Origin of the sequence: Rhizobium acidisoli, from assembly GCF_002531755.2 — a bacterium.
Taxonomy (GTDB): domain Bacteria; phylum Pseudomonadota; class Alphaproteobacteria; order Rhizobiales; family Rhizobiaceae; genus Rhizobium; species Rhizobium acidisoli.
In genome coordinates, this window is the sequence record NZ_CP035000.1 from 573,547 (window position 1) to 688,889 (window position 115,343).

Here is a 115,343-nt window from a genome sequence, read left to right on the forward strand (position 1 = left end):
GCCGGCCCGTGTTCCGAGTTCGAGCCTTATGACACCGCTCGACGTCGCGGCTGAAAGCGCTGCGGAACGGCTGGTGTCCCTGATCACGAGCGACGTCTTCTGCCGAACCGGTTGGTTGGCGGGAATTTTGTAGGGCCAGGGCAGGGCAAGCGGCCTGACATAGGTCTTATAGGAGGCATCGGACCAGTTCCTCTGATCCTCCATTTCGAAGGTGTCGCCTTCCATCCGGCATTCCGCCGTCACATCAGGCATGACCTGATGGGTGATGGCGCGCATATCCTTGAACGGCTGCCAGGGCTCGATGACATCGGGAAATCGTGTCTGGACGATCCGGCCGTCGACATGTTCAACCGTTGCCGATGAGCCGGCCACGCCGACGATCGAATGCAGGATGCAGAAGCCGCAGCGATTGGTTTCGAAGCCGGTGTCGCTCGTGGCTTCGGCCTCGAAATCGAGCCGGTCCGGATATCCCGTGATGCGGACGTCGATGATTAGGCTTGCTCCCTCCGGTCCCTCGCAACGCGCCCGATAAGCGATGTTGAAACGGTCGTCACCCTGCTCGATCCTGAGATCGGCGATCTCGGGGCTGCAGGTGCCCCAGTCCCGGTCGCGAACGAGGTAGGAAATCGCCCGCAGCACCTCGATCCCTCGGTAGCGGATCGTACGCAGGTTGCCATCGGCGAGATCGGCGGTCAGCTGTCGGGCCGTCAGACGAACCGGCGGCGTTTCCACAGCATGGGTGCCGTAAAGCTGGAAGGCATCAGCCGTCATCGCAGCATGGCCCCGACATCGATCGTCTGCCCCCTGGAAGCACTATCATAGGCGGCTTCAACGAGGGCGAAGGTCTTGAGATTGTCGGCCCCTGACGTCGAGTGCTCGGCGCCGCGCTTGAGCTGGTCGACCCAATGCTGCTGGATCGCATAGACGCTCTCCTGGATATTGTGCCAGGGCCGAGAGGCCCAGGACAGCAGCTTCGGCGAGACATCCGTTCTGGTGGTGCCCTTGGCGTTGGTAATTTCGAGGCCATAACCCTGGCTCAGGCGGATCGTGCCTTCGGCGCCGTCGAGCTCGATCAGCGTCTCCGGGAACGGCTCTTTGGAAAGCTTGGTGGCGTAGCTGACGTCAACGACTGAGGTGGCGCCGCTCTCGTGATCGAGCAGAATGGTCGCGACATCCTCGCCTTTGATCTTTGGATTGACCCGCCTGGTGCGGGCCGTGAGCGAGCTGACGTCGCCGAGGATATAGCGGGCGATATCGAGCGTATGGATGCCGAGATCTTCGATGATGAAGCGCTCGCCTTCGGCGAGATAGGGTTGGCCGGAGAAGACGTCGTAGCCAGAGCGGAAGGAGAAGCGGCCCCAGAAGGGCGTGCCGATCGCGCCGGCATCGAGCGCCGTGCGGACCGCCTGGATCGGCGTCTGCCAGCGGAAATTCTCGTGCACCATCAGGGCGACACCGGCATTGCGACAGGCCGCGACCATCGCCGTCGCATCCGACAGCGTCTTGGCGAAGGGCTTCTGGCAGATGGCCGGCACCTTATTCCGAGCCGCCATTTCCACGAGCGCACGGTGGCTCTGCACGGTGGTGGCGATATCGACGAAATCGAAGCCGCCATCGGCAAACAAGGCCTCGGCATCGCTGTAGCGGCGCGCGATGCCGAACTGGTCGCCGACGATGTCAAGCCTCTCCGGGTCGCGGTCGCAGATCGCGACGATCTCAGCACCTTCGACGTCGTTCCAGGCATGCATCTGGTTGATCGCAAAGAAGCCGCAGCCGATCAACGCGCCTTTCAATTCGGTCATGTCAACCTGCCTTTGCCATCTGCATGAGGGTGACACGCTGCTGCAGGCGGCGCTGCGCCTGGTCGACGACCACGGCGATGATGATGACGAGGCCCTTGATGACCATCTGCCAGAAGGAGGAGACGCCCATCATGACAAGCCCGTCGGAGAGGATGCCGATGACGAAGGCGCCGATGATCGTGCCGCCGATCGTGCCGCGGCCGCCCGACATCGAGGTGCCGCCGAGAACGGCTGCGGCGATCGCATTGAGCTCGAAGCTTTCGCCGGTGGCCGGATGGGCGGCCATCAGTTCCGAGGAGATGACGACCCCGACGATCGCCGCGCAAAGCCCGGAGAACATGTAGACGAAGATTTTCACGACATCGACGCGGATACCGGACATGCGCGCTGCCCGCTCATTGCCGCCGACGGCGAAGATGTGACGGCCGATCGGCGTCGAGCGGGCGACATAGGCGGCCGCGAGCGCCAGCACGATCAGGATCCAGATCGAGACCGGCAGGCCGAGAATGCGGCCAGCGCCGAAGAAATCGAAGCCGGTCGTAGCATATTCCGGCCGGCCGACGAGGTTCGGAAAGGTCTGGCCATCCGACGACAGCAGCGCCAGGCCCCGGGCGACATAGAGCGTGCCGAGGGTGGCGATGAACGGCGCGACGTTGAGCTTGGTGATCAACAGGCCGTTGATCAGACCGATGATAAGGCCGATCGACAGCGTGATCAGCACGATCTCGAAGAGGTTGAAATAGATGGTGTAGCCGATCGGCAGTTCGATGCCGTAGAGGATCAGGCCGCCGGCAACCATGCCGCACAGGCCGACGATCGAACCGACCGAGAGGTCGATGCCGCCGGTGATGATGACGAAGGTCATGCCCATGGCCAGGAAAGCGTTCAGCGCCACATGTTTCGACATCAGGATCATGTTCGCGGTCGAGGTGAAGTTCGGCGCGAAGATCGCAAAGAAGATGATGACGGCGAAAAGCGCGATGAAAGTCCTGAGCTTCATCAGCGTCAGAAGCGCGGAGCCGTTGGCGCCTTTCGGCGCAAGAGTGGTTGAGGTAGCCGCCATCATGACGCGAGTTTCCCTTGATGTCCGTGTCCCTTGGCCGAAGCCGCGATAATGGCTTCCTCAGTCGCCTCATCCCTGTCGAAGACGGCGACCAGCTGGCCGTTGCTCAGGACCGCGATGCGATCGGATAACGCCATGACCTCTTCGAGGTCGGAGGTCGAAAACAGGATGGCGAGCCCGTTTGCCGCCAGCCGCCGCATGGTGCGGAAGACGTCGGCCTTGGCGCCGACATCGATGCCGCGGCTCGGCTCGTCCATCAGCAGCACCTTCGGATTGGTCATCAGCGCCTTACCGATGACGACCTTCTGCTGGTTGCCGCCGGACATCGAGGTGACCTCAAAATCCGGGTTGGGCGCCTTGATCGAGAGATCGCGGATCGCCTCCTGAATGGCGCTTTTCTCCGCGCCGCTGTCGATATGGAAAAGCCGGGTGAAACGCGAAAGGCTTGCGAGCGTCAGGTTGGAGGCGATGGAAAGCACCTGCACCAGCCCCTCGCGCTGCCGGTCTTCCGGGATGAGCGCAAGACCGCGGCGGATGCGTCGCGTGGTGTCGCGGGCGCGCACTTCCTTGCCGTCGATGAAGATCTTGCCGCTCGAATGCATATGACGCCCGATCACGCATTCGAAGAATTCGCTGCGGCCGGCACCCATCAGGCCGTAAATGCCGAGGATTTCGCCTGCCTTGACCGACAGGGAGACATCGTTGACCGCAAGCCCGCCGGTCGGCCTGGGAAGGCTGATATTTTCGGCGCGGAACACCTCGCCGCCGATGGAATGGGTAACGGATTTCGCAAAATCCTTGGCATCCGAGCCGATCATCGAGCGCACGATCCAGCGCGTATCGATGTCGCGGACCATGGCATGGCCGGTGATCTGGCCGTCGCGCAGCACCGTGATGTAGTCGCCGATCCGCATCAGCTCTTCCAGCCGGTGCGAGATATAGACGATCGCCACACCCTGCGCCTTCAGCTCGGCAATCACCTTGAACAGGATCTCGACTTCGGCCGCCGAAAGGGCGGAGGTCGGCTCGTCCATGATCAGGATGCGAGCATTCAGCGACATCGCCTTGGCGATCTCGACCAACTGCTGCTGGCCGATCGGCAGATCTTCGACCATCGTATCCGCTTCGATGCCGGCATCGAGACGCCGCAGAAATTCATTGGCTTTCTCGACCTGCGCCTTGTGATCGATGCCGAGCAGGCCGCGGGTGATCTCGCGCCGGGCAAAAATGTTTTCGGCGACCGACATGTTGGCGAAGAGATTGAGTTCCTGGAAGATCATGCCGATGCCATTCGCCTGCGCGTCGGCCGGGCTGTCGAAGGTAACAGGCTTGCCGTCGAGGATGATGCGGCCGAGCGTTGGGCGCTCGACGCCGGCGATGATCTTCATCAGCGTCGATTTGCCGGCGCCGTTTTCGCCGACCAGAACGTTCACCGCGCCGCGGCGCAGCTCCAGATTGGCGCGCTTGACGGCGACGATGCCCGAATAGACCTTCGACACATCGTCGAGGCGCAGGATGATGTCGTCCTCTTGTGCCTCCGCCGCCGTCATGAGCCCACCTTCAGTTCAGAAGGGGTCACGAGCGGCAGCTCGCCGCTTTTTGGCAGCGGAAAGGCGCCGATCACCGTCACCGTCTTGCCGGTGAGGCCGTCGCGCGGAACGGCGGAGAGAAAAGCGGTATTGGCCTTCTCGTTGAACGCCTTGCCGAACTGCGCCCATTCGATCTGGTTCTTGAATTCGTTGAAATTGACGAACTCCAGCGTGTCGCGCAGTGCGGTGCCGCGCAGCGCGGGTCCGATCTGCACCTTCGCATCGGCCTTGCCGTCGCCATCGGCGTCGACATCGAGCGTTGCCGCGCGCGAGGCCGTGTCGGCCGCAACGACCTTGCCGGTGATCTTCACCGCATAGGTCCAGGGCGAACTGCTCTGCTTGCGTGGATTGCCGTATTTCTCGCCGGCAGCATCCGGATTGGAGGTGGCAAGTTGCATGACGTCCTTCAGCTCGCCCGCGCGCTTTTCGAAATAGGGCACGACCTCCGGCTGCCAGATCGCATCGACCTTGGCATTCGGGTCGAAAGCGGTCTTGGCCGCTGCCGCCGCCTTCTCCTCCGCGGTCGGCGTCTTGATGATCTTGCAACCGGGCAAGGCCGCCGCCACGACGGCGGCAAGCAGGGCGCCCTTCATTCTCAACATGCGGGTAAACCTCGACGTCTTGCAAAATGCATTGCGGAGGGCGCAACGCTGCACCCTCCGCAATTGGTGCTGATCAATTCGTCAGGGCGAAGGTCTCGAGCTTGCCCGAATTGTCGGCGTTGATGAGAACGCAATCCATCAACTGCTTCTCTTCCTTCGGCGTCGTCTTGTTTTTGATATAGGCGTCGGCCTGTTCCACCGCCAACTGGGCCTGCGCATAGGCCGGCTGCAGCACGGTCGCTTTGATACCGCCCGACTTGATCGAGTCGCGCACGTCATTGGAGCCGTCAAAGCCGACGACGATCACGTCCTTGCGGCCGGCGGCCTGAAGGGCTGCGATCGCACCCATGGCCATGGTGTCGTTGCCTGAGATGACGCCCTTGATATCGGGATTGGCCTGGAGGATGGTTTCCATCTTCGAATAGGCTTCCGTCTGGCTCCAGTTGGCCGACTGCTTGGCGACCGACTTCAACTCCGGATAATCGTCGATGACATCGTGATAACCCTGCGAGCGGATGCCGGCATTGGTGTCGGACTCCTTGCCCACCAGCTCGACGTAATTGCCCTTTTCGCCCATCAGCTTGACAAATTCCTGCGCCCCGAGCTGCGCGCCCTGATAGTTGTTCGAAACGATCTGGGCGACGGCAACGCCGGTCGCATTGATTTCGCGGTCGATCAGGAAGGAGGGGATGCCGGCATCCTTCGCCTTCTTGACGGCGGCGACGGAAGCGTCAGCGCCGGCATTGTCGAGGATGATCGCCTTGGCGCCGCGCCCGATCGCCGTATCGATCATTTCCGACTGTTTGTTGGCGTCGTCGTCATGGGTCATGACGAGGGTCTCGTAGCCGAGTTCCTTCGCCTTGGCTTCAGCGCCGACGGCTTCGGCCTTGAAGAAGGGGTTGTCATGCGCCGGCGTGATGATGGCGATGAGATCGGCCGCAAAGGCCGGCATGGCCGTTCCGAGCGCCAGCGCGCTGGCAAAGGCTGCAAGTGTTAGTCTGCGCGTCAGTTTCATTTTTTCCTCCCGTTGTGAATGAAGCCCCGTCTCCGGAGCGGTTACTCCGTCTCCCCGGAGCGGTTAAGGGGGAGGACTTGCCTCCCCGGGCCGGCTCAGGTGATGCGCCGGATGCTTTCGGCGATCTCCTGCGGTTCGAAGACTTTCTTCCAGTCGTCGCGCATCAGCGCCGGAATGCCGAACTCGATCGCCTTGTTGCAGGCATCCGAGAACACGCCGTCGACCTCCTTGAAGATGACGGCGCCGAGCACATTCATATGGCCGAGCAGAAAGTCGCGAGCGGCCTCTGCCGGCACGCCGCGCGCCACGCATTCGTCCATGGCCTGGCGCATGACGACGAGCAGCGATGCGCAGACGGTTTCGGAAAGGCCGGGTTCGAGCATGGCGAGCTGATCGACGGTCACCCGGTGCGAGCGCATGACCGGCGCCCAGATGAGCTTGGCGATTTCCTCGCCGAGCGCATAGGCGCTGTCTGGCCCCTGCATCAGCGCCGAAACAATATGCTGCTTGGCGAACAGGCCGCCGAAATGGTCCTTCTTGGCCTGCATATCCGTCTCGTCGTTGAAGATCGGCGGATGGCAGGGATGGGTGACGAAATAGGTGAGATCATCGCGCTTCGGCAGATGGCCGGCGAAGGGGGCAGCGGCATCGAGCGCCACCACCATCGTGCCTGATGCGAGCTTGTCGACGATGCCGGCCGCGACCTTGCCGATCGCCGTATCCGGCACGGCAAGGATGACCACGTCAGCGCCGTCGAGGGCGGCATCGACCGGCACGCAATCGAGGCCGAGATCGTTCTTCAAGCGCGCCTTGCCAGCGTCGCTCACCTCGACATGCCGCACGTCAAAGCGCGAGCCCTTGAGATTTTTGGCAAGCCGGTATCCCATTTTGCCGCCGGCGCCGAAGAGAGCAATCTTGGTCATGTTTTCCTCACCTTTTCAGTTCTGGATAGGATCATATACTGGTATGATGAGTCAATCACCATATCATTACTGTAGTCGTTTAAGACCCATGTTTTTCCGCGTCGAGCCGGTCGATCGCCTCGACGTTGCCGGCCGACGGGCCATCCGGATCGAATTCGGATGCGAGCCAGACATCGACGATCGACTTCGCCAGTTCCGGCCCGATGACGCGCGCGCCCATTGTGATGATCTGAGCATTGTTCGATTTCGCGGCGCGTTCCGCCGAATAGGTGTCGTGGGTGAGTGCTGCGCGAATACCAGGCACCTTGTTGGCGGAAATGCACACACCGATGCCGGTGCCGCAGAACAGGATGCCGCGCTGATGTTCGCCGTCGACGATCGTCTGCGCCAGGCGCTGGGAGAGATCGGCATAGAAGCCGGACTGGCTGAGATCGTGAACTTCGAGATCCGCCTTGCCGGCGAGATGGGCGGCAATGACATCGAGGAGCGGTTTGCCGGCGCTGTCGGCGCCAATTGCAATCTTCATAGCAGTTTCCTTTCATCGCCCTCAGGCATGGAAATCACCTTTCGATCGCCGCGCTCACGCGGCGAAGAATGTCGAGGTAACTGTCGACGCCCCAGGCGGAGCGGCCGATGAACAGGCCGTCGATATGCGCCTCGGTGACCAGTTCCTCACAATTTTCCGGATTGACGCTGCCGCCGTAGAGAACCGGCACCGCACGACCAAGAATGGACTTCGCCACCTCGGCGATCTTTTCGTGTCGCTCCGACGCGTAGTCGGCGGTCGCCGGTATGCCCTTGGCGCCGATCGCCCAGACAGGCTCATAGGCAAGCAGGATCGGAGCCTCGTCGGCCTCGGTGTCGACGCCGCGCAGCGCCGCCTCGACTTGCCGCCGCAAAACGGCGTCGGCCCTGCCCTCCTGGCGCTCCAGCAAGGTCTCGCCGATGCAGATCAGCGGCGTCAGGCCATGGCGGATCGCGGCGGAAACCTTGAGGCCGACGGTTTCGTCGGTCTCGCCGAAATGCTCGCGCCGCTCGGAATGGCCGAGTTCGACGATGTCGAGCTGGCAGTCCTTCAGCATCAGAGGAGAAATCTCGCCGGTCCAGGCGCCGGCATCCTCCCAGTGCATGTTCTGGGCGCCGACCTTCACCGAGGTCTCGGCCAGCAGGTGCTTGACCTCGCGCACCGCGGTAAAGGCGGGAATGACGAAGCGCTGCACGCGGGTATCGCGTTCCGCCTCCGTCGCTGCGAGGCGGTGCGCGAAAGCCAGCGCCTCCTCCAGCCTCTTGTTCATCTTGAAACTGGTGCCGACCCAGACAACCATCAGTTCTTCCTTCCGTCACGGATCTGCGCGAAATAGCCGTCCGTTCCGACCTGGCCGCCTTTCAGCGCGATCTGCAGGCCGTTGGTCGGCGGGTAATCGCCATGGGCAAGGCATAGCGGCGAACCCGGCGTCTGGGGCAGCGGCAGAAGCATCGTCAGCGCGTCGATCTTCAATTGCCGGAGCGCATGGCTCGACGTGTCGCCGCCGGCAACGACCGCGCGCGACAGCCCTTCCGCCTCGATCAGCCGCCGCAGGATCGTGCCGAGGCTACTGCCGAGCCGGTGACGGGCACCCGGCAGCCGGTCGATATCGGCGCCGCGGTCCGCCGATGGGCCGAGCGCCGTATAGAGGATGACGCTCTTGCCTTCTTTCAGCTTCCGGATGCCGGCCTGCACCGCCGCCTCCACTGCGCCTTCGCCATTCTCCGAAACTAGCGCCAGCGGATCGAGCGCGATGGCCTCGAAACCGTTCTCGACGGCGGTGCGGATCTGCCGCTCGGTCGTCGGCGAGACGCTGCCGGAGACGACGGCGAGACGGTCGACCGGGCCGATATCGGGAAATTCGGCGCCGCTTTCGCCAATCACGCCGGCCCGCCGCCATGCATCGAGCAGGGCGTATTCGACCCCGGACGAACCGGCGACGAAGCTGCCGGACTGGCCGGCGACCCGCAGCAGCTGCCGGCCAGCGGCCGCCTGCGTCGCTTCGGAATCGACGTCGAGGAGCAGGATGCCTTCCGGGCTCGACGCCAGCGCGTCGATGCGCTGATCGGCATCCTCGGCCGTGATCGCAACGAGATCGGCAAGCAGCACAGGAAGGGCGGTCTGCTTCGACAGATGAACGCCAAGATCCGCCTCGTCCATCGGGGTGACCGGATGGCGGCTCATGACAGGATGGTGGTCGATGCGGAAGACGCGGCCCTGATAGGCTGCGAAGAGATTGCCGAAAGCCGTGTAGCGCTTCAGCTGCGGCGCGCCTACGATGACGGGGACGATCGCCTGCCCGAAGATCTTGCCGCCGATTTCGATAGCCTTGCCGATATTGCCGATGCCAGGGCTGGAATCGAAGGTCGAGCAAACCTTGTAATGGCAGATGGCCGCACCGAGCGAGCGCAGCCAGTCGAAGGCAGGCACGAGATGGAGTTTCATCCATGCCGGCGTCTCGCTGCGGCTCGTTCCGGCAATACCGATCGCGCGGCAGTGTTTGAAGCGAGCGAGCAATTCCAGCTTGGGAAGGCCGAGGAAGAGGGCGGTCTCGACGCCGCGCGAAGCGAGCGCCTCCATGACGTCGGTCGAGCCGGTAAAATCATCCCCGTAATAGCTAACGAGAAGGTCGTTCATGACGATCATGCGCCCTTGCCATCGCTGAATTTTGCGATCGAGGCGGCCAATTCAGGATGATCCTTGGCGTAGACCTCCAGCGGAATGTCGGCGACCGCAGCCTGCCATGCCTGCTGCACGGCGCGAACGCCGGCCGCCGGACCGCCGGGATGACTGACGATGCCGCCGCCGCAGAGATAGAGGAGGTCGACGGTGCGGGCGGTGCGCTGATAGGTCTCCGGCGCCTGTCCGCCCCACTGGCCGGAACCTGCGACCGGAAGCGGCCGGTCGGCGGCGTCGAACAGCGGCGCGCTGACGGCCTTGAAGGACGAGACGAAGCTGTCATCCGGCTCCCAATATTTCACCCTGATGCCGTTGATCTGGAACTGGTCGACGCCCAAGAGCCGCCAGAACTGCTGGTAGACCTTGAAGTCCATGCCGGCGCCCGGATCGCGCGTCAGCACGTCCCAGCCGTTTCGATGCGCGTGCAGCACCAAGCTGGAGCGCTTGCGCAGGAAGCTCATGCCGCCGAAGCCGATCGAGTTGATATTGACGACGGCGCAGTTGCCGCCGGCCGCAGCGACGATGTCGTGGTTGCGCATCATCTCGTCCGGGTCGGCATGCGAGATGCCGAAGGCATACATGACCTTCTTGCCGGTCTTCTGCTGGTGATCCAGAATGCGTGGCATGATCGCCGCGACGCGGTCCTTGAGCGGCGAATAGGCCGGGCTCATCAGCTTCTCGTCGTCCTTGATGAAGTCGACGCCCGATGCGATCAACTCGCCGACGAGCTCGGCCGTCTCAGGCGGTCTGAGCCCGAGCGCCGGCTTAACGATCGTGCCGATGATCGGCCGCCCCTCGACGCCGGTGAGGCGGCGGCTGCCCGGAATGCCGAATTGCGGCCCGGGATGGGCGCTTTTGAAGGCCTCCGGCAGCTTCATGTCGACGATGCGGATGCCGGTCATGCCCTTGATCGAATAGACGCCGCCGATCGCGATGGTCATCAGGGCGGAGAGATCGGTGCCGATCGCCTCCAGCGGAAAGCCGATCTCGACATCGGCGCGGTGCAGCAGCGTGCCCGGAGCCGCCTCCGGCCAGGTCGGATGACGCCCATCCTCGAGCGGGCGGATCGCCAGCACCCGGGCGGCGACGCGCGATTTCAGCTCCTCGGTCTCGCCCGGAACCGGCACGAAGGTCCCGGTCGACTGGTCGCTGGCGATCTTCTCCGCCATCGCCTCGACGCTGCCGGGCGTTTCGATGCGGTAGGTCAGGGTAATCATCATAAACCGACGGCTGCTCCTCTTGGCCCACGCATATTGTCATGGCGTCAACTTGTGATCTGGTATAATGAGTATTCCAACTGTTGAAAAGCAGAATCTTCGGGCGCGCAAATTTTCGGCCGCACGCTTTGTCCTTGGTCCGGAAAACTGTTAGGAGGAGACATTTTGAGCCAGCGAGATCTCATGACCCAGCCCCTCGAACAGATCGTCCGCCGGAAACTCTCCGACGAAGTGTTTGATCGACTTGAGCGATTGATCACCTCCGGCGAGCTTCAGCCCGGCGACGAAATGCCCTCCGAGCGGGTGCTGATGGAGCGCTTCGGCGTCGGCCGGCCGGCGATCCGCGAGGCCATGCAGTCGCTCGCCAACAAGGGTCTCGTCAGCATTTCGCACGGCGAACGGGCGAAGGTGCTGAGGCTGACGGCAAAGTCGATCTTCCGCCAGGTCGACCTCACCGCCAAGATCATGCTGTCGCAATCGGCGGATTCGCTGGAGCACCTGAAAAGCGCCCGCATCTTCTTCGAGCGCGGCATGGCCCGCGAGGCCGCACAGCGCGCCTCGGCAAACGACATCGCCGACCTCAGGGATATCATCGAGCGCCAGCGCATGTCGCTCGGCCGGGCCGAAGCGTTCATCGACGCCGATATGGAATTTCACACCCGCATCGCCCAGATCTCCGGCAATCCGATCTACGTCGCCGTCAGCGAAGCCATGCTCGCCTGGCTGAAGGAATATCATACCGAGATGCTGATCTGGACCGGCAAGGAAAAGTTCACGCTCGCCGAACACGACGAGATCGTCGACCGCCTCGAAGCCAACGACATCGACGGCTCGGAAACCGCGCTGCTCAAACACCTCGAACGCTCGCGAGCGCTTTACGCGAAGTAGGGCGCTTTTGTTTAGCGACTGCTTGGGAACAATGATGTGCCGGCGAGGTTGTGGATAGGCCCCGTCAGGCAAAAATCCCAAGGAGGATATGAGAATGCGTATGAAACTCGTAGCAGCTTCGCTTTTCGCCATCGGCATGGCCACATCGGCCTTCGCCCAGTCCAACCCGGCGCCGGCCGGCGCCACGATCGACAAGAACCAGGCCGATCAGGGTGGCGGCGCGGCCAGCGACATGAAGACCAAAAAGCCGATGGCGACCGATTCCACCACGACCAATTCCACGACCGGCGGCACGATGAAAATGGACAAGACCAAGTGCCCGAACCCGGTCGACAACTCCGCCAAACTCCAGACCCAGGGCGGCACCAGCAACGCGACGCCAATGGACGAAGCTTGCGCAGCCCATAACAACTGATCGGCTTCCCCAGACAAAACCCCCGCTTCGGCGGGGTTTTTGCTGCACCTCACAGCCCTTATCGGCGGCATTCCCGAGACAGCCTTGACTCATCGAAAGGCGATTGGTATCAATTTGGGTAATCGATAACCCAAAGCGCCGCCCGTGACCACTTCACTCAACGACATAGCCGCCCGTGCAGGCGTTTCCGTCAAGACCGTCTCAGGCGCCTTGCATGGCGGCTCGGCGCGCATGTCGGAGGATACCCGGCAGCGGATCAAGGAGATCGCCGAGGAGCTGGGCTATGTCACCAACTTCGCCGCCCGCAGCATGCGGCAGGGCTGGATGCCGCTCGTTGGCCTGGTCGCGGATGATCTGATCACCTCGCCTTTTGCGACGGAGATCATCAGGGGGCTCGACGGCGCCGTGCGCGCCGCCGACATGGCCGTCTTCGCGATGACGTTGGGCGGCCACCGGAGCGTGGCGTCGATCCTCGACGAGATGCGGCGGTTTCGCCCGCGGGCGATTGCCTATGCCGCCATGTATCACAAGAGCGTCGACCTGCCGCCCGAATTTGCCGATGCGGTCGGCGTCATGATCAACTGCCGCGATGCCAACGACCGCGTGACCTCGCTGGTGCCCGATGAAACCGGGGCGGCGCTGGAGATTACGAACTACCTCATCGACGCCGGCCGGCGCAACATTGCCTTCATCAATCTGCCTGGGCTGCTTGCTGGCGACCTACGCGAACTCGGTTTCCGGCAGGCGCTCGATCATGCCGGCATCGACGGAGCCGGCGCCATCGTCCTGCCTGCCGTCAGCAAGGCGATCTACAACGACCGGGCGCACAGCCTCGTGGGCATGCATGTCCATGCGCTGATGAACGGCCACCGGCGCCCCGATGCCATCCTGTGCGGCAATGACCGCGTGGCGATGGAAGTCTATGCGGCGCTGCGCCGGACAGGTGCCGCCATTCCCGATGACGTCGCCGTTGCGAGTTTCGACAACCAGGTCGAGATCGCCTCGCGTCTCGACCCGCCGCTGACCACCATGGCGCTGCCCCATCGCGCCATGGGCCGCCAGGCTGCGCAAATCCTGCTTGCCGAAGACCGGGCTCCGGTCGGAGTGCAGAAACTGCCGTTCCAACTGGTGGAGCGGGCATCCGTATAAATTGAGAGAGTCCCATTCAATTGAGGAGGAATTCTGATGGGTAAACGATTACTTTGGTCTCTGGTCCTGTCCTCGGTGCTATCAGCATCATGGGCGCAAGCAGCCGAGAAAACCGCAATCCAGGTCATGCATCAGGGCGATCCCGGTTTTGTCGCCGCCTACGGCAAAGTCGCCGAACGGTTCGAGGCCGCCAATCCCGATGTCGACATACAGTTCATCTATGCGCCGCACGATGCCTATAACGAGAAGTTCAGCGCCGCCGTCATGGCCAAGCAACTGCCCGACGTCATGGAACTGGACGCGCCGTTCCTCGCCAACTACGTCTGGTCGGGTTATCTTCAGCCGATCAAGCCGCTGATCGACAAGGACCTCCTCGACGACATGACGGAGTCCAATATCGCCCAGGGCACATACCCGATCGACAAGGATCTCTATGCAATCGGGCTGACCGACTCGTCGGTGGTGCTTTATGGCAACAAGAAATATCTCGAAGCAATCGGCGCCCGCATCCCGAAATCCGTCGACGATGCCTGGACCCGGGAGGAGTTCGAAGGTTACCTCGAGAAGCTGTCCAAGCTCGACGGGGTGAAGTGGCCGATCGACACCTTCCGCGGCTACGGCATCAAGACCGAATGGATCACCTATGCCTATGGCCCGATCCTGCAATCGGCCGGCTGCGATCTCATCGACCGCGAGGCCTGGAAATCCGAGGGAACGCTGGACAGCGATGCCTGCGTCGATGCTCTCGCCATGATGCAGAAGTGGGTCAAGAACGGCTGGGTCGTGCCGCAATCGGCCGGAACCAACCAGTTCTTCGCCGAAGGCAATCCGGCAGCGCTGGCGCTCGGCGGACACTGGGTCTATGCCGAGGCCGTCGCGACCATGAAGGACAACATCGTCGTCCTGCCGCTTCCGAAGTTCGGCGCCAAGGGTGCGAGCCCCAATGGCACCTGGATCTGGGCGATCACCAAGACGTCGAAACATCCCGATATCGCCGCCAAGTTCATCAGCTTCCTGCTGAAGGACAAGGAGTATCGGGCCTACGTCGCAAGCCAGTCGGGTTATCCCGGCCTGAAGAGCTTTGCGGCCGAATCTCCGCTCTATGCAAACGGCGGCCCGATGGCGATCGCCTTCGAACAGGCGTCGAAGACAGCCGTCTCGCGCCCGCCGCATCCTGCTTATCCCACAATCACCTCGGCCTTCATGCAGGCCGTCGATGAGGCGTTCAATGGCGGCGATCCCAAGGAGGCGCTGACATCGGCCGCCAAGAAGATCGATGAGGATATCGAGGACAATGACGGATATCCGCCGTTCGGCGACGGGCAATAAGCAGCATCGCCGCCGACAGGTCGAAGCCCTGCGATGTCTCCGGCAGACATCGCAGGGCGGGACCGGACCCAGGCTCGGAGAGGAGGAACCAGATGGTCATGCAACAATCGATATCTTCGGCATCCGTCCGAAAGGCTCCGGCGCGCCGGCATGACAGGGGACGGCTGATGCAGGAAGCGGCCATGCTCGCGCCCGCGATGATCCTGCTGACCCTCTTTCTCATCCTGCCGTTCCTCTTGTCCTTCTGGACGGCAATGACCAACCAGCCTCTGGTGCCGCGGCCGACGCCCGTCCGTTTCGTCTGGTTCAACAATTTCATCCGTATCTTCCAGGACGATCTTTTCTGGACTGCCCTTTGGAACGTCTCGCGCTTCACCTTCTGGATCATTCCGGCGCAGTGCGGCCTCGCTTTTGTGACGGCGCTGCTCTTGAATCAGAAGCTGCCGTTCCGCAATCTGCTGCGCGGCATGTTCTTCCTGCCGGCGATCACCTCGATGGTCGTTGTCTGCGTCATCTGGGGCACCCTGTTCCAGTATCCCACGGGACCGTTCAACCAGATCCTCGGCTTTCTCTCCGGCGGGGCGATCCAGCCGATCGATTGGCTCGGCGATCCGCAATGGGCGATGTTCTCGCTCGTCCTGCTTTCGGCCTGGCAGGCTTACGGCTTCCAGATGATCGTCTATCTCGCCGGCCTTCAGGGCATTCCGGACGAACTCTACGATGCCGCCAAGATCGACGGTGCGAACGCTTTGCGCCGCTTCTGGCATGTGACCATGCCGGGCCTCAGGCCGACCCATGTCTTCGTGCTGGTGATCACCACCATCCAGGCGTTCAAGCTCTATACCCAGGTGGCGATCCTCACGCAGGGCGGGCCGAAGAGCAGCACCGAAACGGTGGTGCACTACATGGTCCGTTCCGGCTTCGAAGAGCAGAAGATGGGCTACGCCTCTGCCGTTTCGGTCATCTTGTTCGTGATCGTTCTCATCATCGCGCTGATCCAGCGCCAGCTCCTGAGGCGCTTCGATGTCTGATCTCGCACTCTCGATCCCGCAGGCCCGCACGGCGCGGCTCCGTTCCCCCGCAACGGTTCTTCGCATCATCCAGACGATATGCATTTTCATCATCGCACTGGTGATCGTGTCTCCGTTACTGCTTCTGGTCGTGGCAAGCCTCAAGGATGACCGGTTCCAGATTCTGGCCGACATGGGCAGCTTCCGCGCCTACTGGGTTTCGAACCCGACGCTGTCCAACTATGCCGAGGTCGGCCACCTCTCAGGTGAACTCGCCTTCGGACGCTACCTCATCAACTCGCTGATCATCCTGGTCACGACGGTCTGTTCCGGCCTGATTGTGAATTCGATGGCCGCGTTTGTGCTGGCCTGGGGATCGTTCAAGGGCCGTGCCGTCATCCTGTCGATCGTGATCGCGCTCTATGTGATCCCGCAGGAAAGCATCATCATGCCGCTCGTGATCATGGTTTCCAGGGCGGGAATGACCGACACCTTCGCGGTGCAGATCGTGCCCTGGGTCGCCAGCCCCCTTTATATCTTCCTGCTCTACCAGTTCTTCGCGCAACTGCCGAAGGAATTGCTGGAGGCCGCCGAGATCGACGGCGCGTCCTTTTTCCGGGCGTATCGCTCCATCTTCCTGCCGCTCAGCCTGCCCGCACTCGCCACCGTGTCGATCCTCATGGGGATCGAAACCTGGAACCAGTATCTCTGGCCGATCCTGGTGACACAGACCGACTATGCCCGGCCGATCGCGGTGGCCATCGCCACCTTCTTCGGACAGGACAGCATCTACTGGGATCGTGCGATGGCCGCCTCCGTTTTGATGATGATCCCGATCCTTGGGCTCTACCTCGCATTCCAGCGCTGGTTCGTGAGCTCCTTTATCGGCTCCGCCGTGAAAGGTTGAATTGATGACAAGCCAAGCGATTTCTCCGTCCGATCAAGTGGGGCTGGAGACGATCAGCGCCGTCCTGCCCGAGGGGGCCACGATCCATGCCTGGATCAGGGCATCGCATGCCGGCACCCCGGGCAAGCTGACGGCACATGTCGACGGGAACCCGGCCGGTGCTGTCGAAACATCCAATCCGCATGAGTTCGAGTTTCGGCGGCTGGCCCTGGAAAGAGGCGGAGAGGCGGCCTTCTCCTACGATCCCGTGACGACCGAAATATCGGTGCTCTATGCTTTTCTCCCACCCGTCGTTCTGGAAGACGGCATCCGGCTGCTGCATGTCCGACAATGCACCGCCACAACTGAGGTCCCGGGCAGCTATCATTTCCGCCCGCTATTTGGTTGGATGAACGACCCCAACGGATTCGGAAGGTTCGGCGGCAAGCTGCACCTCTTCTACCAGCATTATCCCCATAGCCCCCGGTGGAACAACATGCATTGGGGTCATGCGGTTTCGGAGGACTATCTTCACTGGAAGCATCTGCCGATCTTTCTTTTCCCTTCCGATGAACTCGCGCAGCGGGCCGACGGGCGGGGCGGGGCATTTTCCGGCTCCGCGATCGCTCTTCCCGGCGATGAAGCTGGCCTTCGCATTTTCTTCACCGAGCACATGAAGGATCGGGAACCGGAGGAGCAGGTCCAGTTCACCGCCACCAGCCGCGATCTTGTCAATGTCGAGCCGGCGAAGCTGATCCTGCCGGCGCGTCCCGCCGGGCTCGGCCTGACGACCGACTTCCGCGATCCCTATGTCTTCCTCGGGCCTGACGGAAGATGGAAGATGCTGCTCGGCACCCGCGACCGCGAGGGCGGCGTCATCCTGCTCTACGAAACCGATGATCCGGCCGCGGTGGCGGGATGGACCTTCCTCGGCATGCTTCACCGCGAGAACCGCTTCGGCATGACCGCGGCGGAGTGCCCCTGCATGGTGCCCCTCGACGGTCCAGCTAACGACCCGATGACACGCTGGGCCCTGATCTTCGGTCTGCTGACTAGCCGCGACCCGGCAACGGGCCGGCGCAACATGACGCTTGCGAGCGTCGGCCATTTCGATGGCCAAAGCTTCTCGATGGAATTCGAACAGGACCTGGACTTCGGCACCGACGCCTACGCGTTCCAGGCCTTCGTCGACGATGCCGGCCCGATCGGCATCGCGTGGCTTGCGAACTGGACGGATATTTCCAGAGAGATCGACATGCCGACGGCGATGACCCTGCCGCGCCGGCTGGCATTGAAAAGCGGGGCGCTGATCACGCCGCCGGTCGCCGCTGTGGAAAGCCTGCGGCAGCACCGGCTGGATGCCGGAGGCCTTCTGGAAGGCCAGGCCGTCGCTCTCGCCAACGGCTCCGTCGAAATCCTGCTCACCTTGAAGGAAGCCGGCAACACCTTCCGTTTGGAATTCGAACATTCCGAAGCAACTGTCGCTGTTCAGTTGAATGATGATGGGCTGAGCATTCCCTTTTCGGTGGCGAACGCCAAGGCATCACCCCGCTATATCGCCGCCCGCGCACGCCCGTCGACCATCCGGATATTCCTTGATGCAGGCTCGCTCGAGGTCTTTGCCGACGATGGCCGCTGGACGGGAACCAAGCGGTTGCCCGGATTCAAGGGCGTAAGCTCGGTGCGTCTGACCGCGCCCGAGGGCAATGTGCTCGCTGCCGAAATCTGGCAGCTCGGTCTTTAATCGCTGGAGGATGAAACGACATGGCATCGGTTACAATAGACCAAGCCCGCAAGCACTATGGTGCCGTTCCGGTGATCCACGGCGTCTCCGTAGATATTGAGGACGGCGAATTCGTCACGCTCGTCGGCCCCTCGGGCTGCGGCAAGTCTACGCTGCTCAGAATGCTCGCAGGGCTGGAGCAGATCAGCGACGGCGAAATCCGCATCGGCGGCCGGGTCGTGAACGACGTGGCGCCGAAAGAGCGGGATATCGCCATGGTGTTTCAGAGTTACGCGCTCTATCCGCACATGACCGTCGCGGAGAATATGGGCTTCGCTCTGAAGCTTCAGGGGCGGAACAAATCGACCATCGAAAAGCAGGTGAAGGAGGCGGCCGACATTCTGGCGCTTGGACCTCTCCTCGACAGATTGCCCAAACAGCTGTCGGGCGGCCAGCGCCAGCGCGTCGCCATGGGCCGGGCGATCGTCCGCCACCCGCAGGTCTTTCTCTTCGACGAGCCGCTCTCGAACCTCGACGCCAGGTTGCGTGTGACGATGCGGGCGGAAATCAAGGAGCTTCACCAGCGGCTGAAGACCACCACCGTCTATGTCACCCATGATCAGGTCGAAGCCATGACCATGGCCGACAAAATCGTCGTGATGCGCAGCGGCCGCGTGGAGCAGATCGGCAAGCCGCTCGAACTCTTCGATCGGCCGGCAAATACTTTCGTCGCCTCCTTCATCGGCTCGCCCGCCATGAACCTGTTCGAAGGCAAGGTCAGCGGCGGCAGCTTCGTTTTGGACGGAACCAGCCTGCCTCTGCCGCCCGGCCGGCAAGCGGCGGACGCCGTCACCTATGGCATCCGCCCCGAGCATCTGTCGATCCGCGAGGACGGGGTGCCGGCCACCATCGTCGTCGTCGAGCCGACCGGATCGGAAACCCTCATCAACGCCAGGCTCGGAAATGCCGATATCACGCTGCTTCTGCGCGAGCGGGTCGACTTTCAGCCGGGACAACAAATCTCGATCGCCCCTGACCTGTCGAAGGTGCATTTGTTTGGAACAGGCGGCAATCGCCTGAATTAAGATGGGGCGTTTTGGGCGGCACGCCGATCGTGAGTGTCGCAGAGATCCCTCGCAAAATGCCCAACCTTTGCGAGGGGCTGCTTCGGTCACGCCATTTATGGATGGACCTTCTGAAAATCCGACGTTTCCGATGTCTCAACCGACAGATCGGGGCCAAGCGCGCTCAGGAAACTCGCGGCATGGAAAATGGCAGCCGGCGGCTTGGCCCCGGTTTCGCGGATGTCACCGGACAGGATCCGCTGGACCGCTTCGCAGATGATCGGCGCCGTGACGGCATAGATGTCCTGGCCCTGGGCGAGACTCCGACGGCGCAGCTCGCCTTGCGTGACGATCACCTCAACGGCGAAGCGCTGCGCCGAACGTCCGGTTTCATCGATGGCCTGGGGCGGGGGCGTCGATGTATCCCGAACATCGCGCAGGGCAATCGTGCTGAGAAAGGTATGCAGCTCGTTGGTCCGGACGTGGCGGGCGATCAGCGGCACTTCCGAAAATGGAAGCTCGATGAATGTCTGTTGGCCGAATGGGGCCGGCAAAACCGATACCTTCTCGGCCGGCGGCTGGTGCACGGGCCTAAGCTCGCCACCGCTGACCGCCAGGCGCTTTGCGGTGTTCTTTTCCCCGGTCACGCGCGTGCCTTTGGTGGGCAGCCAGCTATCGAGCGCAACCCGGATTTCGACACCGTCGGCATGCTGCCATTCGTCCATCAGGGCTGCCACCAGCAGGTCGGCCAGTCCACCGTAAAATCCCATCGCCGGGATGACGACTACGCCGGCTTTCCGGGCCGCAGCCTCATGCCGGTCGAACGTCGCCTGTACGCTCGGCTGTTCAGCCGTGACGTCGAGATAGTGGATGCCGGCCCGCAACGCGGCGCGCACGACGGCGTCGGCTGTGTCCATGAACGGGCCGGCGCAGTTGATGACCGCCGCCGCGCCGGGAAGCGCCCGGTCCAGCGCTGCATCATCCTCTATCGCTGCTTCGCGGCATTCGATGCCGCGCTCCGCAAAGCGCGCGCCCGCCAATCGTTCGGCACTCCGTCCGATCGCGATCGGCTTGAGCCCGCGCCGCAACAGTTCGGCGACGACAAAACGGCCGGTATGGCCATTCGCGCCAAGGACCGCCACGGCCTCGGATGGTGTTCTGGTGATGTCGGCTTGTTGGGTCGCGGTCATTGCTCTCTCCATCGCTACAGACCTGTCTGTACTCAATAAAACATACAGGTCTGTAGCGTGTCAATCAACTTTCTGCTAGGGTGACTGAATTGGAGATACGCGAATGACGAAAAGCCCAGTGATTGCACCTGCCCCAGCCGTGAACGACGTGCGGGACAGAATTCTCGAAACGGCATCGGAACTCTTCTACCGCCGCGGCGTGCGTGCCGTCGGCGTCGATCTGGTGGTTGAAAAATCCGGTGTCGCCAAAACCAGCCTTTACCGCCATTTCGGCACGAAGGACGATTTGATCGCGGCCTTCCTGAAGCGCGAGGATCTGGACTTCTGGAGCACCTGGGACAGGGTAACCGAACAGCATGCGGATGACGCCGGGGCTGAACTCGATGCCCATTTCGAGTGGATCGGCGAACGGGTCGGCCGGGACAATTACCGCGGCTGCCCGCAGATCAACACGGCGGCCGAGTTTCCGGAAGCCGGTCACCCCGCCCGCAAAGTCGCCGAAGCCCACATGCGGGAAATGCGGCGGCGCCTGGAGACCATCGCCGGGAGACTGGCGGTCGCGGCGCCCGATCGGCTTGCCGGGCAACTCGCCGTGCTGATCAACGGCGCCTTTGTCAGCATGCAGGTCTTCGAACCCGGCGAGGCCACCGCTTTGCTTCGCGACGCAGCACACGCCCTGATCGCCGCCAGCCGCGGCTAAGTTTGTGGATGCAGACTTCTCAGAGTTGGGAAATGGATCAAGAAGAACTGGCCACGCATCGGGATCGAGAGATCCCGTTGTACCGCAGCATCTCCTGCCGGCGCGGGAGCGCTTGGCATGGTATCGATGCGTATCGTCAAACCGTCTCAGGCGCGGCGACTGACGTGATTGGAAATCACCGCGCCGCGCCTGACAGTGCTGCCATCTCATCGATACAAAAACAGAATAATTCCATGCGATCGTTTTTCTAATTCGGTCGAAGCTTTTTGGTCGCGATCAGCATGACGAGATCTTCGGAGGCATCGGCGAGCTCCAATGCCAATTCCGCAGCCGACCATCCATGTTTCTGCAAACTGACGAGCATTTCCACCATTGCGACTTCGACCTCTCGTCTGCAGCTCGAAATCGGCTTCAATTCGATTTGTTTCTCATCACATGCGGTCGTCATCTTAGCCTCCGTTCTGCCGATGGGCAGCGTCACAAAATTCGCCAATGGGTGGATATGGTAAGGGTTGCGTGCAAGCCTCGGCCTTATTACGCATCGACACAGACAGCCTCGGCCTGCGCGCAACCCCTTCGCGTCCCTATTTGCCGATGTCCGGCCTCAGGAGCGTCTTGCAAGAAGGTGAGCAGAGGAAACCCGCACGAATGGCGATAGGAATTTCTCCTGGCGCCTGAGGGTTATGCGGATAGGAATGCCTGTCGTAAGCCGATGTTCGCGCAACGCGCGCACGAATATTGCCCCGATAGTTCACGACCTATCCTCCTCTGCTTGCATATTTTTTTGTGATTTAGTGTCGTTCACGTTGAGAGTGCTTTGAAACTGCATTGCACTGGCAAGTGAGTATTTGGGCTTTCCAACCGTCCTTCGGAACTAACCCGTGCTCATTTAAATACCGGAACAGGACGCAATTGTCGTTATCGCCGCATCCCGAAAATTATCGGTCCGTCCATTTCTGCTCGCATAGGAATATGATAAGTAGCTTATGCACGTAGGACTTCGGTCGATTCGGTCTATCGGATGGGCTGCGGGGACGTTTCAGCCGGCTTATGCGCTGGAGAAATTTGATGGTTACGGAGTCTGGGGATGACCCCGCTGCCGGGAAGGAATGGCCGGCCCACCTGGAGCGGCGGCGCTGGCCGCGCGAACCGTCCCCGGAGAAAGAACATCGGGCGGACGCTCCGCCTGCATTGGTGCCCTTGCGATTTTCGACGCGAGACCTGCCGCCGAAAGAACAATTCCAGTCCTGGCGATCACATATGGCGCCGCTTGTGGATGTTCATCTGCCGAACGGACAATCTGAGGACGACGGTTTTCTCGCGGAACAGACCGGCTGGCATCTCGGCGATATCCTCATCGTCCAGCAGCGCGTGCAGGCATGCAGCTATATTCGCGATCAGGCCATGCTGCGGTCGAGCCCGATCGACCACTGGAACGTCGGCGTACTTCGCAGCGGCCGGGCCTGGACCGAGGCCAATCGCCATGTCACGGAGACCGGCCCGGGTGAGATATTTTTCAGGTCTCTCGGTTATCCCTACCGTGGGCGGATGACCGATTCAGCCGCGGTGCTCGTCTTCCTGCCCTATGAAATGTTGACCCGTGATGCGCCTCTTCTACAGAACGCCCACAACATCGCCCTCTCCGGTAGCCTCGCCGAATTGCTCGTCAGCTATATCGACGGCCTGGAAGCGAACCTCAGCAATTTGACGGTGGAGGAGGCCCCGCGGATCATACGGACGATCGGCGATATGGTCGTTGCATGCGCTGCATCGTCCGCAAGTTTGGATCGCGGTCAGGAACAGACCAATATGGGGCTGATGGAGCGGGCGCATCGCTATATTCACCTCAATCTTCATTCCGATAGCTTGACGCCTGACGTCATGTGCCGTGCGCTTGGTATTTCGCGGACGCGACTCTACCAATTGTTCGAAACGAGCGGGGGCGTCTTCAACTACATTCGCAAACGTCGATTGCTGCAGGCATATGCGGATCTTACCAACCCGACCGACAACAGGCCGATCTCGGAGATTGCCGAGGCGGCCGGCTTCGACGTTGCAGCCAATTTTACGCGCGCGTTCAGCCATGAATTCGGTCTCAGCCCACGTGAGGTCAGAAAGACCACAACCGAGCACCCAGCCATCCCCGCAACACGTTCCATGCGGCGTTTTGGGACAACGATCGGCGATTGGCTAGCGCTCGCACGTTGATGCGGTGGGCTAAACTTTCCACAGTCGAACGTTGTCATTGCACATAGACCGGTACCGTCGCGGAGGTTTCGTCGCGGTAGGGAAGGCGGATTTGGAAGCGGTGCTCTCCGCTCTGGATCGGCCAAAAGACGGGTCGGTCGGGGTCGGTGACGGCGAAGGGCTGGCCGTCGACATACCAGACGATTTGCGGCACATGCGGGTGGACATCGGCCTTCAGAGGCAGCCGGTCCAATGCGGCCGGCTGTTCCGGATTGCGCCAGATCTGACTGTTGCGCGCCGGCGTCGATATGGCGAGATGGATCTTGGGATTGGACGCGTCGGCACCGGCGAGCGAATAGCTCTCACTCCGCCCCGTTGCTGCACTGATCGGCAAAGAGTTCGGGCTGGCGTCCGAATGAGGCGATAGCGCAGCCGCCTTCGGCATCTCATCGGGCTTCAGCCATTCCACCAGCGTCTGGCTGCAGCTATTGTCATTCGTCTGCCCGTTGACGACGCACACCTCCATCGGTTTGCGGTCCGGCGGCGTCGGAAAACGCGCATCGGCGATATCTCCAGGCTTGTTGCCGTGTACCCGGTCGATAACGGCGTGCACAAGGCGGGCGGCGGTGCCGGCGCCGGTCATCCGGCTCATGGTGCCGTCATCGCCCCGCCCGATCCAGACGCCGACGATGACCTTCTCCGAATAGGCCACGGCCCAGGCATCCCGGTAACCTTGGGAGGTGCCGGTCTTGATGGCGACGGGGAATGGATATTCGAGCGTGCCGTAGCGGTGGAAGCTCGGAAGCCGCGCCTGCGGATCGGAGAGGAATGATGTAATCAACCGGGCCGTATCGAGGGAAATGACCCGCACGGATTGCTGCTGCGGCTGTTCGCGCGCCCAGCGCAGATCCTGCAATTGGCCGTCGTTGGCGAGCGCGCCATAGGCCCGCATCAGCCTGTCCAGGCGTGTCGGCAGTGAGCCGATCGCCATCGACAGGCCGAAATAATCGGCGGGAGTTTCGAGGTCATGCAGACCGAGATCACGCAAGAAGCGGAACGTCGTCTCGAGACCGATGCTGCGCAGCAGATTGGTCGCAGGCACATTGCGCGAATTGGCCAAAGCCTGGCGGGGCAGCATGGGCCCGCGGAATTCGCGGTCCGCGTCGCCGATGCCCGATGCGCCTTCCGGCAGATCGAGCAGCATGTCGGTCGGCTTCAGCACGCCGCGCTCGAATCCCAGCGCGTAAATGAAGGGTTTGAGCGTCGAGCCGGGCGAGCGCTGTGTCCGCGTATAGTCGAAGGCGCCGGCATGCCTGCCGTAATAATTGCTCGAACCCACCTGCGCGAGGACCTCGCCGGTTTGCCGCGACACCACCATGACCCCGACTTGCTGCGCGCCAGCGGAGCGCCAGCCATCAAGATAGTCTCGCGCGAGAGCGGTCACGTCGGCCTGCAGGCCAAGATCGATCGTCGTGTGGATCAGCGGCGCAGCCGCGGAAACAGGCGTTATCCGGCCGTTCTCGATGAGGTCGTGATAACGCAATATCAGGTGCAGGGCGTCGGGGCGGCGGGGCAGGGCGGGCATCCGCATGTCATCGATCTGCCGGTGGGCGATCTCCGCCTCGTCAGCCGGAATGATCTTCTGTTTCGCCAGCGCGTCGAGGATGTGATGACCGCGCTGAACGGCCCGGCGCAAACCCTCCGGCCGCAGCGGGTTCATCCGCGTCGGCGATTGCGGGATGGCTGACAGCAGCGCGATCTCGGCCCAGGACAAATCTGCCACCGGCTTGTCGAAATAAAGCCGCGCCGCATGGGCGATGCCGTGGCTGCCATTGCCGTAAGGCGCCAGCCGCAAATATTGCGCCAGTGTGGCGTCGCGCCCGTAACGCACGGTCAGCAAGACGCCGGTGCCGGCCTCGAGCATCTTGTGCATGAAAGTGCGCGATTCCGGCTGCTGCATGCGCGCCACTTGCATCGCAATGGTCGAGGCGCCCGAGCGGCGCTTGACGGACCTGAGATTTTGCCAGGCCGCGCGGCCGACGGCATAGGGATCGACGCCGATATGGTCGTAGAACCGCCTGTCTTCGAGGGCAAGCGTTGCCTTCACGACGCGATCCGGCAATTGCTCCAGCGGCCAATAGCCGTAATCGATGCGCCCGCCGGCGCCGTCGGCATGGCCGATCTGCGCGAGGAACGCGCCGCTGCGATCATAAAGGATCGGCGTCGGCGCAGGCGCGATCAGCTGCGCGCGCTGATGGATGAGATAGGCATAGACCAGGGCGCCCGCGGCAAGAACCAGCGAGGAGAAAAGAACGAGCTTCGATCGGCGGCGTCCCAAGAATGTCATTGCCCGGCCGGCTGGCTCCTTGCCTGAAATCTTCCCTGACTGCGTGGCCTACTTGGCCACGACGATCTGCACGGCAGCGCTCATTCCCTGCACGCCCTTCTGGTACATGGTTTCGGCAAAGGCCTGCGGCTGCGTATACGAACCTGGGATCAAGGCGCGCGTCCGATAGGCGAAGGTGTAGTTGCCTTTCGGAAGCCTGTCGGACGCGCAAAACACCTGATCATCACCGTAGGAGACCCAATCGGTCGGCAGGCTCGGCGCGATTGCCGGTGTAGCCTCGGCCGGAGCAGTGGCGATATTGGGATTGAGCGGATCCAGCCCCGCGGCCAGCGGCAGGGTAAGCGCCACATGGGTCCGATCCTCGGACACGACCAGTTCGACCCGTTCCTCCAGCACATCGCCGACCTTGAGCTGGATCGCACCTTTGGCATCGGGGATCAGCTTCTCCAGCGGCGCATTGCCGGCGGGGACGCGGTAGAGCGTGCGGGTAAGAGCAAAACCCTGGCTCTCTGCTTGCGCGGTGTAGCCGGCTTCGGCGGAGAGATAGGTGGTCTCCACCAGCGCGAGAGCAGGCGTCGTTCCGGTATTCTGGATGGTAACTGCGCTCGGATCCAGGGTGACCTGTCGCAAGACGGGGGCATTGGCGTCGAGCGTCAGATTCTGAACATTGCCGCTCTGAGCCAGCGTCAACGGCAAGGGCGTCGTCGGCCTCTGCCAGGCGGCCGCAAGCGCGCGGATCGCAGCCGACGTCGCATTGGTCGAGCCCCAGCCATCGCCTTTACCGAGCTGCAGCAAGGCGTTTTTCAAGGCGGGATAACGCGGATCCGTTTGCGAGGTCAAAGCCGCCGCGCGCACCATTTCGGCAAGGCTGCGGGTTTCCGAAGGCAGGATGATCGGGCTGCCTCCGTCCTCGGCTTGGCCGTCATAAACCAGCTGACCGTTGCGAGAGAGGATGCGCACGCGCGACCACATCGTGTCGGCGAGACCACCGACAAGGCGTTGGTCGGCATCGGGTGCACCAGCTGCCGCCGCCGTCATTCTGGCCACGCTGACATTCGGCATCAAGGCGGCCGAGCGGGCAAGTTCGGCCGTATAGGCAGGGTCGAGCCCGCCGCCTTCGGCGAGAGCCGTCAGAGCCTCGACCCGTTCGCGAACCTCGTCACCGCTGATGAGATGCGGATAATCCGAGCGCAGCGACAGTTTCAGCACGCTCGCAAGGCGATCCGTCAAAGCCTTGTCGGTGGGTTCTCCCGCTTTATCGGCCGCGACCAGGAAAGAATAGGCCCAGGCCGTCAGCGAGACATTGCCCTTGCTGTGCGGCCAGAAGCCGACAAGGCCATCGGCATCGACCGCTTGGCCGATTGCCAGCACGGTGTTGTGCACATCGCCGTCTATGCGCTTCTCAAGCTTCACCGCTGCCAGGATGGGAGCGAAACTCTTGAAGGCGACGCCGGAGGAGGCCAGCGATATCCGCTGCTCAGTGGAACCGTAGGGAGATTCCACCAAAGTGTTGAGGCCGGCGACAAGCTTCACCAATGCCGGATCGGAGGTCAGCGTCATCGCACGCTGAAACGATCCGGGACGCACGTCTTCCTCCGTCGCCGGCAGCGTTTTCGAGCCGCCCGCCGGGATTTCGACGATCTCGTAATGCTTGGTCGGGATGCGGTCTGGTTTCAACGGCAGCGTGATTTCCACGGCGTCGCTGGCGTGGTCGGCCAGGCGCTCGACCCCGAAACGCAGCCGCACGTCCTCCTTGCCGGGTTTTGGCTCGGGCACCTCGGCGAGAATGCCGATGTGAGCCGGCTTGTTCTCTTCCCAGGCGAAGGAAAGATCCTTGCTGCCCTCCAGCGTCAATCCGTCGGAAGCAATGGATGCAGCACCGGCGCCACCACCGCCCTCGACGACACGGGCAATGACGCCGGCCTCGAATTGGTCGCCATAACGCAGGAAGCGGGGCAGGGCGGGTTGAGCGACGATTTCCTGCCGGATCAGCATTTCGCCGGTGCCGTATCCGAAGCGGTCGGGACCGCTGACGGCCTTGGCGCGCAGCTTGAAGACGGTCAGCGAGTCCGGTAGCTTCACCTTGATCTTGGCAATGCCGTCCGGGCCGACCTTCACGTCCGGAAGATAGATCGGCACCGGCGTGAAATTCTTGCGGACGGAGATATTGTTGTCCGTGCCCCATTCCTCCCGCTCGTCGCCGCCCGGCACCTCGTCCAGAGGAATGATGCCGAAGGCCATATTGCGGGTGTCGCGCAGCGCCATGGTGGATCGGCGCTTGACGATAAAATTCGGCAGCGGATCCAGCGGCTGTTCTGTTGCGAGCGACAGCACGGCCTGGTCGATCATCCAGAAGGTGGCCTCGCCGGCGATCGGCTGCCCGGTATCGTCGGCGAGATGCAGCGTGACCTCCACTTCATCGCCGGGGCGGGCCTTCTTCGGGTAATCCAAGGTAACCGCGACGGTGTTCTTCACCGGTTTGACCGTCACCGTCTTCGTCGCGGCGATCGTGACAGGCTTTCCCTGGTCGAAGGGCGCGTTCGGCGAGGGGATGCGGGTCTCCAGCCGGCCGCGCATGATGAGGAAGTGCACGGGAATATCGGGCGTATATTCCTTGCGGACCGGCACCGCATAGTGGCCGTATCCATCTGTGATATCGACCCAATCATAGTGGAACGTTCCCTCGGGCTCTTCGACGACGGCCAGCGCACGGGCCGTCTGGAAGGGCGATTGGATCAGCAGATTGGCGGTTTCTCCGGGGATGTAGCTGTCCTTATCAGTGGTCACGACCGCGGTGCGGGCGGGCGGCTGCGCCCAGGTGACCGGTGTAGTGCCGCCGACGAAGAAGTCGACGCTCACCTGCTGCCGGCGGCCGATCCGGTCGCTGGCCTCGAGTTGAACGACGTAGACGCCCGCGTCCTTTGCCTCGAGCGCCAGGGTCTGGATTTCGCTGGTGCTGGTAATCTTGCGCTCCAGAACGGTCTCGTCCATGACCTGCGTGACGTATTTCGCCGAACCCTGGCTGAAGTCGCTCGCCTGCAGCGTCGACGTCCAGTTGCGATGGATCAGGCGCGCCGTCATCTCCAGCCCGGCGACGGGATCGCCATTGCCGTCGACAGCCAGGATCTCAGGCTCGATGGCGCCGGGCGTCGGCACGTAGCGCGGCACCTTCAAGCCAAGCACGAAGGGCGGAACGGCGTTGACGGTGGTGATGCTGCGCACCTGCAGATCGTCGTCGCCGGTCACGGTCGCCTCGACCATATAGCGGCGGGGTTGCGCCGTCGGCTCGATCGTCGTGTCGAAGCTGATGCGCGAGGCGCCTCCGGCATCGGTACTGCCGTCTCGTTCCAGCGCGGGCGAGGATTTGAACTCGTTGCCGCCGGAGTAACGGGAATCCGTCGAAAAAAGGAAGCCTTCGTGGCCAGGCGGCGTCCAATTATAGGGATACTGCACGGCGCGCCAGCGGATGGGACGATCCGCCAGCAGCCCGCCGGCGAAATAGCGCGCGATCAGGTCAACGTTGAAGGAGGAATCGAGCGGCACGGTCTGCGGATTGTTGAGCACGACTTCGAAAGTCGGCAGGCGATAGGCCTCCTTCTTGAAGGAGATGCTGCCGCATTGGACCGTATTGTCGGCCGGGCTCGCGGCGCTGCTGTCGCTCTCGGCGGTCTCCGCAGTGTCGGCCTGGCTGTCGCCTGGCTGCGCCTCATCGGTCGTGTTGTCATTCGCCTGGCCGTCGGCATTCCCGTCCTCACCGGATGTCTGCGCCGGTTGAGACTGGTCCGTAGCCCCCGCCGTGTCGCCCGGCTCGAAATGAACTTCGTAATCGCCGGTTGCCGGCGTCTCAGCGTCGAATTTGTGGTAAAAGCCGCCGAATGCGTCCAGCCGCACCGGTACGCGCCACTCCTGTTTGTCAGGGCCGGTGATGACGATCTGGCCGCCTTGCGCAGGCAGCGTCAGGTGCCCGCCGAGGTAGCTTCGGACATATCCCTTGATATGCACCGGCTCCTCCGGTCGATAGATCGGCCGCTCGGTGAAGACGTGGCAGAGGGTGCGGCTCTGCTCGGTGCGGCTTTCCGTGGGATTGGTCGTCCAATCCAGCCAGGCCGCCGAGGGTTTGGTCCAGTTGTCCTCAGCATATTGGGCCGGGGCATGATCGGGGTCGACGACCAGAGTATCCAGCCCCTTAGTTACGATGACGCGCCGGATCTTCGCGTCGGCGCGCTTCTGCAGCTCCCAGGAATAGAAGCCCTGCGCGTCTGTCGTGCCTGTCGCGAGCGTGACGAATTTGCCGTCGCGCAAACCGTCGAGGCGAATTTGCGCGCCATCCATCGGCTTGCCGCTGGCAAGCGAGGTGACGGCAAAGCGGACCCGGTCCGGTTCCTCCACCGCGCTCAAGGTCAGGTCGGTGACCTGCACACGAAGCCAATGGCGGGTTTGATTGTCTACGGCGCGCAGGCCGACGAGATAGGTGCCGGGCTGGTCGGCGCCGGCAATCCGGGCAAAAAGCGATTTCAAATCCAGGCCGAATTTGGTGTCGACGCCGCCCTTGTGAATCGGCAGGTCGACGAACTCGGATATAGCAGGTGATCCGAGCGCCTTGACGCGTGCCTGGATCGCATCGGCTGAAATCTCATCGCCGTCGGCCCATTTCTGCGGCTCCTTGCCGGGCAGCGGCGGTGCTTCGTCGTCATCCGTATCGAGGCCGGATTGCGGGAAAGGCCAAAAATCGCGCGACAGCGGATCGATCGCGTGGATGCGCACATCGGCCCTGTCATAACCGCGCCCGCGCAACGGCACGAGCTGCGGGCCAAAACGCTCGACCACACCCTGCGACGCATCCCAGATAAGCGAGGACTGTTCCGGCGCGAAGGCGAATTTCCGGCCGAAGCCGTCAGCCAGCGGTCTGCCGCGGTCATCCGTCAAGGCGCCGGCAGAGACATCGAGCGTGTAGACCTTGTCGGTGAGAAAGCGGCCATTGATATAAAGACGCCCATCGCTTGCTTCCGCCGTCAGATCGTCCACCGGCGGAGAAATGCGCAAGGCGTCCCGGACCGAGAACTGTTCCCCGGCCACCGGATTGCTCGAAAACCGGAAGATCAGGCCGCGACCCTGGCGAGCGGCCGGCGCTGCATCGGCATTGTCGACGGCGTTGCCATCATCATCGACCGCGGCGCTGTCATCGCTGACTGTGGCGTTGGAGGTGCAGCGCATAATGCCATCGCTCGTGCTGGCGTCGAAGCCCCGCCCGCAATCGGAACTGGTCATGGTGAAGGGCACGGCGGTGCGCACGCGCAATTCAAAGGTCTGATCGCTGAAATCAGGCGTGTCGGCAAGCTTCAGCCGCAGGATGGCGACGCGGCCATCGGGTACGCTCTGATGCAGCTTCACCACGTAGGATTGCTGGTCGCCGCGGCTGTTGCGTTCAAGCGGCTGGATATCGAAATCCTGCGCCCCCAACATCAGACCGCCTTCGTCGCCAATGCCGGGCGCCGGCCGCAGCTCGATCGACAGCAGGCGGCTCAGCGCCGCGACATCGACGGGTTCGGCAAAGGTCAAGGTGATCTGGTCAAGCTCGTTGACGGGATCATCGGCTGCAGCCGGGACCGTCGCTACAGGTACCGGCAGCAGCGGTATCAGTTCCGTCTCGCCGCCGGCACCCTTGTCATGTTCCAGCATCTTGACCTTGACGCGGGCAAGCGGCTGCCACTTGTCGGCGGGCCTGAACTGCAGCGCGCGCGGGCCGACCCACTGCCAGGCACCTGGAGCAGCCGGTTCCATCGTCACGAAACGCTCGGGCGAATCTTCCGGGCCGCCGGTTGCCGGGCCGGTATCCGTGGCGAAGAAAATCGTCACGGGATCATAGGCGCGCAAAAACCTCTCCGGCACGATTTTGACGCCGTCGGCGCGCTGCAGGACATCCAGTGCCGGCGAGGAAGCGCCTTGCTGTGCGTGACCGCTTGAGATCAGCGTTGAAGACGCAAGGGCGAGGGCAATGAGAAATGCGATCTTTTTCATTGGTTTCACTTCGATCCCGTGGGCTTCAAACCGGCACGCTGCAGATAATCATTGATAATTTCGGGCGGCGGGCCCGCGGGCGGTGGCGACAATCCAACCACCGAAGGCCTGACGATGAGTGTCGGCGCGTCGGCCGGTGCGCGTGCTTCCAGGAGGTAAGAGCCTGGGGCAAGCTGCTTGAGCTGATTGACGCCTTCGCCGAGCGCCTGTCCCTTGGCATCCAGCAGCCGGCCGATGGCAAGGTCAGGATCGGAACGCAGGCCGACACCGATAGCGCCGCTATTTTTGACTTCGAAGCCGAACAGGGCCGTGGCGCCCGGTGCCAGCACGACCGGGGCTCCGATGCCGTCATTGACCGGGACGACTGGTGTCACCGTCATGTCCAGGCTGCCCGACAAGGGGCCCTCATGCGTGGAATAGAGCGTCAGGACCGCCTCACTCGCCGCAAGATAGCGGTGGAACTCCGCTCCCGTCGGAAAGAGCTGCATGTCGCGGTGACCATCCTGCTCCAGACCGACGATGACGGGTGCGTCGGTGCTGACGTCGAGCACCATCGGCTGGGCCGGGTTAAGACGGAAGGCCATGGCCTCACCCTCAAGCGTCACGCTCTGCGGCAGGGCCAAGGATTTTGGCTCGGGCTTCGGCCAGGGCGACTTGCCGCCACGTTCCAGCCACAGCGCCACGAGGCCGGCGCCGTGATCGACGATCAGCTGACCGGGTCCGGAGACGGAAAGAGTCTCACCGCGCAAGACCCGACCGTCGGCTCCGATAAAGGTCGCCGCGCCGCCGGAGACGTTCAGGACATCTCCTTTCATGGCATCAACCGCGATTTCTTCCGATCCGGCCGTCCCGAAAAACCGGCGCTTGATCTGATCGTTGCCGAGCGTAACGGCTTGCCCGGGTGACAGGCTGACCCGCGCCGAGCCGGCATCACCCGTCAGATTGACGAGCCAGATCTCCTCAGTCGACGTCGCGATGCTGCGCGACAGGGGAGCGGCACCCGACCAGACGTTCAACAGTTGGGAGGCTGAGGGGGCGGAGACGACGGCGATCCCGGGCGCCAGGTCGAGGGTCAGCCGTTTCACCCCTGTCGCCAGCTTTACCGGCTGCGCGCTGAAGGCTGGAACCGTCGTCGTCAAGGTGCCGTTCAGCTGCACAGGTTCGAGTTTGGCCGCATCGATCGGCTTGAGCCGCATCTGCAGGCTTTCATCGCTTGCGGCGTTCCAGATATGCAGATCCTGGTTATCGGAGAGGGCGACCGCGCTGTTGAGGCCGACGCCCATGCCGCGTCCGGCCGTGAGGCCCGGCTGGCCGAAGGCCGAATCCGCACGCCACAATCGAACCTTACCCGGCAAGGCAGGGATGGCTGGAATCACCGCCTGATCTCCCGGCGAAAGCGTCAGCGCGATCTCTGCATCGGGCTGTGCAGGGTTCACCCGCACATGGCCGGCGGCACGGGAGACCAGCCATAAACGATCCGATTGCGGAGCAAAAAGCCCCGATGCAGCGGCCGTAAGCGGGCGATCGGCACTTGCGCCCGCAAGCAGATCGGCACTAAGGCCGAGGTCGACGAGGCCGGCCGACGGCGCATGCGCGAGAGCAACGTTCAGGGAGAGATCGAGGCCGTCGATGGCCACGGGTTCCAAGGCGATATCGCCGGGCTCCCGCATATCGCCGGCGATGCTGCGCGCGGCGATCTTGATGGGTGCCGCCCCACCATCGAGGGTCCAGACCGATGCGCGCCATTGTGCATCCCCCTCGGAAGCGGGCCAGGCGATAAAGGGCGTGCGGCCATGGGCAAAGGCTTGCGGCTTCCAGCCGCCGTCGGCGTCTCGTTTTTCGACGGAGAGCACCAGATCGCTGGTGGACTGCGCCGCGACCAGCGCGAGCCGATCCTTCGCATTGGCCGGCAAGGGGCCTGGCAGAGGGAAAGTAAAGACGGAGGCGCCGTTGACGGAGGCGGTGCCGTTCTCGGCGAGCGCCGGCTGCGGTTGCTCCTGCGGCAGGGCGAACTGAACCTCGATATGCCCGAGATCGGGCTGATCGTCGCCTGCCTGCTGGTCATCGCCGTCGGCTTCCTGATCGTCGGAATTATCGTCCGATTGGCTGCCGGCCGTGCCGGATGCTGCCGCCTGATCAAGAGCCAGCGTATAGGATCCGGCCGGCAGACGGGTGGACAGCGCAATGTTCCAATCATCGCTGCGCCCCGTCAGGCGTTCGAGGACGGCGCCATGTTCGTCCTTCAGCACGCCCTTGATCTCGCTGCGGCCGAACGTGCCGAGGCTGACGACACGGTCCGTCTCGACATTGAAGGAAAGCTCGGCCGGCAGGTTGACGAAGCGCGCCTCGCCGGGCTGCAAATCGCTGGTGTTCAGGGAAATCTGATAATCCAGCCGGTCATCATGGGCGAGGCTCGTGAGGTCGATGCGATAATGCCCGGCCTTCAATTTACCGGTGAATTGGGGCGCGGCGACAAATCGGGCGATCTGCTCCTTGTCGTCGCGAAACAGAGTGCCGATCATGCCTTCGGTCAGGTCTATGCTAATGTCCGCATCAGCCGAAAGATCGAAAGTCCAGCTGTCGGGAACGCGTGTCTCGCCCTTGCCCTGAGGCTCGCGCCACTGAAATGCCTGGCTCTGATTGAAGGCCAGCGGATGCGGTCCGTGGCCCTGCAGCTGCGGCGGGTCGATGACGGGTCTTAGCCGTGCGACAAACCGCGTGTCGACGTCGCGCGGCAGGATCACGAGGCGGTAATGCCCCGGCGTGAAATCCTGACTAAGACTGGAAAGGGGGCCCGGCGCGGTGAGCGGCCATCCCTCGGCATCTTCGAGGCGAGCGGTAAGGTCTTCGCCGAGGGAGTAGAGATCAAGCTGATAAGATCCCGCATGTGTTATCTCGATCGGCACGATGGCGCCGCGCCCGCCGGAGAGAATGCCTCGGCTGGTGCCGTCGGCGACCAGGGTTGCCGCGGTCGGAAGCGAGGCCGGCGTAACGGCAACGCCAAGATGGCCGGAGGAATTCTGTACGGAAAGGTCGATCTGATAGGTTCCCGCGCGCAGATAGGTTTGCAGCAGCGCATTGTGGCCATCGCCATTGTTCGACGCTTCCCCCAGTTCCGGCAGGAATGACGTGCCAAGGCGCAGCGATGTCTGCAAACGGCCAAGGGTTTCGATGCGGTAAAGCCCCCCTTCCGCAACCTCGAGCCGGTAGGATTTCTCCGCGTTCTCGGCAAGATCGAGAAACTGGGGTTGGCCGGCAATCAATGGGGATGCGGGGGTCGGCGATGCGATCTTTTGCGCCGCAGCAGCATCCGGCTGCCAGCTGACGACGATCGAGCGGGCAGCGGCGGGAGCCGGGAAGCGCAAGGTCAAGGTCCGGCCCTTTGCGTCGACGCGCTGGTTGCTCGTGGCAAAAGCGACCGATGTATTGTGCATGTCGACGGCGGCGATCGTCCCGCCTGGAGGCACGTGGACGTCGATCTGCAGATCCGCGGGTGATGCCGGCCGCGACAGGGCGTTCGCATCGTCATTCGCAGCACCTTTGGCCTGCGGCACGGGCGCCGGCATATTGGATATCGGCTGATCCGGCAGGGGTTGCGGCTGTGCCGAGGCATCGGCGGGCTGCCAGAGCGCCAGTGGCCGCAGCTGCAGATCGGCGGGCAAGGCCACGGCACGAGGTCCCGTCAGCAGACCGGGGGCGGCATTGGTGATGATCTGGTAGCGCGTGGCCTTTTCGGCTTCCCGGATGCCGAAGGAAATGGTGGTGCGCGCCGGAGCGGCGGGTTGGACCGGTGGAACTAGGCCCGGCGTGCCGAAGGTGAGGTCGACGATGCCGGCGGCATTGTTGTCGGGCAGCAGGCGCAGCAGGTAATAGCCGGCGTCCAGGTCGAAACGATCGGCATTGCGGCCATCGGCGCGCGGAGCATTGCCGACCAGAACCGGGCTGATGTCGGCATGCAGGGCAACGCCTGCGGTGCGGACCGCGATCTGGCCAGCCTGCGTCATCTCGAACAGCAGCGACGTCGGCCCGCGCAAATTGAAACGCCGCCGCCAAGCCTGGCCCGGGCCGAGATGAGGCAGGTCGGACGCGACGATCGTGGCTTTGCCACCACGGTCCTGGCGCAACAGCAGGGCCGTCGCCGGGATTTCATCGCCGCCTTCGCCGGCAATGTCGAGACTGATGAGATTGGCCACCGAGCCTTTAAATTGGGTCTCGGTGCCGAACCGAAGCCCCCGAAGCTGGAAAGATTGGCCTTCATAGCCTGAGATTTCGACAATGCTCGGCTGGCTGTCCGTCGAAAGCGAAAGCGTGGCTGTCGGTTCGCGGCTGGCTTTATCGATCACGGCACTCTGAAAAGCCGTCGCCGTGTCGGAAGTCCGACCGGCCCGGAGCACCGCCGGCGCCGATTGCGGCAACTCCAGACGGAAGGTATCGAGATCTGCCGGCGCCTCGAAACGGATCGAGCCGAAAGGTCCGATGACATTTTCGGCAATCCCCCCAGCCAGCGATAGCTGCGTGCCGGTGCGAATATGGAATGGCTCTGCGGCGTCCGAATTGGTCCAGACAAGCTTCTGGCCGCCATAGGCCGTCACGAGATAGCGGCCGGCCTCGACCGTTCCCGTCAGCGTCGCCCGGGTCATGGGGAGGCCAGGCTTCAGTTCGAAGATCGACATTTTCGGCGAGAGATCGGCAATATCGGTGCCGTTTCGCCACAAGCGCAGATCCTGCAGCGAGCGTCCGACCGCCTCGATATCGACGCGCCCGGAATCGGGGATGTCGATCCAATAGGATCTTTGCTGCAGGTCGCTGAGATCGGCATGGATCGGGGTGGGCGAGGTCAAAGCGGCGTCGGGCTGTTCAAGCTCCTGATAGGCTTGCGCGGTGAGCTTGACGTCGCCGGCGGCTCCCTTGGCGCCGAATACACGGACCTTGTAGGTGCCTTTGTCGAGCAGGGCATCGATCCGCCCGTCACTGACCCCGGCGGCGCCCATGCGGTCCCCGGGGCCCGCGATCATGTCGACAAGCTGCAGCGCCACACCGGAGGCGCTCTGCGTGCGGATGGTGATATGGCCTGGTGTGTCGACGGTCAGCAAGGTGCTGCCATCCTGATCCGCAGGCAGTTGATCCGAGGCCAAATGCGGCTGCGACACGAGCCGGGGCGGCGCTTTTACGGGCGCGGGTTGAGGCGCTGCGACGGCCGCCGGTGCCGATGTCTCTTGTGCCGCTGCAGGCTGTGTCGTCGGTGCTATTGATGGCGCGGGGTCGACGGCGGATTCTGCCGGCTTCTGGATGGGAGAAGCGCCCGCCGCCGCAAGCGCCGCAAGACGCTTTTGATAGCTTGTAGCCAGGCATGCCGACAGCCGGACCGGATCGGCGTCTACGCAGGATTTATTGCGGTCCGCCAACCAGCGGCGCTGTTGCTGGCGTAGATCGTTCACCCTTGTCGGGTCGCCGTTGAGATCCGCCAATGCCTGCCGATAGGAGGCTGCCAAGGCAGTGTCCTGAGCAATCAAGGCAGGGGAGGCACAAATCGCCTTTTCAATGGCGGACTGCGCCTTGCCGCAATCAAAGGATTGCGCATGGGAGGCCGCTGAGAAAAGACAGCCACTGAGGGCAACGAGCAAACGCAGGCGAGAGACGAAAGCCATGGATAACTCGTTTTTTGAGTGGCCGGCACACTAGTCAATATGAACTATCCTCGATCAAGACAAGAGCCGGTTGCAGCAAGCCGAGAACCGCAACGCGCGCAATGTTTGACGTGGTTTATAAGTCGGCACTTGGAGGTGGAGTGACCCGCAAAAGCCGTCGGCAATAATCAGACAGCAATTGGTGGTGAACTCGCTCTTGCCGCAGGAGCGCAAGTCTAATTTCCGGCACGGACATGTCACATTTTCCCTCTCCCTTCGTCATATGAGCGAAGGAGATTTTCATGCGACCGCTACTTCTTGCCCTTTCCGTCCTCCAGCTTTTCAACGGGGTGCTGATGCTGGCTGCACCGCAGCTCTGGTATAGCGTCATACCGGGTGTCACCGAGACAGGCCCGTTCAATTCCCATTTCATTCGCGATATCGGCCTTGGCTTTCTGACCGCCGGCTGCGCGCTCGGCATGGCGAGCCGGTATGCGGCGATTGCACGGCCTCTGGTCGCGGTTGCCAGCGTCCTCCTGCTCGGCCATGCGCTGCTGCATCTCGCCGAAATGGGCTGCATGGAACCGGTCCGGCCCATGCCGTGCGGGATATCGCCCTGATCGTCGTGCCGGCCTTGATGCCGCTTGCCGTGTTTGTGCGGAGGCCCTCCCATGCTTAGGCGGCTCCTTCGGAATGCCGCGCGCAAATTCGGCGCGCGTTATGACTATGATGTCGGCTATATGGAGGATCTGGCCGAGTTGAGCCCGGGCGGATTTGCCAAGCTCGCCTTGCTCACACCCTTCACGCAGGAGCGTTTCGGCCTGCCGGCCGCACCTTATTATGCTGCGAAATTCGTCGCAGCGCGCACGGCCGGATGTGGGCCCTGCGCCATGCTGGTGGTTCGCATGGCGGAGGAAGCCGGCGTCAGCGCACGCCAGCTCGCCTCGATCGCCCGGCCGGGTTCGGCGGATGCCGACATGCGGCTTGTCGCGGACTATGCGGCAGCCGTTCTCACCAACTCGTTCGACCTTGCTGACATGATTGAGGCGGCGCGGTATCGCTTCGGGGAAAAGGGCCTCTGGGGCCTTGCTTCCGCCGTCGCTGCTGGCCAATTCTACCCCAGCTTGAAGCGGGGCATCGGCGCGGCACTGAGCTGCGACTTGCTGCCGGCTGAGTTTCGGGAGGTCGCATGAAAGCGTATAACGAGAGGGATGTCGGGCCGATGCCGGAGGCATTGCGCCGCCGGCTGGTGCGGCTCGCCTATCGCTATCTCGGTTCGGTGACCGACGCTGAGGACGTCGTACAGGAAGCCTCCATCAAGCTCCTCGCCAGCGAAGGTGTCCGCGACCGCGAGGCGTGGCTCGCCCGCCTCGTCACCAATGCCGCGCTCGATCGGCTGAGGCAGCTGAAGGCGCGGCGGGAGACCTATGTCGGGCCCTGGCTGCCGGAGCCGATGGTCGAGGCGGAGAGCCCGAACGACCGCGAGCTCGACATCTCCTTCGCCGTCATGCGCACGCTCGAGACATTGTCGCCGCTCGAACGCGCGGCCTTCTACCTGCATGACCTGTTCGGCATGGATTTCGAAACGGTTGGCGAGACGCTCGACCGCTCGCCCGCCCCCGTCCGCAAGCTCGCCTCGCGGGCCCGGCAGGCGGTGAAGGAGGGGCGGCCACGCTTTGCGGCGCGGCCTGCCGACGTTGAGCGGCTGCTGATGGCGATCGGCGCTGCTGTGCAGAGCGATTCCGTCGACGCTCTTGCCGCCACACTGGCCGAGCATATCGAGTTGATCTCGGACGGCGGTGGCAAGGTGATCGCGGCGCTCAGGGTTCTTCATGGCCCGATGGAAGTTGCAAATTTCCTCATGCACATCGCCCGCAAGCAGCCGGATGGCGGATGGCGTTTCGGACCGGCCCAAGTGAATGGCGGCGCCGGCATGCTGATCAGTTCCGAGGTCGGCCTTGACACGGTGATGGCCATCGACCTCGATACCGAGGGGCGGGTTGCTGCGGTCTATCTCGTGCGCAATCCGGAAAAGCTCGCCCATGTGGTGGGGAGCTGAGCCGGCGTTGCGACGGTGAAGGCTGCGCTTATGTCTTTGGCGAAACTGCGCTAGTCGCAGGCCATGTTTCAACTCGTCCGGCCGGCTACAGCCCGAACAGATCATCATTGTGATAGTCTTGCGCCAGCCAAGGTCGATTCGCAGGCGTCGGGATTTTCGCCCGGAAGCCAGGCACGCGAGGTCGTGATACAGGTAAGGAGGCAGCGATGCTGAAAACCGATACCCGCCAAGCGAATTGGCGCCGTGCCAATCCAGGCAAATATGATGCTCACCTCGCCGTGCAGCGAGCAGTCAAGACAGGCGAGCTGGAAAAGCAAACCTGTGAGGTCTGCGGGATCGAAGCAGTCGATGCCCATCATGACCAATACGACGAGCCTTTAAGGGTACGGTGGTTATGCCGACGGCACCACACGAGGCTTCACCATTACGGCGAAGACATGTTTCCAATCAGGAATGCCCTTTAGAGGCCCGATCAATCTGGTCTGTATTTGCTATTGGGATGTGACGACGCCAAGTCCTTCGACACTAACATCAGGAAGCCGGCGAAGCTCTATCTATGAGAAGGTGCCGGACGGGTTCCCGCCGCACGAATTCGGTCTCCACATGTTTCAGCACGTGTCGCTGGCCTGCAAACGGCACCATCTCCAAGGCAGCTGCGAAAGAAACCCATCGAAATTCGCTATGTTCGTGATTGATGACAACCGTCGCATGGGAATCCACGAAGCCAACGAAGACCGGCAACATGGCGATGGCGTCCCGATCGGCCTCATAGAACTGCTCGCATATGTCGGCGGAGTAGAGCCGCTTGCAAATCAGGCCGGTTTCTTCGCGTACCTCGCGTAACGCAGCTTCCCAGGCTTTCTCCCCGTTCTCGATACTGCCGGCAATCTGGCACCATTCACCGATCAGCGTGTGGTTGCGGCGGAGAAGCAGGACCTCATTTCCAATGTCAGCCTTGCGGAGCAGGACCACAGAAACCGCAGAACAGCGGATCGGAATCTCAGTCATGAATGCAACTTTCTTTCACGCGGGGCCGGGTCAACCAAAGGGATGTTCGCGAGCGACGAATGGCATGGTCAGGAGGCTGACAGAGTAGATATTCCTTTGCTCGAGGAACGCCTCACCATCTGGCCCTCAGAGCACGCCTTTCCTCAAAATGAAGTTCCCATAGGGGCGCGATTCAGCAGTCTGAATGATCGCAAACGATCGCATCGCGATCGGATAGTAGGCAAACCGCTCCACCGGTTGGCTGGCGATCGAGCGCCCTTCTGCCTCACTGCAAACGGCGATGACCTCTCTGTGCACTTCGAGCAACTCGCCCGGCGCGTCGACGGCCTCCATATGCATCAGCGGCGTGTCGCCGAATGTGTCCAGGGGTAGCATTTCAAGGATCCCGCCAACTGCAGTCGGTGCGTCGACCCCCTCCAAAATGAGAAGCTTTCCGCTCGTGGTTTGGGTCGCCACCCGAAAGCCCGAGAAATTTCGATCGACGATGGCCAGTTCGTCGCCATGCCCCATGGATGCCAGTACCCACAACAAGTCGGCCGTGACGAACGGCGGGACGCCTTTCAGCATGTCATTTCCCTCCCAAGAGATGATCACAACTTGGATCGTAGCTGTAAAAAAACGATTGCGCAAACGTTTCGATGGCGCTAGCGTGATCATAATCGCGGATCCTTGGAGAGCCTGTTTAAGGTTGGAATTCCGCCTGGGAGGAAAATTTGAGACGCTTTGTTGTTGTTGTGCTGCCGGCAAACGCCGGAGCGCGCTCATGACGACGATTTCCGAAGTTGCAAAGGCGGCGGGGGTTTCGGTCTCCACGGTTTCCCATGTTCTCAACAAGACGCGCTACGTGTCGCCCGAGAAGGCGAAGCTCGTCATGGAGGCGGTGGACGAGATCGGATACATCCCGAACGCGGTTGCGCGCTCTCTCAAATTGTCGTCGACGGGCACGGTCGGCCTGGTCATTTCCGCGATTTCGAACCCTTACTTCAGCGACATCATCTGCGCGATTGAAGCCGAGTGTTCCAAACGAGGCTTGATCGTATTTCTATGTGATACGCAGGACGATCCAGATCGGGAATTGGAGCTCATCCGGCATCTGCATCAGCGTCGTGTCGACGGGATCATCCTTGCCGCTTCAGGCGCTCCCAGAAAGTCGCTGAACTATCTATTTGAATGCGATGTTCCCTGTGTGCTCGTCGACAGGCTCTCCGATGATCGTTTCGATCAGGTCGGAACCGATAACACGGCGGCAATCCGCATGCTGGTCGATCATCTCGTCACGCTCCATCACCAACGGGTTGGGATCATCCTCGGCCAGCCCGGATTTGCGACGACCGTCGAGCGCACTGAGGCTTTCCAGGCGGCTATGGCGGAGAAGGGAATAGAGGTTCCACATGCGTTCATCAGCAATGGCAACCGCAGCACGGCTGACGCCACCGCGTCGACGCACCGATTGCTGGAGCTGAAGGAGCCGCCGACAGCAATCCTTGCCTCAAACAATCTTGCGATGATCGGCGCGATGAGAGCCATTCGGGAACGGGGGCTGCGCGTTCCAGCGGATATTTCGGTGCTCGGAATCGATGATTTCGAATGGGCAGACTACTTCGAGCCGCGCCTGACGCTGATGGCCCAGCCTTGCGATGAGATCGGCAGAAGGGCGGCGGACTTGCTGATTACGCGGATCGGCAACAAGCACCGCCCGCGCGAGACCGTTCGACTGTCGCCGGTTTTGCGGGTGCGTGAATCGTGTGGAGAAGCAGCATGAACCAGGTTGTTCTTTCGGCGAAAGGAGTCACCAAGCATTTCGGCGGCGTTCAAGCGCTACGCGGCGTGGACTTCGATCTCAAAGTGGGTGAAATCCATGCCCTGCTTGGAGAGAATGGTGCGGGCAAATCGACGTTGATGAACCTGATGTCCGGCGTCCACACGCCGGACCTGGGCGAGATCTTCATCGATGGCAAACCCGCCCGATTTCACAGCCCCCGGGATGCACAAGCGGCAGGAATTGCAACGATTTTCCAGGAATTGGATCTCGTTTCGAGTTTGAGCGTCGCGGCCAATCTCTTTCTTGGGCGTGAGCTTGTCTATCCACATGGCATGCTCGACGGAAAGGCGATGCTGCGCGAGGCGCGCAAAAGACTGGAGGCAATCGACCGGTCGATCGATCCCGCCCAGCTTGTCGGCGAGCTTTCGATCGGCCAGCGCCAGGTCGTCGCCATTGTCAAGGCGCTGTCCTATGCATCCCGCGCTCTGATCATGGATGAGCCGACAGCGGCATTGACGGTCGGCGAAGTCGATCGATTGTTCGATATCATGCGCGGGCTCGCATCGTCAGGCGTCGGTATCGTCTATATTTCGCATCGCCTTGAGGAAGTGCCGCAGATTGCTCATCGCGTGACAGTGATGCGCGACGGCAAGGTCGCCGGCGTTACCGAGCCGAACGCGCCACAAGCCCAGCTGGTGCAACTTCTTGTCGGTCGTCCGTTGAACGAACTTTACCCGCCTCGATCGGATCGCGTCGGTGACGTGCTCCTGAGGATGCGGCAGGCCTCCTTCCGCCCGCACCGTGCGTCCCCCGGCTGGCAGGCGCCATCAAAGATCGACCTGGATGTTCACCGCGGTGAAATTGTCGGCTTGGCCGGCGTGATGGGTGCAGGCCGAACCGAGCTTCTGAGCGCTCTTTACGGGACCGGCGTGCCGGGCAGATGGCAGGGTGAGGTGACCATTGGCGGCAAACCGGCAAGGCTTCGATCCATCGCCGCCGCGCGCAGGGCTGGTCTTGCATTCGTCACCGACGACCGGCGTGGCGCCGGGCTGATGCTGCGTATGTCCGTTGGCCTCAATCTGGTCATGTCAATCATTCGCCGAATTTCGCCAAACGGCTTGTTGTCTGCACGTCGACAGGACGATGCCATCAAGAGCTCGTTCGGGAATTTCGACATCCGTCCCAAGAACCCGGAGATCGCGGTGGGTGCTCTGTCCGGCGGCAACCAGCAGAAGGTCGTGCTTGCCAAGGAAGTGCTGGGCAATCCGAGCCTGTTGCTTCTCGACGAGCCGACCCGCGGTGTGGACGTCGGAGCCAAGGGGGAAATTTACGCTCGGCTGCGCAAATTTGCCTCGCATGGATTGGGCATCCTTGTCGCCTCAAGCGAAATGCCTGAGCTGATCGGCCTATGCGATCGAATAGTGGTTCTGCGCAATGGCTGCAGCGTTGCCGAATTTTCCGGCGGGGTGAGCGAACACGACGTTCTGGCCGCCGCCAACGGGAGGGAGGGATGATGTCCGAACAGCAAATTACGTCGAGTTCTCCGATTCAACCCGCAAAGCGCATTGATCCGCTTGCGGTCATCGTCCGCTTCCAAAGCCTGATCGGCCTGGTGCTGGTCTTTGCCGGCGGCATCATCTTCTCGCCGCGTCGGCATGGGGTCATCCTGTTCATTCAACCCGACAATATCGCCAACATCGTCCGTGCGGTGTCCGAGACCGGCATCATCGCGATCGGGATGACCTTCGTGATCATAACCGCCGGGATCGATCTCTCGGTTGGGGCGACTCTTGGTCTTGCGAGCGTCGTCACCGCAACATTGATGGTCTCGGGCGGCTTTGGGCTGATTACAACGGTGCTGGCGGTGCTGCTGATGGGCACCTGTTTCGGCTTGATACAGGGAGCGATCTCAAGCAAGTTTCGGCTTGAAGCATTTATCGTCACCCTTGCCGGTTTACAGGCAGCGCGCGGGCTGGCGCTGGTGGTGTCGGGCAATCAGTATATCAATATCTCCTATGGCGATGGCCCCGGGCTAGCGCCCCCCATCTTTGCGGTTCTCGGCGGTCGATTGTTCGGCAACGTCGTTCCCGTGGCTACGATCGTCTTCCTGATCTTTGCCTGCATCGCAACGCTGGTGCTGAACACGACGAGGTTCGGCCGTTACGTCTATGCCGTCGGCGGCAACGAGCGCGCCGCTCGCATCTCCGGTGTTCCGGTCTCGGCAATCAAGATCGCCGTTTACGCCATTACCGGCTTTGCATCGGCGCTGGCCGGCATCGTCCATGCCGGGCAATTCAATTTCGGAAGTGCCAATGATGGGACCGGATATGAATTGACGGCCATCGCGGCTGTCGTCATCGGCGGGACCAGCCTGTTTGGCGGGTCGGGTTCCATGGTCGGAACCATCGCCGGCACGATCATGCTTGGCGCCCTCGCCAATATTCTTCAGCTCAACAACATCACTCCAGCCATGCAGTTGCTTGCCACAGCGGCAATCATCGTTCTGGCGGCAGTCCTTCAATCCCTCGTTCGTCGCCGCGAAGGATTGGGCAGGTAGTGTGGCGGCATCTCCCGGAAGGTGGATCCGGAACCAATGTGGAGGAGAAAGTAATGACACAGAATGCACTTCGATTTTCGAATGCCGGGCGCATGGCACTTCTCGCCGGTTCATGCCTTTGTATTGCCGGCGTGGCCCAGGCTGCCGATCCGCTTGTGAAGGCTTGTGCCAAAGATGGCGAATTCGTTGTCGGCTTCTCGCAGGCAAACAACGCGGAGCCCTACCGCCAGCACGTCAACGATGAACTGGAAGCAGCCGCCAAGGCAGTCCCGCAATTCACACTGCAGATTGCCGACGGGGCAGGCAACGTCAACACTCAGACGTCACAGGTCGACAATTTCATTACCCAAAAGGTCGACCTTCTGTTGATCTCGCCTTTCGAGGCGGCTCCGCTTACACCCGCCGTCAAGCGGGCAATGGACGCAGGTATCCCGGTCATCGAACTCGATCGCAAGACGAACGGTGAAGCAGGCAAGGATTACACAGCTTTCATCGGAGGTGATAACTACAAGATTGCTCTGGCAGCCGGCGAATATACCAGCAAGACACTTCTTCCGGATGGCGGCGAGGCTGCCGTGCTGGAGGGGTTGCCGAGTTCGACACCCGCAGTCGAGCGGCTTAATGGCTTCAAAGATGGCGTGAAGGCCAATTCGAAAATCCAGATCGTCGCAGAACAGGCGGCCGACTGGCTGCCGGATAAAGCACAAACGGCGTTCGCCGCCATGCTGCAGGCTCATCCGGATATCAAGATGGTCTATGCCAGCAATGACATGATGGCGGCGGGTGCTCTGCTTGCTGCCAAAGGTGCCGGTAAAAGCGTGAAGATCATCGGCACCGATGGCTTGCCTGGGCCTGCCGGGGGAATTGAAGCGGTCGCAAAGGGCGATTGGTCCGCGACCTTTACCTATCCTACCGGAGCGAAGGAGGCGATCGACATGGCAAAGTCGATATTGCTGGACTGCGCATCGTCTGTTGAGCCAACGGTAACAGTCGATACCACAGCCATCACGCCCGAAAACGCCAAGCAGATGATGGGCAAGTAAAGTTCAAGGCTCCATCCGGCTGGGCGCGCCTGCCTAGCCGGGTGGGACCAGATCGCTTCGTTGTGCGCTTGAAAAGCTACGCATCGCCGCGGCGTTTGCCGGATCTGGAGCGCAAGCCATTCAAAGTACAATGTTCGGGGAGGCAGGGGACAGCTGCGTTATGCCGCGTTCAAAAGTTCAGCGCTCACCGGCATTCCCATATGATAGCCCTGGACGCGGTCGATGCGAAGATCCTTGAGCAGGGACAATTGTGCTGCCGTTTCGACGCCTTCCACCAGGATCGTATTCCCACGATTGCGGATAAGAGCGACCATGTCCTGAAGCATCATCAACCCGCGCGGGTTGGAGCAGTCGTGCAGAAAGGTCCGATCGACCTTGACCGTCTGAAACTCGATCGCCCTCAGCCAGGAGAGGCCCGCAAAGCCCGAGCCGAAGTCGTCAAGCCAGATTTCGACGCCGAGAGCCCGCAGATCTGCAATGCACTTAAGCACCTCCGACTGCATATCCATGTCCAGGCCCTCGGTGACTTCCAAGGCCAGTCGCGATCCGCTGACCCCGCAGCGAATAAGAATGTCAGCGACATTCGCAGCAAAGCCTTGGGAGCGCAGCTGTATGGGCGACACGTTGACGCTGACGGTCGCCATGCGATCGGTCATCAGTATGTCACGGCATGCCGTCTCGATCGCCCATTTGCCCAATTCGAGGATAGCGCCCGTTCGCTCTGCAACCGGAATGAATGTCTTCGGCGAAACCGCGGTGCCGTCCGGCATCCGAAGCCGCATCAAAGCCTCGACAGCTCTGGCTTTCTCGTTCGTCAACTCGAAGATCGGTTGGTAAACGAGCGAGACCAGCTTTCGATCGATGGCCGCCGTCAGCAGCGGGACGAGTTTACCGGCATTGTCGTCAGGGCGAGGCAACAGCGGATCAAACCTGCGAATGCAGTTTCGGCCGCTTGCTTTGGCATGGTAGAGAGCAAGATCGGCCTCACGCACTATTCGTTCAACCTTCTCTCCAACTTTGTCGCGGGTGAAGGCGACGCCGATGCTGACGGTTACGATCGGGCTGTCATCCGGTCGCCCGTCGTGCTCGATCGCAAGAAACTCGACTTCCATTCTGATCTTTTCGGCCAGGCTCATCGCGATCTTGGGAGTTTCGACCGGCAAGACCACGATGAACTCTTCACCACCATACCTGCCGATCATGCCACCGGACGACTCGACGACGGCCTTCAGCACTTTGGCGATGACAGTCAGGCATCGGTCTCCTTCTTGATGCCCGTAGCGATCATTGAAGCGTTTGAAAAAATCGACGTCGATGAGCAACACGACGAAGTCGCGACGCTCGTCTTTCCAGGCGGCCCAGCATTCGTCGAGCCGCCGATCCAGGGCGCGCCGGTTGCTTATGCCTGTCAGGTAATCGGTATTTGAAAGCTCGAGCAGTGATCGTCCACGCTCGGACGCTTCCCAGTGCTGATATCGGGCCTCCGCCGCATTCAGCAACACGTTTCGACGCTCCACGTTCAATCGCCAATTAACGAAAGACGTGAAGACGAAGCACGAAATGTAGAACATCCCGAAGGCAAGCTTGTAGGTTTGGCTTGAAGGGAAAAACGCCTCGATCGTAACGAAAAATGCGCAGAGCACGAAGCTGGAGGTGATTACCGAAAGCCGAAACGGGAAACTGAAAAACAGGTTGGCGCCCATCATGAAGATGGCGCCAAATATCATGTAGTACGACATGGCAGTGACGTCGCTGGTGCCAATCGCCGGGTAAAGCCAGCTTAAATAGCCGGCAAGCAGTGCAGAGGCGCAGGTGATGTCCAGCCAGACGGTTTTTGCTTTGGCCAGTCGCAAGGCCTCGAAAGCCAGCAGCGCGATCGTTGCAACGACGAATCGCGCGGCGATCGTCGCATGCGCAACATCTGGGATAAGCCATCGGTCGGGAAGTGCGAAGGCCACATAGACGGCGACCGCGATCCAAAGACCGTGCCGTGAGCTTCGCCTGCGGACAGCATCATTTTCAGTTTCCAGAGACTTGCGGGCCTCGGCGAATGAAAAGCTGTCGGTTGATTCATCCCGCTGCACAGGAGCGTCAGCCGCGCTCATGCAACGATACCAGCCTGACTACAATCTAAAGAAGTTAAAAAGTAAGCCATGCTTCGGGCGCCCTCCAAAATTACGTTCGGCAACCTGCAACCGGTTTGTCTTATTGCTTAACATTCGTAGAGGCGCAGGTTCCGACCCGCAATAGTAGAATTACCCTTATCCCGTGCAGATTCTAGTCGCATCCCATTTCGAGGTTGATTATGCTTAACGCTATGTCAAGGGAGTCTCGAAATGGCACGAAGTCTTGTCTTGGACGGTGAAAGTCTTGTTGCGCCGGGTGAAATTCGGCGGGCAGCAAGGAGGTTTGCTGCGACAAATCCCAGCGACCTTATCGTCGCGAAAGCCGAGCTTGCCGTCAGCCTCGATCTGTCGATCCGTCAGTTCAGATCCGGCGTCGAGCCTCCTGCGATCATCGAGCGGCTTAGCGAAGCCTTGCATCAGTTACGGCGCCGCTTTCATCCGGAGGTGTGGGACGTCATCGTTCCGATCGCGCAATCTCATCCGGTTGCTCACTATCTGCACCAGGATCCGTTGACCCGCTGGTCGTTTGAAAAGCCGCGCGGCTATTCCGGCGACGCACGGCTTCTCGACTTTATCTACGGCAGGCCTGAGATCGAGGACGCCGTCGCATCATCGAGCACCTTGGGACGTTCGATCTACGCCTACACTCGAAATGCTTCGTCATCCGTCGCGGTACGAGAGCGTCGAGACATTCTGGCGCGGCGCGTCGACGAAATCGCTTCGGCTCGGTCCGGTTCCACCGAAGTCCTGGCCATCGCGTCGGGCCATCTTCGTGAGGGGCCTTTGTCGCACGCGCTCGGCACCGGCGCAATCAAACGCTGGGTCGCTTTGGATCAGGACCCGATGAGTGTTGGAACAGTCGCCCGCGATTTCGCCGGCACGTCGGTCGAGGCGCTCAACGGGTCGGTCAAATCCCTGCTCGGGGGAAGGCATGCGCTGGGAATGTTCGATTTTGTGTATGCGGCCGGTCTTTATGACTATCTGCCGGACGCTGTCGCCGTAAAGCTGACCAAGAAGTGCGTCAGCATGCTTAAGCCTGGCGGCACATTCCTGTTCGCCAACTTCTCCCCGGCGACGGATGTCGACGGCTATATGGAGACATTTATGAACTGGGCGCTGCTGTTGCGCTCGGAACATGAGATGGGCTTGATCGCCAGTGAAAGCGCGGCTGGGGCGGATCTGAAAGTGTCTGTCTGGTCGGGCTCGAATCGTAGCGTTGTCTACTGCGAAATTGAAAAACAGCCCTAAGCCGCAGGTTGGCCGAAAGGCAATGGCGTTGCAGGAACAACGCCGACGCACGGAAAAGATGCGGCCGAGAAGCTGGGCTCGACCCGGCCGCAACGATGAGCCATAGCGGCAACCAGGTCAGATCAGGCCGTATTGTTCCGCCTTGTTGCGCAGGAACGGCAGACCCCTTCCCATTACCTCTTCCATATCGCGTGCCACGGGGCGCCAGACGGCCAGGCCATAGGCCACTTCCGCCGGCATGTTGATGAAGCTTTCCATGGCAAGTCCGCCCTTGAAGCCGATTGCGGCGAGCGCGACATAGATCGCGTCCCAGGGAATGTTGCCGTAGCCCGGCGTGCCGCGGTCGCTTTCGGAAAGATGGATGTATTTCAGGTGATCGCGGGCAATCAGGATGCCGTTTGCCGCGCCCTTCTCCTCGATGTTCATGTGGTAGGTGTCGAGGTGAACGAAGATGTTGTCGGCGCCGACACGCTCCACCATGTCGACGGCCTGCTGGGCCGAGTTGATCAGGTGGTTCTCATAACGGTTCACGGCCTCGACGCCGAGTTGGATGCCGTGCTTCTTCGCGTGCTTTGCGGCAGCGTCGAGCACCTTGGCAATATTGTCGTATTCGCCTTGCGTCGGCGGTACGCCTGTCCGCTCGCCAATGCCGCCGAAGATGACACCGGACAGCGCCTCGGCGCTCATCTCAGCGGTCTTTTCGATCGCAATCTTCAGGTGCTCAATCGCCGCATCCGGGCGGACGGATGCCCAGGCATGCTCCGGCAGGCCGAGCGAGCAGACCGCGCGCAGCTTGTTCTTCTCAAGCAGCTCTCGGGTGTGCCTGGCATCGACGGCCGGCGCGTTGAGCAGCGCGATCTCGATGAAGTCCATTTCATACTGCACCGCTCCGGCAATTGCCTTCTCGGCGCCTGCGCGATCCCAGTTCATGGTCCACATGCTGGTGTGGACGCCGAAACCTTGCATGGTCGTATCTCCTATTTCCCGATTGTGATGAACTTGGCCGAGAACCATCGCAGCACCATCACGACGATGAGCAGGATGCCCCAGACGGCAGTGGTGAGATGCTGGTTGGCGCCGAGCAGATTGAGCCCCGAAGAGAGAAGCTGCAGCACGACGAGCGCCACGAAGACGGGCAGGACGCGGCCGAAGCCGCCGAACGGATTGATGCCGCCGAGGAAGCAGGCGAGCACGGTGATCAGCAGATAGGACTCTCCATGGCCGACGCGTACCGAATTGAAGCGCGCAAGCATGATGATGCCGGCCACGGCAGCCATCACGCCGGAGAGCATGTAGACAAGCACCAAAACCTTGCGGGTATTGATGCCGGAATAGCGGGCGGACTCGATATTGGAGCCGATCATATAGGTGGAAAAACCGAGCTTGGATCGCGCGAGCAGGACGTGGCTGGCGATCACACAGGCGATCAGGATCAACAACGGTATAGGAATGCCGAGAACGCTGCCGTGGCCGATGGGAGCGATGAAGGTGGGGAAACCCGAAATATCGCCGCCCCGCGTCAGGAACTCGCCGAGGCCACGCAGGAAGATCATCATCGATAGCGAAACCAGGATCGGATGGGCGCGGGTAAAGGCGATGACGAGGCCCATGACCAGGCCGCTTGCGGCGCCGACGACAAGCGCCAGCAGCGAGCCGAGCAGGAAGGCGGCCGGGCCGGCATCGATCCCGCCATTGGCTTGCAGCGTCCAGGCAAGCGTCAGGCCCGCGATGTTGGCGGTGAAGGTGATCGCCAGATTCAGGCCGCCGGTGAGGATCGGCATCAGCATGGCAAGCGTTAGGATGCCGAGCTCGGGAAGCTGAAAGGCGACAGATCCGAAGGTCGCGCCCGTCAGGAAATGTGGCGAGGCGAAACCGAAGACGATCAGCACGATCGCCAGCGCGGCCAGCGGACCGGCCATATCAGCCCCGAAGATCGCGTTGAAGCGGGCGGCGAGGGTGTTCATCTCTTTTCTCCGCTTGCCGCAGGTTGGCCATCGCCCGATATGGAGCTCCCAAAGACAGGCGCCAGCGCGCCGATGCGGGCGCTCGACAGCGTGATCGCAACGAGGATGATCGCACCGACGATCATCTTGAAGGCGAAGGGCGAGACGCCCATCAGGTTGAGGCCGTTCTGGGTGATCGAGACGAGCAGCACGCCCAGCACGCAACCGAGCACGGAGCCCTTGCCGCCGCCCAGACGCGCGCCGCCGAGCACCACGGCAGCGAGAACATCGAGCTCGCGGCCATAGAGTGCGTTCGGCACCACCTCCTGCGCGTAATGCGCCTGCATGAGGCCGGCGATGCCTGCCATCAGTCCAAGCCAGCCGAAGGCGATGAACTGCATGGCGCCGATATTGATGCCGAAGCGGCGCGCGCCGTCGGGATTGTCGCCGAAGGCATAGAGCTGCCGGCCGGTCGTCGTGCGGGTAATGAAGAGCCAGGTGGCGAGCGTGCAGACGGCCATGACGACAACCGGCAGCGTGATTTCCGCCCAGCTGCCGTCGGCCATTTCCCGCTCGTAAATGACCACGCGACTGGTCAGCCAGTCAGGCAGATTGTACAGCGATACACCCTTGGTGAAGAACATCAGCAGGCCGAAATAGACGTTGAAGGTCGCGATTGTCGCGACGATCGAGATGATGCGGAAGCGGTGGATCAGGAAGGCGTTGATCAGCCCGAGCGCGATGCCGATGCCTGCCGCGATCAGGAAGCCGGATGTCCAGCCACCCCCGCCGATCCGCTCGAGCGCAAGTACGGTGAGATACTGCACGATCGAGGCGGCGACGGCGAAGGAGATGTCGATCCCGCCGGCAATCAGCACCACGAGCAGGCCGACGGCGAATATGATGTTGACGGCGCTGATATTCAGCAGGTCGAAGGCATTGCCGAGTGTGAAGAAACGATCGGTCACAAAGGCCAGGAAGATGCTCATCGCGATGATGACGGCGATGAGCACGCATTCGGTCGTATGGGACAGGAACAGCTTACGCATAGACGGCCGCCTCCAGGTCCTTCAAAGTGGTCGTGCGCGGATCGTGCCAGCCGGCGACGCGGCCCTTTTCCATGTGAATGATCCGGTCGGCATTGAAATAGACCTCCGGCACCTCGTCCGAGATGAGGATGATCGCCAGCCCAGCTTCGGCGAGACGCGCAACGATTTCGAAGATGCCGGCGCGCGCGCCGACATCAACGCCGACGGTGGGAGCGTCAAGGATGAGCACTTTGGGATCGGTGGCGAGCCATTTGGCGATCGCCACGCGCTGCTGGTTGCCGCCCGAAAGCGTCGAGATCGCATCGTCCTGTTTGCCGATCCTGACGCCGAGATCGGCAATCCAGCCGGCAACGAGCGCGTGCTTCTTATCGGGCGAAATCAGCCGGCCGCTGAGGATGCGGTTGAGAGAGGCCATAACCAAGTTATCGGCGATGGATTGCGGCTGGTTGAGACCGAGTGAAAGACGGTCCTCCGATAGATAGGCGACGCCGGCCGCAATCGCCTCGCGGTTGGAGGCAAAATGCACCGCTCTTCCCTCCAATTTGATCGTGCCGGTGGCCGGCCGGCGCATGCCGAATAGCGTAAGCGCAAGTTCGGTGCGGCCCGAGCCGAGTAGTCCCGTGATCCCGAGCGTCTCGCCACGGCGCAGATCGAAGGAAATCTCCTCAAACTCGCCAGGCCGGGAAAGCTTGCTGACGGAGAGCATGATCGGGTTCTGCGACAGGTCGCGGGGGCGAACGTTCTGATCGAAGGTGCGCCCAGTCATCAGCTCGGTGATCTTCGACTGCGTCATGCCCTCCACCGGAAAGACCCCGACGAGTGCGCCATCGCGCAGCACCGTAATGCGCGAGGAGATTTCCAGCACCTCCGCAAGACGATGGCTGACGAAGACCACGGCAACGCCCGAAGCCGATAGGGTGCGCACGATCGCCAGCAGATGAACGGTCTCCGATTGGGTGAGCGAGGCGGTCGGCTCGTCCATGAAGACGATCCGGGGCTGCCCGACCAGCGCGCGGGCAATCGCCACGATTTGGCGCTGCGCGATGGCGAAGTCCTTCAGCGGTCTGTCGACCTCGAGGCTGACGCCGAGCCGGGCGAGCGCGCCCTCCGCGATCGTCCGGATCGCGCCATAGTTGACGAAGCGCGGGCGCGAACCGGAAAGCGTCTGGAAGGCAATGTTTTCCGCCACGCTCATTTCGGGAAAAAGCGCAAGATCCTGCCAGATGATCTGGATGCCGCGGGCCTGGGTCATGCCTGGCGTCATGTGGGATATCGCCTCGCCGTCGAAGACGATCTCGGCCCCCTCGGCAGGCCGATATACGCCGGAGATAACCTTGATGAGCGTGCTCTTGCCGGAACCATTCTCGCCGGCCAGGCAATGCACTTCGCCGGGCAAAACCTCGAAGGAGACGTTTTTCAACGCCTTCACGCCGCCGAATGTCATGTTGATGCCGCGGAGCGAAAGAAGAGGCTGGGCCTTCACGCCCTCATCCGTTGCCGTGCTCATGCGGTTGCCTGTCCGATCGAATGCCATGAAGGGTCGATGGCCCCGGCCTTGGCCGGATACCGCTTTCTTTACCGAATGTCGGGCCGGTCGGCATGGACCGGCCCGACACCGGGGGAGGGGATCTCTTTCAGAGACCCATTGCGGCCAGGTCGTCGACCGTGTCCTTGTTGATCGGCAGCAGCTGGTCGACGATGATGTCGTTGCCGGCTGGCTTGATCACCCCGAGACCTGGAATGTCGTCGCCTTCCTTGATGCTCTCGCCCTTGATCAGCCGATCGGCGAGCGTGACGAACACTTCGCCGGCCTGTTTCGGGTTCCACATGAAGCCGCCCGATATCGCGTCCGCCTTGATCAGCTTCTGGCCCTGGCCGGGTGAAAACGGTCCGAGGACGAAGATTTTGCCTGTCTTGCGGCGTTCTTCGACGGCACGCCCCGCGCCGATCGGACCCTGGCTGCCGAAAGCGAGGAAGCCTTTCAGATCCGGATGGGCGGCAATCAGGTCGAGCGCCGTCGAGCGGCTTTTGTCAACGTCTTCGGCAACGCCATAGCGATCGCCGACGAGCTTCATGTCCGGATAATTCGCCTTGATATAGGCGATTGCGGCATCGGCCCAGGCATTGTGCAAGGGGACGGTCAACGAACCGACAAAGACGGCATATTCGCCCTTGCCGCCCATCTTTTCGGCGAGCAGCTTGCCATGCGCTTCGCCGAATCCGGTGGACGATGCGAGCTCGAAATTCCAGTCGGCGCCCTTCTGCGAAGGTGACTCATGGGTAATGACCTTGATGCCGGCCGCCTGCGCCTTGGTCAGTACTGGCTCGAGCACCTTGGCATCGTTCGGAACCACACCGATCACCTTGACGCCCTGAGCAATCAAGTCCTCGATGGCACGCACCTGCAGGGCCGGGTCGGCACTGGTCGGTCCGATCATGAAGGCATCGACACCCAGTTTCTGACCCTGTTCCTTGATGCCGGCTTCCATTGCGTTGAACCACGGAATGCCGGCGATCTTGACGACAATGCCGACCTTCGGCGCGTCCTGCGCAAAGGCGGCGACCGCCCCGGGAAGCGACAGCGATGCAGCCAATGCCGCTATGATAAGTTTCCTCATCCTCACTCCTCCTCAAAGGTCGCTCATGCGAACGACGACCACCTGCCGCTTTTGCGGCAGGTTGCTCCTGGTTGTTTCTTGGCGAGGGATACCCTTGCCTCCCGTCTCGCCTCCTCCGGCGAACCATCCATGCACAATCGATCTTTCTTTTTTGCACAATCGATGGTGCAATGACTATCGAACAAGGCAGGGCTTTCGTCAAGAGGGGTTTGTTTCTAAGGGAACGGCAGAGGAAGGGCAGGGCATGACAGGCATCAGCAAAAAGAAGGCGACCATCTACGATCTCTCGGTGCTATCGGGCGCATCGGCTTCCACCGTGAGCGCCGTGCTGAATGGAAGCTGGCGGAAGCGGCGTATCAAGGAGACGACGGCCGAGCTTATTCAGAAGCTGGCGAATGAGCACGGCTATACGGCGAACCTGCAAGCCCGTGGCCTGCGTTCGTCCCGCTCCGGCCTCGTCGGCCTTCTGCTGCCTGTGCACGACAATCGCTATTTTTCCTCCATGGCGCAGTCCTTCGAGGCCCAGGCCAGGAACCGCGGCCAGTGCCCGCTCGTCGTCAGCGCCTGTCGCGATCCGGAGGAGGAGCGTCAGGTTGTCGAGACGCTGATTTCCTATTCTATCGATGAACTCTTCATCGCCGGCGCAACCGATCCGGATGGTGTGCATGCGGTGTGCGAAAAGGCCGGGCTGAAGCACGTCAACATCGATCTGCCGGGCACGCTGGCGCCGTCGATCATCAGCGACAATTACGAAGGCGCGCGCATGCTGACACAGGCGATCATCGAGCGCGCGCGAGAGGATGGGCCGCTTTCGCCTGACGATGTGTATCTGTTCGGCGGCCGCAACGACCATGCCAGCCACGAACGCATTCGCGGCTTTCGCGACGTAAAGCGCGCAATGCTGGGCGCAGATCCGGACATCTGCATCCAGCCGACCGGTTATTCCCCCGCCATGACCGCCCGCGCCTTCGAAGTCTTCTACGAAGGTCATGGAAAGCTGCCGCGCACATTTTTCGTCAATTCCTCGATCAACCTCGAAGGGCTGATGCGCTTCCTCGCGCTTCATCCGCACGAGACCTTCGCCGATATCATCGTCGGCTGCTACGACTATGATCCCTTCGGCTCCTTCCTACCGTTCCCGGTCTTCATGATCCGGCAGGATGGCGAGGCCATGATCACCAAGGGGTTTGCCATCCTCGATGCCAACCGACCTCCGGTACTGACGCATCTTGTGCAACCATCGCTCGTCCCGCCACGCACAGCCCTGACCGGCCCCCTCGATGCGCTGAAGGATATCGAGTAATGCCATCCCCTTCGGTGGAAGAGCTGATGCCATATCGGTCCTCAACGGAGCTGACAGAGAGCTTGGTCCGGTCCAAGTCCTCCGGCAGTTGGGAGCGACTGCAGGTGGCCGAATGGAAAACTTGGCGATAGAATCGGTGCCATCTTGATGGAACCGAGTCCGACACGCCGCCGATCTTGAGCAAGCCCATGCTTGTCACGGGTATCCAAAGTACCGAAGCACGTTATATTGCGCGTACACCAGACGGACGTTCGAAAGCGTTCAGTTCATCATCGGAGCGCAGGGAGTCCCCGCAGTGGCCATGTTGGAAAAGAAGACCATTGCGGCTTATGGCTCCGATTTTCACGAGATCGACTCCGGCTATGCCTGGTGGCGGCTGGTATTGACGCTCATTCTCGGCACCGTTGCCTGCGTCGGCAATTGGTCCGTCGTGGTGCTTCTGCCGACATTGCAGGTCGAGTTCGACACGGTGCGCGGCGGTGCCTCGCTGCCCTATACCTGCACCATGCTCGGCTTTGCCTTCGGCGGGGTATTGATGGGTCGCCTGGCCGATCGGGTGGGCATCGTCGTGCCAGTGCTGGTCGGGGCGCTCCTGCTTTGCATCGGCTACATCACTGCGGCCCTTACCGGCAATATCTGGCAGTTCGCTGCCTGCTCGCTGATCATCGGCTTTGGATCGGCTGCAGGCTTCTCGCCGCTGATATCCGACCTCTCTCATTGGTTTAATAAGCACCGGGGGCTTGCGGTCGCGTTTGCGGCTTCGGGCAGTTATCTCTCAGGCGCGGTTTGGCCCCTGGTCATCGAGCATTTCTTGACGAGCCAGGGTTGGCGGGCCACCCATGTCGGGATCGGCATATTTGTGCCTCTGGTGATGGTGCCCATCGGGCTGCTGTTGAGGCGGCGTCTACAGACCGTAACCTATGCCAAAGCCGAAGCCCTGACCGAAGCCGCACGCAACCAGCTGGGTCTGAGCGCGAATGCTCTGCAGGCCGTTCTTGTCGTCGCCGGCTTTGCGTGCTGCATGGCAATGTCGATGCCGCAGGTCCATATCGTCGCCTACTGCGGCGATCTCGGCTATGGCGTGGCCATCGGCACGCAGATCATCGCCTTGATGCTCGGACTAGGCGTGGTCAGCCGATTGGCTTCCGGCGCGGTCGCGGACCGGATTGGCGCCGGGCCTATGTTGATCCTCGGTTCTTCGATGCAGGCTGCAGCGTTGCTGCTCTATTTGTTTTTCAACAGCCAGTCGTCGCTCTACGTGATCTCCGGCCTATTCGGGCTGTTCCAGGGCGGTATCGTTCCGATGTATGCGGTGATCATCCGCAAGTACTTGCCGCCTCGTGAGGCGGGTATCCGGATCAGCCTCGTGTTGATGGCGACAGTCCTTGGCATGGCTTGCGGAGGACTGGCTGCTGGGTACATTTTCGACGCCACCGGTTCTTACCGCCTTGCCTTCCTGCATGGCTTTCTTTGGAACTGCGTCAACCTTGCTCTGGTGACCTGGCTGATCCTATGGCCCTGGCTGCGTCGGCGGCAGAAATTGCCTTTGTCCGAAACCGTAGCGAAAAGCTGAAGCAGGGCATCGCCTGACTTCTCCCGGCGAACCATTTTTTTCAGGCACGCCGGCGTTTTGTTCGCGAGGCGACGAAACTGCGCGCCCCGACCAGATGGAATCATGATGAGGAGCCGGGCGACGAAGTGCTCTGGTACCGAGGGCCGGGAAGCCATAACGAGGGGCGTTCAAGTATCTTCTATGAAGGCGTGAGCGGAGCTTGGCGGAAAATCCAGCGCCGGAAGATTGTCGAATCGCTGAATGATTCTGAATTCGGGCAAACTATTCCCGTCTCGGTGAATGGCATTATCGTCCACTCATGGCGCACAACAGCCGCTCGCGTCAAACGCAGCTTTTGTCTGCGGATAGCTCAGGTCAGAAAGGGCATGATATCGATTCCGTCTCCTGGAAAGACGGTAATATGCGGGTGGTGCTGGAACAACCGGGCGGCCGCCTCGATGGTCTCCGCCTCGACCAACAACGTAGCCGCAAAAGGGATTCGAGGCTTTCGAGATACCGTCTTTTGGTCACACGGGTCGTTTTACCCACCATGCCACCGCGGTCGCAAATGGATGCAGCATTTCGGTCTTCCCACGCCGCCCACTGTGGTAGCCCAACGGCATCAATCGCGTCCTGCTCGGCCTTTGGTCCGGCTGCGAAACGCGGCGAGGTCTTCCGGCTTCATAGTGTAGACGGCTAGAAAACGCGGCATGGGTTTTCTTCTTCGTGCTGGTGACGGCCTGGAGTTTACACTCCGCCCTGTCAAAATAAAGCCCTGCAGCCGCCATTCCCCCTCAGCCTCGGTTGGCCGATGTTGTTAGCGATCCCTCACGCGCTTTGTTGACTCGGGCTTTCACTCGGTCGAAAAGAGACTTGGCTTTAAAGGAGACGACTGATGGCTGACGAGAATAATACAGGCTCCGTTGCAGGCGCTGCGCAGACAGATACTCCGGCAAAAACCGGGACCAGGAAGCAGCGTGCGCCGCGGCGTCAAAAGGCAACTGCCGAACTGGCTGCCGCCGGATCGCAGTCGGTCACCGAGCAGCCGCCGGCCGCAAGCGCCGCGATGGCTGACGGACGAGGCAGGAGAGGAAAGCGCAAGACCACCGAGACGAAAGCCGCGGACGGCAGGAGCACGCGCAAGGGCGCTCCGAGGAAAACGAAGGCGAAGCCTGTCGAGCAGGCGACAACGACATCCGCGCCGGCACTCGATGAGCTGGAAGATCTGATTCAACTCGAAGAAGAGAACAAGCGACTTCGCAAAACGCTTGCCGAAAAACTGCGCCAAGAAAATTCCGAACTGCGCAGACGGCTCGGGCTCGGCTGATCGGCAAGCGCAGCGGGACCGGTTACAATAACCATCTGGTGCGGCGTTTTTCAGCAGGCGATATAGCCGGGCGCGCTTTGTCGTGCCCTGCCGAATGGCGAGTGAGGATATAGTAGCGGCAGCAGGATTGCGGTCCGGGTTGCCCGAGGTTGAACACTATGAAAACACCCTGGAGATTTCTTGTCGATCTGACGTCCCGGCGGCGGCCGGCGAAAGCACAAGACAGCGCGATCGGTCATGATACCGATCCCGAGGCTGTCGAACGCGAGGACGATCCGACGCCGGCGCGTCCGTCCCTTTCAGGGAAACCGTCCGTAAAAGCGGATGACGATAAGGGCACTCCGCCCGATCAGCTGCCGGCGGCTTCGAGTGCGGTCGAAAGCGATCCTGATGCCGCGCGGGCTTTAGAGTCGTCTGTCGATATCGAAGAGCCTCGGACCGCTGCACCCGATGATAAAGCCGATCATCCGCGCGCCGAAGCGGACCTGTCGGCGCCAAAAACTAACGTCACCGGAAAGCAGCAAAACAGGCCGGCCGTCAAACGCCATACACGCGCGAAGAAAGCCGAGGCCGGCGTGGCTGTGCAAAGCGCTGTCGCCGCACCTGAAGATCCGCGTTCACAACCCTCGCCCTCACGCGAGCCCTTCTTCGATGACGTGGCAAGCCTTGACGAAGACATCAAAAAGCTGAGAAGCCAATTGGCGCAAAAGCTCGACCTGCAGAACGCTCAGCTCAGGAAGATGCTCGAGCGATTTGGAGTGTCGTGAGATTGGCTCGCGATTGGAAGACTGGATACAGATGAAAACGCCGCAACGAAATTTCATTGTCGAACTCAAGTCGAAGCGCCGACGGTCGACGATGCCCCCGGTTTCGATTTGGGGAAACACCGATCTCAAGGCTTTTGCGCGTCAGGCCGAGACTGATGCGCCGCATCTGTTCGAAGCCAAAACGGGATTGGGAACGTTGAGCCAGGGCGACGAGGTGCAGTCGGATCGAATGCCGCAACGGCAAATCGATGACCACTGCGAAGGCGGCAGCCAAAACCAAGGCGGTGTTTCGTTGAACGAATCGGGGCAATCGGTTTCATCGCAAAACGATCGCGGCCGCGCAAACTCTATGCCACGATCGAAGAAGCCCCGCGCCGAACGGCGCCGTCCGGACGCGACGACAGCCACGGACGACACGGGTCCGGAAGCTTATCTCGATAGCACGACAAAAGCAGGCGATGAGCGATCCGCAACCGCTGAAGTCGAGACAGCGATCGATGAGTTGGTTGCACTTGACGCGGAAAATCGGCACCTCAAGGCATTGCTGTCTAAACAACTTCATCAACAGAACATCCGGCTTCGAAAGATGCTTGAGCGATTTGGCGTCTCCTGAGGCGCCAGGTCCCGTAAGTTATTTTTAGTGCATACGGTTTGATCGCCTCAAAAGCCGTATTTCCCCGCTCGTGCTAACGATGCGATCGACGTCTTACTCGGCAGCATCAAGCTTTGCCAGCGCCGCTTTACGGCGTTCGATCACTGCCGGATCGTTGATAAAATCGTGGCCCTTTCTGCGAGCGAAGTCCTGGTCGCATACCTGGGAAACTCTGCGGTCCTGTTGGCCTCGACCATCACCTGCAGCTTCGACGTCGACGTCGCACTGTTGACGGCGCTGCGTCGGACCACCTCCAGGCGTCGGACATCGTCGTCCACGCGGTCCTGGGCGCCATTGCTGCAAACGCAATTGGACGCGTGATGCTGGCAGCAAGCGTCGGTCCTGTGCGGTTCACCATGCTTTACGCCGCCACCACGACAACGGCGATCGCTTTCGGCTCATTTTTTTCTGGATTTCACAATGATCATTCGCGCGAACGCGGCGATGCTTTCTACCAGTTTCGGCATCGTCGGGGTGGTTGCATTCTGGAGGCAGCCGGCCAGTGGCTACCTCAAAACTGTCTTTGACTATTCGTCAACATGCGGTCGGCGAATGTGGGGCAGGGTCTCCGGCTAGAGCGCGTCGGCAAAGGCAGTTATATCCGCCGACTGACTCTTCATGCAGTAGGGGCGGGGTCTCGCCGCAGAACTATCCTTCAGGTTCTAAGTGATGAACATGGAGCGCCTTCCCGCCTTAACTGAAAAGACGGACTTAGAACTCCTCCCAGCTGCCGCCGGCAACTGCCGCATTACCATGGAAGGCAGCGCTCACCTTCGCAGCCATCGCCCGCGGTGCCGGTGCGACCGGCCTGGAAGCTGCTGTTTCGACGGCGGGACGCGATTGCCGCGCTCCCGCGCTACCGATGTTGAACTGCCCCAGCAGTTGGAATAGCGCATCAGCCTCCTTGGCGAGACTGTGGGCGGCAGCCGTTGATTCCTCGACCATGGCTGCATTCTGCTGGGTTCCCTGGTCCATGGTGTTGACGGCCGTATTGATTTCCTTCAATCCCGTCGCCTGCTCCTTCGAGCTTTCGACGATGGCAAGAACATTGCCGTTGACCTGCTGAACTTGGGCGACGATTTCTTCCAGGGCCTTACCGGTTTGGCCCACCAGAGTGACGCCGCTCTTCACGTGCTCGTTGGAGGCGCTGATCAGCTCCTTAATCTCCTTAGCCGCTTTGGCCGATCTCTGAGCCAGCTCGCGCACCTCTTGTGCGACCACCGCAAAACCCTTGCCGGCATCGCCCGCGCGCGCCGCCTCGACGCCCGCATTAAGCGCCAGGAGATTGGTCTGGAAGGCGATTTCGTCGATGACGCCGATGATATTGCTTATCTCCGCGGACGATGTTTCGATCTTGCCCATCGCATCGACGGCGCTGCGGACCACCGCGCCCGAACGCTCGGCGTTTCGCGCGTCCTTCGAACCAGCTGGCCGGCTTCCTGGGCGCGGTTGCTTGAATCGGAGACCGTTGTGGTGATCTCTTCAAGGGCGGCTGCGGTTTCCTCGACGGAGGCCGCCTGCTGCTCGGTGCGCTTCGACAAATCGTCCGAGGCTGAACGAACCTGCTGGGCTCCGGCAGCGATGCCCGTCGCATTTTGAGCAACGACCTGCATCGCACCACGCAGCTTGCCCACCGCCGCATTGAAGTCGAGCCGGAGTTTTTCCAGCGTTGGAATGAAGGGGGTTGCGACGTCCTGAGTCAGATCCCCGCCGGACAGGGCCGTGAGAGAGGCCGCCAGCTGATCGACATTGCTCACGCGAGCTGTCACATCGGTCGCGAACTTGACCACCTTGAACACCTGGCCGTTCATATCGAAGATCGGATTGTAAGAGGCCTGGATATAGACCTTCTTTCCGCCCTTACCGATGCGAAGGAACTCGTCGGCCACGAATTCACCAGCGGACAGGCGAGCCCAAAACCGTCGGTAATCGTCACTGTTTACGTAGGCGCTTTCGCAGAACATGGAATGGTGGCGCCCCTGGATCTCGGCAAGCTTATAACCGAGCGCCGACAGGAAATTCTCGTTCGCCGTCAGAATATCGCCCTTCGGTGTGAATTCGATAATCGCCTGGGCGCGCGACAGTGCGCTTATTTTGCCGGCATCCTCAGCGATCTGCAGCTTCTGCTTGGTGATATCAGTCGCGAATTTCACAACCTTGTAGGGTTTCCCGCCGCTGAAGATCGGATTGTACGAAGCCTCGATCCAAATTTCCTTGCCGCCCTTGCCGATGCGTTTGTACTGGCGCTGATCGAACTCGCCTCGTTCGAGCTTCGCCCAGAACTCGCGATAATCGGCTGACGAGGCCTCTGCCGGCTCGACGAACATCCGGTGGTGCTGACCGACAATCTCGGATAGCTGGTACCCGAGCGCGGCGCAGAAATTCGCGTTGGCAGTCAGAATTCTCCCGGTTAGGTCGAATTCGATGATCGCCTGGGACCTGTTCATCGCGGCGAGTATGGCTTTGGCATCTGAACCTAAGCCTAATATTATTGACTTCACGCTGTTCTCCCACACAGGACCAACAAAGAGCGAATGCCGCTACCGTGGGCACCTGAGGATAAAATCTATGAAAATCTTTAAGCACTGACCTGCCACTGAGAATTTCCTCCAGAATGGATTAGAGTCCGGCCCATCAAAGGACGGACGAATGAAGAAGCAGAGATTTACCGAAGAGCAGATTATTGCGGTGCTGAAGGAGCAGGAGGCTGGTGCGAAGGCAGCCGAACTCTGCCGCAAGCACGGGATTTCAGAAGCGACGTTTTACAACTGGAAAGCCAAATACGGCGGTATGGAAGTCTCCGAGGCGAAACGGCTAAAGGCGCTTGAAGACGAGAACGCGAGACTGAAGAAGCTGCTGGCCGAGCAGTTGCTGGATGCGGCCGCGCTCCGCGAGCTTCTTGCAAAAAAATGGTAGGGCCTGCCGCCAAGCGCGAAGCCGTCACGCATCTGAAGGCCGTGATGGGTCTTTCGGAGCGGCGGGCCTGCCAGATCATATCCGCCGACCGCAAGACGATCCGCTACCAGGCGAACCGACCGCCGGAGACGGAGTTGCGAGCAAAGCTGCGTGACCTTGCCAACGAGCGTCGGCGTTTCGGCTACCGGCGGCTGTTCGTGCTGCTTCGGCGGGAGGGAGAGCTGTCCGGGGTAAACCGCATCTACCGGCTCTATCGCGAGGAGGGTCTTTCCGTTCGCAAGCGTAAAGCCAGACGCGGTGCTGTCGGCACGCGTGCACCGATCCTGGTCGAAGCGAAGGCCAATGCCCGCTGGTCGCTGGACTTCGTGCACGACCAGTTTGCCTGCGGCAGACGATTCCGCGTGCTCAACATTGTCGATGACGTGACGCGCGAATGCCTGGCAGCAATCCCGGACACCTCGATCTCCGGCCGCCGCGTCGCACGGGAGCTGACGACGCTGATCGAACGACGTGGCAAGCCCGGAATGATCGTCTCCGACAACGGCACCGAACTCACCTCGAATGCTATCCTTGCTTGGTCGAAGGATCACAAGGTCGACTGGCACTACATCGCGCCGGGGAAGCCGATGCAGAACGGCTATGTCGAGAGCTTCAACGGCCGGATGCGCGACGAACTGCTCAACGAAAGCCTGTTCTTCGGTCTCGATCATGCCCGAAGCGCCATTGCCGAATGGGCGGACGACTACAATAATTTCCGGCCGCACTCATCGCTCGGATATCAGACCCCGGCAGACTATGCCGGGACCATCGCCGCAACCGGCTCCAACGCTGCGCAAGATGAAAGCTTCGCGTTTCCGCCGGTTGCTCACACCGCGCCACTTGGCGTATTCAAAACCGCCGAGGCTCTAATCGCAGTCGGATGAAAATTCAGTGGCAGGTCAGCACCGATTAACCGGATCGGGACTCAGATCGCTTATGGTGCAATTCGACCGCCTCTTTACGAAATTTGAAGTGAATCAAATAGGTAGCAGAGCGCGCCTAAAATGCACGCGCTGCGTGAGGACCCGGTTTATGCCGGTGTATGGCCTTTTTTCGGCATTCTGGCGGCGCGAATTTGAACAAAGTGTTTAGCAGTTGTTAAGCATTGTGTTGGCTTGGTGATGCAGAAGCTCTGGAGTCATCCGCAAGAAAGCATGTCATGTTATAGCCCGCAGGGAGGCAGGCTCCACGCGTGTGAGGCATAGGGCATCAACCGGCGCCTTAGCCCCGGAGCGTGAGATGATCGGGGGAAGAGATGAAACTTGAAGCTGAGTTCAACCGAATTGAGGAGGTCGCTGCGGCGTTCAACACGCATTACGAGGTCTTTAAATATATGAAGGGCCTCACTCAGGACCTCGGGATGAACGCTTTTCTGTTCATGACGCTTCCAACGGTGGACATCGTTGAAATTGGCGCGGCCAAGATCCTCACGAATTGGCCGGCGGAAATGGTTGATTGCTATGATGCGCAAACCTTCATGATCGATAGTCCGGTTATCCGCCGGATGCTGAGTTCGACCAGCCCGTTCAACTACGATGTCGAAGGGATCAATACCGATCGTGGAGAGGGCAAGAAGGTGGCGGTCATTGATCTGTTCAAACGATATGGCATGGAGAAGGGCGCCTATTTTCCAGTTCATGACGCCGGGGGTGGACGCGGAGCCATGTCGATTTCGGGTTCCCGCAACTTCAATATGGTCGAAATGGCGAAGCTCTTGTTCATCGCCACGCTTATCTATGATCGGCTCTCGCATTTGACGTTGAGCGAGAGGCACAAGCCTATCGAGTTCTCGCGAAGTGAACTGGACTGTCTGCGGCTGACCGCAGGGGGAAGGAAGAGCAGCGAAATTGCAAAACTTCTCCAAGTCTCAGAGAATGCGGTCAACAACCACATCGGGAGCGTCATCAAGAAGCTCGGGTGCACGACAAGAACTCAGGCGGTAGTCAGTGCTCTGCGTCTCAACGTGATTCGCGTGTAACAAACCGTCCGGATCGTCTGGTTTCGATCGCCACCGTCTCTGGCCCTTCTCTGCGGCAATGGTGTCGAGCGCTTCGGCCCGCCGGGTGACTGCGTCCGGCGCGGTGTTCGGTGCGAGAATGTCCATGGAGCCTCCTGAAATGGCGGGATCCCGGCTGCCGGAACGGCGTCGGCGGCCGTCCATGGCCCCGTTTTCACTGATTTGCGCGCTGAAATCAATCACTTCCGATAAGCAGTACTTATCGGAAGCCCGGCGTGGCCTGGAGCATCATGAGGGCTGACGGAAGCTAGTAGGGAATTGGCTTCCTCTACAGAAAAGAATGGCGTTAATTCATATGGTTAACGAGATGCAAACGCCACTGGCTTTCCGCCAAGTTGGGGAAGTTGGGGCTTAAGCCTCCGGTGGTCGGTGAACCCGAGCCTCCCGGTTTGGGGTGAACTCGAGCGGCCCCGTCAAAGTACACCGAGTCAAGATGCCGTAGGCTGTCGACCAGCAGGCAGTTGAAACTGGGGAAATCCTGTATCACTAAGATTACGAAGGCATCGCGTCAATTGACGGCGACGTCCGAAAGATACAACTTCCAAGGTATTTCTTAAGGGTTGATTCGCGGTTGGAAAGTGCGGCGTGCATGTTGGAGACTGATAAGCTTGCCTCGGTAAGATCGATTATTGCGCAGAACAAGTCGAGAGACTGCAACGAAGCAGAAACCCGGCACAAGATCATCGATGGGATCATTCACGACTGCCTGTCATGGCCGCGCAACCGTGTGGCGGTCGAAGAGTACATAGCGCCAGGGTTTGCCGACTACGTCCTGAAGAAGGCTAACGGCGACGACCTTCTATTCATCGAAGCGAAGAAGGCCGGCGTTTATTTCGATCTCCCGTTCCCCTACGTCGACAGCGAAACCCACTGCTACATGTCGATGTCAAAATTGATGTCGAACGAAAATATTCGCTCGGCGATCAACCAGGTGAAGGGCTATTGCTTCGAGACGGGTTGCGAATACGCCTGCATTACTAACGGTCACGAGTGGATCTTCTTCAAGACGTTTGAGAAAGGAAAGAGGTTCGAGAACCTCCAAGCCTTCGTCATCCGGAACCTATCGTTCTTCGACAAGGACTTCACAAAGAGTCAGAAGATGTTTTCTTTCGGTGCCATCTTCGATCACGCGTCACTGAACGAGGCGCTTTCAAGTTCGCCTCCTAAAGACCGTCACATCTACTTCCCCAAGGAGAAAATTCCGTCATACGGCCACAAGATCAACTCGAACCGGTTGGCCGGGACGTTGCGTCCGATCGTAAGTCATTACTTTGGAGTGATAGGTGATGACGATACGGAATTCATGGAGCGTTGCTATGTCTCCCAGAGCGACTATTCCCAGATGTCCGAGGGCATCAGCGTCCTGATAGAAGATTCGCTTAGCCCGTACTTCAAGGGTTATGGGGTCAATCAGCTGGAGAACACCGGCCGAGGGGGGCAGCTCGGCGGCCGATTGACTAAGAACATTAAACGCGGCAGGCGAGGCGAGGTTCTCGTGCTTTTCGGCGGAAAGGGCGCCGGTAAGTCGACTTTCGTCAAGCGGGTGCTAAGGCATAATCCTCCCAGATGGCTCCGCGAGCATTCGGTCATCGCCATCGTCGATCTCCTTAAGGTGCCCGAGGATCAGGCCGTGATCCGCGAAACGATCTGGTCGAAGCTGGTCGAATCCCTCGATGTCGACGGGCTGCTTCAATCTGCCCGCGATAACCTTCTCAAGGAGCTATTCGCGGACCGCTTTGAGATCGCCCGAAAGCAGGACTTGGAAGGATTCGATAAGAAGTCAGAGATCTACAATTCGCGGCTCAACGCTCTTGCTGCTGAATGGAAGCAGGATAAACCATACTGCGCCGCGAGGCTCGCTTCCTACTGGGCATCAAAAGGCAAGGGCGTAATCGTGGTCGTCGACAATACCGATCAGTATTCCCCGGACTTACAAGATTTCTGTTTCACGTCGGCGCAGGAGATCAGCAACCTTTTGACCTGTGTGACCCTTATTTCGATGCGCGAAGAGCGCTTCTACAACTCTAAGATTCACGGGCTTCTCGACGCGTTTCAAAACTCTGGGTTCCATATCAGCTCGCCGAAACCGTCAACTGTGTTCAAGAAGCGGCTATCGTATGTGAACTCCATGCTCAACGATCCGCAGCGGCGTCACAGGATCGGGCTGGAAGACGCAAACCAGAAGATCATCGCTGACTCGATGAAATATCTTTCAATCATCTTCAACGACTTCAACAGCGAACGTTCACCGCTAAACGCGTTCCTGACGGCTTGCGCTCACGGGGACACGCGATTGTCCCTCGATCTGTTCCGAAGCTTTCTTCTCTCCGGCTATACCAACGTCGACGAGATGCTTAGTTCCGGGAACTGGAACTTCAAGATCCATCAGATCATCAAGCCGGTGATGATCCCCAACCGGTACTTCTACGACGAAGGTCTATCGGACATACCGAACGCGTACCAGGTACGGAATTCTAGGCACGGTTCGCACTTCACTTCGCTTCGTATTATGAGGAAGCTCGCGAAGAGTATCGAGCGGACCACGCCGTCCTATGTCTCGGTGGCGGAGCTGAAGGCCTATTTTGTAAACACCTTCAACATGGGGGAGGATTTCACCGCTAACCTGGACGTGCTCTTGAAGCACGGCTTTGTAGAATCCAACAATCGGCTCGACCAATATTCGGACCAGGTCGATAGCGTAAAAATCACGACTTATGGCCTCTATATGGTTCGGGAGCTGGCCTACTTTTTCTCTTACCTGGATCTCGTGTGCATCGACTGCGGCTGCTTCAGCGAGCAGGTCAGCAACTATCTCGTCGACGCTGCCCGACAGGAGTTCGATCTCTTCTCAAAGGGCGAACGCCTCGACCGCGTCAAGATTAGGCTGGATCGTGTGGAAAAGTTTATCGAGTACCTCGCTGAAGAGGAGGCCAGGGAGCGGGAGCTTTATTCCCTCGGCATGAAGGAGGAGGACATGTTCACCTTCACACTGCGGAAGTCGTTCACGGACGAGAAGCAGGTCGTTCAGAAGAGCGCCGAGCGCAATTCCGTTCAGCGCTCGAACAAGCATTGGTCGCGCGGCCGACACGGTTAGAGTGACGCATCCTAGTGCCTTAGTAATATGGACCACCGGAGTTCCAGGTAGCTTGGTTCCCGTCGCTGTCGTCCGGGCTGACCTAGACGACTTGGTGCTACCGGGGATGACACGTCGGCCGCGGTCGGAAGGACATACACGCGAGGTACCCGCCGGTCATATGGGCTCTCCGGACGACATAGCGAATACCGTCGTGTTCCTGGCCTCGGAACAAGCCTCCTTTATCACCGGCCAGAAGGTCGCAGTGAACGGTGGCAGAACACTTCTGTAGCTAACTAATCCGGAGCTGCCGAGCCCCCGTCTCGGTTGTAAGCGGTTAGCTGATGGCGTCAGGCCTGAAGTTCCACGGCATAAGCGCCTCGAGCTCGGATACCGGCCAGCCTTGAGCGATGCGGGTCAATGTCTGGGAGAGCCAGTCGAGCGGATCGACGTTGTTCATCTTGGCTGTCTGCAAGAGGGTGGCGACGGTCGCCCATGTGCGTCCACCACCCTCGCTGCCGGCGAATAGACTGTTCTTTCTCGTAATTGTTTGGGGCCTGATCGCGCGCTCGACGATATTGGAGTCAATTTCGATCCGGCCGTCCGTCAGGAAGCGCTCCAGTGCTTCGCGCCGGGTGAGCGCGTAACGGATTGCTTCGGCGGTCTTGGACTTGCCAGAGACCTTGCCCAGCTCCTTCTCCCAAAGATCAAAGAGTTCGGAGACGATGGTTGCAGATTTTTCCTGACGCAGCATGGAACGGCTGTCGGCATCCCGACCGCGGACCTCATCCTCGATGCGCCACAGCTCGGTCATCGCGATGATCGTGTCCGTTGCAGCCTTTGAGACACCACTGATGTGAAGGTCGTAAAACTTGCGGCGAAGATGCGCCCAGCATCCTGCGAGCCGGATCGTTTCATTGCTGCCGTCTTTGGCACGCGTCTTGGCGAGACTGGTATAGGCCGAGTAGCCGTCAACTTGCAGGATGCCGCTGAATCCGGCGAGATGACGCACCACGCAGTCAGCGCCCCTACTGTCCTCAAACCGATAGGCCACCATCGGCGGGCTGGTTCCACCATAGGGTCTATCATCGCGAGCATAAGCCCAAAGCCAGGCCTTCGTCGTTTTCCCCGAGCCGGGCGCAAGAGTGGGTAAGGTCGTTTCGTCGGCGAAGATCCTTTCACCCTCCTTGACGCGCTCAAGGATGTAATCGGCGCAAATCTGAAGTTCGAAGCCCAGATGCCCCATCCACTGGGCCATCAACGATCGGCTGATCTCGACACCGTCGCGTAGATAGATTGCCTCCTGCCGGTAAAGCGGAAGGCCGTCGGCGTATTTGGAGACGGCGATATAGGCGAGCAGCCGCTCCGTCGGCAGGCCGCTTTCGATGATGTGCGCCGGTGCCAAAGCCTGGAGCACGCCATCGTGGCCGCGGAAGGTGTATTTGGGGCGGCGCGTCACGATGACCCGGAACTTCGGCGGCACGACATCCAGCCGTTCGGAGCGATCCTCACCGATCAGGACCTTTTCCAAGCCCACGTATTCAGCAGGGATCTCCGGCTCGATCACTTCCTCGATGCGTTCGAGATGAGCGGCAAAACCCTTGCGCGGACGTGCTGCCCGTTTCGGCTTGTCCTTGGCCGCGTGATCAAGCTCGCTCTGGATTGCCGAAAGGCCGGTCTCGACTTCCTCGAAGGCAAAGGACACCTGTTCGTCGTTGACGCCAAGGCGCAGTCGCTCGGAACGGGTGCCATGTTGGGTGCGCTGCAGAACCTTCAAGATCGATGTGAGGTTGGCAATCCGCTCGTTGGCGCTCTTCTCCACCGCCTCCAGCCGGGCGATCTCAGCTTCAGCGGCCTTCAGTCGGGCTTCTTTCGCAGCCTGCTCGCGCGCCATCGCGAGGACCATCGCCTTCAGTGCGTCAACGTCGTCCGGCAGGTCGTGAGGGGGCAAATCCATGGCAATAAGTAGAGCACAAAAACAGCCGTTTTCCCAACCATTACAGCGGCATGATTCATCTTGCCGCAGGCGCTGTCAGCCCGTCAACAAGGGGCGCCTGACCTTGGTCGGGCGGATCTTTTTCCAATCCATTCCGGCCAGCAACGCCATCAGCTGAGAATGGTCCAGACGGATCCGTGCCGCCGATATGCCCGGCCAGCAGAAGCCCTGATCTTCCAGGGTTTTCGAATAGAGGCAGACCCCACTGCCATCCCACCAGACAATGCGAATACGATCGGCCCGTTTCGACCGGAAGACGTAAAGCGCGCCATTGAAGGGATCGAGACCGCCATCCCGCACCAGCGCCATCAAAGAGGCGGCTCCCTTGCGGAAGTCGACCGGCTGGCACGACACATAGACCACCACACCCGAAGCGATCATGCCTTGCGAACCGCCCGCAGAACCTTCACCAGGTGATCGGGGTCAAAATCGCCGCCGACGCGCACGACCATATCCGCAATGACAATATCGACCGAACCGTTGCTTACCGTTTCAACCCGCGCGAACTTGATCTGCTTGCCCGTTCCCGCCGTCAGGGGCGCAACAACGCCCGATGCCAGTGCCTTGCGACGCCATCCATAAAGCTGCGACGGATCCAGGCCTTCAGACCGGGCAACCGCCGAGACATTGGCCCCAGGCTGCAGCGTCGCGGCGACGATCCGCGCTTTTTCGTCATCCGACCAGTCACGCGGCTTGCGGCGACGCCGGACGGGTTCTGCCGTCAAAACCTCAAAGGTTCGAGGCTGATTCACACTATCACTCATAGGACTCTCCGCATGACTCACGCAGAAAATCGCCGATCAGCAGTCCGAAAGATACGTGGGGTGGCCTACGCGCTTACTCTCGGTTGTGATGCAGGTTGGTTGCAGGTCCGTCAAGTCGGCGGCCGACGTCGACGAAGCATGAACGCCTGATGCATGCGATCTGAGAACGAATCCTTGTGACCACTCGGCCTACGATTCGGCGAGCAGATGGCTGGGCGAGGATGGAACTCCTTAAGGTTCCCACTTCTCCAACCCCTTGCGATGTCGGGCTAAGTGCGCACACTCCGAGCTTCACATTATTCAAAATAGCCGGCACCGAAAGCGGCTAAGATTGACTCAGAATTGTGCACTAGAATGTGGGTTTGATTTGCCGTTACCCATTGGTCGGTTCCGTCCTCGTTCTGTCGACTTTCTGAGCCGACCAAAACTCCGGCGACTGAGACGTATGCAAATGTTCTGAAGTCTTTTCGTGATGGTGTTGCAATATGAAAATACATGCACAGTGCCACGTAGTCATTTTTATGAGAGGCGAAGGCTTCACTAAAGAGCTTTTCGGCCTTGCCATTAACAAACGAGCTAACGTGGATCGGTCGCATTTCTGATTTTTTTAGTATGAAGGGTTTCTGAGAAAAGGCCTCGAGCTTGGCCGATTGAAAAACATCTGATTCACAATCGAATTCCCTATTCGGGGCCTCTTCCAAAGGCTTTATAATGTAGCCAATTTCCAAGATCGCGGCATCTCGAGTCCCCCCATTTACCAGAATAAAATCCGCATCTGCAGATACATGAATAACATTGTGCGCATCGAGTGGCATTCGGAAAGCTGTTCACAATAACGCGCACTTCATCCACTTGACGGATGGTTCCGAAATAGAACGTGAATACTGATATCGTCACCGCGATCACCGAAAAGCCAAAGCCAGCGACGTCCTTGATTTTGGAGAAAAGACTGGCGGGCTGATCTTCGCCGCGGGGTGATTTTCGTTCACGCCAACGCCTAGTTCCCAGGTACGAATCCGCGTTTCTCACCTTTGGCATGCCCCCCGCGCCTTTGACATGTACCATCATGAACACTTTCCACCATGGCGCGTCTTATGGCGCGATACAATGGGCACGGATGCAATCGTCCGCCTCGAACTCGCCGCAGCAAGCCTGGGCACGCACACCCAGGAGAAAATCACAGCCGCCCTTCTCGAAGCCGCCGAGACGGTCCGAACTCTGTGGGTTGGCCTGCACTAAAAATAATCAGCTTGTCAGAGCCAGGCATCTGACCGTCAAGACGGATCGCGGCATTGGAGTTCCCCTCGTTTCTAGCGGGAGCTTTCTCCGGTGCCACCTCTTTGGGTATCCATGGGTACCTGACGACATGCAAGCCCCTGCCGCCCAACGCAGAGCCGAAAGGATCGAGGGCAAAGGCGCACCGTTACCCGACGCGTATGTCTATAAAATCCCGGCACCAATCGGTGAGCCGCAAGAAGCAATCTCTCGATTTTACGTGCGCCGCTTCCTGGTTTTCTGACCTGTTCCACTTTTTACCGATTGTGTTTGGGGCGTCGGTGGGACGTAGTCCTGCAGGAAGTGTCCCTTCTTCCAAGCGGGCACGAAATCTCCAGCCCAGTATCTTGAGAGTGTGCGGTTCACTCTCCTCAGTACGGTCTGCTGCAACTCGGGGCGGAAGCGAAGCGCGTTCTGGAGCAGCAGACTGGTTGCGAGCATCGCAGTCGACGACACTCTGGGCGGTGACCAAAGAAGCTTTAGCGTGTCATCAAGTACGTTCAGATGAGATTGCATGTCGGCCTTTTCTACTCCGAGGCAACGCGCGATAGCGAACAAGCGATGCCGCGTTTCGGGCGTCGTTTGCTTGACAATATTGGCCAAGACGTTCGCGTTAAAGGTCACTGGCCCGTGGCAGATGACGGCAAGATCGGCGGTCAGCAACGCGTATCGTTCCGCCGATAGTAATCTCTCATCCGTCGCCACCATCAATACGGATTGTAACCATGCACCCTCGACTTGCTGAGATGCTGCCCAAATCCTGTAGCGCTTGTCATCGCTGAGGAGCATTGCTCCGTGCTCACGAGCAACGAAAATAGGATCCAGCGATCCGCCATCCAACCGCTCCATGATTTCCGGGTCGGCATCTTCAGGTGCATGCACGGGAACGACTTCGCACTCTGAATTCAGTGAATCCATCCTGGCCTGTATCGCGGCTGTCCTGGCTGCGCGACGCTGGGGGGTCATCTCGTCGTAATAGAACTTCCCATTGTGGTAAAAAGCAGTTCCTGACATTTCCGGACCCTCGACAACCTCGGTGTCGTCGTCCTGCAGTTTTATCAGTTCGTCCAGCGTTGATCGTGGAACCAAGACGCGGCCGAAAATCTCCTTTAGGATCGGCATGGCACCGATTTCGACTGCCGCCCAGTGTGTGAGCGTATCGAGCACGATCGCTTCCCCGAGAAATCGCCTCACCGTTTGTGCAGCGTAATTTCGCTCCGGCAGCGTGCCTTCGCAGACCTCTATCTCAATTCGTTTGGAACGAAGGGTGTCCGCCATAGCCGCAGCGGAGCTTCCCGAAATTTCCGCGAGGATCGAGATCGGAACATGTTGTCTGGTGTATTGATCAAGGAGCCGCTCCTGCCGCTCACTGTGCTGGCGCACGACGTCCAAGAACGGTTCGAGGTCATCATCAGCGGATTTGATGATCCAGAAACCGTTCTCATTAGGGAAACGCTCGTTGAAGTTCTCCGAAACGTCGCGATGGGAGTGAAGGTATTCATGCTCGATGGCATTGAGGGTCCACCTTCGCTCGCGTCCGAGACCGTCGGTGACCACGAAGCTATCGCCAACGCTGCAGCCAAAGGCGCTTGCGGCAAGGACGTGCGACTGATCGAATTTCCGCTCGACAGGCTTGCCGGGGCTCGCGACCACCGTGAAGTCTATCGTTTGGCCGTCGTCAGAACTGAGAGACACCCATTTCCCAATTGCGAGGGGACCGGCGCTCAAAGTCTGTAGGTGGGACAGGCAACTGAAAGTCAGCCCCAGCCATTTCAGGTTGACCGCGGCCTCGTTCCGGTTCGTGTTGGTTTCCACGCGGAACTGAGCCGGTTTTTCCACCGAGAAGTGAGCCACCTCTGAGTATGGTTTTCTGATCAGGGTTTGGTCAAGGGATTGGTTTTTTCTCCTTTCCTCTGTGCTGCGGCAGCCGAGCTGGCTTTGAATCGGAAGCTGTCGTTGCCGGTTTCCAGGATATGACAACGATGGGTCAGGCGGTCGAGCAGAGCGGTCGTCATCTTGGCGTCCCCAAAGACGGTGGCCCACTCGCTGAAGCTGAGGTTGGTGGTAATGATGACGCTGGTGCGTTCATAAAGCTTGCTCAGCAGATGGAAGAGCAGCGCTCCGCCTGAGGCACTGAACGGAAGGTATCCGAGTTCATCGAGGATCAGCAGATCGAGGCGAACCAGCGTCTCAGCGATCTGGCCCGCCTTGCCTTTGGCCTTCTCCTGCTCGAGCGCATTGACCAATTCTATGGTCGAGAAGAAGCGAACTTTTCGGCGATGATGCTCAATCGCCTGGACTGCGAGGGCGGTCGCGACATGTGTTTTTCCTGTGCCCGGTCCGCCGACAAGCACAATATTATGCGCTCCGTCCATGAACTCGCATCGGTGCAACTGGCGCACCGTCGCTTCGTTGATCTCGCTGGCGGCGAAGTCGAACCCGGAGATGTCCTTGTAGGCTGGGAAGCGAGCAGCCTTCATGTGATAGGCGATGGAACGGACCTCGCGCTCGGCCATCTCGGCCTTCAGCAACTGGGACAGGATCGGCACGGCCGCATCGAAAGCCGGGGCTCCTTGCTCGATCAGGTCAGTGACAGCCTGGGCCATGCCATACATCTTCAGGCTACGCAGCATGATGACGACTGCGGCGCTGGCAGGATCATGACGCATGGCGACCTCCGATCCGGACGCGCAGACCATCGTAGCGCTCGACATTGGCCTTGGGTTCGTGAAGCAAGGTCAACGCGTGTGGCGTATCGATATCGGGGCCATCGGTCGTCTTGCCGTCGATCAGCCGATGCAGCAGGTTCAGCACATGCGTCTTCGTCGCTACGCCCGCATCCAGAGCCAGTTCCACAGCCCTGACGACGACCTGTTCGTCGTGATGAAGAACGAGAGCAAGGATATCGACCATCTCACGATCACCGCCAGGGCGGCGAAGCATCTGGTCCTGCAGCCGTCGAAAGGCCAACGGCAATTCCAGGAAGGGCGCACCATTGCGCAGGGCACCAGGTTTGCGTTGGATGACCGCAAGGTAATGCCGCCAGTCGTAAATCGTTCGCGGCGGTTTGTCGTGACTCCTCTCAATAACCCGCGCATGCTCGCATAGGATATTGCCCTCGGCCGCAACGACCAGCCGCTCCGGATAAATCCGCAGGCTGACGGGCCGGTTAGCAAACGACGCGGGCACGCTGTAGCGGTTCCGCTCGAAGGTAATCAGGCAAGTCGGCGAGACGCGCTTGCTCTGTTCGACAAAGCCATCGAAAGCGGCAGGTAATGCCATCAGAGCAGCCTGCTCGGCGACCCAGATGTCCGCAATCGTGCCGGGCAAAGTGCCGTGCTGGGTCTCGCGCCACAGGTCTTGGCAATGCTGTTCCAGCCATGCGTTCAACGCCAATAAATCCGGGAAGTCCGGCATCTGTTGCCACAGCCGCGGTCGGGCATCCTGGACGTTTTTCTCGACCTGACCCTTCTCCCAACCCGCGGCGGGATTGCAGAACTCAGGCGCAAAGACGTAGTGGTTCGTCATTGCCAGGAAACGGATATTGACCTGTCGCTCCTTGCCGCGGCCAACACGGTCGACTGCAGTCTTCATGTTATCGTAGATGCCGCGACTAGGCACACCGCCGAACACGCGGAAGCCGTGCCAATGAGCGTCAAAGAGCATCTCGTGGGTTTGCAGCAGGTAGGCCCTGATCAGAAAAGCTCGGCTGTGCGATAGCTTGATGTGGGCGACCTGAAGCTTCGTGCGTTCGCCGCCGATCACGGCATAGTCCTCACTCCAATCAAATTGGAATGCCTCGCCAGCGCGGAAAGACAGCGGAACGAATATGCCGCGGCCCGATATCTGCTGCTCAATCCGCCACTCACGGGCGAAGGCGGCGACCCGGCCGTAGGACCCGGTAAAGCCCAGAGCCATCAGATCGGCATGAAGTTGCTTCAGCGTTCGGCGCTGCTTGCGTGACCTCCCGGCCTCGGTCTTCAGCCAGCCAGCGAGTTTGTCGGCGAACGGATCAAGCTTGCTTGGTCGTTCCGGTACCGTGAACTTCGGCTCGATCGTGCCGGCGCTCAAATACTTCGCGATCGTATTGCGCGACAATCCGGTTCGTCGGCTGATCTCGCGGATCGACTGCTTCTCCCGAAGCGCCATCCGACGGATGATATTTAAGTCCCATGTGGATCACTCCGTTGCCCCCGTCGCTCACCGCGTTGGGGGAAGGTTCACATGGCTCAATTCTCAATGGAAATTATGCGCCTAACCGGCTCAGTTCTGCGTGGAAACCAACACCGTTGAGTACAAAAGCGGCAGGCGAAAACTCGATACCAGGTCGAACTCGATCTGGGGCAACGTGAACCTAAAGTCCGTCGCTCGCGACCTAGACGAAGAGGCAATGCCGTTTCTGTCGGATAGCTCTCAGAGTGGCAAATCCGACAGCGAAATTTCTCTACCAAAACCAGATCAGGTTGAGTCGTTGTTGACACCGCCTCTTGAGCCGTCGACAACTGCATCAAATACACAGGAGATAAGCATGGCCGACGAGACTGATACTGCAACCGGTGCCGATGTGCCGGCCGTTGTCGAAACGCCAGTTACGTCGAAGAAACAGCGCAAACCCAGGGCCAAGAAAGCCGCGGCACTCGAGACCGCGTCAGCTGACACTACGGCAGGGCCAGCAGCTGGTCTGGCCGGCGCCGGTGGTGTGAAGAGGAGAGGGCGCAAGACAAAGGTGGTCGAAGCTGCCGCGAGTGCCAAACGCGCACCTGTGCGCCGCGCTCCAAAGGCTGTGCAGCCGGCGCCTGCCGCGCCGATGACAGCGATAGACGAGATGGCAGACCTTTTGCAGTTGGAAGAGGAAAATCAGCGGCTGCGCAAGCTTCTGGCTGAAAAACTTCGCGCTGAAAATGCCGATCTGCGCAAACGGCTGAAGCTCGATTGATATAAGCAGCCGGTCAACCGCCGGCCGCATTTCCATGCAAGAGATACAATTTGGCAACGGTGAATGCTGTTGCCGGAACTGAAACTTGCAGCCTGCTTGCGGGATAAAACGCGAGGTCAGATAGATGGCATCTCCCTGGAAATTTCTTGCCCGACTGGTCTCACCGGGACGCGAACAAAAGCGAAAAAGCGACTCGACCGAGAAGGTTTCGGCGGAGGCGTTGCCTAGTTCTGGTCCGACTGAAACGCCTGCCGAGGACAGCCTGAATAGCGATGGTCGGCCGGCAGGCGCGGAGCTACCTCGTCACGGTCAACCCGGTGCAATTTCCATCGAGCCTGTGCATTCCGAAGAAGCCGAAAGCGATGTCCAGGACAAGGTCGACGGCGAAGTCGCCGAAATCGTGGAGGTCGCTGATCCCACTATATCCGGTGGTACCGGTTTCGACGTCACCGCTGTGAATGATGCCGCTAGAATCAAGCGAACTGCCGAGGTCGCACCGCGCGAGCAAAGGCGCCGCAGCAAGGAAGCGGTGGCGATTGCGAACGATCCCCAATTTATCCAAACTGCAAACGGGATGAGCCTCGATGACGAGATCAGGATGCTCAGGGATCAGCTGGCCAGAAAGCTAACGTTGCAAAACGCGCAGTTGAGAAAAATGCTAGAGCGGTTTGAACGGTGAGCGTGGCGCGCTGCCTACCCTTTAAGCTTGTTGCAGGCGAACAATCTCAGATTTGAATAGGGCGTCACCAGTTCGAGTCCTTTCAAGGCGAGCCAATTCGCCGCGTTCAACCATGTAGCCGCGCCCGTTCGTCTGAACTATTCTGAAACCGGAACGAACATGCCGAGCTTAAGGTCCTTCAGGACAACATTGGTATGAATGCGCTTGATCTGGGGATTCTCGGACATCAGATTGGCCGTGAGCTCGTCATAGTGCTCGACACTGCGCGCGGTGATGATGGCAACCAAGTCGACCGCGCCGGTCACATAGTAGACCTGTTGGATATGCTCCTGCTTGGCCAGCCAGACCCGGAACTTGGATAGTGCGTCGTAGTTCTCGCGTTCGATCTCCATGCCTGCGATGAATGTCATGGGATTACCGACAGCCTTGCGGTCGACAAGTGCAATCTCGGCGGTGATGATGCCGCAATCACGCAACCGCTTGAGGCGCCGCTGCACCGCTGACGCGGAGAGTCCCATAAGGTCGCCGATCGCCTCAGCCTTTATCTGGCAATCGAGCTGGATGATGCCGAGAATTTTGCGGTCATAAGAGTCAATTGGTTCCATGGTGTCATTCCTTCGCCCTGGTTCGGACGCATCATATGCATAGTTTGCGCGGCGAAGCCGCAGAATCCCGGCGATCTATGCGGCCATTATTTCCAATCTGCCTATTTCGGATGGATGCTGCGCAATTGTGGCCGGCGCAGTGCAGACCGGCCAATCTTTTGGTCGTTCTGCGGGCTTCCGGCTGACTCTCTGCGCCTTCATGCTGTTCCCATCACTCAAGATGAGGAACCGACATGGTACAATACAACATCGCGCTTATCGGGTTTGGTGGAGTCAACCGGGCTCTTGCCCAGCTCGTCGCCGAGCGGAACGAGCAATGGCAGGCGGAGCTTGGCTTTCGGCTCAACATCGTTGCCGTCACCGACCTCGATCTCGGTTCGGTTGTCTCGGCTAACGGTATCGATGCGCGCATGCTCGTCGAGACGAAATTCGAAAGAGGCGGCTTCGCCAAGCTGTCTGGCGGATCAGCCGAGGCCGACAATGAGAAGGTCATCCGGCACGCACCTGCCGACATCATTGCGGAAGCCACCTTCACTAACCCCGATGATGGTGAACCGGCCGTTTCCCATTGCCGCTGGGCGCTTGAGAGCGGCAAGCACGTCGTGACAACGAACAAGGGGCCGGCTGCGCTTGCGGCGGCCGAACTGAAAATGCTCGCTCGGCGCCACCATGTCGCTTTCGAATACGAAGGAGCGGTGATGAGCGGAACACCGGTCATCCGCATGGCGAAAACCACACTTGCCGGCGCGTGCCTCACTGGTTTCGAAGGTATCCTCAACGGCACCTCGAATTACGTTTTGGGTCGCATGGAGGCGGGGCTTGGCTTTTCCGCAGCTGTGAGCGAGGCGCAGGCGATGGGTTATGCCGAGGCCGATCCGACTGCAGACGTCGAGGGTTACGATGTGCGGCTCAAGGTGGTCATCCTGGCGAATGAACTGCTGGGTGGCGCGCTCAAGCCGGCCGATGTGTCCTGCAAGGGAATCTCGTCGCTTACCGCATCCGATATCGAGGCCGCCGCTAAGGACGGCTGCCGCTGGAAGTTGATCGGCTCAGCCTACCGCAATGAGAACGGCCGGATCGAAGCCTCCGTGGCACCGCGCCGCCTCGCCCTCGACCATCCGCTCGCAGGGGTAAGTGGGGCCACCAATGCGATTTCATTCCGGACCGATTTGCTTGGCGCCGTTACCGTTACCGGTCCGGGAGCCGGGCGCGTCGAGACGGCCTATGCGCTTCTCTCGGATATTATCGCCATCCACCGTGCCGAACCGGCCTACACGACGAAGGAAGCCGCAGAATGACCGCAGCGAAGCCCCTGATCGCTCAGCGTGAGGACGGGATCGACGTTCTGAACCCCTATGACGGCTCGCTTGTCGGGCGCGTAATGGTGAGCGACCCCGACGATGTCGACGCACTTCTAACCCGCGCGAGACAGGGAACGGCGCTGTCGCGCGCACTGCCCCGGCATCGCAGGGCGGCCATTCTGGAAAAGGCTGCAAGGCTAGTCGACGAGCAAAGCGAGGACTTCGCCCGCACCATTGTCCGCGAGGCGGGCAAGACGATCGTACAGGCACGTAAGGAGACGTTGCGCTGCGTCAATACACTGAAGCTCTCTGCGGAGGAGGCCAAGCGCAATGCCGGAGAGATCGTTCCGTTCGATGCCTACGCGGGCTCGGAGGCGCGTCAGGGTTGGTTTACCAGGGAACCACTCGGGATCATCGCCGCCATCACGCCGTACAACGACCCCCTGAACCTCGTCGCGCACAAACTCGGCCCCGCGATTGCCGGGGGCAATGCGGTTCTTTTGAAGCCTTCCGAGCTTGCGCCGTTTTCGGCACTCAAGCTGGTCGAGACATTGATTAAAGCAGGCCTGCCGGAAGCAATCGTCACCGTGGCAATCGGTGGTGCGGAGCTAGGGCGCGCAATCGTTTCGGCCCGGGATGTTCGGATGGTGTCGTTTACCGGTGGGTTTGCGACAGGGGAGGCGATCTCCCGGTCCGCCGGCTTGAAGAAACTTGCCATGGATCTCGGCGGCAACGCGCCGGTCATCGTGATGGCAGACTGCAATATCGGCAAGGCGGTAGAGGGATGCGTTTCCGGAGGCTACTGGGCGGCTGGCCAAAACTGCATCGGCACACAACGCATCCTCGTTCAGGCCGCCTGCTATGACCGCTTTCGTGACGCCTTCGTGGCCGGAACCGCAAGGGTTGTCGCCGGCGATCCGAGTTCTGAGGGGACGGACGTCGGGCCGATGATTTCGGAGGCTGCGGCCGAGCGGGCGGAGGTTGCTGTCGATGAGGCGATCAGTGGCGGTGCGCGGCTTCTTTGCGGGCACCAGCGCAAGCGCGCAATCTACAGTCCGACAGTCCTCGAGAGTGTTCCGCATGACGGCCGGCTCTGGCGGGAGGAAATCTTTGCGCCGGTGGTTATGCTCGAACGTTTCGAGACGCTTAGGGACGCGATCCGTCTGGCCAACGAGCCCGACTACAGCCTGCACGCGGGAATTTTCACGGACAATCTCGCTGACGCGCTGGAGGCGGCTGCCGGCATAGAAGCCGGCGGAGTCATGATCAACGACTCCTCGGACTATCGCTTCGACGCCATGCCCTTCGGAGGCTTCAAGCATGGCAGCATGGGACGCGAGGGCGTGCGTTTTGCCTACGAGGATATGACGCAGCCGAAAGTAATCTGCATCAACCGCGCCTGACGCGCGGAGACTCTGCAAAAAATCTCGCAATCGGGCAGGCTAAACTCTCAAATGAGACCAACTGCGCGGCCAAGCTGTGCGGGTTAGCGATAAGCTAAGGGAAAACAAGTCGCTCAGACGTGGGGAACGAAGTGAATGATGACCGATGATTCCTACGCGCTACGCGTGGATGACGTGCATAAGAGCTACGGCTCCCATGAAGTGCTGAAGGGAATTTCCCTTGCAGCGAGAAAGGGCGATGTGATCTCGCTGATCGGTTCCTCCGGTTCTGGCAAGAGCACATTTCTGCGCTGCATTAACTTTCTGGAGATTCCCGATCGCGGCCGCTTCGTCATCAATGGTGAGGAAGTGCTGATGAAGGCCGAAAGGGAGGGCAAGGTCCATCCCGCCAACTGGCGGCAGGTGGAGCGCATTCGCGCCGGCCTAGGCATGGTATTTCAAAGTTTCAACCTCTGGGCCCACATGACCGTGCTGGAGAATGTGATCGAAGCGCCAGTGCATGTCCTGGGCACCAGTCGCAGGGAAGCCATAGAGAAGGCGGAGGCCCTACTGCACAAGGTAGGCCTTTACGAAAAGCGCGACGCCTATCCGGCTTTCCTGTCAGGCGGCCAGCAGCAGCGCGCTTCCATCGCGCGAGCGCTCTGTATCGAGCCCTCGGTGATGCTGTTCGACGAACCGACATCGGCGCTTGATCCCGAACTTGTCGGGGAGGTGCTCAAGGTTATCCGCAATCTGGCCGAAGAGGGCCGCACGATGCTGCTGGTCACGCATGAGATGAAATTTGCCCGCGACGTTTCGAATCACGTGATGTTCCTCCATCGCGGCCGCGTGGAGGAAGAGGGCACGCCAGAACAGATTTTCGGCAATCCGTCTAGCGAGCGTTGCCGTGAGTTCACCAGTGCATCGCGTCACTAACGCTACACGCTTCAATATAAAAAAGGGGAATGAACGTGAAAACTGCAATCTATCTCGCTGCCGGAGCTGCGCTCCTTGTCTCTGCCGTGGCCGCACATGCTGAGGTTCGCTTCGGCATCATGAATGAAGCCTATCCGCCGTTCTTTGCCAAGGACGCAAGCGGCAAATGGGTCGGCTGGGAAGTCGATATGATGAATGCCGTCTGCGCCGAGATGAAGGAGAGCTGCTCCATCGTCGACATGTCCTGGGATGGCCTAATTCCCGGTCTTCAATCCAAGAAGTTCGACGTCATCTGGTCATCGATGTCAATCACCGACGAACGCGAGAAGACCATCGCATTCACGGACAAATATTACAATACGCCAAGCAAGCTGATCGGCGCCGAAGGTGCCAAGCCTGGTACGACTGTCGCCGATGTTAGCGGCAAGACGATCGGCATACAGGTCTCTACGATCCAGTCGGATTACTATAAGAAGTACTATGCGGGCGCGGCATCCGAGAAGACCTACGCCACGCTCGACGAGGCATTCCAGGATCTTGCTGTCGGCCGCATCGACTATGTTTTCGGCGATTCCATTCCGCTGATGGCGTTCATCCATTCCGACTTCGGCAAAGGCTGCTGCTCCGACATGGGTAACGTCAAAGACGATCCGGCTATTCTTGGACGGGGGATCGGTGGTGGCTTGCGCAAGGAAGATACGGAACTCCTCGCCAAGCTGAACTCAGCCATCGCCGCTGTTAGGGCTAGTGGAAAATACGCCGAGATCTCCAAGAAGTATTTCGACTTCGACCCCTACGGCGAGTGATCGCGATGAGGCGGGAGCCACCGCAGCCTCCCGCCTCATCCATCCCTCAAGATCCTAATGTCGAGTCGACGCGGCCTTGATGGGTCGCTCAGGAGCATTTCTCCATGCAGACAAATCCATCCATCGTGGAACTGCTTTCCCCCTATCCGCCAGGATGGGGCGGGGCGCTGCTTTCAGGCGCGCTATCAACCATCCTGATCTCACTGGGTGCCTATTTCCTTGGCATTGTCATCGGGCTCGCAGGTTCGGCCGGAAAGCTCAAAGGCGGCCGTGCCATCCTCGTGATTTTGGACTTCTATACAACCGCCATGCGCGCCGTGCCGGAGCTGATCTTGATCATCGGCCTCTATTATGCGGGCACCGATGGCATCAACAGACTGCTTTCGGCGCTGGGCTTCCCGCCGGTCGAGATCAATGGGTTCCTTGCCGCCGTCGCGGTGCTAGGGATCGTGCAGGGCGCTTATATGACGGAAGTGCTGCGCGGCGCTATTCTCGCAATCCCCGTCGGTCAGATCGAGGCTGCCAGTGCTTTCGGTATGGGGCCCTGGCTCCGGTTCCGGCGCATCGTGCTACCGGCGCTGATGCCGAATGCCTTGCCGGGCCTAACCAATCTGTGGATGTCGGTGACAAAGGACAGCGCACTGATTGCCGTCGTAGGTTACCAGGAACTGGCACTCGCCACGCGGCTCGCCGCCGGCAACACCAAGCACTATTTCCTGTTCTTTTTTGCTGCCGCCGTCATCTACCTGATGATCACCATCTTCTCCAATGTCGTGTTCGGCAGTCTTGAGGCCTATTTCCGGCGCGGACAGCCGAAAGCAGCTTGAGGAGCGAATGATGGATTTTTCGTGGATTTTCAACTACTGGCCGCTGATCGTCGCTGGTGCGATCCAGACCTTGCTCCTACTCGTCATTTCAGTGGTCTTCGGCTTCATCCTGGCGATCGGTCTTGCGCTCGCGCAAGTGAATGGCCCCGTGTGGTTGCGGGGCTGTGCAAAGGCTTATTGCACCAGTTTTCGCGGTACGCCGCTACTGATTCAGCTTTGGCTGCTCTACTACGGTGTCGGATCGCTGCTGCCAATGATTCCCGGTCTGCGCACCAGCTTTCTCTGGCCAATCGTGCGCGAAGGCTTCTTCTTCGCCGCGGTCAGCTTCACGCTCAATTATGCGGCTTATGAAGCCGAGGTGCTGCGCGGCGCGCTGCTTGCCGTGCCGAAAGGTGAACTGGAGGCGGGACGCGCCTTCGGCATGAGCCGCTGGACGCTTCTGCGCCGCATCTGGCTGCCGCGGGCGATCCGCATCGCACTACCGACCATCGGGGGTGAAGTGGTGCTGCAGCTGAAAGCGACACCGCTTGCTTTCACAGTCACGGTGATGGATCTCTACGCGGTCGCCTACAAGGTCAGACAGGACACGTTGCTCGTCTACGAGCCCCTGATCATCGTCACCGTTTTCTATGTCTGTCTCACCCTCGTCATCACGCGCGCATTCCGCCTCGTCGAATTGCAAGTGCCGATACGACGCTAAGGGTAACCCCCGTAATTTTTCTGGAGATTGCAATGTTCAAAGGATCAATCACGGCGCTGGTCACGCCCTTTCTCGACACAAAGGTCGACGAAGAGGCCTTCCGAGTGCTGGTGGAATGGCAGATTGCAGAAGGCAGTCATGGTCTTGTCCCCTGCGGAACGACTGGAGAGAGCCCGACCCTCTCACATGCCGAACATAAACGCCTGGTCGAGTTGACCGTCGAGGCGGCAGGCGGCCGAGTTCCGGAGATAGCAGGCGCGGGATCCAACAGCACGGAGGAAGCGATCGATTTTTGCCGCCACGCGGAGCAGGCCGGCGCCGACGCACTGCTCATCGTGGCGCCCTACTATAACAAGCCGACGCAGGAGGGTCTCTACCAGCACCTCAGGGCCATAGACGCGGCCGTCTCCCTGCCGATTGTCGTCTACAATATTCCGCCGCGCAGCGTCGTTGACATTTCCGTCGATACGCTTGCTCGCTTAAGGCGTGATTGCCGCAACGTTATTGGCGTCAAGGACGCCACCGCCAATCCGATGCGCCCGTCTCTGGAGCGCATGGCCTGTGGCCGCGATTCCAACCTGCTGTCCGGGGAGGACGGCACGGCGCTCGGCTACATGGCGCATGGCGGTCATGGCTGTATTTCCGTCACGGCAAATGTCGCTCCACGCCTATATGCTGAATTCCAGGCTGCATGCCTTGTCGGCGATTTCTACCGTGCGCTCGAACTCCAGGATTTGTTGATGCCGCTCCACCGGGCACTTTTCCTGGAAACCAATCCGGCAGGCCCGAAATATGCGCTCTGGCGTCTGGGACGGATGCGGCGCGACGTCCGACTGCCTCTGGTGACCGTTTCGCCTGCATCGAAGCTGAAATCGATCAGGCGATGTATCACGCCGGCCTTACGGCCTGACAGGCTCGATCGCCCCGCAATTTGACCCTTCTCCGCCAGATTTCTGCGTCGATTACGCGGAACGGCACCATGTCTTTAGAATTCTGATGAACCAAATGCAGAGGACCCCATGACCGCAGCCAACCTCTCACATCTTCCGGTCCAAGACTCCGACGTCAGCAGAAGGACTCCCGTGGCTAGCCAAGGTCTGAGCCGCGACACTCTGGCACTCAGCGGCGGGCTCCTGGTCGATCCCGCGACCAAAGCGATCGCGCCGAATATCTCCATGTCCGTCAACAACGTGCTGATGCCGGGCGAAGGCTCCTTTTCGGCGGATGGGGTGGATGACCTCACGGCGCTTCCCTTTCTCTATGCGCGCTGGACCAATCCCACTGTCCGTCAGCTGGAACAGCGGATAGCCGCGCTCGAGGGCGCCGACGATGCGGTGGCCACATCGACCGGCGTCGCTGCGATCGGCGCCACATTCCTGACGTTCCTTAAGACCGGGGATCATCTGATCATCAGCGATGTCTGCTATGCCGGCGCCAACGAACTCGCGCGGCGAATATTGCCGGACTACGGCATCGAGGTGACCCCGGTAAACATGTCCAGGCCGCACGAGGTAGCGGCCGCCTTCAGGCCCAACACAAAGTTGGTCCATTGCGAAAGTCCCTGCAATCCGATCCTGCGTCTCACCGATCTTTCTGCCGTTGCTGGACTTGTTCGCAGCCACGGTGCGTTGATGTCGGTCGACTCGACACTGGCCACGCCCGTCGCCACACAGCCACTATCGTTCGGCGCAGACCTCGTCATTCATTCGCTGACCAAGTTCATCAATGGCCACGGCGATGCGCTCGGCGGCGTTGTCTGCGGGCGCAAGGATCTCGTGGAGAAGATCCGCTCGCGCGCTGGTGTCTATCTCGGGGCGTCGATGCCTGCCATGAATGCCTGGCTGATCATGCGTGGCATCGACACGCTATTTCCCCGCCTGCGAACAATCTCTGCGACAGCTACAAAGGTGGCGGCCTTTCTGGAAGATCATCCGGCTGTAACGGCCGTTACCTATCCGGGCCTAGCCTCTCACCCCCAGCACGATCTGGCGAAACGGCAGATGGAGGTATTCGGCGGCATCGTGACCTTCCAGGTAAAGGAGCCAGGCAGAATGGCTTTGCAGCTTGCCGAGCGCCTCAAGGTGGCCCATTACGCCTTTTCGCTCGGCCACCAGCGCTCGATCGTGGTGCTGCTCGATACCGACGAGATGATGTCCACGACCTATCAGCTCGCCACCGAGCAGCTCGAGGACTATCGACGCTTTGCCGGCGACGGCGTGTTCCGCCTTTCCGTGGGGCTAGAGGCGCCGGGCGATCTGATCGGCGATCTCGATCAGGCCCTTGCGGGCTGAATGGCGGCGCAAGGGAGGAATCTATGGCAAAATTGCGCGTTGAGACCGATCTTCTGGGGCAGCGGCAATTGCCGGCCGATGCATTGATAGGGATCCATACGCTGCGGGCGGCGGAAAATTTCGACGTCTCGGGCATCACACTCCAGGACTTTCCGGCATTTGTGCAGTCCCTGGCGATGGTGAAGAAAGCGGCGGCCGCGACCAATCTGGAGCTCGGGTTGATCGAGCCCATTATAGCCCAGGCAATCGGCCGGGCTTGCGACAGGCTGATCGGCGGCGAGATCCTGGTGCCGCATTTTCCTGTCGACATGATGCAGGGCGGCGCGGGAACCTCGACCAACATGAATGTCAACGAGGTGATTGCCAATTTGGCGCTCCTTGAATTTGGCCAGCAGGCCGGCAAGTACGACACGGTCAATCCTAACGACCATGTAAACCTCTCTCAGTCGACCAACGACGTCTACCCGACGGCGATCCGCCTAACCGTGCTGCGGGAGGCAGAAACACTGCTTGGTACGCTGCGTGCTCTCGTCGCCGCCTTTCGCCGAAAGGGCGCTGCTTTTGCGGACATCGTCAAGGTCGGCAGGACGCAGCTTCAGGACGCTGTGCCAATGTCTCTTGGTCAGGAGTTCGAAGCTTTCGCCGAAACGCTGGAGGAGGATGTTGCCCAAATCCTCGGCGCAGCCGAATTGATGCGAGAGGTCAATCTCGGCGGCACGGCGATCGGCACCGGCTTGAACGCACCAGCGGGTTTTTCCGCTGCCGCCTGCGCGCACCTATCTGAAATTTCCGGCATCATGGTCCGTCCTGCGCGCAACCTCGTTGAGGCCACGTCGGATACAGGCGCTTTCGTCTCGATCTCGGGTACGCTCAAGCGTATGTCAGTAAAGCTGTCGAAGGTGTGCAACGACCTTCGCCTCCTGTCGAGTGGCCCGCGCGCGGGGTTTGGCGAAATTCGTCTTCCGGCTATGCAGGCAGGTTCGTCCATCATGCCGGGCAAGGTCAATCCGGTGATCCCGGAGATGATGAACCAGATCGGCTTTCAGGTGATCGGCAATGATCTGACGGTCACGCTCGCTGCCGGTGCCGGCCAGCTCCAATTGAACGCGATGGAACCTGTGATCGTGCTCAATCTGCTGCAATCCATGCAATTGCTGGCGAAAGGCATGGATACGCTTCGAACACGCTGCATCGACAATATCGAGGCGGATGCGGAACGCTGCCGAACGCTTCACAATGGCTCTCTTGTTCTCGCTGCCTCACTCAACCCTTTCGTCGGCTATGCCAGGGCTGCGACGCTCGCGCGCAATGCGCTCGCAGAGGGGATCGGATTGCGCGAGGCGGTCGAGCGCGATGGCGTTCTCACCCCTGAACAGATCGATGCGATCTTCGGCACGAGCACGCTCAGGGTTCTCGGCACGGTGCAAGGCTGACGGGGAGGGCGCCATGGCAGTTTTTACGGACCTTTCGGAAATCGATTGTGCGCGGATCGCGACGACCTATCGACTTGGCCGATTGACATCGGTGATCGGCATTGCCGATGGCGATGCCGAAACCACCTTCCTTTTCCGTGCTGACCGCGGCGAGTTCATCGTGACGGTGTTCGAAGGTGCCCCCGACCCGTGTGATCTCGAGCGTGCCTTCCGCACGATGGAGACGCTCGCGGCCGCTGGCGTTCCTTGTCCGGCGACCTTCCGTACTGACGCTGGCGCTGCGACGATGACGTTATCAGGCAAACTGGTGGCGGTCGTCGGCTTTGTGCCGGGCTCCCGGCCAAGCGAGCTAACGTCAGCAAAAAGCCGCGCGCTCGGAAACTGCACTGCACGCATTCACCGAACGCTGGCGGCTTCCGTGGCCGGCAGCCGGCGCGGCCTGCCAAAGGGGGCAGTGCATGGTGCTCTCAATCGCGACAATGTCTTCTTCCTCGGCGAGGAAGTCAGCGGCGTGATCAATTTCCGCCTGCGTCATGATGACCTTCTGATCGCGGAGCTGGCGCAAGTACTACTGCATTGGACCGCCCGCGCGGACGGAACGCTCGATGGTGGGCTCGCGGGCGCATTGCTCGCCGGATATGAAGACGTTCGCTCTCTGAGTGAGAACGAACGTCAGGCTCTGCCGGCCTTCGTCATGGCCGCGACCGCAACCTCACTTGCGCAGGATGACAGGATTGCCGATCTAGAAGCTTCGGCACATCGGGCATTCGCCTCCGCCATGGCTTTTGCCAAGGGGACGCAATCATGAAGCGCGTTCTCGACCGGTCTGATGAGCGCATTCTCGCGGAGTTGACCCGCAATAGCCGCATCCCGTATTCCGAACTGGCCGAGAAAATCAGCCTGTCGCGCAACGCCGTGCGCCAGCGCATCGAGCGGCTAGAGCGCGATGGCCTCATCCAGGGCTACACGATCGTCGCGGGCGAGGGAAAGCCACGCGCCTCGAACATTGCAGCGATGATCTTCATCTATCGCCACGATCGCATGCGCGGTGGTGACGTCATCCAGGCGCTGAAGCGCGTGCCGGAAGTCGTCTCCTGCGACGTTATGAGCGGGGAATTCGACCTTGTCATCCGGGTGGAGGCGAGTGCGGCGGACCGCGTCCGCGAAATCTGGCAGGACGTGTCGGCCTTGCCTGGTGTACGCGACACGCTGACGGCATTCGCGCTGTCTTCGATGATCAAGCGCTGACCAAGGAAAAAGATAGTTTATGAGATGGTCAGAACTCTCAGCGGCGTAAGTCGCGAACGCGTCCGATTCGGCGGGAAGACTAGGTTTTTTCAGCATTATTGAGGACGGCGCCGGTTCAGATCCCATCAAGGCGCTCACAAGAAGGCACAGTGCACCGGTTGTCCGCCGCGGTTATCAGAGGATCGCCAGCATTCGACTTTCGCCGTCAGGCAGTCGCGCTCTCGCTATTGAGGTTGGCTCTCGTCGGCAAAAGATAAATTTAGGGTCTCCTGCAGTTTGCCCAGTGTCGCGTCGTTTCGAAACCGAATTTCCGACACCATGAAACTGACGCTGCTGCCGCCCGAATATGGCGTTACGCCCGTAACCGACAGCCGCAGAAGTTTCCCGCGGCTTTCGGACGTAACGATGTCCCCAGGCAAGATTCCAACGATGGACCGGGCGAGCGCTGCGTTCAGCTTCGAGTTCGCTATCCCATCGCTCAAGCTGTTTCGACATGGCGGAACGGGTCTCGCGCGGCCTGGAATGGAGCTCCTCCCGAAACCTCAGGCGATCCACGACCGAAAGGATTTCTCCCGCGACCTCCTTCTGCATTGCGTAAGCGGCATAGGCAATACCCCCGATAACCCGCGTTATGAGGGGTATTGCTGAATGGCCTTAATGATTTCACATATAGATAAGTGGCTGGGCGCGATGCTGGCTGGTTTTTCTCAATTCCTGGCCATCACAACAGGGAGATGGAGTATGTTTGCGATCGTCGGAGCCGCGGGCAATGTCGGCTACTCAACGTCATCGGCCCTGCGCCGGGCGGGTGTGCCAGTCCGGGCGATCCTACGCGACAGGACAAAAGCAGCGCGGCTGAGCGACATCGGCTGCGAGATTGCCACCGCTGACCTTGCCCCGTTGAAATAATCCATTTTGAAGTAAGCTCTGGCCCATTGAGAGGACCAGGGAATGAAGCGCAATCGTTTCACAGACGAACAGATCATCGGCATTCTGAAGGAGCACGAGGCTGGCACGCCGGTCTCGGAGCTTTGCCGCAAGCACGGCGTCAGCGATGCCAGCATCTATAAATGGAAGGCCAAATTCGGCGGCATGGAGGTATCCGAAGCCAAGCGGCTGAAGACGCTGGAGGACGAGAACACGAAGCTGAAGCGGCTTCTGGCGGATGCCATGCTCGACAATGCCGCTTTGAAAGACCTTTTGGGAAAGAAGTGGTGACGCCCGCGGCCAAGCGGAAAGCTGTCGCGCATCTGATGATCCATCATGAGATGAGCGAACGGCGGGCGTGTAAAGCCATTGGTTTTTGCCGAATGACGATTCGTTACGAGACCAGGCGCGACGATGATCATGAGCTTCGCGAGCGAATGAAGGCGTTGGCGCATGAACGCCGCCGCTTTGGATATCGACGCATTCATGTGCTGCTGAGGCGGGAGGGTCACCTCGTGAACCACAAGAGGCTCTTCCGGCTCTATCGGGAGGAGAAACTGACGGTGCGCAAGCGCGGCGGTCGCAAGCGAGCGATAGGCACGCGAGCGCCGATGCTGGTGCCGATGGTGGCCAATGACCGTTGGTCGCTAGACTTCGTGTCGGATCAGTTCACCGATGGGCGCAGGCTGCGGATTCTGACCGTCGTCGATGATTGCACGAGGGAGTGCCTGGCGCTCGTCGCCGATACATCACTTTCCGGTCTTCGCGTCGCACGGGAGCTTGACCGGATTATCGAGGAGCGCGGCAAGCCGAGGATGATCGTCTCCGACAACGGCAGCGAGTTCACCAGCAACGCGATCCTGCAATGGGCGGACCGGACCAAGGTTGACTGGCATTACATTGCGCCTGGCAAGCCTATCCAGAACGCTTTTATCGAAAGCTTCAACGGGCGGCTGCGAGACGAGTTCTTGAATGAAACTCTGTTCTCGTCGCTCGCTCACGCCCGGTCTGCGCTTTCAAACTGGCGTAGCGATTACAACGATCAACGCCCGCATTCAGGCCTTGGCTGGCTGACACCGGCCGAATTCGCTCAGACACTCAACCCGCGACGTGATGCGGTGCTGCGCAGCCGAAATGGCTCCGCACCGCAACCCGCCGCTACCGAACCAACAACAGCAACCAAAAACCGCTGGAGCGAACGCAAAACTGGATAAAACTTGGGGGCAAGGTCACCGCCGATCTGCAAAATGCCGCCGCTTTAGCCATGGCGATCGGCGATGCTGACGCCGTGCAGATCATCATCCCGGTATCGCCACTGACAAAGGATCCGGCTGATGGTCTCCGGCGATCGATCGAAGGCCTGTTCGAGGCGCTGACCCAGGCACGGCCGAAGCAGGTGCTGGCAATCTCCGATTACGGAGCCCACGTCACCGATGATATTGGGATGCCCAGCATGTTCCGCGACCTTGAGGCGCGGCTCGCCCAACTCAGAACCCAGCTGCTTGTGCTGCGGTCGGCCGAACACATGCACAATTGGGGGCGTGTGATCCCGATGGCCGTCGCTTCCGGCATTTTGCCAACTTTTCAGGACCCAGTCGACATGGCGCAGCCGACGATCTCCGCCCATGACCTCGGCCTGATTGCCGCCGACCTCCTGCTGCGACCCGAGAGCGGCACGGGGGTTCAGGTCATCCATGCTGAGGGACCTCGCAGGTATAGCGCGAATGACGTTGCGGCGGTGTTGAGTCAACTCTCGAGCCGGGTGGTGCGCGCTCGGGCGGTGCCCCGGTCGCAGTGGCAGACGACCTTCGAACGCACTATGCCGTCAAGCCTTGCCAGCCTGCTAATCAAAGCCAACGACGCCAAGAATAAGGGGGGTCTGGTCGAAATTGCGCCGAACGCTGGCGTGGTTCGCTATGGCCATACCTCATTGATCGATGCACTCCGGCCATTTTTCCTGCCCGAATGATGTCAAGGCGAGACCACGAGCCGAGTCAAAAAGAGCACTTTACGCGCGTGCCGAACGGCGTGTTCGGACCTCGGCAGTCCCAGAGACCTTGAAGCTTCCGAGAAAGCCAGGTTTTGCCGATCCTGCCATTTCCGAAATTAGCATCCGCCGACGGTGTTCCGGTTGCGAGGGGCGCAAGTTCCTCTCTTCCACTCGGTGCATCCGTTAGGCGCATGGACACACAATGGAAAGCTGCGAAAAAGCATCGTAGAAAGGCTTGCGAGCGCCACGAGGCGAGCCCGTCTGCCGGAAGAGGACCCCGCCGAGGCGGGGAAGGGTGAGGGGTGATGTTCTAAGCGACCGACATCGATCGTATATTAGGGATCTATGGGAACACGCGCTGTTTGTCATTATAATATTTTAAGGTGTCGATCCTTGTTGTTCCCCAAAATAAAGCGCCCCGTTTTGAGTGGCGATGGCCGCTTGCAGGCAGAACCAGAAAGAACGAGCTCCTGAACATTATGAAGAACAGGACATCGGGCACATGAAACCCAAGCAACCGAATCCTTTGCCGAAACCAGATGTCATTAATCAAAGTGCGTTGCTACGAAGGTCCAGCTGCTTTGGAGTATTAGCAGAACGGTTGTTTGGCGGCGTGGCAAGAATATCTTGATACGCGGGCTGCGGCGTCTGTTGATCAGCTTAATTATCTACTTGCTTGGCGTCAAATGGGAAGATCGAGCTGCGCGGCCTTCAAAATCTCTAGAGTGTTTTTTCTTGCGACCTCTTCGTCTCTGAGTCGGATTGCCTCGAGGAGAGCTTTGTGCGCCTCGAGCGCTTCTACGGGAGCTTTAGAAGATTCGTTAGTGAGTTTGAAGGCAGATCGAAGGGCTGCCTCGATCAGGGATCCTAGTTCCATCAAGACTGGATTTTTGGTGCTTTCGAGAATAGCTTTGTGAAAACGAATATCGGCTTCGACAAGCCTTGTGAGATCCTGGGCCTGCCAACCCGCAACCATGTCATTGTAGCCGCTCTCAATGTTGGCGATGTCGCTGCCGCTCGCCCGCCGAGCCGCTAATTCCGCGGCGGCCGGCTCCACGATAGTACGCACTTCGAACAGTGAGCGAAGAAAATTCGGATCCGGCTTAACATTCGCTGACCATGCGATTATGTCGGGATCGAACTGCTTCCAGTTCTCGGCCCCCATAACGCGTGTTCCGATGCGGGGTTTTACTACAAGCAAACCCTTATCGACGAGCACCCTCACTGCCTCCCTGAGCGATGAACGACCGACGGCGAGTTCTGCACAAAGAAGGCCCTCCGTGGGCAAAAGTTCGTTCTCGGCATACGTGCCACCGATGATCCGCCGTGCAAGGATCTCCATTACGGAGTTATGAACCCTAGATGACCTAAGCATCCCAAATTCCCAATTTCATCGTCCGAAAGTAGACTCAGGCATCGAGCGTTTTCAATGTGCAGTTGCCGATGCCTGGAGCCAAACTCCTTGGGCTAGCTTACTTGTACATCCGCGCTTTTCGAAACATGCGGAAAAAGAGCCTTGTGCTGTGCAATTTACTTGCAGCCGAGCACTTGCTTCATGCTGTCGAAATTGGACGCATCAATCTTAGTTGGATCGACATAGTAGATGTCCTTCATAGGCGTTGCGTTTTTTATCAGATCATAGAGCGCTTGTATGCCGATCGCTCCATCGTTCGCGCTATCGATCCACATTGTTGCGCGGAAACCACTTGGAGTACCCGATCCGAATGCTTCGCAAGACCGCGATCCGTCAAACCCAACGCCGATCACATCGGCCGCAGGCATCGCTGAGTTCTCAGTTGCTCTTACGGCACCCAAAACTCCATCATCATTACAAGCAAAAAACACCCATTTTTGCGCATCAGGATTGGCTGTCATTGTCGTAGACACCGCATCGATCGCGCTCACCATGCTGTTGTCATACGGAATTGATATCACCTTCTCTTTGAGTTCCGGATAGGCTGAAAATAAAGCCGCCTGCGCGCCGCGGTTTCGCTGCATGCATGTATCCGCCTTCTGGTCCTCGACGGAGCCAACCTTGACATTAGCAAAATCGCTTTGCCAGCCTTCCGCTCGGATCAATGCGGCGATTTCATCGCCAACGCGCTTGCCCATATCAAACCCATTGATGCCTACGTAAGGGACCACAGAACCGTTATCCGACTTAATGTCGTCGTCCACCGCGATTAGAGGAATGCCAGCAGTTCGCGCCTTCTCTGTCACAACTGGGCCGATTGCGCGATCAGGGGCCACGATTGCGATACCGTCAACGCCATCACCGATATAAGTATCCATCGTAGTAACAGCCAGATTGGAATCGGTCTGCACATCCTGCACCAGCAGCTCGACCCCTATTTCCTTTGCACGTTTCTTGGCGCCTTCGATTTCACGTACAAACCATGGGGCGTCGCCCATCTTGTAAATATAGCCGAGCTTGATGGTTTCGGCGGCGTTTGCCGGTAGTGCCAGACACGGACCGATCAGTAGGCCAATAAGAATTCCGATAAATTTCATTTCTCCCTCCCTCGTCAGACGAGCGATAGCCAGTTGCGCTCGGCTTATAAATCTGATTATTTAATTAATCATCAGATGAATGTCAATATGCACCTGGGATGGGCAAGGCGTGGGTGCAGCGCGCAATGCGGAAGGGGCCTGCTTTGAGTGACACAGCAAACATATCGTCGATACAGAAGAGCCGTAAGGCGAGTTCTCAACACTTCACCGCACGTCTGAATGCAGTGTTAGACCGATTTGTGCCCGAACGAATCTTAGGATGCGTTGTTTTGGTCACCCGTTTCGGCGAGACCGTCTACGAATCCGCGCGCGGCTATGCAGACATCGCGACAGCTCGACCTGTGCACTGTGAGACTTTGTTTCGTTATGCGTCGCTCACGAAACTGGTCCTATCGACGGCGTTCTTCGCAATGATGGATCGCGGACAGATCGGTCTGGACGATCCAGTTGCAAAGATCCTGCCAGATTTTCGACCGCGGACTACGGATGGTCGATATCCCCCACTGACATTTCGCCATCTCCTCTCACACTCATCTGGTCTGAGCTACGGCTTCCTGCAGGGCGTCGACGGCCCATACCGCTTGGCGGGCGTTTCCGATGGCATGGACCAACCCGGTTTGACGGCATCAGAAAACCTGCGTCGGCTTGCGGGGCTTCCCCTATTCTTCGAGCCAGGGACTGCGTGGCAGTATTCTCTCGGTTCCGACGTCGTCGGCGCGGCGATGGAAGTGGCGGCGCTTAAGTCTCTGGACAATATCGTCCGTGAACTAATTGCCGAGCCTCTTGGTCTTACCTCGATTCGCTTTTACGCTTCGGAGAGCGACCAACTCGCGACCCCGTATTTCAACGACAGGGATGGTCCGCGCCCGATGTCGGACGAGCAGGCAGTCCACTATGACGCGGGAGATGTCTTATTCACGCCTCGCCGATGCTACGATTGTCTGTCTTATCCGTCAGGAGGATCAGGAATAGTAGGGACTGCGAAAGACTTCTCTAAACTACTTGAAGTGTTGCGCACGGGTGGTCACCCTATACTTTCAGAAACATCAGCCATCACGTTAGCTGCCGACGCCACAGGCGCAATCCCAACATCGGCGCTCGAGCCCGGGTGGCGGTTTACACTCGGCGGCTTTGCGCTGCTAATCGATCCAGTTGCTGACGCGACATACAGCTCCGCAGGAACGTGGCGATGGGGCGGTGTCTATGGGAACCATTGGTTCGTTGACCCGCGAAAAAGCTTGAGCGTCGTTGTCCTAACCAACACCACCCCTGCTGGAATGACCGGCCCTTTCGCAGAGGCAATACGGGAGGCCCTATACTTGGGAGAGTTTGAATGACATTCGGGATCAGAACCGGCAACTCAGTTGGGCAACGCCGATGATATCCGAAACTGGATACTCTAACAACGGTGACGCATCAAAGGTGACCGATTTGCCCGTTGTTGCGGTGAGCAATGTCTCAAAGCGTTTCGGCATAGTTCAGGCGCTCAACGGAGTCAGCGCCAACTTCTATCGAGGTCGGATTACCGCCCTTGTCGGTGAAAACGGTGCCGGCAAATCGACGCTGATGCGCATCATGGAGGGCGAGCACCGACCTGATGATGGCACGATTTATGTTGATGGTCAGGCCGTTTCGATTAGCTCACCACGTGAGGCGCACGCATTAGGGATCAGGGTCATCCACCAGGAGCCGGAAATAATTCCGGAGCTGACGGTCGCTGAAAATATCTTCGTTGGTGATCTGCGTGCCAGGTATGCCGTTCTAATCGATCGAGAAGATCTCGAGCGCCGCGCGCAACAAATGCTAGACGCTTTTGGGGTCGCGGGCGTCCTCAAACCATGCGAAATCTGTCGAGGACTCGGTCCAGCGCAGCGTCAGTTGATCGAAATCATGCGAGCCCTGAGGCCGGGAGCTAGATTGCTCGCCTTCGACGAGCCGACATCGTCACTCACTGAAGAGGAAGCCGTTCGGCTGTTCGCGCTAATTCGCAAGCTCAAATCGGAAGGCGTCTCAATCATATATATTTCGCACAGATTGCGCGAAGTCATGATGATAGCAGATAGCACCATTACTATGCGCGATGGCCGATCCGTCGGCGAAGCCCCGATGCAAGAGCTGGACGAGGCAAAGATGGTTCGGCTTATGGTTGGCCGCCCTATCAGCGATCTTTTCCAACGTCGGAAGCGAGAGCTGGGGCCAGTCCAAGTCGTGCTCGACCGTATGTCAACCGACAAAATAAGCGATATCTCGTTGTCCCTGCGAGCGGGAGAGATTCTCGGCCTCGGCGGCCTTGTAGGCGCCGGCCGCACCGAGGTGGCTCGCGCTATTATGGGTCTTGACACGGTTCGCTCGGGTTCAATGGTCATCGCTGGCAAGCCATACAGCCCCAAAAACCCTGCTGACGCCATCCGAGCCGGTATCGGCCTAGTCCCTGAGGATCGCAGGCAGGAAGCGCTCCTTTTGCTACAGGCCGTGCGAGACAACATTAGCCTAGTTGTTCCTGACAAGGTGTCCCGATGGGGTTTCTTCAGCTGGCGCAAGGAAGCTGAGTTGGTTCACCATCATGTCGAAGGGTTGCGGATAAAAACGCCCTCGATCAATCAGGCAGTCGGTAAGCTCTCCGGTGGCAATCAGCAAAAGGTCGTCTTCGCACGCTGGCAAGCGCGGGGACCGAAGATCCTCATTCTCGACGAGCCAACGAGAGGTATCGACATTGGCGCGAAGGCTGAGATCTATCGCCTCATAGAGTCGCTTGCGGATGAAGGCATGGCCGTTTTGCTGATCTCGTCCGAGATGCCCGAATTGCTGGGGCTATCAGACCGTATTGTCATCCTTCGTAGTGGCAAACTCGCAGGTGAACTCCATGCCGATGTCGCCACCGAAGAACAAATTCTCGATCTCGCCATGCGTACCACCCACAAGAGAGCTCCATGATCATGACCCCCACGGCCGCCTCCACTCAAAACTACTCATTACGTATGTTCGGATCTCGCGTTGGTACACAGAACATCAGTCTCCTAATCGCGTTGATCGCTCTCGTCGTGATCTTCGGATTTATCCGACCGGACGTATTCTTTACGGGTCGTAACTTGATCAATATCGGTTTGGCGGTGACCATCATCGGCATTCTCGCCATGGCGCAAACCATCGTTATCGTGTCCGGCGGACTTGATCTTTCCGTTGGATCGATCGTCGGCCTCGGCACAATGGTGCTCGCTGTCGTGATCCAGGACACAGGCTCCGTTGTGCTTGGGGTCGTGGCGTGTGTTTTCGCTGGCGTTTTCGCTGGCATCTTGAACGGGCTCACGATCGTATATGGACCAGTGAATGCCGTGATTGCAACGTTGGGAACTATGTCGGCTTTCCGCGGATTGGCCTTCCTTCTAAACAACGGCAATTCGGTTGCGATTCAGGCAAATGGTTTGCGATCCCTGGGAACGGGCACGCTCCTCGGGTTGCCGTGCGCTATCTGGCTGCTTCTGATCATCATGGCATTTTTTGTTGTTTTCACACAGAAGACTGTGATCGGCCGCAACTTATACGCAATCGGCGGAAATCCGACGGTAGCTCGGTTGGCGGGGATTGCCATTAGACGCTACCAAGTAGGGATCTATGCGATGAGCGGCCTTTCGGCCGCGATTGCGGCTGTCGTACTCACGAGCCGCACCATGTCCGGTCAACCGTCCTCCGGAAGCCAGGGCCTTGAATTGGAAGCGATCACAGCAGCCGTGTTGGGTGGGTGTGCATTGCAAGGGGGCAAGGGAACAATCGTGGGTGCCATGCTCGGGGTGTTGATCATCGGCGTACTCAACAACGGCATGATCTTGACCAGCGTGCCGACATTTTATCAGTTGTTGGCGAAAGGGGCGCTTCTCGTAGCGGCCGTGGTCATCCAAGAGCGGCAACGTGCTCACGTTGGCGAGTAGACATGGTGCGTCCAGAAAGCAGGCTCTTCGCGGGATCGGCACCTGCCGTGCGGCCAGCAGTCTGACTACCAAACTAGAATCGCATGCGTAGGGCATTTGCATACCGCTCTATGCTGGTGAGACCGTCAGCCCGTAAGCTCGTGACTAATAGTTTCCAAACAAACAGTTCTGTTGTGGTCGCTCGGAGCTGTCGCGTTGTCCGTGGCGTAACGGTTGACGGATAATCGGACGCCATGAGCGCGCCGACCATCAGCTACAAGAACCACTGTTTCCCACCGCAGGTCATCGCCCATGCGGTCTGGCTGTATTTCCGGTTTCCCTTAAGCTTGAGGCTTGTGGAAGAAATGCTGCTGGAGCGCGGCATTGTCGTGTCCTACGAAACGATCCGGCGCTGGGGCCGAAAATTCGGTGCGGCCTACGCAAAACAACTGCGCAGAAAGAGACCCTCGCGAGAGGATATCTGGCATCTGGACGAGGTGGTCGTCTCCATCGGCGGCAGAAACCACTGGCTTTGGCGAGCCGTCGACCAGGACGGATACGTTCTCGACGAGATCGTGCAAGTCGGTCGCGACACCAAGGCTGCCAAGCGATCGTTGATCAGACTGCTGAAGAAGCAAGGCCTGGCGCCAAAGAGGATTGTCACCGATAAACTGCCCTCATACGGGGCGGCAAAGCGAGATGTGATGCCGGCTGTTGAACATAGATCACACAAGGGCCTCAACAACCGTGCGGAAAACTCCCATCTGCCGCTGCGAAAACGAGAACGAGTGATGCAAGGCTTCCGATCCGTCGGCGGCTTGCAACGATTTATATCGGTGTTTTCAGCAGTCAGAAATCATTTCGCCCCGTCGCACCAAAAGCACTCCGCCCTAGCCACCCACGTTCATCGGATCCGCGCTATGGCGCAATGGAAGGCCGTGACCGGCGCAACAGCCTGAGTTTAACTGAAAGCACCTCCTCCGGCCTCAGTGAAACAACGTGACAACGCCCATTGAAGGTTAGTATAGTGCCTGCCCTGCGCGACAAAGGCACGATATCGCTCGATGGCTTCCCGCGCTTCAATCAGCATTAGAAGTCGAAGCTCTCGAACCGCAGCCGGCCGGGGTCGATCTTGGGCTCAAGCCACGCGCGGACGCCCGCCATGAACCGATCGGGCCCGCAGACAAACACGACCGCGTGGTCGAGCGTGGGCAGATCGTCGAAGTCGGTGGCGCGGAGCCGGCGCGGATAGACACGACGCCCGTCCCCACTTGCACTCTGCGCCTTACCCGTCGAGTCGAACACGCGCACTTCGATGTCGGTCATCCCGTCGATTAGTGCGATTTCGTCGCCGCGGCACGAATAGAAGAGCGTGACCTCGGGCATCGGACGCCCGGAGTCGCGCAGCGCCCGGTGCATCGCGAGGAAGGGAGTGATCCCGACGCCGCCGGCCACCCAGAGCATGTGCGGAAGCACGCGACCTTCATCGAGGCACGTGAACGTTCCACCGAATCCCAGGAGATCGATCTCGATCGGTGGAACGCGATGATTCGCTAGCGAGTGCAAGTACGACGAGACGACTCCGGCCTTCTTGGCCGTGATCGAGATCTGTCGGCGATCAGGCGATACCCTCGACACCGTGTACGTCCGCACGTAGTCATCGTTCAGCGACTGTGGGTCGAGGTTGTTCATGTGCTGGTACGAACGATCGAACCGGCTTCCGAAGTCGAAGATGGCGTGACCACCGGGGACGAGCTCGGCCTCCCGCGGGAGCGCGAACGTGAACGTCGAGACGAGCGTCGACTCTTCGATCACGTCGACGAGCGTGGCCTTCATGGCGAGCGGATGTCGGTCGCTCGGAGTCTCGCTCGCGAGGATCCTCGGTTTCGGGTTGTAGGGCGACAGCTGCTCGTCACCGGCGATCTCGAGGTCGAGCGCGCCCGTCGTGAGCAGCGTCTCGTCGATCGTGATCAGCGTGATCAGCGTCGCGCCCGGCATGATGCGCGATGCATCCTCATCCAAGAGATTGCGCGCACGCCCGGTCACTTGGAGCATCGCGCCAGTGGTGAAGTCGGGAATCGCGACGCCCATCACCGGATCGGTCTCGACGTTGCCGAGCGACTGATAAAAGCGATTGCCCGAGTAGTCGGGCAGAACGAGATGCGTCCCATGCTCGTCGTCGAAGGAGCGGAGGAACCCCTTCGGTCCGCCGCGATGGTTCAGCCCCATGTCGGATTCGGAGGGATCGCTGTCGGTATGTCGCGTGGCGATGAAGATGGTGCTCGCTCGCCGGAGAATGTCTCGCGCCGCGGACGAGAGCTCCGTGCCGAGCGGGGTGGTGCTTGGCGTCCGAACGTTCGGGCGAAGGTCCCTCACCGTGATGTACTTGGGGCAATTCCCCATGTGCTCGTTTGCGCGCAGCGCGAGGGTGAGGGAACGCCCATCGAACGTCGCCGCGTCCACCGAACCCGAGAGCTTAACGCGCGAGCGCGTCGTGAAATCGATCGCGACGCCCGCGAAGAGTCGCGCGCCGGGCATCGGCAAGCACACCGCGCGCACGAACGGATCGTCCGGGTTCACCCGGGCCCGCACGACCAGGAGCTCGGTCGAGGGCGCGGTCGTCTCGGGGTTGCAGAGAATGGTCACCCACGGCCGGCCGCTCTCGTCGAGCACGCCGAGCGGCAAGTACGGCAGGCGAGCGTAGTAGACGACGTGCTGGCGCGACATCTCATCTTGGATCACGCCGCGGATCGCCTCGGTCTGCTCCGGAGGCGTGTGCCGCCGGACCTGGATGCGGAGCTCTCCCTCGTGCTGGCGGTGCGATTTGCGGATGCTCCCCGTCATGACGCCACGGTCTCCTTATTGGCGAGCAGCGTCGCGCGTACGTCCTTGAGCGCCCGCGCGAACACTCTCTTGTTCCCTGTCCCTGCGACGACCACGAGTGCCCCCTCGATGCGCCCGAGCGCGTCCTCGGCGCGGGACCGCGCGACAGCGCGCGGAATTCCAGCGTCGACTCCAAGCGTCTCGAACGCAGTCAGCCAGAGCTCGAACGAGCGACGGAGTGGACCGCCGATGACGGGACGACCCGCGCTCGCGCAGAGCCGCTCGAGTAAACACGCCTTCGTCCCACCGTCGTAGACCTCATCCAACACGGCGAGCATCGCGCCGAGCTTCTTGTTCGGACTAGCCATCGTCTCAAGCGGCGCGTAGAGCGCCTGTTTGAGCAAGCCGTCGAGATAGGCGAGCACACTCGTCGCCATCTCTTCCTTTCCGCCGGGGAAGTGGTGGTAGAGGCTCGAACGACCGAGGCCCGTCGCTTCCGACAGGACCGCGAGGGACGCTCCCTCGTATCCGTACTCGCGGAAGACCTCCAGGAGTCGCGCGAGCACTTCTTCTTTCGGGATGAGAGCAGCGGGCATGGTCGACGGGCCTCGGCGTGGGTTCGTGACCGCAGCACGCCGTGTACCAGGCGTGCTGCGATCTTCGGATGTATCAGAAGGTGCACACGGAATAGCCGCCCTTCGCATACGCCGCAAGGCTCGGCGGATCACGCCGAACGTTGTGTGGAACATTCGTGCTAAACCGCGACGGCATGCATTCGTCAAGAGTGCGTAGTCTCAGTTCAGATAGTACCGAACGGGTTGTCGATCACGAAGCGCCAAACCCCATCCGCTTGCCGGCGAACGACATCGGAGGACGTTCCCGACAATTTCAAGGGCTTACCGTCAGGCCCGTTGCCTTCCATGACCCAGTCGGAGATAACGAGCGCGACATCTCCACTGACCAGGACCTGTTTGTCAGTCGCCTTGATAGGCAGCTTCAACTGCATGAATTCGGACAAGGACGCACGAATGGCCTCGTGGCCTCGCACGGTGGTGCCGGGCTTGGTCACGAAAACCGCGTCTGCAACGTAGACTTTCATGGCGGCGTCGAGGTCACCCGCGGTGATGGCGCTTGAAATGTACGGGGTCACGTCTTCCGGACGGCGGGGCAGAGGCATCTCGGTCGTGCCCTGTGCATGCACCTGTCCGAGGCCACCGATGCCGGTGGCGAACAACGCGGCGGAGGCCACCAGCATCTCACGACGCGAAGAAGTGAAAGGAACTGATCTGTTTGTCATGATTTTCTCCTAGAACAAAATAGGACGCAGCTGCTGACCGGAGCACGCCGCGTACCAGGCGTGCTGCGATCCTCGGATGCATCAGAAGGTGAGCACGGAATAGCCGTCCTTCGCGTACGCCGCGAGGCTCGGAAGGCCGGACGTGCCAGGCACCTGGTTCGTGGTGATCAGGGAGAATCCGTTCTTCTCGGCGTCTGCACGCGCACCGAAGACGTCCGCGCAGCCAGACGAGACACCCACCACCTTATCCTGGATGGCCTTGTAGAGCGCGTGGGCCGGGTGATCCTTCTGGGTAAGTACACCCGCCCAGCGCGTGCCTGCTCCCTGGAACACGATCTCGACGTGCTCGTTCTTCTGTTTGAGGTCGTACGCCGCGGCCAGCGCGTTGAACAATCGCCCGACCGCTTCGTCGCTGCCGGACTTGGGATCGGAAAATACGACAATCGCAGTCTTCATGGAAACTCCTCTGTGACGTGAGGCTCGGCGGATCGCGCCGAGCTCTGTATGGAACGTTCGGTCCAATACGACGAAGGCGTGCCGTCGTCAAGAGTGCGCTCGGCTGCTGACTGAACGTCACCGAAAAAGACACTGGTATCTGGGCGAGCATGGAAAGGCTGAAACGGCGTTGTCACGTTGTTTCACTGAGGCCGGAGGAGGTGCTTTCAGTTAAACTCAGGCTGTTGCGCCGGTCACGGCCTTCCATTGCGCCATAGCGCGGATCCGATGAACGTGGGTGGCTAGGGCGGAGTGCTTCTGGTGCGACGGGACGAAATGATTTCTGACTGCTGAAAACACCGATATAAATCGTTGCAAGCCGCCGACGGATCGGAAGCCTTGCATCACTCGTTCTCGTTTTCGCAGCGGCAGATGGGAGTTTTCCGCACGGTTGTTGAGGCCCTTGTGTGATCTATGTTCAACAGCCGGCATCACATCTCGCTTTGCCGCCCCGTATGAGGGCAGTTTATCGGTGACAATCCTCTTTGGCGCCAGGCCTTGCTTCTTCAGCAGTCTGATCAACGATCGCTTGGCAGCCTTGGTGTCGCGACCGACTTGCACGATCTCGTCGAGAACGTATCCGTCCTGGTCGACGGCTCGCCAAAGCCAGTGGTTTCTGCCGCCGATGGAGACGACCACCTCGTCCAGATGCCAGATATCCTCTCGCGAGGGTCTCTTTCTGCGCAGTTGTTTTGCGTAGGCCGCACCGAATTTTCGGCCCCAGCGCCGGATCGTTTCGTAGGACACGACAATGCCGCGCTCCAGCAGCATTTCTTCCACAAGCCTCAAGCTTAAGGGAAACCGGAAATACAGCCAGACCGCATGGGCGATGACCTGCGGTGGGAAACGGTGGTTCTTGTAGCTGATGGTCGGCGCGCTCATGGCGTCCGATTATCCGTCAACCGTTAAGCCACGGACAACGTGACAGCTCCCGAAAAGGTGCTGGTGCCAGAGCTCAAACAGGGCGACATCGTCGTGATGGACAATCTCGGCTCGCATAAAGCCAAGGCGATCCGGGTCGCCATCCGTAGGGCCGGCGCCCGACTATTCTTTCTGCCGCAATACTCCCCACATCTCAATCCGATCGAGAAGCTCTTTGCCAAGATCAAACACGGGCTGCGACAGGCACAGGCCAGAACCCGCAACGCCATCGACGACGCACTGGCAGCCATCCTCCAAACCGTCTCGCCAAAAGAGTGCCTAAACTACTTCAAGGAAGCCGGATATGAACGGACGTAAAATCATCCCGCTCTAGGAGCTGCCATGGCTGGCACGCGGCAGCGCTTCGTCCAGCGGCATATAGCGGAAACGCCTGGAATGATCCCGATCGCGCGGATCAGGGCGCGGGATCGCCGATATTAGCGCCTGCGTGTAGGCGTGCTCGGGTGTGCGGCAGACCTGCTCCGCTTCGCCGATTTCGACGAGCTGGCCTTTGTACATGACACCGACGCGATCGCACATGTAGCGGATGACGCCGATGTCATGACTGATGAAGATATAGGCAAGGCCGAGCTCGTCCTGCAGGCGCATCAGGAGGTCGAGCACTTGCGAGCGCACCGAGACGTCGAGCGCCGAGGTCGCCTCGTCGGCGACGATCACACGCGGATTGAGCGTGATGGCGCGGGCAATGCCGATGCGCTGGCGCTGACCGCCGGAGAATGCGTGCGGGTAGCGTTCGCGCGCCCTCGGATCGAGGCCCACCTGCTCCATGAGGTGGCAGACCCGCTCCTCCAGTGCCCGCCCCTTGGCGACGCCATTGACCAGCAGCGGCTCGCCGATGATCTGGGAGACTGTCATGCGTGGATTGAGGGAGCCGAATGGATCCTGAAACACCATGCGCAATTCGCGGCGTGCCGCAGCCAGCGTCTGACCCTTTGCCGTTGCCAGATCGATGATGTCGCCGCCGGCATTACGATAGAGGATTTCGCCGGCCGTCGGATCGATCAGCCGCATGATCGAGCGGCCCATCGTCGTCTTGCCGGATCCGCTTTCGCCGACGATGCCGAGCGTCTCGCCCGGCAGCAGCGAAATGGAAACATCGTCCAGCGCTTTCACTTCACCGAAATCCATCGAAACGTTGCGCAGTTCGAGGATCGGCGCTTTCGTCCTGTCGAGCGGGGGGCGTGCGAGGCGGATTTCGGCCTTCTGCTCCAGCTTCAGCACCGAGCCGATCAGCATGCGGGTATAGTCGTCTTGCGGCGCATGAAAGATCTGCTCGACCGGCCCATATTCCTTGGCGACGCCGTTGTGCATGACCAGCACGTCATCGGCGATCTGCGCCACCACACCCATGTCGTGTGTGATGAACAGAACGGCCATGCCGTTGGCCTTCTGCAGGCGGGCGATCAGGTCGAGAATTTCGGCCTGCGTCGTTACGTCGAGCGCCGTGGTCGGCTCGTCGGCGATCAGCAATTGCGGTTTGCAGGCGAGCGCCATGGCGATCATCGCGCGCTGGCGCATGCCACCGGAATATTGGAAGGCATAGCGATCCAGCGCCTTTTCCGGCGCAGGGATCTCGACCTGCTTCAGCAGCGATATGGCTTCAGTGCGTGCCTCCGCCTTGCTCATCCGGGTATGCAGGCGAAGCGCCTCGACGATCTGGTTGCCGACCGTGTGGATCGGCGACAGCGACGACATCGGCTCCTGGAAGATCATGGCGATGTCGCGGCCGCGGATCGCCCGGATCTGGCGCCCGCGCGGATTGAGGCTGGTCAGATTGGTCGAGCCGCCGTTCTGGTCGTTCAGGATGATCGATCCGGCCGCAATCCGGCCGGGTGCATCAACGATCTGCAGGATTGAACGCGCCGTCACCGACTTGCCGGATCCGCTTTCGCCGACGACGCAGAGCGTCTTGCCCGGCTCGATCGAAAAAGACAGATCGCTGACGGCGCGAAAGACGCCGGTGCGCAGCGGAAATTCGACGGTGAGGTTCTTCACCTCGAGCAGCGGCCTGCCGGCAATGGGAACGATATCGGTCATGCCGGCCTCATTTGTTGTAGGGATCGGCCGCGTCGCGCAGGCCGTCGCCGAGAAGGTTGAGCGCCATCACGGCAACAACGACGGCGCAGCCCGGCATGAAGAGCCAGGGTGCGGTGGCGATCGAGCGAATGTTCTGGGCCTCGCGCAGCAGCACGCCCCAGGAGATGGTCGGCGGCTGCAGCCCGAGCCCCAGGAAGGAAAGCGAGGTTTCGGCAAGGATCATCGCCGGCACGGCAAGGGTGATCGACGCGATGATGTGGCTCGCGAAACTCGGCAGCATATGGCGGAAGATGATGCGTCCTTCGCGAACGCCGTCGAGCCTGGCGGCAGCGACGAATTCCTCGGTGCGCAGCGACAGGAAGCGGCCGCGAACGACACGGGCGAGCTGCGCCCAGCCGGTCAGCGACAGGATGATCGTGATCATCATATATTGCAGCGTTGCCGGCCAATCCTGCGGCAGCGCCGCGGCCATCGCCAGCCAGATCGGGATCGTCGGCAACGACAGCACGAAATCGATCAGCCGCTGCATGAAGAAATCGATGCGGCCACCGTAATAGCCGGAGATGCCGCCGATCACGATGCCGAGCATCAACGACAGGAAGACGCCGACGAGACCGATCGATAGGGAAACCTGCGAGCCTTGCACCGTCCGGCTGAAGACGTCGCGCCCAAGCCGGTCGGCGCCGAAGAGAAGCAGCGGCGTGGTCTTGTCGGGCGAAGCGATCAGATGGATGTTTGTGTTGAACAGTCCAAAGACGGAATATTCATAGCCGCGCCCGAAGAACTGGACGTCGACACGCTTCGTCGTGTCTTCCTTGAAGATGGCGGCCAGCGTTTCCGGATCGCGGGTGAGCTTCATCGGATAATAATGCGGGCCGAAGGAGAACCCGTTCTCGGTATCGATCAGATGCAGTTTCTGCGGCGGGTGAAAGGTCGCCCGCGCATTCTGCAGGTTCGGATCGTTGATGGCGAAGAAGCCGGGAACCAGGGCAACGATATACATCATCACGGTGACGACGAGCGCCACCATGGCCAGCCGGTGCCGGCGGAAAGCCCACCAGATCAGCTGCCATTGCGATGCGACGGCGGCGCGATCCGGCTGAATATTTGTAATGGCAATGTCGGCCATATCGGCTCCTATTCCAACCGGATGCGGGGATCGACCAGCGCAAGCAGGATATCGCTGATCAGAGAGCCTATCAGCGTCAGAGCGCAGATCAGCAGAACGAAGGCACCCGCCAGATACATGTCCTGAGCCATCAGCGCCTGCAGCAGCAAAGGTGCGGCCGTCGGCAGGTTGAGCACGATGGCGACGACGACCGAGCCGGAGATGAGGTTGGGCAGCAGCCAGGCAATGGTCGAGATGAACGGATTGAGCGCGATCATCATGGGGTATTTCATCAGCAACCGGAACTCCGACAGACCTTTTGCCCGTGCGGTGGTCACGTAAGGCTTCGGCAGTTCATCGAGCATGTTCGCGCGCATGACGCGGATGAGGCTCGCTGTTGACGAGACCGCAAGAATGATGACGGGAAGCCAGAGATGCGAGAATAGGTCGACCATCTTGGCGAAGCTCCAGGACGCGTTCTCGTATTCCGGCGAAAACAGCCCGCCGACATCCTGTCCGAATTCGACCGCCGCGATATACATCAGCACCAGCGCCAGCAAGAAGGACGGAACGGCCAGGCCGAAGAAGGTGAAGGCGGTGAAGAAATAGTCCCCGATCGAATATTTGCGCACGGCGGAATAGACGCCGATCGGCAGCGCGATCGCCCAGGTGGCGATCAATGTCGACAGAGCCAGAACAAGCGTCAGCGCCATTCGCTCCCAGATCAGATCAGAGACCGGCTGCTGCCATTCGAAGGAGATGCCGAAATCGCCGCGCGAGAGGATGCCCCATATCCATTTGAAATATTGGATGAGCATCGGATCATCGAGGCCGAAACGCTCGCGCAATTGCGCCGCGGTATTCTGATCGACGATCTCGTTGGAGGCTGCCAGCGTCGCGATATAGGTGGTGACATAGTCGCCGGGCGGCAGCTGGATCAGCACGAAAGCCAGGAAGCTGACGGCAAAAAGCGATGGAATCATCCATAGCAAGCGTTTGGCGATGAAGACCAGCATGGGCGCCTCTTGCATTGAACGCCGCCTTCCGTGCCTTGCGGCTGTCAGGGCCGGCAAGGCATCTCGGAGGGCGAACCGAAAGAAAGCGCCGTACCGTCAGGCACGGCGCCGGAGATCCAAATCAGCTCGTGAAGGTGAACTGCTGCGGCAGCGCAGGCCCCGGATTGGGCCAGGACCAGCTGTCCGGTTGCTTTTCCGGCACGTTGCGCAGGTTGTTGCGGATGATGCCGAAGCTTCCGACGGCAAGGCAAACTCCGATGGTCTCGAAACTATCGGCGCAAAGGTCAAAGATCTGCTTCATGATCGCTCCGCGCTTGTCGAGGTCGGCCGTCGAACGTGCCTCGTCGAAGAGCTTCATCCGCTTCTTCTGGCTTTCCGGCGGTTCCTCGCCGCGTGCGCCGTTGGAGGTGTACCAAAGCGTCCACGGAATGGCGTAACGCGACCCTTGAGGATGGAAAGCGAAGTAATCACGCGGATCGAGCATTGGATCCAAGCCACCGGCCCCTGACCACACCTGCGCGTCGTGAGCGTTTTCATCGCCACGCGTATAGTAAAGCGCCCGCTCCATCGTATTAATCTTCATGTCAATTCCGATTGCAGCCCAATGAGTTTTGATCAGTTCAAGTGCATCCACTTGATCAGGATTGAGCGTGGGAATCACGTCAACGGCAAAGAACACCGGTTGGCCATCAGCACGCAGACGGGTTCCATTGCCGTTTTTCTTATCGAATCCGATTTGGTCGAGTAACAAATTAGCCTTCTCGGGCTCATATTCGGTGAACTGCCGCGAAAGTTTCTCGTAGTGCCAAGGGTGGCCAGGGCGCGGGCCAGTCTGATAAGGTTGGCTTTGCCCGAAGTAGACGATGTCAATGATTTCTTGGCGATTAATACCAAGCGAGAGCGCTTGACGAAATGACTTGTCAGCGAACATCTTACGCATCGCCGGATCCTTGTGCGTCATGTTCAAATAGATCTGGCACTGTTGGGCTGAAGAGGGCTCTAGCGTCATCAGACGATAATCACCTTTCTTCATGTTTTGCGACAGGGTAGGCTTGTTGGCCAGTATATTGATGTGTCGTTCTTGAATGTCGATTTTGCCTGAGATGACATTCAGCATCAGTGACTCGACGTCCTGCGATAGGCCGAAATTTAGTTCATCGATATATGGCAATTGATTGCCCTCGGTATCGATCTGCCAGAAGTAGGGATTGCGAACCATTAGTACGCGGGTCGCGCCGCCTGTATAGGGTTCTTTGATAATCCATGGATCTAAAGTCGGCCGTTCGGGATTAGCCCAACGGGAAGGGATTTCGATATCGCCGCACTTTGCGCGAAATAGATCTGTCCAGCTGTTGGCACCCGAGGCTTTCACGTCCGCGGTAAGATCCGCATTGTACTTGGGATGGAACTTACTGCAGTAGTGCTTTGCGAACAGCGTCGGATGTTGGCCGAGCGGCGTAGCGAGGTTTTCGAGATAAAGCGCGTTGGCTGCGGCAAAAGTAAATCTGACGGTGTAGTCATCGACTTTCTCTACGACAACCGGCGTGCCCGCCACTTGAATCTGAGCAGGCGCTGAGCTGTAGAGTTCTTTGTTTTTGACAACATCCTCGATCGCGAAGACGACGTCGTCCGCCGTGAAAGGATGCCCATCCGACCATTTTACGCCTCGGAGAAGATGGAAAGTAAACTGCGTGGCGTCTTCGCTAACCTCCCACTTCTCTGCAAGATTCGGAAGTACGGCGGTAAATTCCATGTTCCACCGAACCAAGCCCTGATTGCCCACCATACGCAGAATGCCGTTGTGGTCCGACGAACCGCGTAGGCCCCGTCGAAGGGTGCCTCCGTAAGTTCCAATTTTTTCCCACGGCGTCACTACCATCGGGTTCTGCGGGAGGCGATCCGCCAGCGCCGGAAGCTTTCCTTCTTTCACCAGCGCCGTGAGCTGCGGCGCCTCCTTAGCCTCGGCCGCCTCAGCCGTACCCGCTGTTATGGATAAAGCGACAACTCCGCCTACTCCCGCTAGAAACTCACGGCGGCTCATCTTAATCTCAGAAGCATCGTCCATATTTTTGGTCTCCTCCGAACCATACATTATCGCAGAACGCGCCTGAACCTCGTTTGCCGAGGCTTGATCTTTCGCGTCTACACATTGATGCCAACGATACCGGGATTTCAATTTATTACAAGTAGGTACATCTTTATACATGTAGAAAGTCTTTTTGCTCCTTGGAGCAGAGATTAAAAGCTAGAGTTGGCCGGCTCACTTTTTTGAGGCACGCGGTCGTTGCCGCACAGGCGTTGCCGATCAGAACGGCTCAACGGGATGTGACCATTGCCGACAGGTGAGGCGACGTCTGCGGATGGATTATAGAAACAAATCCGCGAATTTTGTGGAGCGCAGCGATAGTTCCGTTGCGTGCTCTATTTCAAGGGGCGGCGATCCGAGACCTTACTCGTGACTCAAGCTGGGCCCGGCCGCCGCCGCTCATTTGCGCCTTGAGCAGATGTCGCAGGCGCCGACCGGGCGGTCGGCGGCGGCAATCACATGCAGTTTTCTCGCCTCGTGAAGGTTCCTAGTCAAACTGCTCTCACAGATGGATTCCCGTCACACATCTTGGAAATACTCATGTCCTGCTGGGAGACTGCGATGCCTTGAGGTTAGATACCTTCAAACATACGTTGGCGAGCGCTGACAATATGCCGCTCCATGGCTAGGCGCGCGCGCTCAGGATCCCGAGCCCGTATAGCTTCATAAATTTGATCATGCTCCGACTGAACCGCTCTCAGGCGGTCGGGTGCCCGCAAGAGACTGAGTTGGCGCGTAACGTTCATGCCTGTCGTGATGTGGGAAGCTAGCGAAGCCTGGATCGAAATATAGTAGGAATTTCGCGTGGCTTTGGCCACGGCCTCATGAAAAAGACGGTCCTCCTCAATTCCCAGCGTACCTGTTTTGACACATTGCTCCAGGGATGCCAGAGCTGCGGCGATGAGCGCCAGATCCTCATCCTGCCAGCGCTCCGCGGCAAGCGCTGCGGCTGCAGCCTCGTGTCCGGCGCGAAACTCGAAGCAGCGCTGAACATCGGCGAGAGAGCTCACTTGCGCAAAACGAAGCACGGCAACATCGGGCTTGCGGATGGCGTAGGAGCCGGAGCCCTGGCGCGAAACGATAACCGCGTCTTCTCTGAGACGCCCAAGCGCCTCTCTAACGACGGTTCGGGAAACGGCAAACCTAGCCGCCAGTTCCGACTCTGAGGGCAGCTTGCTATTCAACAAAAGATCGCCGCGGGCGATCAGCGTCACAATGCCATCGTACACCACGTCGCTGAGGCGTCCGGGTGTTCCGGATTCGGTCAGTTCAATATCGACACTCCTGTTACTGGCAATTTTTCCCGCCCCACTCTCAGAAAATATGGTTTCCTTCATGCACGTTTCATCCTTTTCCCAGCGTGCCACAGAACGATAGTTCCCTTATCGTAAGACACGCCACCATTACCATTGATAGCCGGGCGTCTGGGACTCGCTCCGACCCGTCATTGTACAGCGACTAAAACCCCTTGGACTGCCATCTTATCACAAACTAAATCACTCGTCTATTCCTGTTGACACTTGTCTGTAGCTGTCATAACTAATACGGGGAAGCAGAACAGTCTCACGAGTTTAGCCGCAGCTATGACCATTGTGGGGGTCCGTCTTGGCGAACAAAAGAGCCGGCGAAGTTAGTCGGGCAACAGCACCTAGGCACAGCCGTGTCCCTGCGTGGTTGGCCTCAGCGAAAGGCAAAATAAGGATGCCGAAGCTCTCACTTCGGTACCCTGATCCGTTGCGCATTATTTAGAAGGGCAGTCGCATGAAGATTACCGATATCAGAACCTACCTCATGCAAGTGGGGCCACGACCGGGCCTGCCAGGGCAGACCTCCGCCGGCGCCGCGGGCGAAGCAGATTTCCGCGGCTCGCGAAACTGGCTCTTTGTCAAGGTCGAGACAGACGAAGGTATTTACGGGATCGGGGAATGCTCCGGCTGGCCGAGGGTCGTCGAGGCTGCCGTGAAAGACTATCGTGCGATCCTCATCGGCGAGGATCCGCGCGATATCGACAGGCTTTGGAGCCGGATGTTTGTCTCCTCCATGGGGCACGGTACTCTTGGAACGGTCGGAGGGGGAGCGCTGACCGGTATTGAAATGGCGTTGTGGGATATCAAGGGCAAGGCTCTCAATCAGCCGATCTGGAACCTGCTCGGCGGCCGTTTCAGGGACCGGATCAAGGTTTACGGGCATGCCAAGACACCGGACCGGGCGCGCGAGCTGTTGGAAAGAGGCTATAAAAGCGTCAAGGTCGGATTCACCGGTGCCGTCGACCTCGACAAGGTTGCGAACATCCGCGACACGATCGGCCCTGATGTCGACTTGATGGTGGACGCGCATGGCCCTTCGTGGATGACAACAAAGGACGCGATATTGGTCGGTCGAGCGCTTGAGCCGCTGGACCTCCTTTTCCTCGAAGATCCGGTTGCTCCAGAAAACCTCGATGCGCTCGAACGGATCCGCGATGCCATTGACGTTCCTCTGGCCGCCGGGGAGCGCGTGAGCAACATCTGGGGGATCCGGCAATATATCGAGCGAGATCTCGTCGACGTGATCCAGCCCGACACCGGGCGCGCTGGGGGAATAACCCAGATGCGCAAAATGGCTGCCATGGCTGAAGCCCACTACATTACGGTTGCTCCCCACTCTGGCTCGCTTGGTCCCGTCGCCGAATTCGCAGCACTTCATGTCATGGCGACAATTCCAAATGCGCTGATGCTCGAGCGTGTCGAATTTGACTGGTCGGGTCGCTACGATGTCGTGACGCCGGTTCTGAAAGTTGAGGATGGTCATCTGCCGGTCCCCGACGCTCCAGGCCTTGGCGTTGAGCTGGTCGAGGAAGAAATCGAAAAATATCCCAGCAACCGCAACGTCGGAGACATGCCTGCCGATGATGGGCGGGCTTACGAGCCCGGCACGCTTACCGAATGCGTCTATTTCCAGACCCGACTGCGGCGCCGCGCGCGGCTTCGCTTGGCAAAAACCTCGCAATGACCACCCAGTCGCACGGACTCCGCTGAAAAAGTATGGCGCCACGTGGTCGAACGTGGCGCCTCACACGGCGACGAAATTGCCGGCGGCCGGAGAACCGTGTTCAACGGACCGCAGACCCTGCTTGGCCACGGCCAGCCACCTTCTCGATTGAAGCGTGTCGTCAGTCGACAATCGAGCGAGATCGCTGATCAGCGTTTTCGTTGCGCCTGGGGTTGCAGCACCACTTGATCTTCCGCGTCATCTCCAAGCCGGCCATAGCCGCACACCCCGACGCCGAGCCTTTGCCAGACAACCCGCAGATGAGATGACGCTCACTTTACAAATTGTCCTCACTGCAATGGCGGAATGTCGGCACAGCAAGCCAGACGTAACGCCCACATCATTGTAAATTAACGACAAAATCCAATGTCGCTGATTTTTAATGCCGTACCAACTTGTCACTACTTGCATTTTTTTGTTTATTCGATACATTCAAAGAAACATTTGTGGCCCACGCGACCTGCTGCGCGTCGCGGTGCCCGGCTCAATTTCGGAGGAAACATGGCGCAATCCCTCGCATCCGCAACGCATAACGGACAAACAGCTATCAATGCCGTTCTGGCAACTGTTCCCTATCAGCCTGATGAGCTTGCCCTGCTTCGGGCGCAAGTGGCGCCCGCGCAATTCATTCATTGCTCTTCAACGGACGAGAAGGGCATCGCAGACGCGCTGAAATTTGTGGATGTAGCGATTATATCGGGAGACCTTGACGACCGATATCTTGCGGCGCCGGCCTTGAAATGGGTGCATTGCGACCATTCCGGGTTGACGCGATCGGCTCGGCCGGAAGTGTTTCAGAAGGGATTGCTCGTGACCGGATCCGCCGGCCGGTCGGCCGCAGCGCTGGCGCAGCACGCCTTTTATTTCGCGTTGGCTTTGACCTATGACGCAAGACAACTCATGGAGAAACAGGCGGCCCACGCCTGGCGCGGCATTCCGGGGTATGAGCAGAAGCTTGGACTGGCCGGCAAGACACTCGGTATCGTCGGCTTTGGTCAGACGGGTGTCGAGATGGCCGCTCTCGGCAAAGCATTCCAGATGAGGGTTATTGCGCTCAACCGCAGCGCCATCGCTGCGCCTGCAAATGTCGACCTGATGCTGAGCTCTGAACGCGGCGACACCATCGACCCGCTGATCGAGCAGGCTGACGTCATCATGCTGGCGACCCAGCTTACCGATGTGACGTACCACATGTTCTCCGCGCCGCAGTTTGCCAGAATGAAGCCGTCGGCCTTCATCATCAATATGGCGCGCGGCCAGGTGATTGACGAACAGGCGCTGATCCAGGCTCTTCGCTCCGGCGAGATCGCGGGCGCTGGATTGGACGTCTTCGCGAAAGAACCCTTGCCCGCGGATTCTCCGCTCTGGGACCTATCGAATGTGCTGGTCACGCCTCACATGACGCCGGGTTTGCCAGACAAGCGGCAGCGGTCGATCCAGATGATTACCGAGAATATCGCTCGCTACCGCGAAGGCCGGCCCATGCTCAA

The 115,343-nt window shown here is 60.0% G+C and carries 94 protein-coding genes and 7 pseudogenes (2 of these 101 only partly in view); 54 read left to right on the plus strand and 47 right to left on the minus strand.

Features of this window, described 5'->3' with window-relative positions:
* From apnL to oiaX, 11 genes are all read right to left on the minus strand, one after another.
* Positions 1-771: the beginning of a D-apionate lactonase gene (gene apnL, locus CO657_RS28335; protein ID WP_054185404.1), read on the minus strand. The gene continues 1,074 nt to the left of window position 1, outside the view; only the first 771 of its 1,845 coding nucleotides appear in the window; it begins with the start codon at positions 769-771; its stop codon lies beyond the left edge, outside the window.
* Positions 768-1,802 (minus strand): Gfo/Idh/MocA family protein, encoded by a 1,035-nt coding sequence (locus CO657_RS28340; RefSeq protein WP_054185405.1) that lies wholly within the window; start codon positions 1,800-1,802, stop codon positions 768-770. Before CO657_RS28340 ends, apnL begins: the two co-directional genes overlap by 4 nt.
* A gap of 1 nt (position 1,803) precedes the next feature.
* Complete coding sequence (locus tag CO657_RS28345) at positions 1,804-2,868, minus strand: ABC transporter permease (RefSeq protein ID WP_054185406.1); 1,065 nt, start codon at positions 2,866-2,868, stop codon at positions 1,804-1,806.
* Positions 2,865-4,415, minus strand: coding sequence for a sugar ABC transporter ATP-binding protein (locus CO657_RS28350; RefSeq protein WP_054185407.1), 1,551 nt, complete (start codon positions 4,413-4,415; stop codon positions 2,865-2,867). Before CO657_RS28350 ends, CO657_RS28345 begins: the two co-directional genes overlap by 4 nt.
* Complete coding sequence (locus tag CO657_RS28355) at positions 4,412-5,056, minus strand: DUF2291 family protein (RefSeq protein WP_054185408.1); 645 nt, start codon at positions 5,054-5,056, stop codon at positions 4,412-4,414. Before CO657_RS28355 ends, CO657_RS28350 begins: the two co-directional genes overlap by 4 nt.
* A 73-nt stretch (positions 5,057-5,129) precedes the next feature.
* Entirely contained in the window at positions 5,130-6,071 is a 942-nt protein-coding gene (locus tag CO657_RS28360) for a D-ribose ABC transporter substrate-binding protein (protein WP_012555680.1), read from the minus strand.
* Between the two features lie 95 nt (positions 6,072-6,166).
* Positions 6,167-6,994, minus strand: coding sequence for a phosphogluconate dehydrogenase C-terminal domain-containing protein (locus CO657_RS28365; RefSeq protein WP_054185409.1), 828 nt, complete (start codon positions 6,992-6,994; stop codon positions 6,167-6,169).
* Positions 6,995-7,073: 79 nt separating this feature from the next.
* A complete protein-coding gene (derI, locus tag CO657_RS28370; RefSeq protein WP_003592019.1) occupies positions 7,074-7,520 on the minus strand; it encodes a D-erythrulose-4-phosphate isomerase in 447 nt (148 codons plus the stop codon).
* 34 nt (positions 7,521-7,554) lie between these two features.
* A complete protein-coding gene (locus CO657_RS28375; protein WP_054185410.1) occupies positions 7,555-8,319 on the minus strand; it encodes a triose-phosphate isomerase in 765 nt (254 codons plus the stop codon).
* Positions 8,319-9,656 carry a four-carbon acid sugar kinase family protein gene (locus tag CO657_RS28380; protein WP_054185449.1) on the minus strand — a complete coding sequence of 446 codons (1,338 nt, stop codon included), beginning with the start codon at positions 9,654-9,656 and terminating at the stop codon, positions 8,319-8,321. Before CO657_RS28380 ends, CO657_RS28375 begins: the two co-directional genes overlap by 1 nt.
* A gap of 5 nt (positions 9,657-9,661) precedes the next feature.
* Complete coding sequence (gene oiaX, locus CO657_RS28385) at positions 9,662-10,918, minus strand: 3-oxo-isoapionate-4-phosphate decarboxylase OiaX (RefSeq protein ID WP_054185411.1); 1,257 nt, start codon at positions 10,916-10,918, stop codon at positions 9,662-9,664.
* Positions 10,919-11,098: 180 nt separating this feature from the next.
* On the opposite strand from oiaX, the gene CO657_RS28390 reads away from it, so the two are divergent.
* The 8 genes from CO657_RS28390 to CO657_RS28425 all read left to right on the plus strand — a co-directional run bounded on the left by CO657_RS28390 (position 11,099) and on the right by CO657_RS28425 (position 19,400).
* A complete protein-coding gene (locus CO657_RS28390; protein ID WP_054185412.1) occupies positions 11,099-11,803 on the plus strand; it encodes a transcriptional regulator NanR in 705 nt (234 codons plus the stop codon).
* 94 nt (positions 11,804-11,897) lie between these two features.
* On the plus strand, positions 11,898-12,218 hold the full coding sequence (locus CO657_RS28395; protein WP_054185413.1) for a hypothetical protein: 321 nt from the start codon (positions 11,898-11,900) through the stop codon (positions 12,216-12,218).
* A 144-nt stretch (positions 12,219-12,362) separates the two neighbouring features.
* On the plus strand, positions 12,363-13,367 hold the full coding sequence (locus tag CO657_RS28400; RefSeq protein WP_054185414.1) for a LacI family DNA-binding transcriptional regulator: 1,005 nt from the start codon (positions 12,363-12,365) through the stop codon (positions 13,365-13,367).
* A gap of 36 nt (positions 13,368-13,403) precedes the next feature.
* Positions 13,404-14,696: an ABC transporter substrate-binding protein gene (locus CO657_RS28405; protein WP_054185415.1), complete on the plus strand. Its 1,293-nt coding sequence runs from the start codon at positions 13,404-13,406 to the stop codon at positions 14,694-14,696.
* A gap of 92 nt (positions 14,697-14,788) precedes the next feature.
* Positions 14,789-15,727 carry a carbohydrate ABC transporter permease gene (locus tag CO657_RS28410; RefSeq protein ID WP_054185416.1) on the plus strand — a complete coding sequence of 313 codons (939 nt, stop codon included), beginning with the start codon at positions 14,789-14,791 and terminating at the stop codon, positions 15,725-15,727.
* Positions 15,720-16,613 carry a carbohydrate ABC transporter permease gene (locus CO657_RS28415; RefSeq protein WP_054185417.1) on the plus strand — a complete coding sequence of 298 codons (894 nt, stop codon included), beginning with the start codon at positions 15,720-15,722 and terminating at the stop codon, positions 16,611-16,613. Before CO657_RS28410 ends, CO657_RS28415 begins: the two co-directional genes overlap by 8 nt.
* A gap of 4 nt (positions 16,614-16,617) precedes the next feature.
* Positions 16,618-18,336, plus strand: coding sequence for a GH32 C-terminal domain-containing protein (locus CO657_RS28420; RefSeq protein ID WP_054185450.1), 1,719 nt, complete (start codon positions 16,618-16,620; stop codon positions 18,334-18,336).
* Between the two features lie 20 nt (positions 18,337-18,356).
* Complete coding sequence (locus CO657_RS28425) at positions 18,357-19,400, plus strand: ABC transporter ATP-binding protein (RefSeq protein WP_054185418.1); 1,044 nt, start codon at positions 18,357-18,359, stop codon at positions 19,398-19,400.
* A 95-nt stretch (positions 19,401-19,495) separates the two neighbouring features.
* Here the strand turns inward: CO657_RS28425 and CO657_RS28430 are convergent, their stop codons facing one another.
* Entirely contained in the window at positions 19,496-20,569 is a 1,074-nt protein-coding gene (locus CO657_RS28430) for a saccharopine dehydrogenase family protein (RefSeq protein WP_054185419.1), read from the minus strand.
* A 103-nt stretch (positions 20,570-20,672) separates the two neighbouring features.
* Between CO657_RS28430 and CO657_RS28435 the strand changes: the two genes are divergently transcribed.
* On the plus strand, positions 20,673-21,269 hold the full coding sequence (locus CO657_RS28435; protein ID WP_054185420.1) for a TetR/AcrR family transcriptional regulator: 597 nt from the start codon (positions 20,673-20,675) through the stop codon (positions 21,267-21,269).
* A 247-nt stretch (positions 21,270-21,516) separates the two neighbouring features.
* On the opposite strand, the gene CO657_RS28440 is transcribed toward CO657_RS28435, so the two are convergent.
* On the minus strand, positions 21,517-21,717 hold the full coding sequence (locus CO657_RS28440) for a hypothetical protein (RefSeq protein WP_003591985.1): 201 nt from the start codon (positions 21,715-21,717) through the stop codon (positions 21,517-21,519).
* A 620-nt stretch (positions 21,718-22,337) separates the two neighbouring features.
* On the opposite strand from CO657_RS28440, the gene CO657_RS28445 reads away from it, so the two are divergent.
* The gene (locus CO657_RS28445; protein WP_054185421.1) at positions 22,338-23,477 is read left to right on the plus strand and encodes a helix-turn-helix transcriptional regulator; all 1,140 of its coding nucleotides are present in this window, start codon (positions 22,338-22,340) and stop codon (positions 23,475-23,477) included.
* A 34-nt stretch (positions 23,478-23,511) separates the two neighbouring features.
* On the opposite strand, the gene CO657_RS28450 is transcribed toward CO657_RS28445, so the two are convergent.
* The 4 genes and pseudogenes from CO657_RS28450 to CO657_RS38315 form a co-directional block, all read right to left on the minus strand.
* Positions 23,512-25,803 (minus strand): transglycosylase domain-containing protein, encoded by a 2,292-nt coding sequence (locus CO657_RS28450; RefSeq protein WP_054185422.1) that lies wholly within the window; start codon positions 25,801-25,803, stop codon positions 23,512-23,514.
* A gap of 48 nt (positions 25,804-25,851) precedes the next feature.
* A complete protein-coding gene (locus CO657_RS28455; RefSeq protein WP_054185423.1) occupies positions 25,852-31,821 on the minus strand; it encodes an alpha-2-macroglobulin in 5,970 nt (1,989 codons plus the stop codon).
* Between the two features lie 5 nt (positions 31,822-31,826).
* Positions 31,827-36,914: a hypothetical protein gene (locus CO657_RS28460; protein WP_245293026.1), complete on the minus strand. Its 5,088-nt coding sequence runs from the start codon at positions 36,912-36,914 to the stop codon at positions 31,827-31,829.
* A 231-nt stretch (positions 36,915-37,145) separates the two neighbouring features.
* Positions 37,146-37,469: pseudogene (locus tag CO657_RS38315) on the minus strand (lysozyme inhibitor LprI family protein); the annotation flags it as partial.
* 281 nt (positions 37,470-37,750) lie between these two features.
* Here CO657_RS38315 and CO657_RS28465 point away from each other — a divergent pair.
* The 4 genes from CO657_RS28465 (at position 37,751) to CO657_RS28480 (ending at position 39,971) form a co-directional block, all read left to right on the plus strand.
* Positions 37,751-38,068 carry a hypothetical protein gene (locus tag CO657_RS28465; protein ID WP_054185425.1) on the plus strand — a complete coding sequence of 106 codons (318 nt, stop codon included), beginning with the start codon at positions 37,751-37,753 and terminating at the stop codon, positions 38,066-38,068.
* Positions 38,069-38,119: 51 nt separating this feature from the next.
* Positions 38,120-38,641 (plus strand): carboxymuconolactone decarboxylase family protein, encoded by a 522-nt coding sequence (locus CO657_RS28470; RefSeq protein WP_054185426.1) that lies wholly within the window; start codon positions 38,120-38,122, stop codon positions 38,639-38,641.
* Positions 38,638-39,507, plus strand: a complete 870-nt coding sequence (gene sigJ / locus CO657_RS28475; RefSeq protein WP_054185427.1) for an RNA polymerase sigma factor SigJ — start codon at positions 38,638-38,640, stop codon at positions 39,505-39,507. Before CO657_RS28470 ends, sigJ begins: the two co-directional genes overlap by 4 nt.
* A gap of 206 nt (positions 39,508-39,713) precedes the next feature.
* The gene (locus CO657_RS28480) at positions 39,714-39,971 is read left to right on the plus strand and encodes a hypothetical protein (protein ID WP_082366353.1); all 258 of its coding nucleotides are present in this window, start codon (positions 39,714-39,716) and stop codon (positions 39,969-39,971) included.
* A 67-nt stretch (positions 39,972-40,038) separates the two neighbouring features.
* Here CO657_RS28480 and CO657_RS28485 read toward each other — a convergent pair whose 3' ends face one another.
* A complete protein-coding gene (locus CO657_RS28485) occupies positions 40,039-40,515 on the minus strand; it encodes an NUDIX hydrolase (RefSeq protein WP_054185429.1) in 477 nt (158 codons plus the stop codon).
* 126 nt (positions 40,516-40,641) lie between these two features.
* Positions 40,642-41,082 carry an RbsD/FucU family protein gene (locus CO657_RS28490; RefSeq protein WP_054185451.1) on the minus strand — a complete coding sequence of 147 codons (441 nt, stop codon included), beginning with the start codon at positions 41,080-41,082 and terminating at the stop codon, positions 40,642-40,644.
* 196 nt (positions 41,083-41,278) lie between these two features.
* Here CO657_RS28490 and CO657_RS28495 point away from each other — a divergent pair, with 196 nt between their 5' ends.
* From CO657_RS28495 to CO657_RS28510, 4 genes are read left to right on the plus strand one after another with little or no spacing between them, the layout of a single operon-like run.
* Positions 41,279-42,277 (plus strand): LacI family DNA-binding transcriptional regulator, encoded by a 999-nt coding sequence (locus tag CO657_RS28495; RefSeq protein ID WP_054185430.1) that lies wholly within the window; start codon positions 41,279-41,281, stop codon positions 42,275-42,277.
* Positions 42,274-43,791 (plus strand): sugar ABC transporter ATP-binding protein, encoded by a 1,518-nt coding sequence (locus CO657_RS28500; protein ID WP_054185431.1) that lies wholly within the window; start codon positions 42,274-42,276, stop codon positions 43,789-43,791. Before CO657_RS28495 ends, CO657_RS28500 begins: the two co-directional genes overlap by 4 nt.
* Positions 43,791-44,834, plus strand: coding sequence for an ABC transporter permease (locus tag CO657_RS28505; protein ID WP_054185452.1), 1,044 nt, complete (start codon positions 43,791-43,793; stop codon positions 44,832-44,834). The genes CO657_RS28500 and CO657_RS28505 overlap by 1 nt, the downstream gene beginning before the upstream one ends.
* 53 nt (positions 44,835-44,887) lie before the next feature.
* Entirely contained in the window at positions 44,888-45,877 is a 990-nt protein-coding gene (locus tag CO657_RS28510; protein WP_054185432.1) for a substrate-binding domain-containing protein, read from the plus strand.
* Positions 45,878-46,035: 158 nt separating this feature from the next.
* Here CO657_RS28510 and CO657_RS28515 read toward each other — a convergent pair whose 3' ends face one another.
* Positions 46,036-47,982 carry a putative bifunctional diguanylate cyclase/phosphodiesterase gene (locus CO657_RS28515; protein WP_054185433.1) on the minus strand — a complete coding sequence of 649 codons (1,947 nt, stop codon included), beginning with the start codon at positions 47,980-47,982 and terminating at the stop codon, positions 46,036-46,038.
* Positions 47,983-48,213: 231 nt separating this feature from the next.
* Here CO657_RS28515 and CO657_RS28520 point away from each other — a divergent pair, with 231 nt between their 5' ends.
* Complete coding sequence (locus CO657_RS28520) at positions 48,214-49,251, plus strand: class I SAM-dependent methyltransferase (RefSeq protein ID WP_054185434.1); 1,038 nt, start codon at positions 48,214-48,216, stop codon at positions 49,249-49,251.
* Between the two features lie 117 nt (positions 49,252-49,368).
* Here CO657_RS28520 and CO657_RS28525 read toward each other — a convergent pair whose 3' ends face one another.
* The 5 genes from CO657_RS28525 to CO657_RS28545 form a co-directional block, all read right to left on the minus strand.
* Positions 49,369-50,217, minus strand: coding sequence for a sugar phosphate isomerase/epimerase family protein (locus CO657_RS28525; protein WP_054185435.1), 849 nt, complete (start codon positions 50,215-50,217; stop codon positions 49,369-49,371).
* An 11-nt stretch (positions 50,218-50,228) separates the two neighbouring features.
* Entirely contained in the window at positions 50,229-51,215 is a 987-nt protein-coding gene (locus CO657_RS28530) for an ABC transporter permease (protein WP_054185436.1), read from the minus strand.
* Positions 51,212-52,243 carry an ABC transporter permease gene (locus tag CO657_RS28535; RefSeq protein WP_054185437.1) on the minus strand — a complete coding sequence of 344 codons (1,032 nt, stop codon included), beginning with the start codon at positions 52,241-52,243 and terminating at the stop codon, positions 51,212-51,214. The genes CO657_RS28530 and CO657_RS28535 overlap by 4 nt, the downstream gene beginning before the upstream one ends.
* Positions 52,236-53,750 (minus strand): sugar ABC transporter ATP-binding protein, encoded by a 1,515-nt coding sequence (locus CO657_RS28540; RefSeq protein ID WP_054185438.1) that lies wholly within the window; start codon positions 53,748-53,750, stop codon positions 52,236-52,238. Before CO657_RS28540 ends, CO657_RS28535 begins: the two co-directional genes overlap by 8 nt.
* Before the next feature lie 127 nt (positions 53,751-53,877).
* Positions 53,878-54,861, minus strand: coding sequence for an autoinducer 2 ABC transporter substrate-binding protein (locus CO657_RS28545; protein WP_054185439.1), 984 nt, complete (start codon positions 54,859-54,861; stop codon positions 53,878-53,880).
* A 244-nt stretch (positions 54,862-55,105) separates the two neighbouring features.
* On the opposite strand from CO657_RS28545, the gene CO657_RS28550 reads away from it, so the two are divergent.
* Positions 55,106-56,164 (plus strand): LacI family DNA-binding transcriptional regulator, encoded by a 1,059-nt coding sequence (locus CO657_RS28550; RefSeq protein WP_054185440.1) that lies wholly within the window; start codon positions 55,106-55,108, stop codon positions 56,162-56,164.
* A gap of 301 nt (positions 56,165-56,465) precedes the next feature.
* Positions 56,466-57,737 carry an MFS transporter gene (locus CO657_RS28555; protein WP_054185441.1) on the plus strand — a complete coding sequence of 424 codons (1,272 nt, stop codon included), beginning with the start codon at positions 56,466-56,468 and terminating at the stop codon, positions 57,735-57,737.
* A 349-nt stretch (positions 57,738-58,086) separates the two neighbouring features.
* Here CO657_RS28555 and CO657_RS28560 read toward each other — a convergent pair.
* Positions 58,087-58,428: pseudogene (locus CO657_RS28560) on the minus strand (hypothetical protein).
* A 183-nt stretch (positions 58,429-58,611) separates the two neighbouring features.
* On the opposite strand from CO657_RS28560, the gene CO657_RS28565 reads away from it, so the two are divergent.
* The 4 genes from CO657_RS28565 to CO657_RS28580 all read left to right on the plus strand — a co-directional run bounded on the left by CO657_RS28565 (position 58,612) and on the right by CO657_RS28580 (position 60,989).
* The gene (locus CO657_RS28565; RefSeq protein ID WP_054185442.1) at positions 58,612-59,043 is read left to right on the plus strand and encodes a SyrB2 regulator; all 432 of its coding nucleotides are present in this window, start codon (positions 58,612-58,614) and stop codon (positions 59,041-59,043) included.
* Between the two features lie 158 nt (positions 59,044-59,201).
* On the plus strand, positions 59,202-59,810 hold the full coding sequence (locus CO657_RS28570; RefSeq protein ID WP_054185443.1) for a hypothetical protein: 609 nt from the start codon (positions 59,202-59,204) through the stop codon (positions 59,808-59,810).
* 31 nt (positions 59,811-59,841) lie between these two features.
* Positions 59,842-60,423, plus strand: coding sequence for a hypothetical protein (locus CO657_RS28575; RefSeq protein WP_054185444.1), 582 nt, complete (start codon positions 59,842-59,844; stop codon positions 60,421-60,423).
* A gap of 359 nt (positions 60,424-60,782) precedes the next feature.
* Complete coding sequence (locus tag CO657_RS28580; protein ID WP_128715622.1) at positions 60,783-60,989, plus strand: hypothetical protein; 207 nt, start codon at positions 60,783-60,785, stop codon at positions 60,987-60,989.
* 184 nt (positions 60,990-61,173) lie between these two features.
* On the opposite strand, the pseudogene CO657_RS28585 reads toward CO657_RS28580, so the two are convergent.
* Positions 61,174-62,963: pseudogene (locus CO657_RS28585) on the minus strand (methyl-accepting chemotaxis protein).
* Between the two features lie 148 nt (positions 62,964-63,111).
* Here CO657_RS28585 and CO657_RS28590 point away from each other — a divergent pair.
* The 4 genes from CO657_RS28590 (at position 63,112) to CO657_RS28605 (ending at position 68,799) form a co-directional block, all read left to right on the plus strand.
* Positions 63,112-64,301, plus strand: a protein-coding gene (locus CO657_RS28590) for an IS3 family transposase (RefSeq protein ID WP_097609972.1) whose coding sequence is annotated in 2 segments (ribosomal slippage) — positions 63,112-63,364 and positions 63,364-64,301 — 1,191 coding nt in all. Because the reading frame shifts where the segments join, the coding sequence is not laid out codon by codon here.
* 371 nt (positions 64,302-64,672) lie between these two features.
* Positions 64,673-65,395 (plus strand): LuxR family transcriptional regulator, encoded by a 723-nt coding sequence (locus tag CO657_RS28595; protein WP_054185447.1) that lies wholly within the window; start codon positions 64,673-64,675, stop codon positions 65,393-65,395.
* A 628-nt stretch (positions 65,396-66,023) separates the two neighbouring features.
* Positions 66,024-68,528: a hypothetical protein gene (locus CO657_RS28600; protein ID WP_054185448.1), complete on the plus strand. Its 2,505-nt coding sequence runs from the start codon at positions 66,024-66,026 to the stop codon at positions 68,526-68,528.
* A 106-nt stretch (positions 68,529-68,634) separates the two neighbouring features.
* On the plus strand, positions 68,635-68,799 hold the full coding sequence (locus tag CO657_RS28605) for an SDR family oxidoreductase (RefSeq protein ID WP_280950504.1): 165 nt from the start codon (positions 68,635-68,637) through the stop codon (positions 68,797-68,799).
* Between the two features lie 45 nt (positions 68,800-68,844).
* Here CO657_RS28605 and tnpC read toward each other — a convergent pair whose 3' ends face one another.
* The 4 genes from tnpC to CO657_RS28625 form a co-directional block, all read right to left on the minus strand.
* Positions 68,845-70,464, minus strand: coding sequence for an IS66 family transposase (tnpC, locus tag CO657_RS28610; protein ID WP_128715578.1), 1,620 nt, complete (start codon positions 70,462-70,464; stop codon positions 68,845-68,847).
* A 75-nt stretch (positions 70,465-70,539) separates the two neighbouring features.
* Positions 70,540-70,884 (minus strand): IS66 family insertion sequence element accessory protein TnpB, encoded by a 345-nt coding sequence (gene tnpB / locus CO657_RS28615; protein WP_003495066.1) that lies wholly within the window; start codon positions 70,882-70,884, stop codon positions 70,540-70,542.
* Positions 70,881-71,267: a transposase gene (locus CO657_RS28620; RefSeq protein ID WP_054186396.1), complete on the minus strand. Its 387-nt coding sequence runs from the start codon at positions 71,265-71,267 to the stop codon at positions 70,881-70,883. The genes tnpB and CO657_RS28620 overlap by 4 nt, the downstream gene beginning before the upstream one ends.
* Before the next feature lie 296 nt (positions 71,268-71,563).
* Positions 71,564-72,082 (minus strand): hypothetical protein, encoded by a 519-nt coding sequence (locus tag CO657_RS28625; RefSeq protein ID WP_054186379.1) that lies wholly within the window; start codon positions 72,080-72,082, stop codon positions 71,564-71,566.
* A gap of 292 nt (positions 72,083-72,374) precedes the next feature.
* Between CO657_RS28625 and CO657_RS37975 the strand changes: the two genes are divergently transcribed.
* On the plus strand, positions 72,375-72,506 hold the full coding sequence (locus tag CO657_RS37975) for a hypothetical protein (RefSeq protein ID WP_280950527.1): 132 nt from the start codon (positions 72,375-72,377) through the stop codon (positions 72,504-72,506).
* Between the two features lie 252 nt (positions 72,507-72,758).
* Here the strand turns inward: CO657_RS37975 and CO657_RS28630 are convergent, their stop codons facing one another.
* The 3 genes from CO657_RS28630 to istA are packed head-to-tail and all read right to left on the minus strand — an operon-like array spanning position 72,759 to position 76,691.
* The gene (locus CO657_RS28630) at positions 72,759-74,381 is read right to left on the minus strand and encodes a PIN domain-containing protein (protein WP_128715623.1); all 1,623 of its coding nucleotides are present in this window, start codon (positions 74,379-74,381) and stop codon (positions 72,759-72,761) included.
* A gap of 35 nt (positions 74,382-74,416) precedes the next feature.
* Positions 74,417-75,211 carry an IS21-like element helper ATPase IstB gene (gene istB, locus CO657_RS28635; RefSeq protein WP_054186382.1) on the minus strand — a complete coding sequence of 265 codons (795 nt, stop codon included), beginning with the start codon at positions 75,209-75,211 and terminating at the stop codon, positions 74,417-74,419.
* Positions 75,201-76,691 carry an IS21 family transposase gene (gene istA / locus CO657_RS28640; protein ID WP_063856486.1) on the minus strand — a complete coding sequence of 497 codons (1,491 nt, stop codon included), beginning with the start codon at positions 76,689-76,691 and terminating at the stop codon, positions 75,201-75,203. Before istA ends, istB begins: the two co-directional genes overlap by 11 nt.
* Positions 76,692-76,815: 124 nt before the next feature.
* On the opposite strand from istA, the gene CO657_RS28645 reads away from it, so the two are divergent.
* Positions 76,816-77,478, plus strand: a complete 663-nt coding sequence (locus CO657_RS28645) for an MreC domain-containing protein (protein ID WP_082366422.1) — start codon at positions 76,816-76,818, stop codon at positions 77,476-77,478.
* A gap of 124 nt (positions 77,479-77,602) precedes the next feature.
* Positions 77,603-78,157 carry a hypothetical protein gene (locus CO657_RS28650; RefSeq protein WP_054186256.1) on the plus strand — a complete coding sequence of 185 codons (555 nt, stop codon included), beginning with the start codon at positions 77,603-77,605 and terminating at the stop codon, positions 78,155-78,157.
* A 137-nt stretch (positions 78,158-78,294) separates the two neighbouring features.
* On the opposite strand, the gene CO657_RS28655 is transcribed toward CO657_RS28650, so the two are convergent.
* The gene (locus tag CO657_RS28655; protein ID WP_054186255.1) at positions 78,295-78,762 is read right to left on the minus strand and encodes an Lrp/AsnC family transcriptional regulator; all 468 of its coding nucleotides are present in this window, start codon (positions 78,760-78,762) and stop codon (positions 78,295-78,297) included.
* Between the two features lie 233 nt (positions 78,763-78,995).
* Between CO657_RS28655 and CO657_RS28660 the strand changes: the two genes are divergently transcribed.
* The 15 genes and pseudogenes from CO657_RS28660 to CO657_RS28730 all read left to right on the plus strand — a co-directional run bounded on the left by CO657_RS28660 (position 78,996) and on the right by CO657_RS28730 (position 92,582).
* Positions 78,996-80,060 carry a homoserine dehydrogenase gene (locus CO657_RS28660; protein ID WP_016736152.1) on the plus strand — a complete coding sequence of 355 codons (1,065 nt, stop codon included), beginning with the start codon at positions 78,996-78,998 and terminating at the stop codon, positions 80,058-80,060.
* Complete coding sequence (locus CO657_RS28665; RefSeq protein WP_054186254.1) at positions 80,057-81,466, plus strand: aldehyde dehydrogenase family protein; 1,410 nt, start codon at positions 80,057-80,059, stop codon at positions 81,464-81,466. The genes CO657_RS28660 and CO657_RS28665 overlap by 4 nt, the downstream gene beginning before the upstream one ends.
* Before the next feature lie 135 nt (positions 81,467-81,601).
* Positions 81,602-82,381, plus strand: coding sequence for an ABC transporter ATP-binding protein (locus CO657_RS28670; protein WP_082366421.1), 780 nt, complete (start codon positions 81,602-81,604; stop codon positions 82,379-82,381).
* 29 nt (positions 82,382-82,410) lie between these two features.
* Positions 82,411-83,187, plus strand: a complete 777-nt coding sequence (locus CO657_RS28675) for a transporter substrate-binding domain-containing protein (RefSeq protein WP_054186253.1) — start codon at positions 82,411-82,413, stop codon at positions 83,185-83,187.
* Positions 83,188-83,291: 104 nt separating this feature from the next.
* Complete coding sequence (locus tag CO657_RS28680) at positions 83,292-84,014, plus strand: ABC transporter permease (protein WP_054186252.1); 723 nt, start codon at positions 83,292-83,294, stop codon at positions 84,012-84,014.
* A 10-nt stretch (positions 84,015-84,024) separates the two neighbouring features.
* Positions 84,025-84,714, plus strand: coding sequence for an ABC transporter permease (locus CO657_RS28685; protein ID WP_029531843.1), 690 nt, complete (start codon positions 84,025-84,027; stop codon positions 84,712-84,714).
* 32 nt (positions 84,715-84,746) lie between these two features.
* Positions 84,747-85,624: pseudogene (gene dapA, locus CO657_RS28690) on the plus strand (4-hydroxy-tetrahydrodipicolinate synthase).
* A 109-nt stretch (positions 85,625-85,733) separates the two neighbouring features.
* A complete protein-coding gene (locus CO657_RS28695) occupies positions 85,734-87,005 on the plus strand; it encodes a trans-sulfuration enzyme family protein (RefSeq protein ID WP_054186251.1) in 1,272 nt (423 codons plus the stop codon).
* Positions 87,006-87,028: 23 nt separating this feature from the next.
* Positions 87,029-88,438, plus strand: coding sequence for an aspartate ammonia-lyase (locus CO657_RS28700; RefSeq protein ID WP_054186250.1), 1,410 nt, complete (start codon positions 87,029-87,031; stop codon positions 88,436-88,438).
* A 13-nt stretch (positions 88,439-88,451) separates the two neighbouring features.
* Positions 88,452-89,246 (plus strand): phosphotransferase, encoded by a 795-nt coding sequence (locus tag CO657_RS28705; RefSeq protein ID WP_054186249.1) that lies wholly within the window; start codon positions 88,452-88,454, stop codon positions 89,244-89,246.
* Positions 89,243-89,686 carry an Lrp/AsnC family transcriptional regulator gene (locus tag CO657_RS28710; protein WP_054186248.1) on the plus strand — a complete coding sequence of 148 codons (444 nt, stop codon included), beginning with the start codon at positions 89,243-89,245 and terminating at the stop codon, positions 89,684-89,686. Before CO657_RS28705 ends, CO657_RS28710 begins: the two co-directional genes overlap by 4 nt.
* Positions 89,687-90,004: 318 nt before the next feature.
* Positions 90,005-90,334 carry a hypothetical protein gene (locus CO657_RS28715; protein ID WP_054186247.1) on the plus strand — a complete coding sequence of 110 codons (330 nt, stop codon included), beginning with the start codon at positions 90,005-90,007 and terminating at the stop codon, positions 90,332-90,334.
* Positions 90,335-90,595 carry an NmrA family NAD(P)-binding protein gene (locus tag CO657_RS37645; protein WP_054186246.1) on the plus strand — a complete coding sequence of 87 codons (261 nt, stop codon included), beginning with the start codon at positions 90,335-90,337 and terminating at the stop codon, positions 90,593-90,595.
* 42 nt (positions 90,596-90,637) lie between these two features.
* Positions 90,638-91,827, plus strand: a protein-coding gene (locus CO657_RS28725) for an IS3-like element ISRle4 family transposase (RefSeq protein ID WP_096772380.1) whose coding sequence is annotated in 2 segments (ribosomal slippage) — positions 90,638-90,887 and positions 90,887-91,827 — 1,191 coding nt in all. Because the reading frame shifts where the segments join, the coding sequence is not laid out codon by codon here.
* Positions 91,828-91,877: 50 nt separating this feature from the next.
* The gene (locus tag CO657_RS28730) at positions 91,878-92,582 is read left to right on the plus strand and encodes a Rossmann-fold NAD(P)-binding domain-containing protein (protein ID WP_054186321.1); all 705 of its coding nucleotides are present in this window, start codon (positions 91,878-91,880) and stop codon (positions 92,580-92,582) included.
* A gap of 703 nt (positions 92,583-93,285) precedes the next feature.
* Here the strand turns inward: CO657_RS28730 and CO657_RS28735 are convergent.
* Both CO657_RS28735 and CO657_RS28740 read right to left on the minus strand, forming a co-directional pair.
* The gene (locus CO657_RS28735; RefSeq protein WP_054186322.1) at positions 93,286-93,945 is read right to left on the minus strand and encodes a FadR/GntR family transcriptional regulator; all 660 of its coding nucleotides are present in this window, start codon (positions 93,943-93,945) and stop codon (positions 93,286-93,288) included.
* A gap of 188 nt (positions 93,946-94,133) precedes the next feature.
* A complete protein-coding gene (locus CO657_RS28740; protein ID WP_054186323.1) occupies positions 94,134-95,114 on the minus strand; it encodes a substrate-binding domain-containing protein in 981 nt (326 codons plus the stop codon).
* A gap of 125 nt (positions 95,115-95,239) precedes the next feature.
* Between CO657_RS28740 and CO657_RS28745 the strand changes: the two genes are divergently transcribed.
* The 4 genes and pseudogenes from CO657_RS28745 to CO657_RS28760 all read left to right on the plus strand — a co-directional run bounded on the left by CO657_RS28745 (position 95,240) and on the right by CO657_RS28760 (position 99,978).
* Entirely contained in the window at positions 95,240-96,451 is a 1,212-nt protein-coding gene (locus tag CO657_RS28745; protein ID WP_280950523.1) for a serine hydrolase domain-containing protein, read from the plus strand.
* On the plus strand, positions 96,444-98,048 hold the full coding sequence (locus tag CO657_RS28750; protein ID WP_197283937.1) for a sugar ABC transporter ATP-binding protein: 1,605 nt from the start codon (positions 96,444-96,446) through the stop codon (positions 98,046-98,048). Before CO657_RS28745 ends, CO657_RS28750 begins: the two co-directional genes overlap by 8 nt.
* Positions 98,045-99,040: an ABC transporter permease gene (locus CO657_RS28755; protein ID WP_054186326.1), complete on the plus strand. Its 996-nt coding sequence runs from the start codon at positions 98,045-98,047 to the stop codon at positions 99,038-99,040. Before CO657_RS28750 ends, CO657_RS28755 begins: the two co-directional genes overlap by 4 nt.
* Positions 99,041-99,260: 220 nt before the next feature.
* A pseudogene (locus CO657_RS28760) lies at positions 99,261-99,978 on the plus strand (IS6 family transposase).
* A gap of 130 nt (positions 99,979-100,108) precedes the next feature.
* Here the strand turns inward: CO657_RS28760 and CO657_RS28765 are convergent.
* The 5 genes and pseudogenes from CO657_RS28765 to CO657_RS28785 all read right to left on the minus strand — a co-directional run bounded on the left by CO657_RS28765 (position 100,109) and on the right by CO657_RS28785 (position 104,529).
* Entirely contained in the window at positions 100,109-101,863 is a 1,755-nt protein-coding gene (locus CO657_RS28765) for a pyridoxamine 5'-phosphate oxidase family protein (protein ID WP_054186354.1), read from the minus strand.
* Complete coding sequence (locus tag CO657_RS28770) at positions 101,860-102,438, minus strand: TetR/AcrR family transcriptional regulator (RefSeq protein WP_054186355.1); 579 nt, start codon at positions 102,436-102,438, stop codon at positions 101,860-101,862. The genes CO657_RS28765 and CO657_RS28770 overlap by 4 nt, the downstream gene beginning before the upstream one ends.
* Before the next feature lie 203 nt (positions 102,439-102,641).
* Positions 102,642-103,139, minus strand: a complete 498-nt coding sequence (locus CO657_RS28775; RefSeq protein WP_054186356.1) for a YybH family protein — start codon at positions 103,137-103,139, stop codon at positions 102,642-102,644.
* Positions 103,140-103,220: 81 nt separating this feature from the next.
* A complete protein-coding gene (locus tag CO657_RS28780) occupies positions 103,221-103,595 on the minus strand; it encodes a DsrE family protein (protein WP_054186357.1) in 375 nt (124 codons plus the stop codon).
* A gap of 216 nt (positions 103,596-103,811) precedes the next feature.
* Positions 103,812-104,529: pseudogene (locus tag CO657_RS28785) on the minus strand (IS6 family transposase).
* A 38-nt stretch (positions 104,530-104,567) separates the two neighbouring features.
* Between CO657_RS28785 and CO657_RS28790 the strand changes: the two are divergent.
* Positions 104,568-104,873, plus strand: a pseudogene (locus CO657_RS28790) (transposase); the annotation flags it as partial.
* Between the two features lie 12 nt (positions 104,874-104,885).
* Here CO657_RS28790 and CO657_RS28795 read toward each other — a convergent pair.
* The 5 genes from CO657_RS28795 to CO657_RS28815 form a co-directional block, all read right to left on the minus strand.
* A complete protein-coding gene (locus tag CO657_RS28795) occupies positions 104,886-106,613 on the minus strand; it encodes an ABC transporter ATP-binding protein (protein WP_128715626.1) in 1,728 nt (575 codons plus the stop codon).
* Positions 106,614-106,620: 7 nt separating this feature from the next.
* A complete protein-coding gene (locus CO657_RS28800) occupies positions 106,621-107,742 on the minus strand; it encodes an ABC transporter permease (protein WP_054186156.1) in 1,122 nt (373 codons plus the stop codon).
* A gap of 8 nt (positions 107,743-107,750) precedes the next feature.
* Positions 107,751-108,737: an ABC transporter permease gene (locus CO657_RS28805; RefSeq protein WP_054186173.1), complete on the minus strand. Its 987-nt coding sequence runs from the start codon at positions 108,735-108,737 to the stop codon at positions 107,751-107,753.
* Between the two features lie 121 nt (positions 108,738-108,858).
* Positions 108,859-110,802, minus strand: a complete 1,944-nt coding sequence (locus CO657_RS28810; RefSeq protein ID WP_054185876.1) for an ABC transporter substrate-binding protein — start codon at positions 110,800-110,802, stop codon at positions 108,859-108,861.
* A 593-nt stretch (positions 110,803-111,395) separates the two neighbouring features.
* The gene (locus tag CO657_RS28815) at positions 111,396-112,160 is read right to left on the minus strand and encodes a FadR/GntR family transcriptional regulator (protein ID WP_082366381.1); all 765 of its coding nucleotides are present in this window, start codon (positions 112,158-112,160) and stop codon (positions 111,396-111,398) included.
* Positions 112,161-112,584: 424 nt separating this feature from the next.
* Between CO657_RS28815 and CO657_RS28820 the strand changes: the two genes are divergently transcribed.
* Together CO657_RS28820 and CO657_RS28825 are read left to right on the plus strand one after the other, a co-directional pair.
* A complete protein-coding gene (locus CO657_RS28820; protein ID WP_054185852.1) occupies positions 112,585-113,814 on the plus strand; it encodes a mandelate racemase/muconate lactonizing enzyme family protein in 1,230 nt (409 codons plus the stop codon).
* A gap of 405 nt (positions 113,815-114,219) precedes the next feature.
* Positions 114,220-115,343, plus strand: partial view of a D-2-hydroxyacid dehydrogenase gene (locus CO657_RS28825; protein ID WP_245293061.1) — the 5' portion only. It continues 40 nt past the right edge of the window; only the first 1,124 of its 1,164 coding nucleotides appear in the window; it begins with the start codon at positions 114,220-114,222; its stop codon lies off the right edge, out of view.

Excerpts from the sequence above, each read along its gene's own strand:
- CO657_RS28415 (WP_054185417.1), top strand. The coding sequence starts at position 15,720 with ATGTCTGATCTCGCACTCTCGATCCCGCAGGCCCGCACGGCGCGGCTC.
- CO657_RS28450 (WP_054185422.1), bottom strand. The coding sequence starts at position 25,803 with ATGACATTCTTGGGACGCCGCCGATCGAAGCTCGTTCTTTTCTCCTCG.
- CO657_RS28595 (WP_054185447.1), top strand. The coding sequence starts at position 64,673 with ATGAAACTTGAAGCTGAGTTCAACCGAATTGAGGAGGTCGCTGCGGCG.
- CO657_RS28730 (WP_054186321.1), top strand. The coding sequence starts at position 91,878 with ATGGCGATCGGCGATGCTGACGCCGTGCAGATCATCATCCCGGTATCG.
- CO657_RS28355 (WP_054185408.1), bottom strand. The coding sequence starts at position 5,056 with ATGTTGAGAATGAAGGGCGCCCTGCTTGCCGCCGTCGTGGCGGCGGCC.
- CO657_RS28380 (WP_054185449.1), bottom strand. The coding sequence starts at position 9,656 with ATGAACGACCTTCTCGTTAGCTATTACGGGGATGATTTTACCGGCTCG.
- CO657_RS28515 (WP_054185433.1), bottom strand. The coding sequence starts at position 47,982 with ATGAGCGCGGCTGACGCTCCTGTGCAGCGGGATGAATCAACCGACAGC.
- CO657_RS28565 (WP_054185442.1), top strand. The coding sequence starts at position 58,612 with ATGGCTGACGAGAATAATACAGGCTCCGTTGCAGGCGCTGCGCAGACA.
- CO657_RS28675 (WP_054186253.1), top strand. The coding sequence starts at position 82,411 with ATGAACGTGAAAACTGCAATCTATCTCGCTGCCGGAGCTGCGCTCCTT.
- CO657_RS28715 (WP_054186247.1), top strand. The coding sequence starts at position 90,005 with ATGAAACTGACGCTGCTGCCGCCCGAATATGGCGTTACGCCCGTAACC.
- istB (WP_054186382.1), bottom strand. The coding sequence starts at position 75,211 with ATGCGTCATGATCCTGCCAGCGCCGCAGTCGTCATCATGCTGCGTAGC.
- CO657_RS28805 (WP_054186173.1), bottom strand. The coding sequence starts at position 108,737 with ATGCTGGTCTTCATCGCCAAACGCTTGCTATGGATGATTCCATCGCTT.
- CO657_RS28435 (WP_054185420.1), top strand. The coding sequence starts at position 20,673 with ATGACGAAAAGCCCAGTGATTGCACCTGCCCCAGCCGTGAACGACGTG.
- CO657_RS28555 (WP_054185441.1), top strand. The coding sequence starts at position 56,466 with ATGTTGGAAAAGAAGACCATTGCGGCTTATGGCTCCGATTTTCACGAG.
- CO657_RS28410 (WP_054185416.1), top strand. The coding sequence starts at position 14,789 with ATGGTCATGCAACAATCGATATCTTCGGCATCCGTCCGAAAGGCTCCG.
- tnpC (WP_128715578.1), bottom strand. The coding sequence starts at position 70,464 with ATGGATTTGCCCCCTCACGACCTGCCGGACGACGTTGACGCACTGAAG.
- CO657_RS28815 (WP_082366381.1), bottom strand. The coding sequence starts at position 112,160 with ATGAAGGAAACCATATTTTCTGAGAGTGGGGCGGGAAAAATTGCCAGT.
- CO657_RS28530 (WP_054185436.1), bottom strand. The coding sequence starts at position 51,215 with ATGAACACCCTCGCCGCCCGCTTCAACGCGATCTTCGGGGCTGATATG.
- CO657_RS28700 (WP_054186250.1), top strand. The coding sequence starts at position 87,029 with ATGGCAAAATTGCGCGTTGAGACCGATCTTCTGGGGCAGCGGCAATTG.
- CO657_RS28340 (WP_054185405.1), bottom strand. The coding sequence starts at position 1,802 with ATGACCGAATTGAAAGGCGCGTTGATCGGCTGCGGCTTCTTTGCGATC.
- CO657_RS28660 (WP_016736152.1), top strand. The coding sequence starts at position 78,996 with ATGGTACAATACAACATCGCGCTTATCGGGTTTGGTGGAGTCAACCGG.
- CO657_RS28470 (WP_054185426.1), top strand. The coding sequence starts at position 38,120 with ATGCTTAGGCGGCTCCTTCGGAATGCCGCGCGCAAATTCGGCGCGCGT.
- CO657_RS28625 (WP_054186379.1), bottom strand. The coding sequence starts at position 72,082 with ATGCCACTCGATGCGCACAATGTTATTCATGTATCTGCAGATGCGGAT.
- oiaX (WP_054185411.1), bottom strand. The coding sequence starts at position 10,918 with ATGATGATTACCCTGACCTACCGCATCGAAACGCCCGGCAGCGTCGAG.
- CO657_RS28405 (WP_054185415.1), top strand. The coding sequence starts at position 13,404 with ATGGGTAAACGATTACTTTGGTCTCTGGTCCTGTCCTCGGTGCTATCA.
- CO657_RS28600 (WP_054185448.1), top strand. The coding sequence starts at position 66,024 with ATGTTGGAGACTGATAAGCTTGCCTCGGTAAGATCGATTATTGCGCAG.
- CO657_RS28605 (WP_280950504.1), top strand. The coding sequence starts at position 68,635 with ATGACACGTCGGCCGCGGTCGGAAGGACATACACGCGAGGTACCCGCC.
- CO657_RS28575 (WP_054185444.1), top strand. The coding sequence starts at position 59,842 with ATGAAAACGCCGCAACGAAATTTCATTGTCGAACTCAAGTCGAAGCGC.
- CO657_RS28430 (WP_054185419.1), bottom strand. The coding sequence starts at position 20,569 with ATGACCGCGACCCAACAAGCCGACATCACCAGAACACCATCCGAGGCC.
- CO657_RS28545 (WP_054185439.1), bottom strand. The coding sequence starts at position 54,861 with ATGAGGAAACTTATCATAGCGGCATTGGCTGCATCGCTGTCGCTTCCC.
- sigJ (WP_054185427.1), top strand. The coding sequence starts at position 38,638 with ATGAAAGCGTATAACGAGAGGGATGTCGGGCCGATGCCGGAGGCATTG.
- CO657_RS28770 (WP_054186355.1), bottom strand. The coding sequence starts at position 102,438 with ATGCCCGCTGCTCTCATCCCGAAAGAAGAAGTGCTCGCGCGACTCCTG.
- CO657_RS28485 (WP_054185429.1), bottom strand. The coding sequence starts at position 40,515 with ATGACTGAGATTCCGATCCGCTGTTCTGCGGTTTCTGTGGTCCTGCTC.
- CO657_RS28465 (WP_054185425.1), top strand. The coding sequence starts at position 37,751 with ATGCGACCGCTACTTCTTGCCCTTTCCGTCCTCCAGCTTTTCAACGGG.
- CO657_RS28800 (WP_054186156.1), bottom strand. The coding sequence starts at position 107,742 with ATGGCCGACATTGCCATTACAAATATTCAGCCGGATCGCGCCGCCGTC.
- CO657_RS28775 (WP_054186356.1), bottom strand. The coding sequence starts at position 103,139 with ATGACAAACAGATCAGTTCCTTTCACTTCTTCGCGTCGTGAGATGCTG.
- CO657_RS28780 (WP_054186357.1), bottom strand. The coding sequence starts at position 103,595 with ATGAAGACTGCGATTGTCGTATTTTCCGATCCCAAGTCCGGCAGCGAC.
- CO657_RS28710 (WP_054186248.1), top strand. The coding sequence starts at position 89,243 with ATGAAGCGCGTTCTCGACCGGTCTGATGAGCGCATTCTCGCGGAGTTG.
- CO657_RS28500 (WP_054185431.1), top strand. The coding sequence starts at position 42,274 with ATGAACCAGGTTGTTCTTTCGGCGAAAGGAGTCACCAAGCATTTCGGC.
- CO657_RS37975 (WP_280950527.1), top strand. The coding sequence starts at position 72,375 with ATGGGCACGGATGCAATCGTCCGCCTCGAACTCGCCGCAGCAAGCCTG.
- CO657_RS28745 (WP_280950523.1), top strand. The coding sequence starts at position 95,240 with ATGCGGAAGGGGCCTGCTTTGAGTGACACAGCAAACATATCGTCGATA.
- CO657_RS28520 (WP_054185434.1), top strand. The coding sequence starts at position 48,214 with ATGGCACGAAGTCTTGTCTTGGACGGTGAAAGTCTTGTTGCGCCGGGT.
- CO657_RS28425 (WP_054185418.1), top strand. The coding sequence starts at position 18,357 with ATGGCATCGGTTACAATAGACCAAGCCCGCAAGCACTATGGTGCCGTT.
- derI (WP_003592019.1), bottom strand. The coding sequence starts at position 7,520 with ATGAAGATTGCAATTGGCGCCGACAGCGCCGGCAAACCGCTCCTCGAT.
- CO657_RS28360 (WP_012555680.1), bottom strand. The coding sequence starts at position 6,071 with ATGAAACTGACGCGCAGACTAACACTTGCAGCCTTTGCCAGCGCGCTG.
- tnpB (WP_003495066.1), bottom strand. The coding sequence starts at position 70,884 with ATGATCGCTTCGGGTGTGGTGGTCTATGTGTCGTGCCAGCCGGTCGAC.
- CO657_RS28455 (WP_054185423.1), bottom strand. The coding sequence starts at position 31,821 with ATGAAAAAGATCGCATTTCTCATTGCCCTCGCCCTTGCGTCTTCAACG.
- CO657_RS28670 (WP_082366421.1), top strand. The coding sequence starts at position 81,602 with ATGATGACCGATGATTCCTACGCGCTACGCGTGGATGACGTGCATAAG.
- CO657_RS28665 (WP_054186254.1), top strand. The coding sequence starts at position 80,057 with ATGACCGCAGCGAAGCCCCTGATCGCTCAGCGTGAGGACGGGATCGAC.
- CO657_RS28440 (WP_003591985.1), bottom strand. The coding sequence starts at position 21,717 with ATGACGACCGCATGTGATGAGAAACAAATCGAATTGAAGCCGATTTCG.
- CO657_RS28740 (WP_054186323.1), bottom strand. The coding sequence starts at position 95,114 with ATGAAATTTATCGGAATTCTTATTGGCCTACTGATCGGTCCGTGTCTG.
- CO657_RS28795 (WP_128715626.1), bottom strand. The coding sequence starts at position 106,613 with ATGACCGATATCGTTCCCATTGCCGGCAGGCCGCTGCTCGAGGTGAAG.
- CO657_RS28680 (WP_054186252.1), top strand. The coding sequence starts at position 83,292 with ATGCAGACAAATCCATCCATCGTGGAACTGCTTTCCCCCTATCCGCCA.
- CO657_RS28525 (WP_054185435.1), bottom strand. The coding sequence starts at position 50,217 with ATGCAAGGTTTCGGCGTCCACACCAGCATGTGGACCATGAACTGGGAT.
- CO657_RS28535 (WP_054185437.1), bottom strand. The coding sequence starts at position 52,243 with ATGCGTAAGCTGTTCCTGTCCCATACGACCGAATGCGTGCTCATCGCC.
- CO657_RS28655 (WP_054186255.1), bottom strand. The coding sequence starts at position 78,762 with ATGGAACCAATTGACTCTTATGACCGCAAAATTCTCGGCATCATCCAG.
- CO657_RS28755 (WP_054186326.1), top strand. The coding sequence starts at position 98,045 with ATGATCATGACCCCCACGGCCGCCTCCACTCAAAACTACTCATTACGT.
- CO657_RS28505 (WP_054185452.1), top strand. The coding sequence starts at position 43,791 with ATGTCCGAACAGCAAATTACGTCGAGTTCTCCGATTCAACCCGCAAAG.
- CO657_RS28445 (WP_054185421.1), top strand. The coding sequence starts at position 22,338 with ATGGTTACGGAGTCTGGGGATGACCCCGCTGCCGGGAAGGAATGGCCG.
- CO657_RS28735 (WP_054186322.1), bottom strand. The coding sequence starts at position 93,945 with ATGGAGATCCTTGCACGGCGGATCATCGGTGGCACGTATGCCGAGAAC.
- CO657_RS28390 (WP_054185412.1), top strand. The coding sequence starts at position 11,099 with ATGACCCAGCCCCTCGAACAGATCGTCCGCCGGAAACTCTCCGACGAA.
- CO657_RS28705 (WP_054186249.1), top strand. The coding sequence starts at position 88,452 with ATGGCAGTTTTTACGGACCTTTCGGAAATCGATTGTGCGCGGATCGCG.
- CO657_RS28820 (WP_054185852.1), top strand. The coding sequence starts at position 112,585 with ATGAAGATTACCGATATCAGAACCTACCTCATGCAAGTGGGGCCACGA.
- CO657_RS28350 (WP_054185407.1), bottom strand. The coding sequence starts at position 4,415 with ATGACGGCGGCGGAGGCACAAGAGGACGACATCATCCTGCGCCTCGAC.
- CO657_RS28765 (WP_054186354.1), bottom strand. The coding sequence starts at position 101,863 with ATGACGGGGAGCATCCGCAAATCGCACCGCCAGCACGAGGGAGAGCTC.
- CO657_RS28395 (WP_054185413.1), top strand. The coding sequence starts at position 11,898 with ATGCGTATGAAACTCGTAGCAGCTTCGCTTTTCGCCATCGGCATGGCC.
- CO657_RS28580 (WP_128715622.1), top strand. The coding sequence starts at position 60,783 with ATGCTGGCAGCAAGCGTCGGTCCTGTGCGGTTCACCATGCTTTACGCC.
- CO657_RS28420 (WP_054185450.1), top strand. The coding sequence starts at position 16,618 with ATGACAAGCCAAGCGATTTCTCCGTCCGATCAAGTGGGGCTGGAGACG.
- CO657_RS28510 (WP_054185432.1), top strand. The coding sequence starts at position 44,888 with ATGACACAGAATGCACTTCGATTTTCGAATGCCGGGCGCATGGCACTT.
- CO657_RS28375 (WP_054185410.1), bottom strand. The coding sequence starts at position 8,319 with ATGGTTGTCTGGGTCGGCACCAGTTTCAAGATGAACAAGAGGCTGGAG.
- CO657_RS28480 (WP_082366353.1), top strand. The coding sequence starts at position 39,714 with ATGCTGAAAACCGATACCCGCCAAGCGAATTGGCGCCGTGCCAATCCA.
- CO657_RS28495 (WP_054185430.1), top strand. The coding sequence starts at position 41,279 with ATGACGACGATTTCCGAAGTTGCAAAGGCGGCGGGGGTTTCGGTCTCC.
- CO657_RS28540 (WP_054185438.1), bottom strand. The coding sequence starts at position 53,750 with ATGAGCACGGCAACGGATGAGGGCGTGAAGGCCCAGCCTCTTCTTTCG.
- CO657_RS28490 (WP_054185451.1), bottom strand. The coding sequence starts at position 41,082 with ATGCTGAAAGGCGTCCCGCCGTTCGTCACGGCCGACTTGTTGTGGGTA.
- CO657_RS28810 (WP_054185876.1), bottom strand. The coding sequence starts at position 110,802 with ATGGACGATGCTTCTGAGATTAAGATGAGCCGCCGTGAGTTTCTAGCG.
- CO657_RS28620 (WP_054186396.1), bottom strand. The coding sequence starts at position 71,267 with ATGAGTGATAGTGTGAATCAGCCTCGAACCTTTGAGGTTTTGACGGCA.
- CO657_RS28550 (WP_054185440.1), top strand. The coding sequence starts at position 55,106 with ATGACAGGCATCAGCAAAAAGAAGGCGACCATCTACGATCTCTCGGTG.
- CO657_RS37645 (WP_054186246.1), top strand. The coding sequence starts at position 90,335 with ATGGCCTTAATGATTTCACATATAGATAAGTGGCTGGGCGCGATGCTG.
- CO657_RS28570 (WP_054185443.1), top strand. The coding sequence starts at position 59,202 with ATGAAAACACCCTGGAGATTTCTTGTCGATCTGACGTCCCGGCGGCGG.
- CO657_RS28365 (WP_054185409.1), bottom strand. The coding sequence starts at position 6,994 with ATGACCAAGATTGCTCTCTTCGGCGCCGGCGGCAAAATGGGATACCGG.
- CO657_RS28345 (WP_054185406.1), bottom strand. The coding sequence starts at position 2,868 with ATGATGGCGGCTACCTCAACCACTCTTGCGCCGAAAGGCGCCAACGGC.
- istA (WP_063856486.1), bottom strand. The coding sequence starts at position 76,691 with ATGGCGCTTCGGGAGAAGCAGTCGATCCGCGAGATCAGCCGACGAACC.
- CO657_RS28695 (WP_054186251.1), top strand. The coding sequence starts at position 85,734 with ATGACCGCAGCCAACCTCTCACATCTTCCGGTCCAAGACTCCGACGTC.
- CO657_RS28650 (WP_054186256.1), top strand. The coding sequence starts at position 77,603 with ATGGCATCTCCCTGGAAATTTCTTGCCCGACTGGTCTCACCGGGACGC.
- CO657_RS28685 (WP_029531843.1), top strand. The coding sequence starts at position 84,025 with ATGGATTTTTCGTGGATTTTCAACTACTGGCCGCTGATCGTCGCTGGT.